Source organism: Cyclobacterium xiamenense, from assembly GCF_009467825.1.
Lineage (GTDB): Bacteria > Bacteroidota > Bacteroidia > Cytophagales > Cyclobacteriaceae > Cyclobacterium > Cyclobacterium xiamenense.
Map to the genome: position 1 here is coordinate 115,343 of NZ_WIOK01000005.1, position 115,343 is coordinate 230,685.

The following is a 115,343-nucleotide window of genomic DNA, read 5'->3' on the forward strand; positions in this document are numbered from 1 at the left end:
CTATTTTGGTAGATTCTTTTGGTTCTTTCGTTTTCTTTACTTTATGTTTATACTGGCAACGGATATCCAGTCGGGGTATTTAGCCCTATTGTAAGCGTATGACGTACTCAAATCATTCCAAAAGAATTACCTTACTGATCCATGTATTGGCATGGATTTTTATAGCCATCGTGATTTTTGTCGTCAGTCCACTCTCCTGGAAGGTGGACCTGCCGGTGGAGTATTGGTTCAAGCAAGGCCTCGTTTTGTTGTTTTTGATTTTGCTTTTTTACCTAAACATGAAGCTTCTGGTTCCGAAAATTCTCTTCAAGGGAAAAAACCTGCTTTTTGTCCTGATAGCTTTTGGCTTCGCGTTCTTAAGTTTGATCCTTATTATTCAATACGAAAACCTGGTCAATTTGCCTGAATTGATGCATTATGCCTTTCGGCCGAACGTCCCCTACGAACCCCGACCCCGAAATTTCAGTTACGACATGTTTACGGTGTTGCTGCTTCTTTTCGGATTCGGTATAAGCACCAGCGTGGTGGCCGTTCAGAAATGGCAGGCCGACTTGGCCTTACGGCAACAAATGGAGCAGGAAAAGGTATCCTCCGAACTGTCCTATCTCAAAGCACAAATCAATCCGCATTTTTTCTTCAATACCCTTAACAACATCTACGCGCTGACTACCGTCGACGTAGACCGAGCCCAACAAGCATTGCTCAAGCTTTCGCGGATGATGCGCTATGTGCTCTACGAGACCGATAAAGACCTCACCCTTCTCGGCAAGGAATTGGATTTTATCAAAGATTACATCGAATTGATGCGTCTGCGCCTTTCAGAAAAAGTGATACTGGACATTGTTATCCAGGACAATGTGGAGGACTTACCCATTGCCCCCATGCTTTTGTTGCCGTTTATAGAAAATTGCTTCAAACACGGCATCAGTGCCCAAAAGGAAAGTACAATCGAAATCTCAATTACGCAACAAAATAAATTGTTGCACCTGCAGACCCGGAATACCATTGTACCTGCCAATCCTAATAGCAAAGAAAATATGGGAAGTGGTATAGGCCTTAGCAATACCAAAAGGCGATTGGCATTGATTTATGGAAAAAAGCATCAGCTTACCATGGATCAGCACAATTCCCTCAATGAATACCGTGTGCATTTAACGCTGGATCTGGCATGAAAATCAAGTGTGTCGTAGTCGATGACGAGCCCTTAGCGCTGGATATGGTTTGTAAATTTGTGGAGAAAACTGGCTTTTTGCAGTTGGAAGCAAGGTTTGATAGTGCTTTAGAAGCCTTGGCTTACATCAACTCCCACGAAATAGGATTGATGTTTCTCGATATCCAAATGCCGGATTTGACCGGCATGGAGTTGGCTCGGGTGCTGGAAGGAAGGAAAGGAAAACCCTCTCCAAAAGTAATTTTTACAACCGCCTACAACCAATTTGCGATTGAGGGCTACAAAGTCGATGCCCTGGACTACCTGCTGAAGCCGTTCAGCTACGAAGAATTTCTTACGGCAAGCCAGAAAGCGCTACGCCACTTCGAAACGGCGCCCAGTCAGGCGAGTACCGCTGCCGATGATTACATTTTTTTGAAAGTGGAATACCAGTTGGTAAAGGTACTGCTCAAAGACATTGTATTGGTCGAAGGGTACAAAGATTACGTCAAGGTACATCTCTACGGAAAAAATGCTCCGCTTTTATCACTTACTACGCTGAAAGCGATGGAGGAAATGCTTCCGCAAAAGCAATTTATGCGTGTACACCGCTCCTACATCATCTCGCTGGAGCACATTCAATCCATTAGCAAAAGCACGGTGAACATGGGCATCGTCACCATTACGGTAGGCGAAGGATACAAGGAATCGTTCCTTCAGTTTATCAATAAATGGATTCAGTAAGCATTCGCGAATCATAGCAATCCGATAGATCGCCAGCAGCGCAGGATTATTCCACAGCGTATAGGAAATCTCCGTAGCCTTCACGTTCCATATCTTCTACCGGGATAAATTTCATGGCAGCGGAATTCATGCAATACCTCAGGCCGGTAGGTGCAGGGCCGTCGTTAAATACGTGGCCCAAATGGGAATCACCAAACTTTGAACGTACTTCTACCCGCACCATTCCCAGGCTTCGATCTACCGGTTTTTCCAGGTAGCGCGCATCGATGGGTTTGGTAAAACTTGGCCAGCCGGAGTAGGACTCGTATTTGTCGCGCGAACTAAATAATGGGGCACCGGAAACGATGCAAACGTACAGCCCTTTTTCCTTATTACCGTTGTACGGGTTATCAAAAGCCCGCTCGGTCGCGTCCTCCATCGTTACCTGGTACTGCAAATTGGTAAGGCTGGCTTTCAATTCACTTTTTGACGGCTTTTTGTAATTTTCCTGGGCGGGTACTTCCCAATAATTGGCTATAAACCGATCGCGTCCGGAACCGGTCCGGTACGCTTTGTAATCGTTTGGTTTCTTTTTGTAGTAATCCTGGTGATACGCTTCGGCAGCGTAGAAGTTTGTGAATTTAACGATTGGCGTGACGATGGGTTTCTCGAATATGCCTGCACGATCCAGCGCTTCTTTGCTGGATTCGGCTACTTTTTTCTGATCCATGTTGTGATAGAAAATCGCCGATTGGTACTGCGTGCCGCGGTCATAAAAGCTCCCTCCAGCATCGGTGGGGTCAAAAAGCTTCCAAAAAATATCGATGATCTCGCTGTAACTGATTACATCCGGATCGAATGTCACTTGAACGGCTTCTTTGTGGCTGGTTTGTCCGGATGATACTTGACCATAGGTAGGATTTTTTTCCTTTCCCCCTGCGTAGCCGGAAACAACGGATACAATCCCATCGATCCCTTCATAAGGAGATTCAATACACCAGAAACAGCCACCTGCAAAAGTGGCCTTTTCGGTTTTCCCCTGATAGGTTACCACTTCCTCCCCGGTCGTATTTTCATCGGATTGATTCGATGCGTGGCAAGCTGTGAAGCTAACGGAAAAAAGGACCATAAGCCCAATAATGGATTGAATCGAATAATTCATGCGATGTATGTCGTTAAATTCTCCTAAGAAACGCAATTAAGCAGCGATATGTTCAAAAGAATTGCGTTCCTTTCAACGGAAAGAGATCGATCAGACCTGTGCCGGATTTTCGGGAATGACAAACCACAACACCAGGTATACAAGCAATCCGGGAAAAGCTGCACTCAATACGGATAATACTACGTACCCAATTCGCAGCTTATCGGCATCCCATCCCAGGTGCTCGGCCAGTCCGCCGCATACCCCAGCGATGGTTTTATTTTGTTTGGATCGGTATAGTTTTTTGTTCATGCGATGTGTTGTTTTTGCTGCCAAACGCACTCTTTGGTACACGTGCAAAATACTAATTTGGATGATCATATTCAAGAATCCGTAAACAAAGCTTTCGGATGAAGAAATGAATCCTGGAGTTTGGCATTTTTTTTGGACCACTAGCTGGGGTAACGAACTTCCATGGCTTATAATTACCAAGCCATTGGTTCGCGACCAGTAAATGCAATGTATTACCAAACCAACGTATACCATGAAACGAACCAGCATGTATGTAATCGCAGGAATGGCTTTCACTTTAGTGGCTGCCAGTTGCGACAGCAACCAATCGGGAAATGAGAACCGGCAGGAAGCGGAAAGCGAGCTTGAGGAATTAGCCGGGGACGTAAAAGAAGAAGTGAATGAGGCCTTTTCCAATACCCGCAATGAACTTTCAGAGGAAACGGCCGAACTCAAAAGAGAGGCCAACCAACTCCGGGAGGAAATCCAGGAAGATCAACTGGAACCCGCAGACTCGGCCATAAACCGGTACCTGACACAAATAGACGAGGGGATACAAGACCTCGAAATCAAAGCCAGGGAATTCGAAGCGGCTAGCGAGCAACGAAGGGAACAAATTAAAAAAGAGATCGAAAAATTGGAAGACGAGGTATCTTCCACCCTGGAACGGTTGGAAAACGAGTTGGAGGAAAGCTGATTTCTTACCCAGGTAAAAAGTAGGTGATAAACAGGCCGTTTTCAGGAAACTTGAAGGCGGCCTGTTTTGTCATGCAACTTGGGGTTGGGCTATATTTTACGGAGAGGATGCCGGATACCGGGCAGGGTGGCCCAGCCATTTGCGCATATGCCCAATAAGCGGGTATTTGTTTTTTGGGAACAATCGCTTACCTTGAATTAAAAAAAAGCGCATGCATTTTTCAAAAATCACCGGACTTATCGCGGCCACCTTTACTCCCTTTGACAAAGAGGGCCGTGTTGCCATGGAGCTTATCCCAAGATATGCCCGTTTTTTACAGAAAAACCAGATTCAGGGAGTCTTCATCAACGGAACCACGGGCGAAGGCTCTTCGCTGACCTTTCCTGAAAAATCGATGCTTATGGAGGCCTGGGCAAAGGAGCAAACCACTGATTTTAAAGTCATTGCCATGTTGGGGGGTACTTCCCAGGAAGAGGCGGTTCAATTGGGCAAGAAAGCCCAGAAATGGGGGCTGTACGGAACCGCCGTGACGGCACCGTATTATTTTCGGCCCCTGGATGTGATTCAACTATCGGATTATTTGGCCCCGATTGCCCGTGCCGCCGAAAGCCTTCCCTTTTATTTTTACCACATCCCGCTACTCACCCGGGTGGAGCCCTCCATGTTGGCCTTGTTGGAGCAGGTAGCAGGTAAAATCCCTAATTTTGCGGGTATCAAGTATACCCATCACAATTTAATGGAATTTAATCAGTGTCTGCGGTACAAAGCAGGGCGTTGGGACGCCTTATGGGGTTGGGACGAGACCTATCTCGCCGGACTCACCATGGGAGCGAAAGGGGCAGTGGGCAGTACCTACAACTTTGCCGCGCCGCTGTACCGCGCCATTCAGCAGGCGTTTGATGCGGGCAGGATGGACGAAGCCTTGCGCTTGCAGGAAAAGTCCATCGATTTCGTAGACTTGTACGGGAGCTTTGGCGGGCCAGCTGCCGGAAAAGCCATTTTAAAGTTGTCGGGGCTTGATTGTGGCTCCTTTCGAGCGCCAGTGGCATCCCTCACACCGGCGCAACTACACGCATTGGAAGGCAAATTGGCTGAGCAGGGATTTTTTGATTTGATTGGCTCGCTTTCGCATCGCCTATAATCCCCGGTATTCTTCGGCCAGCCAATCCGGTTTATTTCCGTTGATTTTCGATGGGGAGGCAAAACGTGTATTTCAGTCAGGGAATGGATTGGTTTTTTTGGACGGGTTGCTTTATCGAATGATTACCTCCCTCAGGTTAGCAAGTATCGTAGTTTTCCCTTATTTTCGCTTAGCTGTTTAAAGAAAAGACTGCGAAAGAATGGCTGCCATTCCTAAAAACCATAAACAAAATGGATCATCCTAACCCCGCTCCCTGCCGATGCATACCCTGACAAGCTTTTTCCTATTCGTAGTTGGTCTGATTTTATTTGTGAATTGCGATAGCAAATCCAGCTATCCTCCGAGCGAATACGCGAGCCTGGAGCAGGTGTATGTACCTGTCCTCCAGGAACGGTTTACAGGGATAGCCCGGGTCAATCTGGACCTGCCTGCGGCACAGGAACTGACCGCGTTGGAAATCTCCCTGGAAGGTTCCGTCCAACCGGAAACGGTCAGGGTATTTCTGGTAGCGGAGGCTTCGGACAAAAAGATACTCTCCGGCAGTTTTTCCAGTGAGAGCGGCCGTTGGCAATTGGAAGGGGGCGTCTTACTGGCTGTGGGAAAACAGTACCTGGACATTCAGGTGAAAATGGCTTCGGATAGCGATTTGAGGGGTCGGTTTTCGCTGGATATACCCTATATCGAGCTATCCGGTACCCGGCGACGGCCCGTCCATTCCGGTGCATCAATTCCCTACCGGATCGGCAAGGCCTTGCGGGATGCAGGGAACGACGGAGTGGCCGCCTTTCGGATTCCGGGTCTGGCCACCAGCAATAGGGGTACGCTGTTGGCCGTATACGACGTACGTCATGCCAATTCTTCCGACTTACAAGGAGACATAGACGTGGGCCTGAGTCGGAGTACCGATGGTGGGAACACTTGGGAGCCGATGAAAATCATCATGGATATGGGAGAATGGGGAGGTTTGCCAGAGGATCAAAATGGGATCGGCGACCCGGCCATATTGGTGGATGAGCAGACGGGTACCATCTGGGTGATCGCCTTGTGGATGCATGGAAAGCCAGGAACCGCCGCCTGGAACAGTTCGGGGCCGGGATTGACGCCGCAGGAAACCGGTCAGCTGATGTTGGTTAAATCCGAAGATGACGGAAAGACCTGGTCGGATCCGATTACGATCACTGAGCCCATGAAAGACCCTTCCTGGCAGCTGTTTTTCAATGGCCCGGGTAAGGGGATCACGCTGAACGACGGCACGCTTGTTTTTGCTGCCCAATACAAAGATGCCGACAAAATGCCTTACAGTACCCTAATTTATAGCATGGATGGCGGGGACTCCTGGGAAGTAGGCACCGGTGCCAAATCCAATACCACGGAGGCGCAGGTCGCGGAATTGGCAGATGGAAGCCTGATGCTCAACATGCGCGATAACCGCGGAGGCGCTCGTTCAGTGTCTATTACCCGGGATTTGGGCAAAACCTGGGAAGAGCATCCGACAAGTCGAAAAAGTTTGATTGAGCCGGTTTGCATGGGTAGTTTATACCGGTTTTCCGAGAATTTGTTGCTTTTTTCCAATCCGGCTGCAACGGACGGTCGCTACAATATCAGCCTGAAGGCGAGTTTGGACCAAGGAGCTTCCTGGACGGAATCGGCTCAGGTTGTATTGGATAAGGAAAAAGGCTGGGGCTATTCCTGCTTGAGCACGGTCGATGAAAGGCACGTCGGTATTTTGTATGAAAGCAGTCAGGCGCACATGACTTTTCAGATCATTCCCATTGAAGACTTGTCGGTAGTCGAAAAATAACCGAAAATTGCTGTTATTAAGAGTAAATTTAATAGGGTAGAATACATTTATGTGCCGATATCTGTGGGGGTAATTCTTTTTTCACCGAATTGGCATTTTTTTGGCGTAGTAATTGTTCCTTTCCCTTGGTGAAAACCGTTGCGAGCGAGAGAGAAGGTATCGACATAAACAATGGGTTAGTCGATTTGAAGTACGGAAAAAACGTTAGTTTTTCACTATATTACAGTGTGGTAACATGGTTAAAGATTTAGGAAATGTGTTGAAGGATACAGATTACGATTTGGATTTGTTTTTTAAGTTTTCCCCAGACTTGTTTTGCATTGCTGGCTACGATGGGTATTTCAAAAAAGTCAGCCCTTCCTTTCAAAAGTTACTCGGATATACTTCCGATGAGTTGTTTTCCAACCCCGTTAGCACATTTGTTTACGGTGCCGATACATCGGTTACGGCCGAAATTCGAAAAAATATCATAGGCGGTACGCCATTAAAAAATTTCGAAAACCGGTACCTGACCAAAAAAGGAGAGGTGATTTGGCTTTCCTGGACATCGTTTCCTGTACCGGAAGAGGAGTTGATCTACGGTATTGCGCGGAACATTACTGCCAAGAAGGAGATCGAGCTGAAGAAAAACGAATGGATACGCTACCTCACACAAACCAACGACAAACTCAAGCAGCTAACCTTTACCACCTCCCATGACTTACGGTCACCCGTCAATAATTTGCTGGCGGTCTTTAAGCTGATGGATACCGAGAAAATCAAGGATCCGGAAACCCTGGAGTTGGTAGATCTTTTGCAACAGTCGACGGAAAGTTTAAAGCAAATGCTGGATACCTTTTTGACTACCCTAAAGCAGGACGACGTCATGCAGGTTCGGGTGGAGCCGATTTCGCTAAAGGACGTGTATTCCCAAACCAGGGTTGCGATTCAGTCGGTCATTGAAAACTCCGGCGCTGTGCTTTTGCCGGATTTTTCTGCTGTTCCCCAGGTAGTTTTTAACCGGATGTACCTGGAGAGTATTTTTCTGAACCTGATCTCCAATGCGATCAAATACAGTCAGCCGAATACCAAGCTCCTGATTGAAATCCGCTCTTACCTGAAAAACGGAACCACCCGGCTTTCCTTCAAGGATAACGGGCTGGGCTTTGACATGGCGCAGGTAAAATCAAAGATATTTGGCTTTGATCAAACGTTTCACGGCCACAAGGAAAGTCAGGGGATTGGGCTCTACCTGGTACATGCGCATGTCACCGCCCTGGGTGGAAAAATAGAGGTAAAGAGTAAACCCGGGAAGGGCACGGAGTTTACAATTGCGTTTCCCAACCTACCCTAACCGCTCAAAAAGGATTTTTTCTGATGCAGCTGCTTTCTTTTTTAATTCCTGATATTTTTAACCAACTTGTCAGGAAAAGCATAGCGCTTCGTCTGCTAGGGTAGTAGATTTGTTACAATTCAATGAATACAGGCAGGATTTTTCTCCATGAGTGAAAAAAGCAATCACATCGTTATTATTGGCAATGGTATTTCCGGGGTGACCTGTGCACGGAATGTCCGAAAAAAGGATCGAGAAGTTCCCATCACGCTAATTTCTGCGGAGACCGAACATTTCTTTTCCCGGACTGCGTTGATGTACATTTACATGGGCCACATGAAATACGAACACACCAAGCCCTATGCCGATGATTTTTGGGAAAAAAACGCTATTCAACTAAAATCAGGTTGGGTAAGCCGGGTGGATTTCGATAACCGACTGCTGCACTTTCAGAAAGGAGAGGAGCTGCGTTACGGTACATTGATTCTGGCTACCGGATCCAAACCCAATAAATTTGGCTGGCCGGGTCAGGACCTCGAGGGCGTGCAGGGCTTGTATAGCTATCAGGACCTGCTGTCCATGGAAAAACACACGCCCTCTATAACCCGAGCGGTGATCGTGGGAGGGGGACTGATCGGCGTGGAGATGGCAGAAATGTTTAGCTCCAGAAAGATACCCGTGACGTTTCTGGTTCGGGAAAAGCGCTTTTGGGACAACATACTTCCGGATGAAGAAGCAGAATTGGTGGGGCGGCACATTCGTGAGCACGGCGTTGACCTGCGAATGGAGACCGAATTGACCGCTATTCTGGATGACGGTGCCGGTAAGGTAAAGGCCGTGGAAACCAGCTCCGGTGAGCAGATCCCGTGTGAATTCGTGGGCTTGACAGCAGGTGTGAGTCCCAATATAGCCATTTTCACCGATTCGGAACTGGCAACCAATCGGGGCATTTTGGTCGACGAGCGGTTTCGGACCAACCTGCCGGATGTCTACGCCATCGGTGATTGCGCGGAATTTAAAACCCCACCCGGGCCTGACCGGAAAAACATCGAACAGGTATGGTACACTGGGCGAATGCATGGAGAAACCCTGGCGCATAACCTGACAAGTAAAAATCCGGTTTCGTATAAGCCCGGGATATGGTTCAATTCGGCAAAGTTTTTTGACATTGAGTACCAGACCTACGGGCACGTACCGGCCAGGCGCCGGGATGGAGAATGGTCCTTTTATTGGGAGGATGCCTCGGGTAAGATAGCCTTACGGTTGCTTTTTAGCAAGGCAGATCAACTCTTAGGGGTCAATGCATTTGGCTGGCGCATGCGGCATGCCTTTTTTGATCAGGCGATTCGGAAGGGATGGCCGGCAGACAAGGTTGTGTCTCGCCTGGATCGGGCCAATTTTAATCCCGAGTTTTACCGGGATTTGCAAACAGAATTTATCCAGGCTTACAATCGGGAAACAGGAAAATCACTACCACTCCCGAAAAGGTCACTTATTCAACGGTTAATTGGTACAAGGGCATGAAGTTCATACAAAATATCGGCCTGATTCTGGTAGTGGCTGGCTTGGTCATCTTTACGGCCGTCCCATTTTTGGGTACCTGGCAATTGGAGTCCGCCCAGGTAGAAGCGGCCACCAAAGACATGCACCGGGAGGTGATGGTGGATTTGTTGGCCCCGATGTACGGCCAATCATACGGGTCACCCTTTGCCTTTATAGGAGATCTCAACGGATACATGGAGGCCCATAACGACTCCTTGAAAGCGGAGGAAAAATGGGATCAGGTGATTTGGGACGACTATGCTTTTCCCTTAACAAAAACTGCATCCCAGGGACCGGTGCCCGCCTATCCCCTGCTTTTTCTTGCGCTTTCCGTGGGATTGACCGTTCTTGGCGGTTTGCTGTACATTCTACCCTTACATCGGAATGAAACGGCCGGTATCAAAAACGACGGCATTTATTTTTCGTCCATGAAGGCCCGGGGTTGGTTGGGCATGGTTACGGGAACCTATCTGATCCTGTTTTACGTGATTCTGTATTGGTACCCCGAATACCTGAGTAATTCGGTAATTCTGGTGGATCCCATAAGTCAAGCCTTGTCCGGCGGGCCGGCTAGTCAGTGGTTTCTCTACGGACTGGTGTACACCTTGGCCATCTTGGTTATGGGTATCCGAATGTTTCGCAAATACAGGGGAAACAACTACCAAACCATTCGAACCGTGTCGGTTATGTTCTTTCAATTGGCTTTTGCCTTTCTGATACCCGAAATACTGGTTTTATTCAACATGCCCTGGCACGATTTTAAAAATATCTGGCCATTGGACTATACTTTTTTTTACGAATACCGAATCGATGGCATGGTGAATTCCGGAGCTCTGGGAATGTTTATGCTGGTATGGGGGATCCTACTCATCGTCATTGGTGTACCGGTAATCACCTATTTTTACGGCAAGCGCTGGTACTGCAGCTGGGTTTGCGGTTGTGGAGGGCTGGCGGAGACGCTGGGAGATCCGTACCGGCAATTGTCCGATAAATCCCTGAAATCCTGGCAAATTGAACGGTACCTGGTGCATGGAGTTTTGGCGCTTGCCGTAATAGTAACGGGGGTTACCCTGCTCAATTATTTCATGAAATTTGGGCTGCTGGGTCAAGCCACTGATCAGCTCCATTCCCTCTACGGTTTTGCGATTGGATCGGCTTTTGCGGGGGTTATCGGAACTGGATTTTATCCCTTTATGGGGAACCGGGTCTGGTGCCGTTTCGGTTGTCCTCTGGCCGCTTACTTAGGGTTGGTACAACGATTCAAGTCCAGGTTCCGGATTACGACGAATGGGGGGCAGTGCATCTCCTGTGGCAACTGTTCCACCTATTGCGAAATGGGTATTGACGTGCGCTGGTATGCGCAGCGAGGGCAAAACATCGTCCGTTCCTCCTGTGTGGGATGCGGGGTGTGTTCGGCCGTCTGCCCGCGTGGCGTGCTGAAACTGGAAAATGGCGAGGAATCCGGAAGAATTAACGATTTGCCAATTATCATTGGCAACGATTCGATCAATTTGAATACGTAATCATGTGGATTTATCTGTTTTTGGGAGTGTATGGTTTGGCCATGACCTTCATATTGTTGTACAGTTTTGCACAGGCAAACCTGCTGTGGCATTTTTTTCGATTCAAGAAAAATGCCGTACCGCCGGCTTCTCTGCTCGATCCGGACCTGCCCAAGGTAACGGTACAGTTGCCGGTTTTTAATGAAAAATACGTGGTACAAAGGCTGATCGATGCCGTTTGCCGCCTGGAATATCCTGCCGAAAAGCTGGAGATCCAGATCCTGGACGATAGTACGGACGAAACATTCGACTTGGTTCAAACTGCCATTCGGGATTATCCGGAAATTCACATTCGCCACCTACATCGGAAAATCAGGACCGGATTCAAAGCAGGAGCCCTGAAGGAGGGATTGGCCAGGGCGTCGGGCGAGTTGCTTGCCATCTTTGATGCCGATTTTGTCCCGGATCCCAAATTTCTACTAAAAACGGTGCCTCATTTTACTGATAAGAAAATAGGTATGGTTCAGTCGCGCTGGGGACATTTAAACGAAGACTACTCCCTGTTCACCCGGCTGCAAGCCTTTGCCCTGGACGCGCATTTCATGGTGGAGCAGATGGGCCGAAATGCACAACATGCCTTTATTAATTTTAACGGTACCGGTGGTATCTGGAGAAAATCCTGCATCCTGGATGCAGGCGATTGGGAAGCCGATACCCTTACCGAAGACCTGGACCTGAGCTACCGAGCCCAGCAAAAGGGTTGGAAATTTCTTTATCGTCCGGATGTGGTCTCACCGGCCGAATTGCCACCAGTGATGTCTGCCATCAAATCCCAGCAGTTTCGCTGGACCAAGGGTGGAGCCGAGTGTGCAGTCAAGCACCTCAAACAGGTGCTGAAAGGGCCGTTTTCCTTTGCTGTCAAGATCCATGCAGCGGCCCATTTGTTAAATTCATTGTTATTTATTGCCATTTTGCTGGTCAGTCTGAGTAGTTTGCCGGTTTGGTGGGGGTTTTACAAAGGACTCATTCCCGCGGAATTTTTCCAGGCAGCAGCGCTTTTTTTGGTTGGCTTTGTGGTAATTGCTGCCGTTTATTTCTTTGCCAATTTACAGTTGGCAGGCTATTCCCGAAAGGGATTCTTTCGGTATTTGTGGGAATTGCCCGTGTTCCTTTCGGTGTCCATGGGGCTATCCGTTCACAATGGCCAGGCCGTCTGGGAAGGACTTACCGGTATCAAATCGCCCTTTATCCGAACGCCGAAGTACAACCTAAAGGAGAAAGATTTGGGCTGGTTTGCCAATGCCTACCATCTTCGAAACGTGCCGGCTACCAGCTATGTGGAGGGCGTACTCGCGCTGGTTTTTCTGTTGGTGGTTGGATTGTCCATCTATACCGGAACGTATGAGATGATCCTTTTCCATGGCATGTTGGCTTCGGGATTTGGCATGGTAAGCCTGGCTTCTTTTCGGAGCATGGGTCGCCCGGCCTCGGGTTAGCACAGACAGCAGCACCCGACTTCAACCGGTTTCCAAGAAAAAAATGCATTGGAAAGGCAGGTGCTCGGTGGCTACCCGAAACCCTGCACCAACATTAACGATCCTCGCCTGGACTAATTACACGTACGCATGGAGCCTGACTCCAAAACCAATATCCCATGAATACCAACGACGGAAGTTCCTTTGTGATAGATGTTATTATCCCCGCTTTTAACGAAGAAAATGCCGTGGGTAAGGTCATTGGTGACATTCCAGACTTTGTCCGAAACGTGGTCGTGGTAAACAACAATTCAAACGACGCTACCCGAAAGGTGGCCGCGGCTGCCGGGGCGGTAGTGGTCGACGAGCCCATACGTGGATACGGAAAGGCTTGTTTGACCGGTATGGCCTATGTGACGCAGCAGCCGGTTCCTCCCGATATTCTGGTATTCCTGGATGCCGACTACAGCGACTATCCGGAGGAGATGGAAATGCTCCTCGCTCCCTTGATTCAGGAGGGGTACGATTTGGTGATCGGTTCCAGGGCAAGGGGCGAACGGGAGAGGGGCTCCATGACACTGCCGCAAGTATTCGGGAACTGGCTGGCCACCCGCTTGATGCGGAAGCTGTTTTCGGCGGATTTCTCTGATCTTGGCCCCTTTCGGGCCATACGTTGGGAAAAGTTACGCTCCCTGCATATGGAGGACGAGAATTACGGGTGGACCATAGAAATGCAGCTAAAGGCCGTCAAACATGGGTTGAAATACACCGAGGTGCCGGTCACCTATCGGCAGCGAATAGGAAAATCCAAGGTGAGCGGCACCCTGCGCGGCGTCATTGGTGCCGGTTACAAAATCTTATGGAGCCTGTGGAAATACCGGTAAGGTTTTGGGAATCGACTGACCAGAAAACGGAAACTGTCCTATATTTTCGTTAAATTACCACTAAAAATCAGCCACTATGAAAAATCGATTGCTCTTGTTTACCGGAATTTTGTTGGCCCTATCTTGTAGCCGTCCCGAAAGAGAGGGCGTGGATTTTGATGCATGGGGAGACTATTGGTTTCAGGGAACCGCTGAGATCAGCAGTTTTGATCTGGTTCAGTACCGGTATGGACAGCCCCGCCAAGGTGAAGCGGTATTGATTTTTGTAACGGAGGATTTTTCCAGGAGTGAGCAGGTGAAGCTGGATGACCCGGCTTCGGCGGGTAGGGACAAAATCTCGGTGATCAAGATGAACCAGACCAGGGGTTTTGTTACGGGAATCTATCCCTACCACATGATGCTCTCGGCCTTTACTCCTACCAAAGAAGCGTCTCAGGGGCTCAAGTTCACGGTATCTTCTCAGGAATGGTGCGGGCAAGCATTTGCCCAGGTAAATTTATCCGGAGGGGACTCCTATTCCGGGGAGCTGTTCTCGTATTTTGAAGCAGAGGGCGACAAAAGTTTTTCCCTGAACGGGATGGCGGAGGACGATTTATGGAACCTGATTCGGATTCATCCCGAGCAGGTGCCAACGGGAAGTGTGCAAATGTGGCCCTCCCTTATCTATCAGCGATTGACCCATGCCGATTTTATTGCGGAAGAGGCATTTATCCGACTTCGGGATATCAGTGATTCCCGTAGGCAGTTGGAGGTAACCTACAGCTCCGACCGCAGGGAGTTGACCATTGACTTTGAAAAAGAGTTTCCCCACGCCATCCTGGGCTGGGAGGAAACCCACACCAAGGAAAACGGAGAAAAAGAAATAACCAAAGCTACCCGCAAAGGAATGAAGGTCATCGACTACTGGAACCGGAATGCACTGGAAGATGAATTTTTACGAAATGAATTGAACCTCAATCCATAAATCCCGCCCCCTTGAAAACGTTTCTGGGTTTTATGGGGATTGCCATTGGGCTGGTGGGAATAGCCTATGGGGTCCCAAGAACGGATTTCCCAACCCTGCTGGGCTTGTACGTGCTGGCCTTTCTGAGCTATTTGTACCTGCTGTCGGTGCAAAAAAAGCAAGCGCTCTCGCCCCTGATACTGCTAAGCATGGCTCTGGGATTGCGCGTGCTTTTGCTGGGAGCCTGGCCGGAGTTATCGGATGATTTTTACCGGTACATTTTTGACGGGCAGTTGCTGGCAAATGGAATCAATCCGTACCTGGAATTGCCCCTAACGGTGCGCGATTCGGGGCTGCTGCCTGAAAACCCGTACTGGGAAACCTTGCTGGATAGGATGAATTCTCCAGCGTATTTCTCGCTGTATCCCCCCTTGCACCAGTTTTTCTTCTGGTTGGCGGCGCTGCCGGGAGAAAACCTGTTCCTTAATGTACTTGTCTTGCGGGCAACCGTATTGTTGGCCGAAGGAATCAATCTCTGGTTGATCCAAAAGCTGCTTTTTCGGTGGCGCATGCCATCGTACCGACTTTCCTGGTATGCCTTCAATCCCCTGGTAATTCTGGAGCTTACGGGAAACCTCCACTTTGAAGGGTGGGTCTTAACCGGCCTGCTTTTCGCGGTGTACGCCTACGATGTGCAAAAGCCACCCTGGGCAGGGCTGAGCTGGGCGGCAAGCATTGGGCTGAAACTGACCCCACTACTATTGGCGCCGGTCTGGATTCGTTTCTGGGGCAAGCACCAATTTTGGAAATTCACCCTGGTGTCAGTACTTGTTGTCTTGCTGCTGTTAAGTCCCATTGTGATCGCCGGTGGGGCCGAAAACTTTTTCCAAAGTTTCCGCCTGTACCAAAGTAAATTTGAATTCAATGCCTCGCTATATTACCTGATTCGGGCCGCTTCCGGTTACTTTGTGGACTACAACCCCATCGCCTACGTGGGGCCGGCACTTCAGGGGCTGGCAGCTATAGCTTTGCTTACGATGGGGTTGTACCAGCGGACATTTACACGGGAAGCACTTGTTTCTAAAATGGTATGGATGTACCTGGTTTTTTTCTTGCTTCAAACCACCGTACACCCCTGGTACCTGATTCCAGCAGTGGGGATCAGTGTGCTCACGACTAACCGGATTTTTGTTGCATGGAGTGGGCTGGTATTTCTGTCCTATCACGTTTACGCCCGGCCGGAATACACCGAGTCTATGGGAATGGTCGCGACCGAATACCTCTTGCTAGCCATCGTCATCGTGCTCACTGCTTACCGGCATTTCGCAAGCCGGCGGAGACTTTCTTCAGCTAGCTCCGCAAAAAGCGAATCGTTGTGATAATTCCGAGTAATTAGTTAATATTAGGTTAATTTGATACCATGAAAAAAATTACGGTTCATCGCATGAAAAATTTTCTCTATGGTTGCATCCTCCTGAGCGGATGGATCGCCTGTTCCCCGAAAACTGAGGCGGATCGCATCATTGATCAATCCATTGAAGCGCATGGAGGCGACCTGTTCGAATCGTCCACCATTCGTTTTGATTTTAGGGAGCGGTCCTATGAGATAGCCAAATCGCCTGAACGGTTTCGGTACGTCCGGTCCTTTGTTGACGAATCCGGGCAGGTAGTGGATGAATTGGATAACGAGGGGTTTACCCGCAAAATCAATGGGGAAGTGGTGAACCTGTCCGATAAGGACCGCAATGCGTATTCCAACTCGGTGAACTCGGTGGCCTATTTTGCCTTTTTACCTTATGGACTGAATGACCCTGCGGTAATCAAAACCTACCTGGGAGAAACGCAATTGGATGGAAAAACCTACGAATTAGTCAAAGTCACTTTTCAGAAAAACGGTGGGGGCGAGGATTACGACGATGAATTTTTGTATTGGATCAATAAAGAAAACTTCCGAATGGATTTTTTGGCGTATACCTACCACACGGATGGGGGAGGCTTGCGTTTTCGGAAGGCCAAAAATCAGCGGGAAATCTCAGGTATTCTGTTTCAGGATTACGACAATTACAAACCCGCGGACGAAACGGTCCCACTAGAGGAAATACAGGCCTTGTACGAAGCGGGATCGCTTGAATTACTTTCAGAAATCCTGTTGGAAAATATTCGGGTGGATGATGCCGGCTAATTTAGGTAGGATGGAAAAAAAACGAGCGCTTGTCATTTCCGGTGGAGGGAGCAAGGGAGCCTTTGGGGGAGGGATCGCCGAATACCTGATACGGGATTGTCAGATGAACTACGACATTTTTGTTGGAACCTCTACAGGGAGCCTGTTGGTGCCTTTGTTGTCGATCAATGAGATTGAAAAGATAAAGGCCATCTATACTTCGGTCACACAGGATTGCATATTCAGCACCAATCCCTTTATTATCTCCAAAAAAAACGGCGTATACAAAACCCGGATCAATCATTTTAGCACCATCAAAATGTTTTTGAAGGGAAAAAAGACCTTTGGAGAAAGTAAAAATCTGTTTCATTTGATCAAAAAGATCATTACTCCGGCGGATTTTGACCGTATGAAAACCAATACGGCAGAGATTTACATAACCGTTTCGAACCTCAGCACCAATAGCGTGGAATACAAGCGGCTAAAGGATTGCGCCTACGACGATTTCTGTGAGTGGATATGGGCATCGTCCAACTTAATCCCCTTCATGAGTTTGTTGGAAAAAGACGGTTGTGAATATGCGGATGGGGGCTTTGCGGATTTGGTACCAATTTCCGAGGCCATCTACCGGGGAGCAAATGAAGTAGACGTCATCGTTCTAAAAGCCCGGGCAGGAAGGGAAATGAAGCGGCCCGTTCGGAATGCCCTGGAACTTACCACAAGGGCCTTTGATTTTATGCTGGATCAAATCTCCAGCGATGACATCAAAATTGGTGAATTACTGGGAAAAAGACGTCGGGTAAACCTTAACTTTTATTATCCGCCTGCGGTATTGACGGAAAATTCATTGATTTTTGATCCCTATCAAATGAAGAAATGGTGGCGTCAGGGAAAGCGCTTTGCAAAAGAACAAAACCCGGTATGCAAATGTATCGAAATAGGCGTTGATAAATAAATCGTATGCAAAACAAAGGAATCAAAATAAAGCGACTATCGGTAGTAGTTTTGCTGGTACTAGTGGTGACCGCTGCCGATAGGAGGCAGCTACCGGAATTGTTTGTAATTGGCGACAGCATTTCCATGCAGTATGGCCCCTACCTGGAGCAGTACCTGGAGAGAAAATGGGCCTATGATCGCAAACGAAACGAGGGCGCCGACTCCTCAAACCTGGACAATCCCGCCGGAGCAAATGGAGGCGATTCGGGTATGGTTTTGGCATACCTTCAGCGGAAAGTGCAAGACCCGGCATTTCGGCCGGATCTGGTGCTGATCAATTGCGGGCTGCACGACATCAAGACCAATGTGCAGACGGGAGAGAAGCAGGTATCGCTGGATGCCTATCGGGCCAATCTGGAGCAGGTATATGCCCTATTGGAGGATAAGGGGATTCGCATGGTCTGGATACGCACCACCCCGGTAGACGATGAGACCCACAATTCGCGGCAGCAGTCCTTTCACCGGTATTCAGCCGATGTAGCCGTGTACAATGCGGTGGCCGATGTCGTTTTTACATCCCGAAACGTTCCAATCATCGATCTACATGGTTTTACGGAAAACCTGGGCAATGATCGGTTCATTGATCACGTACACTTCGGAGAGGAAACCCGTGCCGCTCAGGCGGCATACATTGCGGGGTTTGTGGATTCGCTTTACCGGTAGTTTTTTGTCATTTTTCATTCGCGGGATGTAAAGTCCCGGTCCGTGGGTAACCTGACGGGAGTCACGGAATGGGGTAAATCGCTTTCGGTATCAAGGTTTTTCTATTAAATATTTTGTTTTCATCCCGGTTTCAATGGTGTTTTTTGCTGCTTTGGTACAGGATTTTGTCATGTAAATTTTACTAGGTTTTTTATTGATTTTTCGGTAGGATACAGGTTTAATACCCCCTAAATTGCTGGTAATTTACAAGGTAGAACCTATGATACCAGAAAATGAATTTGATCGATTGGTGCATTTGGCGGAATACGATTTGGATGCCACAGAGCTGGAAACCCAATTACAGGATCTTGCCAAACTGGCGGCGAAGGTAGCCGGGACGGAAATATCCCTGGTTAATCTGATAGATGCGTTCACGCAATGGAGTGTTGCGAGTGAGGGCATACCGGTGATGCAGATGGACAGGGAGGACTCCGTTTGCCAATACACCATCATGGGTGATCAGCCTTTTGAGGTTCTGGATTTATCCAAAGACGAGCGGTTCAATCGAAAATTTTATGTAACGGATGACCCCCATTTGCGGTATTATTGGGGCGTTCCATTGACAAGTGAGGCCGGCTTAAATTTGGGTGCGCTTTGTGTGTTAGACAAAATGGCCAAAGAAATTAGTCCCGAGAAGGTGGCTTTATTGGAAATCATTGCCGACGAGATTGTTAATCGACTGAAAATCTCTAAAACCGTGGCTTCCTTACGATCCAAGCTACAGCATTCCGAAGAAAAGCAAAAACAGATTGCGCACGACATTCGGGGACCTCTCGGAGGAATCATAGGTCTGGCCCAGATCGTCAATGAACAGGGTGATCAGAATCGATTGGACGAAGTACTGGAGTTTATCAAGGTCATTCAAACCAGCAGTAAATCCTTGTTGGATCTGGCGGATGAGATTCTCTCGAGTAAGGATGCCCTGGAAGTAAGACGGAGTGCTCCGGCCGAAAATGAATGCAGCCTGTCTATCCTGAAAAATAAACTGAAAAACCTTTACGAAATCCAAGGGAAGCAGAAAAACATTGATTTAGCGGTGGAAGTAAATTCCTGCAAAAGCGAGTTGACCTTCCCGAAAGCAAAACTACTCCAAATCATTGGTAACCTGGTATCAAACGCCATCAAGTTTACGCCTGCAGGCGGTAAGGTATCGGTAAGCCTCGATCTTTTTGAAAAAGGTCAGCGTAGAGAGTTATCGGTCATCGTTAAAGATACCGGCGCAGGTATGCGCAGGGAACAGATAGATGCGATCCTACAAGGAGACGGAAAAACAACGAAAGGAAGCCTTGGGGAAAAAGGGTTTGGTTTTGGGTTGCCGTTGGTCAAGCATTTAATCGACGGAATGGGAGGAAGGCTAAAAATCGAGTCCGAGCCGGGTCGGTACGCTCGGTTTGAAGTGAACCTTCCGGTTTGATTTTGCCGGCATTCCCTTTTCTAAAACATACGTTGAGCGACTTGCATCGCACCTTACAAACTGCCCCATTCTGGTAGACAAATTTCACAGATGGGTAATGGTTTTCGAACAATTTTTTACGGCATTAACCCATGTGCTCGGAAAGAAATCGTACGGGTTTAACCTAACCGCTTTTGATGTGAATACCGCCGCTTTCTACCCGGTAGACTACAGGGCAGGCGCATCCAATAAATCCGCCGTCAGGAGTTTGCAACGAAAAGCGGCGGTAAATCAATTTTGTAAAGAAAGTCGGCATGGTCGATTTCGCACCGGAAAATCGAATGGAAGTACGAACACGTACTGAGATGCGGCAAGCCGATCACCGGATTTGCACCCGTTACACCGGCCTACCTTTGCTATTCCACCGGAGAAATCGCCGGGGCGATATATTGCGGGGCTTCCTTCGGATCCATTTATTAATCGGCAAGGACCGGGATAATCAATCGGCGAGGTACCGGTTTTTTTTTGAAGCCAAAAAGCGAACGTTTCTAACGCCCAGAACTGAACCCGGAAGGGACGGTTTTTTATTTTTTTTGGCGATTATTTGGTTGAGAACTGCCCATTTTTTTCTGGGGTGTAGATAGGGAAAGATAGCAGCAGCGTGCATTTTGCCCACTGATATTTCGGAGTTTAGGCAACGGATAATCTCTAGCCTGGACTACAGCCGTGCTGATCGAAATCAGAGCCGCATGGAAAACCTGTATACCAACAAGTATTTTTCGTTTCGTTTTGTAAAATAAAATACATGTATTAGGGTATTATTTGGATCTAAACCAAATAAAAAAGATACGAAAATATCAATTTAAAAATATTACATTAAATATTCAAAAAACCTGATTTTTGTCAATAAAAAGGAAGGATAAATAGAAAAAAATCTATAGCTTTATTCGATTGTAAAAATGTATACGGTATTCAAAAAAATCGGGTAAAAAATTGAAGTTTTTTTGATTTAATGAATTGACTATAAACTTTTTAGGAAAGCGGTTTTTGACTCGTAAAAATAATTCAATCAAGCCAGAAAAAATGCAAAATTTGGCTTGGGTTAACGTGAATACGTGGGGTGCTGCATATGCGATAGGTACCGGTAAAGGAACCGGCGACCAGCTATAGATGATAAGTATAACTAAACCGTTTTGTGTATGATAAAAATCCAGTTCAGTTAAAAAAAGCCGATTGGTAAAATACCAACCGGCATGGTCGTATGATAATGCTCATTGGGGAATGTACTTCTCATAAGACCGCTATTCATTGAAGTCTTTCATTCAATAAACCCTTAAAATTATGAAAAATTTATTACTTAAGGCAATCTTTTGGCTGCCTTGGTGCTTTCTTTTTTGCATTGGCTTGGCCTTTTCCTCTTCGGGGAAGGGAAACCCGTCGGAATTTTCGACGCCTTACGTAACAGAGCACCTCGCTAATCATCCCGTTACCAACCATGGGTCCGGGCCAACAAAGGCGGATTTTTTGGCTACCATCAGCGGTACTGTCATCGATCCCAACGGGGAGCCGATCCCCGGTGCCACGGTCGTTGTTGAGGGTTCCAGTCAGGGAACCGTATCGGATATCGACGGCAAGTTTAGCATTGATGCGGAGGAGGGAGCCGTGATTGTCATCTCGTTTATTGGCTACAAATCGGAGCGAATTACTGTAGGAAATCAAACCCAGTTTACCATTATATTGAGCGAAGACCAAACTTCGCTCGATGAGGTGATCGTGGTTGGGTACGGAACGCAAATCGAATCCCGCCTTACGGGAAGTATGGCAAGAGCCGATCCGGAAGACATGGCGAGGGTATCGACCCCTACCGTGGGCCAGGCATTGCAAGGACGCGTAGCGGGTGTATTCATCAAAAATCAAAACGGCCAGCCCGGACAAAACAAGACGGCTATCAATATACGTGGATTTGGGGAGCCCCTGTACATCATCGATGGATTGCCTGTAGATGAGGCGGTTTTCTCAAACTTAAATCCAAACGACATTGAAGAACTCACGGTACTGAAAGACGCGGCAGCCGCGGCCGTGTACGGGGCGAGAGCGGGCAACGGCGTTGTCCTGGTGACAACAAAAAGAGGAAGTACGGGCGATGTTCAATTTTCCTACCGGGGAGACGTTGGATTTCAGGGGCTTACCATGGTGCCGGATGTCATTGAATCCTGGGAATACATGACGCTGTTTAATATGCGAAACCTCGATCGGGGGCTTGGACTACGCTGGACGCCTGAGACGGTCGAACAGTTTAAAGTACATACGGATGGATCGGACCCGGAAAATTACCCCAGCGTGCAAATGTATGATTTGATCGCCCGGGATGCAGCTCCCATGTTTACACACGATTTGTCCCTGAGGGGTGGCAGCGAAAAGGTTCGCTATTTTGTTTCCGGAAACGTATTTGATCAGACCGGTCTGGAACGCAATGTTTTTGGTGGAACCGATACGCGGTTCAAGCGCTACAATATCCGCGGTAATGTGGATGTGGATGTTTCAGAAAAGTTCACTTTTAACTTTGACATGAGTTATAACCTGCAGGATTTCACCGGTCCCAGAAACGCTTTTGAGGGGACTAGCTGGTCGCAGGGGCAGGGAATTTTCGCCCGAAGTGGACGCTGGCGTCCCTTTCATTCCATTGAAGAATTGCCCGGTGGACACCTGAATTTCCCCAGGGGAGCCCCCGAAGGACAGACGGTGAACCCGCTAAATTTGGCCAGTGCCGCTATCGGTGGGACCCAGGAGTTTCAGCGGGGATTCATTGATTTTAAGCTAGGCGGGGAGTACCAACTGCTTCCGGGATTGAGTACCCGGGCCACCATCAATTACCAGGGGACCAATTTGCAGGAAAAGATGTTTCAAAAGCGAGGTCCGGAATACCGCTACAATCCCACTACCGAAGCGCACGAATTTGTACGCGCCCTGAATGCGGACACGCGCGTGGAGCGAAGAAACAGTCAAACCGAAAATATAAATTTCCAATATTTCCTGAATGGCGATCATACGTTTGGAAAGAAGCATTCCCTGACCACAATGTATGTGTTTGAATTCATCGAGCGCCATTTTGAGCGAATTGATGCCAGCCGAATTCTTTACGATTTCCCGATTGCGCAATTGAGTGCTGGTCCGCCCAGCCAGCAATTCAACAACGATTTCATCAACCGAAACAAACGAATAGGGCATATTGGCCGGGCCAGTTACAACTATGCCGATAAATACTCCTTGGAGGTAAGTGCGCGCTACGACGGATCGATGCGTTTTCCAGAGAATTCCCGATGGGGTTTTTTTCCTTCCTTTTCGGGAGCCTGGAATATTACAGAGGAATCGTTTATGCAAAATCTTGGCCTGTCGAATGTCCTGACCTTTATGAAGCTTCGGGGTTCCTGGGGACGACTCGGCTTCGATGCGGCAGGCGATTTTCAGTTTTTGTCCACGTTCTCGTTTGATGATTTTTACATCTTTGAAGGGTCAACCCTGCAGCGAACGATCAGCACAGACGGGCTGCCGAATCCCAATATCACCTGGGAGAAAATGGATATCGTCAATTTTGGATTGGATGCCTCCTTTTGGGATGGCAAGTTGGAAGGCACCTTCGATGTATTTCAACGAAACCGGTTTGATGTACTGGGTCAACGGATACTGGATGTATCCCCAGTGGTAGGAGCGGTTTTGCCCCGCCAAAACTTTCAGGAGTTTCAAAACCGCGGCATGGAGCTCAGTTTGCAACATACGAATACCATCGCGAATAGCAACTGGAATTATTCCATCGGAGGTAATTTTGGGATTTTTGAGGAAATCGTTGTCAATACCGACGAACCCGACTTTATTAACAAGGAAGTGGAACGCCGGGAAAAACAAATCGGTCGGCGGGTGGTCACCGGTGGTCGAAATAACGTCAATATTTTCTACCTGGAAACCGACGGGCTATTTTCTTCTCAGGAAGAAATCGACAGTTGGGCAGACATCGATGGCAACGGAAACCGCTCCATCCAAATTGGTGACGCGCGGGTTATCGACCGAAACGGGGATGGACGAATTACCAACGAGGACCAATACATTGCCACATCCGGAACCCAGCCCAGGTTGACCTTTGGATTTCAAACCCGGATTGCCTGGAAGGGACTCGAGCTGGTCTCCTTCTGGCAGGGAGCGTCCCGCTTTGGTTGGAACCTGGCCTGGAGTGAGTTTGAGTCTCCCTTTCCAGCCAATGGGGTCGCTTTGCAGGGACACATCAGTGATTCCTACATCCCGGAAAATGAATTTGGGCTTCCAGCCGTAAGCGCCGCAGATGCCCGATGGCCAAGGGCATCGGGACGGTTCAATAACAACTACGACATGTTTTTGATCGACGGCACCTACCTGCGCCTCAAGCAGCTGCAACTGGGGTATACCCTCCCGCAGCAACTAATTGACGGTCTTGGTTTGCGAAGGGTGAAGTTGTACGCTGGAGGGACCAATTTGTTGACCTTTTCGGACATCGATTTTCTCGATCCGGAGATCGACGAAAATCCCAGGCAGTTTTTTGGAAACTACCATCCACAGACACGGGTGATCAACCTTGGGCTTGAGATCGATTTCTAAGACAAAATTCATTTGATAACGACATTTATTTTCTCAGTTATGAAACAAAGCAATTATCTATACCGTGCCTTGACACCTTTTCTCTCGCTTTTGCTGGTGTCATTGGTTTCCTGTGACGACCTTTTAAACCTCAATGAGGTTCCAAGAGACCTGGTAAATGCGGATCAGGTATTTCAGAATGAGGCGTTTGCCGATGCATTGGTTGCCGACTTATATGCCGGATTTCCCTTTACCAGCTTCGACGATTTTGACGGAATGCTTGGTCACCACGATCTGGGTACCCAGCGGGGGGGCGGCTTCACTAGCTGCCGAACCCACGGGGGAATGGACATCAATAGCGATTGTGAAGGCTTGTGGGATTACGAATACATCCGGGAGCTGAACTTCTTTATCGAAAGTATCCGGGAATCCCCCTTATCCGAGAGCTTCAAACGGCAGCGCGAAGGCGAGGTTCGGGTGTTGCGGGCGGCTGTATTCTTCAAGATGCAAAAACGCTACGGTGGAGTACCACTGGTAAACGTGGTGCTGGATCCTTTTGAGGATGTTCCCGAGCAATACCGGGTTCGAAGCAGTGAGGAAGCGCTTGCTGACTTTATTGACACCGAATTGGAAATGGCGGCAGGAATGTTGATGGAAAATCCGCAAGAAACCGGTCGGGTCAATCGATGGACGGCCTATGCCTACAAAGCCCGGGCAAATCTCTGGTCGGCCTCCATTGCCCATTTTGGAACACTTGCAGACAACCGGCTAACGGGTATTCCCGCAGGCAGGGCCAATGAATTCTACGGCAAAGCGAGTGCAGCTGCCAGGCAGGTGATTGATTCCGGAAGGTATTCCTTGCTACAAAGCAGTGACCCGGAGCGAACGTACTGGAGTGTTTTCGTTGAAGACGCAAACGACGAAGTCATCTTTGAACGCATTTACAACGGCGTTGAAATCCGGCATCAGTTTGCGCACCAGAATCAACCCACTCCTTTTTCTGAGGGGCAGGGATCGCAGATGAACCCCACACTGGAACTGGTCAATCAGTACGAAAACCTGGACGGTACCTTTAGCGCGCCCGATTTGGGTCCGGACCACCTGTACCCGAGTGGAGTCAGTCCCTGGGCAAACAAAGATCCCAGGCTGTATGCGACGGTACTCTTTGAGGGAGATTTTTATGCCGGGAATTTGGTGGAATTGTACGAAGGTATTGACCCCACCGTCGGAGGTACCAATCCAGATGCAATCATTTCGGAGGTGGGCGTCACCTACAACGGAAAAAACACCGTAGGTAGTGCCAGCCGAAGACAAGCCAATCAATTCTTTCCGTCTACGGGATTTTTACTCGAGAAATACATCGCAGAAACTCCGCTGATACCCGCCGGGACGGAATCCAACAACTGGAAGGAATTGCGGCTGGCCGAAATGTACCTAATCGTTGCAGAGAGCGAGTTTGAGTTGGGTAACCCAGCCGAAGCAGCCATGTACCTCAACTTTACCCGTGAGCGGGTGGGACTCATTCCTTTGACGGAAGGGACCATCACCCGGGATCGGGTGCGCATCGAGCGAACCAGCGAGTTGATTTACGAAGGGCACCGCTGGGACGACCTACGCCGATGGAGAACGGCTCTGGATGTCCTGGACGGACAAATCGTAAAAGGCGTTCGGGTGATTTACCACGATGATTCGGGACAGTATTATTTCCTGGTTATTGACGGGGAAACCGTTCAGCGGGAGTTTCGACCGGAGCATTATTACAATCCGATCACGAACGCCCGACTCGAAACCAATGGCGACCTGGTGGAGAACCCCGGTTACTAGAGAAAGGGTTGTTTTACGCTCAAATGAAATTAGTTGATATTAAAATTCGATAACAATGAATGGTTTAGCATTTAAAAAATATTTGATGCTGGTAGCAATGCCAGTCTCCCTTGCGGTCTTTTCGGGATGCGAAGAGATTGTCACGGACTTCGGTTTTGATGGGCAGATCAGCGGACTGATTCTGGATCAAAACGGAGATCCGGTATCCGGTGATGCCTCAAATCCGGCATTTACGGTATTCGTTTTAGGAGAGGAGGACCGGGTACCGCTGGAATTGCGGGTCAATGGAGATGGTTCTTACGCGAATTTGCACCTGTATCCGCAAAACTACACAGTATGGGTGGAAGGCCCGGTGGATGGTCCCGGACAGGGGGAACTGACCGTGGACCTCAGGGGTCGTCCCGTTGAGCAGCACATTACCGTAAACCCATTTCTCGTCATTCCCCCACCCACGGTCTCTGTTTCCGGGGGAGAGGTACAGGTCAATTATTCCATTTCCCCCAGTCAAGGGCATGGTGTTCAGGAAAGGGTAGTGCTGGTAAGCACGGTAGCAAAAGTGGGGATCAATACGGGGAATGGTCCGCGGTGGCAAACCCGGGAGCTGGAGCTGCCGGAAAATTCGGGTACGGCGACGGTAACACTGGATGCCAACCTCCTGGCCATGTCTCGCGAACGGGGAGGGGGTAATTTACACATTCGCATTGCAGCCCGGTCCGATCAAACCACGGATTGGAACCATAGCCTGCCGATTGTAATTCCGGCTCCTTAATTTCGCGAAACGGATAAATCGCCCGGGCTACCCGCAACGCCATGCAATGGCGGAACGGGTAGGCCCCGGGGTACGATTTCCCACAACAATCCGAAATCGGATTGGGGTGAAACGGAAGAAGTAGGACCTTTTGTGGGGGTAATCTTCTTGGAAATGACGAAAGATCTGCCGAATATGGAGGAAACCTTTCCAAAACGGGGTCTGAACCAAAAATAGAAAAACAAGTCCGATGGACGACCGCAATTATTAATTTTCACCGTAACGTAATTTGTGCTTTATGAAAGGTATTGCTCTCGCATGTTTAGGTAGTATTCTCATCACCGTTTTCTTCCTCGTCCCTCCGGATTCCGGTTGGGCTGGGATAGCCCCATTCGTTGATTCCGCCGGATCGGTGGGAGAAAAACACACCGCATCTGCCGACACCACGGAAATAGAGATCGTTTCCAAAGGAGTAGAGCTAAGTTACTCGGTGTCAGAGATACGTGCCAAGGCGGGAGAGGTGCTGCGTATCCGGTATATCAACGAGAGCGACATGAGTCACAATATCGTCCTGGTACGGGAAGAAGCAGATATCCGACCGGTAGGTATTGCCGCGCTTCAGGCCATGGCGACGGACTGGATCCCGGAAAAGGAAATGCACCGGATCCTCGCCTACAGCGATCTGGCCTATTCAGGGGATACCGTCGTGCTTTCCTTCAACGTTCCTCCGCCGGGTACCTATCCGTACATATGTACTTATTCGGCGCACTGGACACAAATGCAGGGGAGGTTGATTTCAACCGAGTAAGCGGCTAATATGCCCGTCAATTGGCCGGCAAGAATCGTGTATTTCAAAAACTACGCAAACAGACAAAAGATGAAGTTAAAAAATAAGAATAAATCGTTATGCAGTTCGTTTGGCCTGGCCTGCCTGCTGCTCGTGATCTTTTCGGTTTCTATGGATGCCAGTTGGGCCCAGGGGAGTGTTAAAACAATTCAGTTTAGGACGCACATTATAGACGATTCCCTGATAGGAGGTGCTTTTTCGAATACCGGGCTGGCCGATATGGACGGCGACGGAAAGTTGGAGTACATCATGAGTTCGCGCGGAACGGGAAAAATCTACGTTTACAAATACCATGAGCCCGGCCATTGGTCCCGGTACATTGTGGGTGAAAACCCACCCACCGATGCCGGTGGCGCGGTACTGGACGTAGATGGTGACGGATTGCCGGACTACCTTGTCGGGGGCGCCTGGTACCGAAATTCCGGTGACCTGCAGACTGCCTACGAGCGGATTGTATTCGATGACGACATCATGGATGGTTCCATCCACGATCAGGTAGTCGCCGATGTTAATGGAGACGGGCGCATGGACGTGATTACCATGTCGGATCGAAACAATCTTCGCTGGTACACCATTCCCGATAACCCGAAGGATCCCTGGAAAAGGCAGGACATTGGTGCTGCGGTACACGGTGGGGTCGCGCCAAAGGGACATGGCGACCTGGACGGTGACGGGGATACAGATATTGTCCGGACGGATGTATGGTTTGAAAATTTGGACGGCAGCGGCACCAGGTGGAAAAAACACGATTTGGGACCCTTTATGCCGTTGCCGGAGGGGGAACCAAGCTGGGCGGATAAAGCAGCCAGGTCCTGGGTTGCGGACATCAACGAGGATGGGAGGCTGGACGTGGTACAGACCGTTGAAGAAATGCGCGGTGGCAGGGTATGGTGGATGGAAAACCTCGGTCCCGATTCCGGGGGAACGATTCAATGGTTCCGGCACGAAATCGCTGGATGGGACCGTATCATGGGCGGTTTGCACTCCCTTGGCGTGGCGGATTTTACCGGAAATGGCAAACTTGATGTCATCACGGCGGAACAAGACTGGCAGCGGGCGCGCCCGGGAGCAAAGGGCGAGGAAAACCCGCGGTATTACCTCTGGGAAAACCTTGGCGTAGGTCCCTCCTGGTCCAATAATCCGAAAGTGGAGTGGAAGGAGCATGTAATTGCCGACGTAAATCTAGGTGGTCATGAGATTGTATTTGGGGATGTCACGGGAGACGGAATGCTAGATATCGTTGGAAAGCCCTGGAGCCCTTCCGATGACAACGCGCTGGGGGGCAAAGCCTTTGTTTTGTTTCTTGAAAATAAATCGATTCTTGATTGACATGCATCGTTCCGTGCTTCTTTGTTACCGGAATTCACCTGGGCTGCTTTCAGCAAGCGTTTATCCTTACTTTCTGGCATACCAACTGACTAAAAACTAAAACCAAACAACTGCGAAAAAGGGAATCTTTTTGGCAGTTGATCCAAGGAAGATTACCGCAAGACCCATGACAAATTTGATTAGACAGCGTTTATCTCGTTTCTTGTTTGCCCTCGCGGCGAGCTCTTTTACCCATGTGCCGTTACAGGCCCAATTTCAACCTTCCGATAACATGAACCCAATGGATCACGGGCCATTTGTTACGTCCACGATGACGCACGATCCGCTGGTAGCGAGTAGCCTGTTTGTAAACAAAGGAATTGCCGTCAAGGTTGGAAGGGATCCGCAAGCCGTCATTACCTTTGATACGGATTTATTGCGTGTTGCAAGCGCCTGGACTGGAGGATTCCTTCATTGGTACCTGGAGCGGGACGGGCTGGAGAATTGGCCCAGTCCGGATGGAATTACCCATTTCGAAACCAGCAAAACCCCTGGGTGGTCACTTGATGGAGAGTTTGAGGATCCAAGAAACTGGCCCTATGGACCCATCCCGAAGGAACAAGCACATTACAAGGGACTGTATATGCACGGAGAAAAGGTTCTTTTTTCTTATACCGTTGGCAAAAGTCAAGTTCTTGAACTACCCGGATTTTCGCAGGTGGAGGATCGGCCTGTTTTTACCCGGACGTTTACTTTGAGTCCCACGGAAGAAACCCTGTCTTTGCGGGTGCTACAGGTCCCGGAAAATGCGGAAATCGAACGCATACCGCTTGCCGATTCCCGGGGATACCTGCGCATTCGGGTGGGTAGCAGCACACGCATGCTTGGCATACAGGGAATTTTCGATTCAGCCGCAGAATGGCGCATCCAAAACCGGCACCTTGTACTGGATCTTCCCCAAATCGGCGAACCACTGACGTTTTGCCTGGCTATCGGGCCGGTACTGTCTGGCGAAACCTCCAGCTACATGCAGGCCTACCTGGAACAGGCGGAAGACCTCCCAGACCTGTCTGAATACACCCAACCCGGCCCTGATCTATGGGAAACCTTGCAGACAGAGGCGGTGATGGGAAAGGACGAGGGGCCGTTTACCGTAGATGAGCTTACCCTACCGGCTGACAATCCCTGGAAATCATTTATTCGCTTGATGGATGTGGATTTTTTATCCGACGGCAGGGCAGTGGTGGCATCCCTTAGCGGTGATGTATGGTTGGTAGAGGGAATCGGAGAAGAGCTAGGCACACTAAACTGGCATCGATTTGCTACGGGTTTGTTTCAGCCAGGCGGTGTAAAAGTAGTCGACGACCAGATTTACGTGACCGGTCGCGATCAAATTACACGATTACACGATTTGAATGAGGATGGATTTGCCGATTTCTACGAGAATTTCAACAATGAGATCATGGCATTCACGAATTTTCATGCCTTCACCATGAACCTGGAAACCGATTCACAGGGAAACTTTTATTTCGCCAAATCGACTCCCTGGCCACCCTATCTCCGAAGAAACGGGCCTCCAGCCAACGCGGAAATAACCCCGCATCATGGGGTACTGTTTCGGCTATCACCGGATGGGGAACGCTTGGAAACCATCGCAACGGGTCTGCGGAATCCCAACGGGTTGGATATTGGTCCGGACGGGGAAATGATCTATGCAGATAACGAAGGAAACTGGGTACCTACCAGCAAGGTGCACCGCATCAAAGAAGGTAAATTCCACGGATTTATCCCGGCTGCGCACCAATCCGAAACGCCGGAGTCTTTTGAGCCTCCGATGATCTGGACTCCGCATTACCTGGATAACTCTCCGGCCAAACCCCTTTTCATCAGGAGTACGCACTGGCCCAAAGAATTGCAGGACGATCTCTTGTTGGCTTCTTACGGGCGTGCATCCCTTTCGCTGATACTGAAAGAAGAGGTGGATGGGGTCTGGCAGGGAGCGCACGTAAACCTGCCATTGGTATTTAAATCCGGCCTGGAACGCGGACGCTTTCATACAGATGGACATCTGTATCTAGCCGGGATGACCAGCTGGCAATCCATAGGAGAAGACTGGGGCTCGTTTCATCGCGTTAGGTATACCGGGCAGCCATTGGCCCTACCTGTGGCTGTCAACACCAAAGCCGGTGGTATTGAACTTCATTTTAACCAAAAACTGGATCCCGGGATCGCCACCTCGATGGACAATTTCCGCCTGCAGAAATGGACCTATCCCTGGACCAGTCAGTACGGCAGCCGGGGGAAGGTTTATTCGGTGGACAACCCCGGACAAACCAAGCCCGACGCGGTACAGGTGGCATCTATCCGCTTGTCGGCGGATGGAAAGGTGGTTTTTTTGGAGATCCCCTCCCTGAAACCCGGTGCGGTGAACGCTTCCCTTGGTACACTGGAGGAACTGCCGGACATGATTGAAACCTCACTGGGCTGGGTGATGTCAATAAGCTACCAGATCGCAACGGAAGACGGAACCGAATTAACCCATATGATTCACAAAACGATCCACCGGGTTCCTACCGAAGGATTCGCTGAATAGCCGTGAATGGATAAGTTCAAGAGTAATAACACACAGGAACCAGCAGGTATGAAATTTCGCAAACACTATCTTCTTATCGTTGCATTACTTTTCTCTTGCGAGGAAGGTGTGGAGCAGCTTTTGGACGTTACCGTCACCGAGGCGCAGCGTTTTGATTACCTGACCTGGAAGATTGAAGCAGCAAACGGCACCTGGCACTTTCAACGAGCCCAGGCCGAAACGGGTGAAACCGCTACCGGATTCAATTCGGCGGTCGACAAGCAAGGCCTTGATTGGATCGCCAACGATTGTGTAGCCAATCGGGAATGGCGGGGATGGCCCAATTTTGCTTCGGACGGATTTGGACATCCCTGCCGGGGAGGCGGAGGGACCTCCAGATGGATAGACGCCACGGGCGATCCGGTAGCTATTGGCGATACACTTCGAGGAAACCACTTGATGCTGGAATCAAGCAACGAGAAATACCGGGTCCGCTATCACTTTTTTAGCAGCCATGCCGCTATTGAAGTACTCGAAGCGAAGGATTTATTCGCTTTTCTATGGGAAGGGCCCGTCGGTGGAAAAATGGCCATTGAGAAACAACATTACCTGCTTGAGGACGGTGTCAAACGCCCGTTTGAGCACGGCAAGGGGCTGGGTTACCTCAATCCGGAATTTGGCAACAACTTCCCCTCTCCCTTCTTTTATTTCCTGGATGAAGATGCCGATCAGATCCTATATGTAGGAGCCAGTGGTGTTGGCGGGGGAGGAGACGAGGGATGGGCCCAACCGGATAACATGGCGATATTTAGTTTTGGGAGAGATGACGATAAGCACGCATTGCGCAACACCGATGCAGTAGCTGTTTTTGGGTTTTTGGATAAGTCAATGGGGCATACACAAATCAGTAACTTTATTCGTGCACGCCTTGAAGCCCCCTTTAAACCAATAGACTAGCTGATTTAAACGTCCCAGTAGAAGGGTTGCTGATCGTGTCGGCAACCGCGGCCATTTCCAATCAATTTATTGCGAAAATCGGTGACGCATTATCGGATGTGAGAAAAAACAAAACAGAATTGCAACAATAAAAACCAATAACCATGAAAAAAATGACACGCATAACCAACGTTGTACTTTTGCTACTGACCTTTCAGGGGTTTCTAGTTGCACAGACGACGGGCCAGATAGATGGAGAGCTTAAAAAATGGCACCCCATATCGATTACATTTGATGGACCTGAGGTCAGTGAAACCGATGCGTACAATCCGTTTATGGGCTATCGCTTAAACGTTACTTTCCGGCACGAGGGCGGAGAACTAGTATACCAGGTGCCTGGATATTTCGCTGCAGATGGAAATGCCGGAGAGACCAGCGCTACTTCTGGAAACAAATGGCGGGTACATTTCAATGTGCCCCAAACCGGGCAGTGGAGCTACCAGGCTTCTTTCCGAATGGGAGAAAACATCGCAGTAAATGCGAGCTCAACCGCTGGAGAACCGGTTTCCTTCAACGGAGCTACCGGGACCTTTTCTATTGCCGATACGGATAAATCCGGCGTAGACCATCGTGGGAAAGGGGTTCTCAGGTACGTTGGCGAACATTACCTGCGATTTGACAATGGAGAATGGTTTATGAAAGGAGGCGCCGATGCGCCGGAAACGCTATTGGGATATGCAGACTTTGATGGCACCTATACCCATACCGGCCTTTCGAAGGATGCGGGTGATGTTTTAATTTGGGGAACGACCCAACACAAAGATGGGCGGGGCGCGACACCGCTTAAAAAGTACGAAGCCCACGTGCGGGACTGGAAGGAGGGAGACCCGGTTTGGCAAGGTACAAAAGGAAAAGGTTTGATCGGCGGGCTCAACTACCTGTCAGTAAAAGGGATGAATGCCGTCTCTTTTCTGACCCTATCCGCCGGGGGGGATGGAAAAAACACCTGGCCCTGGATCAGTCATACAGAGGTAGACCGATACGATGTTTCCAAGTTGGACCAATGGGAAATCGTGTTTTCACATGCGGACAAACTGGGATTGTTTCTGCATTTTAAAACTCACGAAAATGAAAACGATCAGCTGCTAAACGGCGGAAAGCTGGGACCTGAAAGAAAGCTGTATTACCGGGAGCTGATCGCCCGCTTTTCCCACCACCACGCATTGAACTGGAATTTGGGTGAGGAGCACGACCTATGGGATGAATTGAACGATCCGGAGCAACTAAATGCCAAAGCGGATGCCATGTACCTACATAGCCTGGATCCTTACGACCATCCCGTCGTAACGCATACCTTTCCCAATCAATACCAACAAAGCTACACCCCCTTGTTAGGTTACGAGTATTTTGAGGGTCCTTCCATCCAGACCAATAGCATGCGTCCCTGGCACAACTTCGAGGTCATTTCGTATTGGGTAAACGCATCCCGGCAGACGGGTAGAAAGTGGAACGTATCCATGGACGAAGCGGGCACTGGCGCGCTCGGGGTCACTACCGATGATTACGACGATAATTACAACCAGGATGAAGCCAGGGCTACTTATTGGGCCACCATCGCCGCAGGAGGTGACGGCGTGGAATGGTACTTTGGCTATGCCGAGGAACAAAATGACCTGAACATGGAAGATTGGCGGAGCAGGGATGCCCTGTGGGACTATACCCGGCATGCCATGGATTTCTTTAAAACCAACCGGATCCCTTTCTGGGAAATGGAAAATGCCAACGCCCTAACCCGGAGTGAACGGGATTTCGTATTTGCGGAAAACGGGGAGCTGTACGTAATCTACCTGCCGGCCGGCGGCGGTGCCGCACTTAACCTGCAGGAGCATGCGGGTACTTATACGGTGGACTGGTACAATCCCCGGACTGGTGGAGCGCTTCAAAAAGGCAAGGAAATGGTCATTGAGCAGACGTATTCCCGGGAGCCTGCCTCCGTGTTATCGGCCTTGCCTACCATAAAAAAGCCTCGGGTGCAGGGAGGAAACGTAACCGAAGTATCCGGACCCGGTTGGGTAAACCTCGGAATGCCTCCTGCAGATCCAAAAGAGGATTGGGTGATTTTGGTTCGAAAAAAATAACGAGGCACGGCCCTACCGTACCGGTACATGCGTGGTAAAACTGGGCAGGCAGTCCGGGCGGATTTCCTTCAGCAGCGGGTGTGGGTTCCAGGAATAATTGCTACCCTTACCCGACGCTGGCTGGAAACCATCCCTACGAGCAAAATACCGGAATGCGGTGAGGAATGCCGGGCAAGCGGCGATTTCCTATTGTTAACTGTTTGAAAACGAATCGTATGAAAAAGAGAACCTATTTTATGTTTTATGCCTGTAGCCTGCTATGGCTTGGCTTGGTCGCCTGCGAAACGGCGGAACAACGAACGGTGGTCACTATAGAAGGCGAGGCCTTTCATGTGAACGGAAAACCTACCTACGAGGGAAGGACCTGGAAGGGTACTACCATCGAAGGATTGCTGATGAACTCCAGGATGGTGCAGGGAATTTTTGATGATTTGAATCCCGAAACGCGCCCGCTTTTTGGATATCCGGATACCGGCGAATGGGACCCGGATAGAAATACAGCCGAATTTGTGGCCGCCATGGAGGAGTGGAACGCCTACGGGCTAAACGCATTTACCATCAACTTGCAGGGCGGGAGTCCCATTGGATATGGGAATAAGGATTGGTACAATTCAGCCTTCTTTTCCGACGGCCGGCTCCGACCTGAATACATGGACCGGTTGAAATTGGTGCTGGACAAAGCGGATGAGTTGGAGATGGTGGTGATGCTGGGCATTTTCTACTTTGGGCAGGACCAAAACCTGGACGACGAAGTTGCGGTAATCGAGGCGGTAAGAAATTCCGTGAACTGGGTATTGCACGAAGGGTACCGAAACGTGTTGATCGAGGTCAACAACGAATGCGATGTCAATGCCTACGATCACGAGATACTGAAACCGGCCCGGGTACACGAGCTCATTGACCTGGTCAAAAGCATGGAGTACGAAGGAAACCGCTTATTGGTTAGCACCAGCTACAAAGGGAATACGCCTCCCAAGCCAAACGTCGTCAAATCCTCCGACTATATTTTGATACACGGAAACGGCGTGAATACCCTGGAGAAAATGGAGAAGCTGATCGCGGATACCCGGCAGGTGGAGGGATACCGTCCCATGCCGGTGGTAATCAACGAAGACGATCACTACGATTTTGATCAGGAACGAAACAATTTTACCGTCGCCGTAGAAAACTATGTTTCCTGGGGCTTCTTTGACTACCGACGCGATGGAGAACCGTACGAAGAGGGATTCCAAAGCGTGCCCGTAGATTGGGGCATCCATTCCGAACGGAAACAAGGTTTTTTTAACCTGGTCCGGGAAATTACCGGAGTAACGAAGTAGCCGCTCCCTGGAGGAGCCCTTGTAAGATAGTCAACTAAATCGGATTCAAATGAAGCAATTACCCGTTCAACTAGCTATACTCTTTTCGTTGGTACTCGCATCGGATTGGGCAAAAACACCCTGGCGATTCGGGGATAAAAACGGTGGTTTTGACATTTTGCGTCAGGAAATTAGTATTTTCCCGGCCGATTTCAACAATAGTCAGCAGCCCGAGAAGTGGAATTGGACCCTGGAAGGGTTCTCACCGGCCTACTACGACAAAGTCAGGGGAGCCATTGCCATCAATACCGTCGAACAACCGACCGACCAGTGGGCTGCCGCCGCTACGGTATTCGGCCAGGATACCGGAATATACACCATCCGGTTTACCTCGCTGTTGGAGTCGGATGGAGAATGTACGTACATTCTGCGAATCGGCGACAAAAAGGTAATGGAGTTTCAAAACCCGCGCATTTACGGAAAAGGCATCGCCGAGTACGCGCCACATGAAGTCCGGGTAGCCGATGTTGCCATTGAAAAGGGCAGTTTGATTCTGGTAGAGTTTTTACCGCATTCCAACGGATTGGTACCGGAGGGGGAAGGGTTCGGTTTTGCCCGGGCCCGTTGGAAAAGCACCATTGATTTTATACCAGAGCAGCAATGAGCTGCCAGGTAACGAAATACATACCATACATAACTACATTTTATGAAAACGTATCGATTAGCAATTGTTCCCGGTGATGGCATCGGTCATGAAATCATCCCCGCAGCCCTTACGGTATTGGAAGCGGCCGCTAAAAAATTTGACTTTAAACTGGTTTACACGTTTTATGACTGGGGAGCGGGTCGCTACCTCAGAGAAGGGGCGTTTATGCCCGAAGATGGCCTGGACACCCTCAAGGGCTTTGATGCCGTGTTTTTTGGAGCGGTGGGGCTGACAGCGGTGGATGATACCCTGCCCGCTAAGTTATATACCTTCAAGGTACGAACCGCCTTCCAGCAATATGTCAATTACAGACCGGTAAAGCTGTTTAAGGGATTGGAAAGCCCGCTTCGCAACAAAACATCTCAGGAAATAGATTTTGTCGTTATCCGGGAAAATAACGAAGGGGAGTTTGTTCAATCGGGGGCCTTTTTCAGACCCGAAAGTCCCGAAGGGTTGGCGACTGATACCAGCATTTTCACCCGGAAAGGAATTGAACGGGTGGCCCACTTTGCCTTTTCCCTTGCGCGAAAAAGGCGTAAAAAAGTTACCAACGTGACAAAATCCAATACGCTGATTCACAGCCTGAAATATTGGGATGCAGTGATTAGCGAGGTGGGAGAACAGTACAAAGACGTAACCCTGGAAAAAATGTACATCGACAATGCCAGCGCCAACTTCATCTTACACCCGGAATACTTCGATGTGATCCTCACCACCAACTTGTTTGGAGACATCCTGAGTGACCTGGGAGGAGGTATCATGGGAAGCCTTGGACTGGGGGGAAGTGGAAATATCAATCCAGAAAAGGACTTTCCCTCCATGTTCGAACCCATACACGGGTCGGCACCGGATATTGCGGGAAAGGGCATTGCCAACCCCGTCGGAACTATTTGGTCCGGGGCGCTTTTGCTGGAGCATCTGGGAGAAACTGCGGCAGCGGGGGAAATTGTCGGGGCTATCGAAGCCGTATTTCAACAAGGGATAAAAACCGTTGACCTGGGAGGTACTGCGCGGACGGAGGAGTTTGCCGGGCAGGTGATTCAGGCACTGAACCAGTAAGGATGGGTTGGATAGACCTTACACAGACCATTGGTCCGGGGATGCCCGGTGTGGCCCTGAGCGAAGCGAAAAATCTGGAGCGGGATGGGTGGAATGCGGTAAACCTCGAGATTTACAGCCATGCCGGCACGCACATGGATGCCCCCATTCATTTTGGGGTGGAGGGGCCCACCATTGATCAAATGCCTCTGGAAAGCCTCTTTGGCGTTGCCAAAGTCCTCGATCTGACTGGTATTGCACCCTCGGCACGGATCACTATTGCGGACCTGGGACACCTTGAGGAGCATTTGAACAGCGGCGACAGCCTGGTAATCAAGACGGGTTGGAGTAAATTCTCCCGTTCAGATCCCGGTAAATACCGCAACCAGCTGCCCAGAATCAGTGAGGAGCTGGCAAACTGGCTGGTAGAAAAGAAGGTAAGAATTTTGGCAGTAGAACCTCCCTCCGTAGCCAACGTCAATGACCTGCAAGAAGTCACCTTGATTCACCGCATTTTGTTTTCGGGTCAGGTCATTATTGTTGAGGGGATTTGTAATTTGGACGAAATCCGGGTGGATGTGGTGGAACTGATGGTAATGCCCCTGAAAATTGCGGGTGGCGACGGAGCACCTGCCCGGGTTTTGGCCCGGCCGATATAAAAAAGAATAGCGAATGATGACTACTGAAGATTCCTTGAGCAGGCCCTACAGCAATCAAATTAGGAAAGTATTTCTGGAGCAGCAGGTATCGCTGGTAATTGTGGACGATGATCCCACCGGTACCCAGACGGCCCATGATGTTCCCGTTTTGGGCCATTGGACCCGGGAAGCGTTTATTTATGAATTTACGCAGCAAACACCCTTGTTTTTTGTGTTGGCCAATACCCGAAGCCTGCCCAAGGCAAGCGCTACCGAACGCGCCCGGGAAATCGGCCAAAATCTGGTTTACGCGTCACAAAAAACCGGCCGGCGCTTCCTGCTGATCAGTAGGAGTGATTCCACGCTGCGGGGCTATTTTCCCTCAGAAGTCGAAGCCCTGAGCCAGGGGGCAGGCCTGGGTAATCTTCCAACCTTACTAGTCCCCGCTTTTTTTGAAGGGGGAAGAATCACCGAGAACAACGTACATTACATCGTGGAAAGCGGGCACAAGGTGCCGGTATCGGAGACGGTTTTTGCACAGGACAAGAGCTTTGGCTACACCCATTCCGACCTGACCAAATGGGTGGAGGAAAAATCAGGTGGGAAAATAAAACAAGAAGCCGTGAAAAGCCTCACGCTTTCAGATATCGCCGCAGGAGAAGCAGCGATTTTCGAAAAATTGCAGGGACTTACCGGCAATGAAGTGATGGTGATCAACAACACGTCCTACCGGGAATTGGAAAAAACCTGCCTGGTGCTGCATCAATTGGTAAAAAGCGGAAAGGGGTTTAATTTCAGAACCGCCGCTTCCTTTGTTTCTGCATTCAGCGGGATGGGTGCCCTGGCCTGGACACCTTCGGCTGGGATACCGGGCAGGGGCGGTTTGGTCGTCGTGGGCTCGTATGTAAAAAAATCCACCGCCCAACTTGAGCAGCTAGTAAAAAAACCAGGTATACAGGCCATTCCGGTTTCTGTGGAAGCAGTCATTGATTCCGAAGGTGCCAACCGGGATCTTCTACAACAGGTAGTAGAGACCGTCGAAACGTGTTTGGACTCGGGTGTACACGCCGTGGTGTATACTTCTCGTACCCTCGTTTCGGGAGACAGTCCGGAGGCCAGCCTGGCCATCGGCGAAAAGGTAGCCGGATTTTTGGTGGAAATGGTTGATATGCTCGGTATTCAGCCCGGATTTTTGATTGCCAAAGGTGGCATCACCTCCAACGATATCGCCGTCAAAGGGCTGGGGATGAAGCGAGCGGTGGTTTTGGGGCAGGTGATTCCGGGCGTTCCGGTATGGCAATTGGGAGACGAAACCAAGTTTCCAGGCATTCCCTACGTGGTGTACCCTGGAAACGTCGGGGATGAAGAAAGCCTTGCCCGGGTGTACGATTTGTTTACCTCAACCCATCGCTGAAATGAAGAAACTAAAAGGGGTAATTGTAGGAGCGGGATACTTCAGTCAGTTTCATGGAGACGCCTGGTCGCGTATGGAGGAGGTAGAAATCACCGCGGTCGCCGACAAGGATATCCAAAAGGCCAGGTTGTATGCAAAGAGCTTTAGAATTCCCAACGTGTATGCGGATGTAGCGGCGATGTTGGAAGAGGAAAAGCCCGACTTTATCGATATTGTAACACCTCCCGTAAGCCACAAGTCGCTTATCGAGCTCGCGCTAGCGAAAGGGGTCCACATAATATGCCAAAAACCGCTGGCTGATACGTACAAGGAAGCCCGGGAAATCTGCAACCTGGTAAAAGGTGCCAAGGTTCGTTTTATGGTCCATGAAAACTGGCGCTTTCAGCCCTGGTACCGGGAAATCAAGTCCCTGATACAGGCCGGTAAGATCGGCAAAAAGGTTTTTCAATATACCTTCAAGATGCGCCTGGGAGATGGCTGGGGCGAGAACGCCTACCTGGACCGGCAGCCTTATTTTCGGACCATGCCTCGCTTGCTAATACACGAAACGGGTGTTCATTTCGTAGATACCTTCCGCTATTTGGAAGGCGAGGTTACGGAGGTTTTTGCCAACCTGAAAACGCTCAATCCCATCATCAAGGGGGAGGATACGGGCATGGTTTTTTTTCGCTTTAAGTCCGGCTGTACGGCGCTCTTCGATGCCAACCGCTACAACGAACCCCTGCACAACAATGTCCGCTTTACCTTTGGAGAAATGCTGGTCGAGGGAGATCAGGGCAGTCTGATACTGCATACCAATGGCGAAATTTCCCACAAACCTCTGGGACTTGCCGCCTATAAAATCCCATTTAAACCCACCGAAAATGGGTTTTCCGGAGACAGTGTGTATGCCTGTCAGTTACATTTTATCCAGGGTATTGTCACCAATTCCCCATTCGAAACCGGTATTCAGGAATACATGAAGACCCTAAAAGTGGTCGAAGCGATTTATCAATCCAACCGTTTAAAAAGTAATGTGCCAATAAACCGGATAAAATGAGTGAAAATGCGTATTTTGGTATTTGGTATACCGTATACTAAAGGTTTTTGTGCCAATCGAATCGTAAGAAGATGTTAAAAAACGATGAATTAGGAATTCAGGCCTACCGTGAGCTACGGAAGATGATTATTCATGGAAAATTGGCCCCCGGGCAGAAAATCATCCAGGAAAAGTTGGCCGCCCAAATGGGGATAAGCCGTACGCCCCTGCGCGTGGCCTTGCACATGCTGGAGGCCGAAAACCTGATAGAGCCCAAAAACAAGACCGGATTTAAGGTCAAGACCATCGATGACAAGGAGATTCTGGAAATATTTGATTGCCGGATAGCGCTGGAATCCACTGCTGCCGGCATTCTGGCAAAGAATTATACACCGGCAGAGGCGGCCAAACTCCGTCGTTTTTTTCACCCCCCGGCGGATGGTCAGGAAGAAGACTACGAAGCGTACAAAAAAGCCGATACCCAATTTCATGACTTCATTGTAGAAAAATGCAAGAATAACTACCTGTACAAGCTGTTTAAGCAAGGGAATCTCATCACCTATATCGAGCGAATCGGATTGATTCGTCCGCCCGAAGAAACCCTGCAAGATCACCTCGATATTGTGGAGGCCATATTGAACAGAGACAGCGAAGCTGCAGAAAAAGCGATGAAATCGCATTTAACCAAATCCAGGGAGGTCATTGAAAAAAAATTGATGCATGCCATGAATCAGAACACCTAACCGACCCCCGTCCGACGCCGGTTGGGATCGATGCCTGATTTCTGCCGGGAAAATACGATCCACCTAACCCAAAATAGCCGTGCACACGTTACATCCCAAGCCCTTTATTCCCAGTAGGTACTTTATGGTCGCGGGTACCTTTCTCTTGTCCATGCTGGTCTACGTTGACCGCATCGGTATTTCCGTGGCAAAGGGTCCGATGACCGAAGCCCTGCAGTTGAGTGACAAGCAGTTTGGTTGGGTGTTGTCCATGTTTGCCCTGGGGTATGCGCTTTTTCAGACACCGCTTGGTATCCTATCCGATAGATTTGGTCCCAGGAAAGCCCTGGCTGCCGTGGTAAGTTTGTGGTCGCTGTTTACGGCGTTGACTGGGGCAGTCACCAGCTTTATCTCGCTGTTTGTCATCCGGTTTTTGTTTGGGGTAGGGGAGGCGGGCGCCTATCCCGGAATAGCCAAGGCCGTATACCATTGGATTCCTATTCGGGAGCGTGGCATTGTAAACGGGATCAATTTCTCCGGAGGTAGGTTTGGTGCCGCTTTTGCCCTTCCGTTCGTGGCGCTGGCGATTGATTCCCTTGGCTGGCGAACCACGTTTTTTACCCTGGGTTTTCTGGGGATTCTGTGGGCACTGGCCTGGTACCTGCTTTTCCGGGATGATCCGGAGGAGCACCCACGGGTATCCGCGTTTGAGAAGGAGGAAATCCGGCTCTCCCGGTCGAAGTTAGGGGTGGAGGCGAAATCTACCTTTGCCGTGCAGTCGCTGGTGGAATCCCGCAACCTTTGGTTGGCCATGGGGCAGTATTTTGCCAGTAATTTCACGTTCTTCTTTTGTCTCACCTGGCTTTTTCCACACGTGAAGGAACAGTTTATGCTAAACAACCTGGAGGCCGGGGTATATGCCTCCCTGCCCTTGGTGGCGGGTGCATTTGGAAACATGTTTTCCGGCTGGCTGGTGGATACCATTTATAAAAACGGTCATTTTAAGTGGTCGCGTGTAATCCCGGCTGCTATCGGGTTTACCCTGGCGGCAGGAGGCCTGCTAGCCAGCTTATTTGCAACGGAAGTCACCCTGGCGATTTTGTTTCTGTCGGTTGCGATCTTTGGAGCCGATATGACCATCAGCCCTTCCTGGACCCTGTGCAACGATATCGGGAAATCGCATTCAGGTGCCGTTTCGGGCACCATGAATATGGCCGGAAATATCGGATCCTTCGTTACGGCGCTTGCGTTTCCGTACCTGCGGGATTGGACCGGATCGGTCACCCCGTTTTTTATCATCGGGACCGTGTTGAATGTACTCGCGATCCTAATGTGGTTGAATGTCAAACCCGATCAGCCAATAAAATTCAAAAAAGTCTAGGACTTTCATGCATAAGCACCAATTCCGCTAGCTAAGAAAGGGGTATGTAACGAAAACGTTTCGAATTGTTTGGAGCTGGGGGTTTGATTTTGTGTGTAAATTCCCTTTTTTTGAAAAAAATCGTTGACTGATACCCATGGAAACCTACCAATTGCCCCATTCCGATCTAGAAATTTCACGCTTGATTTTTGGCTGTTGGGCCATCGTTGGCGGCTTCAACTGGGGACCGCAGGACGAGCGGGATTCTCTGGCGGCAATCAAAACCGCCTTTGATCAGGGCATTACCACCTTCGATACAGCAGAAGCCTACGGGGCAGGCGCCTCCGAGAATCTGCTCGCACGGGCGCTGGGGGAGAAGCGGAAGGAAATTATCATCGCGTCAAAAGCCGGCCCAGCCGATTTTGCACCAGAAAACCTTAGGAAAGCCTGCGAACGGGGATTGAAAAATCTGAAAACCGATTACATTGATTTGTACCAGCTCCACTGGCCTAACCCGGAGATCCCCTTGGCGGACACGCTGGGAGCGCTTCAAGAACTCCGGGATGCAGGAAAAATCCGCGCCTACGGGGTGTCCAACTTCGGCAATCAAAGCCTGGATACCTGCAAGGAATCCGGATTCAACATCAGCAGCAACCAAATGGCCTACAACCTCCTTTTTCGGGCCATTGAGTATTCGATACTTCCCCAATGCATCGCCGATGAGGTACCGATTCTCTGTTATTCCCCGATCATGCAGGGATTGCTGACCGGCAAATTCACTTCTGAAATGGAAGTTCCGGATGACCGGGCGCGAACCCGGCATTTCACAAAGGAACGTTCGCAATCCCGGCATCAGGAGGATGGTTGCGAAGCGTTGACCTTCCAAACCATTACGAAGATCAAGGAGCTTTCCAAAGAGGCGGAGGTGTCGATGGGGAACATCAGTTTGGCCTGGTTACTGTACCAGCAAGGCGTGGCGGCAGCCATCGTTGGTGGCAGAAATGCGGCACAGGTCAGGAAAAATGCAGCGAGCGCGCAGGTAACGCTTAGCCCCGCTCTACTAAACGCACTGGACGAGGCTACCCGTCCGCTCAAGGAAGCCCTGGGACCCAACGCGGATTTATGGCAGACGGACAGTAGAGTGATTTGATTTCTTAGGGGACCGAGGTCGTTCTCATTCGTTGCTATAAAATAGAAATTTGAGCGGTTTGGGGATAAATAATTCGGCAACCAAAAAAAGATGACCGAAAATACTGGCATCATTTATGGTTGACATTCATGCAATTGATTCCATTTTTTAGATTTCTAAAATTAGTAAAACCATGTTTGAATTGGAGAAAAACGAAATCAAATTTCTTTATAACGGTAAAAAGTTGGAAGACAGGGAAGCCTATGCGTATGCTTTGACGCTACATAAGCATGTAATCAATGAATTGGATGTCTCAAAAAATGATTTGACCCCAACCCAGATTTTAGAGTTGGCCAAAAAACTTAACAAACGGATAATCGATCTCTTCGACAAGAAATCTGAGCATTTCAAAGCAAAGATTCAAGGAAAAGATATGGATGAAACCGATCTGTTGACGGTATTGATTAAGGAGAAATCGACTTTGAAAACCCCTATTTTGATTTCAGCGAATGGGGCATCGGTTTTAGAATATCCAAGGGATACCATTAAGGTAGACATGGTATTCAATGAAATAAATGGAAAAGATTCCTGAACTCCCTATTTCGGATCGTTTAGAATAGAAAAATTGGCTTTCCTAACCTTTAATTCTGTTTTTAACCTGGAATGAAATTTAATTTTTTCCTGAAAAGGCATTTTTCTTTATTTCCTAAGTTTTTTGATGAAAATAATTTTTACTTTTTGCATTGATTTGACACGTACGAAATGAAAGCCCAAATTATCAGTTGTTTAGTAGCTTTATTTTTGAATTTGTCCTCTCCTGAGGAGGCAAAAGGGCAGACTGTTGGAGGAAAACGTACGCCACCAAATATCGTACTCATCCTTGCCGACGATCTTGGCTGGATGGATGTGGGGTTTAATGGGGCCGAATTTTACGAAACGCCCAATATCGACCAACTCGCTTCCGAGGGAATGGTTTTCACCCGATTTTACCCTTCGGCTGCTAATTGTGCCCCTACGCGGGCGAGTTTGTTGACCGGTATGTACTCGCCACGTCATCAGGTGTATGTTCCGCAGGGTTTGTCCAGGGGGGGCGATGTTTCGAAGATGCGGTTCAAAGTGCCCACTCAGGGCCAAAACTCCACGTTCAATACAATCCCGGTGAGCATCAATACGGTTTCACCGGAATTTGAATCACTGGCTGAAATGCTTAAAAAGGCGAACTATGTATCCGCCCGGCTTGGAAAATGGCATATTGGGGACGATAATCAGGGTTTCGACGTGTTATCCGCAGCGGGTGAAATTGGGGAAATCACCAATTATTGCGGAAACGAAAAGCGCTACTACAACGATGATCATGTGGCAGAAAGGCTGACCGATGCGGCGCTCCATTTTATTGAAGAAAATAAAGAACATCCGTTTTTTCTTTATCTCAGTCATTGGGAGGTTCACACCCCACTCGTAGCAAGACAGGACCGGATAACCTACTACAGAAACAAGCTCAAAGGCGGGTCAGCCAAAAAGTACGATCCGGTATATGCAGCAGAGGTGGAGCAGATAGACATAAGTGTAGGCAGGGTTCTGAACAGATTAAAAGAGTTGAATCTGGAAGAAAACACCGTTGTGATCGTCACCTCGGATAATGGGGGGCTTTCATCGGTTACGGACAATGCTCCCTTACGGGCGGGGAAAGGCACTTTTTACGAAGGGGGAATCCGGGTACCGTTTTGTATTAAATGGCCGGGTGTAACCCAAGCCGGTTCGAAATCCGACATTCCCGTAACGGGTGTTGATTTTATGCCCACGTTTGCAGAAATCGCCTCGGCGGAGTTGCCGCAAAACCAGCCGGTGGACGGTGATTCCTTTGTACCAATTCTTAAAGGAGAGCCATTCGACAGGGATCGTTCACTTTTTTTCCATTTTCCGCTTTACCTGGGAGGTAGTGTGGAGGTATTGCCAGCTTTCGATGGAACCAAAAATTTCTGGCGTGCGGTACCCTCTTCGGTAATCATGGCTGGCGATTGGAAATTGATTTATTATTACGAATACGATCGCTATGAACTGTTTAATCTGAGAACGGATAGTTCAGAGCAAGACGACCTTTCTGGCAGCGAAACCGGAATGGCACTAAAACTGTTGGAAAAACTTAGAAATTGGGTAGCAGCCGTACATGCTCCGGTGCCCAGTGTTTTAAATAAGTAACTTTACCCTATAAATAGCCAAGTGGAACGGTTTTAATCAAGATTTCTTTATTCCAAAAAATCCAAAACGTACCCTATGAAATTCCTGTCTTATCTTGTACTGTGCTTGCTTTCAATAAATTTTAGTGTCCATGCCGTTGCTAAAAGCTTCTGGATGGAGAATGGGAGCTCAACCATACGTCATCATGAATTGAGAGAAAAAGCCCCTTTAAAAGCGTTGATCGTTGACGGTCAGAATAACCATGAGGTTTGGCCAAAAGCTACGCTAATGATGAAGCAGTACCTGGAAGAAACGGGGCTTTTTCGGGTAGATATTTACAGAACAAGGTTTACCTGGAGAGCAGAAAGGGAAAGGAAGTACTTGCCATTGGCGGGACTGAGCGCAACCACAGAGCTGGAAACCCCGCAGCATGATCCGGATTTCACCCCCGAATTCAAAAATTATGACCTGGTGATTTCCAACTTTGGCTGGAAGGCCGCAGATTGGCCGGAGGAAACACAAAAAGCCTTCGAAGAATACATGTCCTCCGGCGGAGGCTTTGTCTCCTTTCACGCTGCAAACAATTCTTTTCCAGACTGGCTGGAATACAATAAAATGATTGGCCTGGGAGGCTGGGGTGACCGTACTGAAAAAGATGGACCTTATGTGTATTATACGAATGAGGGCGAGCTGGTACGAGATCCTTCACCGGGGAAAGGCGGTGCCCATGGACCTAGCCATATTTTTCCCATCACCATTCGTGAGAAAGATCATCCCATCACCAGGGGAATGCCGAAAGTATGGCTAACCACCAAGGATGAATGCTATTCTCAATTGCGTGGACCGGCCGAGAACATGACGGTACTGGCTACCGGTAAGGATGTTTCAGGCAAAGCGCCTACTGACCGGCACGAACCCATGCTGATGGTGTTGGACTACGGCAAAGGGCGGGTATTTCATACCACGCTGGGGCACGATGATTTTTCAATCGAAAGCGTTGGTTTTATCACGTCATTTTTAAGAGGAGCGGAATGGGCGGCAACAGGAAAGGTTACTCAACCCATACCAGATGATTTTCCTACGGCAGAAAATTCCACCAGCAGGAAATTTACGTTGAAATTTGATAATCAATAAAATCAACTAGAAGCCTGAGGTTTTCGTATTCTCTTCTTTAAAGGAATCAGCCTGCCGATTGCCGTTTGGCTTATCATACATTCGGAACCTGTTGGCTTTCGATGTATTCGGTAATACACCGATACTAAAGAATACTACCTACCTTTGGCCAAAAATGTATCCATGGGCTTTACCGATCTCGGTCTTTCAACACCACTACAGGAAGCAATAAGCAAGGCAAAATACGAAAATCCCTTTCCCGTTCAGATCCAGGCGATACCTGCGATCTTGAAAAAGAAGGACCTTTGGGCCCTGGCGCCCACCGGATCTGGAAAAACGGCTGCCTATGTATTGCCGATCCTGGAAATGTTTCAGGGGAAAACTGCTGTAAAAAGTAGGGCTGTCGCTGTGCTGGTGCTGGTCCCTACCCGGGAATTGGCCATTCAGGTTGATCAAACGGTAAAAACCTTTACGAACGGCTTGCCAAGGAAGGTAAAATCCATGGCGGTGTATGGTGGGGTGTCCATCAATCCCCAAATGATACACCTGTACGGAACCGACATCCTGATCGGGACCCCCGGTCGCTTAAGGAAACCATGGGACCCAACCCCGATCCATGGCAGACGGACAGTCGGGTGATTTAAGGACCTATATTTCATAGTTTTTTTTCGAAAATAGTAATTTCCACTATGTTTTTATTGTTGTATGTCATCCTTTTTTAAAATAATCATTGGTATATTAACGTATATTGGTGAGTATTTTTATTATATTTTTTTATATTAACTACAATCAAAATTTTATTCTGATACAAAATTTTTTAACAAAATAAAAAATTATGTGGGGTCGTTTTTATTGTTTTTTTCTCTTTATATTAGAAAGCCAACCTAAAATCTAAACCCAATGAAACCCACATCCAAAGAAGCTTCCGGGCGGGAACTTCCGTTTTCCTCGTTTCCCCATAGCGAACCCATTCATCACTTTCATACCAAAACCGACGAGGAAATCTGGATGGCGTTGAATGCAGGCAGCGAGTTGGCTTTTAATTATTTATATAGAATCCATATTGGTCTCATGTTCCGTTACGGTTGCCAAATTTCCACAGACAAGGGGCTCGTGAAGGATTGCATTCAAAATGTCTTCATACAGCTGCGCAAAAAAAGGGGGGATCTAACCAATGTGAAAAATTGCAAGGCGTACCTGTTTACCTGCCTGAAAAACGAAATACGAAAGAAAATCCGGGAATCCAATAGAGTGTATGTAGGTGTGAAGGAAGAGGAGGGGTTTCCGATTTCACTTTCACACGAGGCCATTTTAATACAGAAGGAGCAAGAATGCGAAAAAGTGCAGCAAGTTCAGGAAGCATTGAATCAGCTTACTACCCGGCAAAGGCAAGCCCTCCTATTATTGTACGTGGAGGGAATGAGTTATCAGGAAATTGCACAGGCTATGGACTTTAACGAAGTGAAATCTGCCAGAAAGTTGGTTTACCGTGCCTTATCCTCGATAAGAGTCCTTTTAAAAAAATAGGGGTTGGTTAAAAACGTGATGTAACGGAAAAATGAAATACAGCGAATACGATATTGTAGATTTCCTAATGGATGAGTTCTTCATTCAATGGATCAAAAACCCCAATCAAAATAACTGTCATTTTTGGGAGAAATGGATTCGGGAAAATCCAGATAAGCGAGCTATAGTGCTAAAAGCCGCTTCGCTTATTCGATCGGTGAAATACCGGGAAGAACCCGAAATCGGCAACGCCGCTTACGTAGAGATTTTTGAAAACAGCATCAAGTCCGATAACGACAACTGTGAGGACACTTCGGCAAAGGAAAAGTCCCTGCCGTTTTTTAAGTTCAAGAACATGGTCGCGTTGATTTTATTTGGTTTTTGTGCGTCCATGATATACGTGCAGATATTTTATGAGGCAGGTACGGTTGCGAGCAGCGAAATAAACGAAGAGTGGATTACCAGGGCGGTACCGAAGGGAAAGAAATCCATTGTTACACTGTCAGATGGCACCCGTGTGTTTCTGAATGCCGAAAGTGAACTGACCTATCCGAAAAACCATTCCGGCGAACAGCGCTGGGCGAAATTAAAGGGTGAAGCATTTTTCGAAGTAAAAAAGGATCCAAAGCGATTTAGGGTGCTAACCAAAGGCTCCGAAATCGACGTTCTTGGCACCTCTTTCAATGTGAAGGAAGAAGGACAGGGTCTTGAAATTGCCTTGGTTAGCGGTAAGGTGCGCGTGAGAAACAGCCAGGGAAACCAGGTGGAATTAGCGCCGCTAGAGATGGTCAAGGTAGACGCAAGTGGCATATCTGAAAAAAGGGGATTTGACCTTTTAGCAATTACCGGGTGGAAAGACAGAATATTGGTTTTTCAGTCTGATAATTTAGAGCAGGTGGTTGGTAAACTTGAAAAATGGTACGGTATCGACCTGGTTTTTTCTGGAAAGGTATCGGATCACTGGAATTACTCCGGTACGTATCATAACGAAAACCTGGAAAATGTACTGAAAGGTATTTCGCTTACTTCGGGTCTTAGGTATCGGATAGAAGAAAATCGTGTCTTGCTTTACAACGACAACCAATAAAGCCTATGTGGAATTTAGATTCAGGATAGCCAAAGGACAGTCCCCTTTCTGGGGAGATGCGGGGACTGTCCAAACTGCCTTTTTCAGGCAACCATTCAAGCGATCTTACACTTAAATCAATCAATATTATGAAAAATAATATACAGAGGCAACTCATGACCTTTTCAAAACGAATGTTCCATGGTTTTCTGATTCAAATGATAGGCTGTTCGCTGTTATTGGCGAATACAGGAAACGCACAACGGAAAACAATAGATAAAGTACGAATAGCGGTTTCTGGAGACACGCAGTCATTGATTACGTTTTTCAAAACAGTAGAAGCAGCAACCCCTTTTCGGTTTACCTATAATAGTGATTTTGTGGACCTGAGCCAGCAGGTGGCGTTGACGAAGAAAAGACCGACCATCTATGATGCATTGGGGGAAATCTCCCGGCAAACCGACCTAAAATTTGTACAGGTAAATGAAAACATCCATGTGAAAATGGAATCCAATCGAGAAGCCGCTGCGGTTTCCATTGAGGATCAACCGGTGCTCGACGTATCTGGTCGTGTGGTTGACAGTGAGGGAGAGCCGTTGCCAGGAGTTACGATCACGGTGTTGGGTACGAACGTGGGTACCGTTACCGACCTAAATGGAAATTATTCCCTGTCGGTGAAGGAGGGAGCCGCCTTGGTTTTTTCCTTTATTGGATTTGAGTCTCAAACCATTCAGGTTTCCAACCAGTCCATTTTGGACGTTACCTTAAATGAGGACGTTGCCTCGCTGGAAGAGGTGATTGTTGTAGGGTACGGAACTCAAAAGAAGGCTAATATGACAGGGGCGGTTGCCACGGTTGGAGGAGATGAGATTATCAAGCGCCCCTTAAACAATGTTGCCGGGTTATTGCAGGGAAAAGTGGCAGGATTGCAGGTGTCTTCTCATTCCGGAAAGCCAGGTAGTGAAAATAATTCACTAAGAATCAGAGGCCTGGGCACATTTAGTGCCGCCGGAAGCGAGCCGCTTGTGCTGATAAACGGGATAGCCGGAGACATGACCAACCTAGATCCCAATGATGTGGAATCCGTATCTGTTTTAAAAGATGCTGCTTCCAGTGCCATTTATGGTGCTCGGGCTGCCAATGGGGTAATTCTGATTACCACCAAGAGAGGGCAGGAAGGATCGCTTTCCATTGACATTCATAGCAATGTGCAGGTTCACCAACCCACCCGTTTACCGGAACTGTTGAGCAATTCGGCCGATTACATGATGTACTGGAATCAGGGAAGGGCTAGGGCCGGAGGTCAGGCACCTTATTTCAGTCAGGAAGAAATTGATGCCTACCGAAACAATCCAAACGACCCGATCAATTATCCCAATTTTGATTGGATTGATCATTCATTCAGAACCGCTGTTGCCAATATGCAATCGATTAGGGTAAGCGGTGGTAATGAAAAGACTTCGGTAGGTTTGTCTCTAGGATATTTTGACCAACCTGGCTTAACTAGCCTATATGAATTCAAAAAATACAATGCCAGGCTTACCGTTGACTCTAAAATTAATGATTGGATTTCGGTAGGAGGAGATATTCAGCTGGTCAACAAAGATATTCAACGAAGTAACTGGGATAACGGTAACGTGGATTATCAAATTCTGGCCATATATGGCGCTGGCCCCAATTATACGCCTACCATGACCCTGCCCGACGGTTCTACCGGATACGTAGCAAGGTACAGTTCAAATATTGGGGAGTGGACCGTAAGGAATCCGGATGCACAAGATGCTAGTGGCATTCAAACGGACATCAATTATAACGTATTGCCTCAGTTTTATGTGGAGATCAAACCTATGGAACATTTGACTTGGTACACGAAAGGGGCTGTTTCTTACGATAACCGTGCCCTTAAAAATCATGAAACACCTGTGGATAATTATTTTTTCGAGGACGGTTCTTATGCGCATAATAACTCCACCTGGCAATTGGGGGTAAGGGAAACCTGGAATACCGGTTTGTGGACCACCTTTTATTCCACCCTTAATTACCGGCGGCTTTTCAATGAAACGCATAATATTAATATATTGGCCGGATACAATCAGGAATACAGCTCCAATCGTCAGCTAAGGGGATCAAGAGTGCATTTTCCAACCAATGTTCTGAAAGAATTGGATGCCGGAGCGCCTTTGGACCAAACCACCGGAGGATATTTGCAGGAATGGGCTATCATGTCGTTTTTTGGTCGTGCCATGTACGATTATAACGAGAAATACCTGGTGGAAGCCAATATTCGCTACGATGGAACTTCCAGGATTTCTCCCGATAACCGCTGGGGAGTGTTTCCTTCCATGTCAGCAGGATGGAGGATTTCACAGGAACCGTTTTTGCAGCAGAACGCCTGGATAGATAATCTCAAAATCAGGGGATCTTGGGGACAGCTGGGTAATCAAAATGTAGGGCTTTATCCTTTTCAGGAAGTTTTGACCACCACCTCTTACCCTTTCAATACCGCCCATCCCGGTGCTTTTGTCAACCGATTGGTGGATCCCAATTTGAGATGGGAAACCACCACCATGACTGACATAGGAATCGATCTTTCCATGAAAGAGGGATTAATTAATGTTACCTTCGATTGGTTTGACAAGGTTACGGATGACATTCTATACAATGTACCGATACCGGCGAGTGTAGGACTTTCTCCGCCCACAGTAAATTATGGCAAAATGAGAAATACTGGCATCGAGCTGGAACTGAGCTCCATGAAGCAATTCGGTGATTTTGGCTATAATATTAGTGCCAATTTCTCTACTTTCAGAAATGAAGTATTGAGGATATTGTCACCTGTTTATGGAAGTAGGTATACGATTCAGGAGGGGCTTCCTTTTAACTCTCATTTTATGGTGGAATGGGATGGTATTTTCCAGAATGAAGAAGAAATTGCGAACAGTCCCCAGCATCAGTTTAACCCCAAGCCAGGTGACTTGAAGTTTGTGGATCAAAATGACGATGGAGTAATCAACGCCGACGATCGCGTTGTTATGGATGGAGCCTATCCCCGGTTTCATTACGGAAGTACAATCAATCTTTCCTGGAAAAATTTTGATTTAAATGCCTTTTTCCAAGGTTTGGAAGGCTATAAGCAGAGTACTCAGGGCTTATCATGGGGTTTGGTACCTTATATTCAGGGATCTCCTCCTCCTGTAGATTTCATTGAAAACATGTGGACTGGTGAGGGTTCTACCAATGCCCATCCCGCCATGTATATCTCCGGTTATGCTCCGGTGACCGGTACCCGGAATTCTTATTGGTTGATGGATGCCTCTTACTTTAGGTTAAAAAACCTTGCTATTGGTTATAACCTTCCTTCCCGGATAAGTGAGCAAATCGGGTTAAAGTTTGCCAGGCTTTACATGTCAGGCGATAATTTGTTTACCATTACCGATTGGCCGGGATCTGATCCTGAAAGGGCCAATACCCACTGGTTTCAGGCCTATCCTCAGATCACCAGTTACACTTTAGGCCTAAAAGTCACGCTTTAAATACTAACTCATTATGAAATACGTCAAAAATTTATATGTCAACAACTTCCTTATTGGAGTTGTCGTGTTGTTTGCGGTATCATGTACGGATTTTTTAGAAAGGAATCCGACTACACAAATTTCCGGCCCCACTTTCTGGGATTCACAGAAGGATGCCGATTTGGCTTTAGCGGGGGTATATTCCAGGCTCAATAGCAATACCTTTAATCATGAAGGTGTTTATGATCTGGCCATTATGGCAGGCGATGCGAATGAAGGAGGTCAAAGTCTGGGAGCGGCTTCAACCGGAACTTTTGCTACGGGTATAATGGAAGCGGTTTCCGGCGGGCTCTTAGCTAATATTTACAATCAATGTTACCAAGGTATCGCTACCTGTAATTATTTTTTAGAGAACATCGAAAGAGTGAATATGCCAATGGAAAGGATCACCCGGTACGAAGGAGAAGTTCTCTTTTTACGTGCTTTCTTCTATTTTACCCTCGCGGATTTTTATGGAGGTGTACCCCTCTATACTTCTACCGTGTCGGCTGAAGAAGCAAAAGTGCCAAAAAGCACCAGGGACCAGGTCATTGACCAGGTTTTGGCTGATTTGGATGTGGCCATTTCCAGTCTTCCCAATACAGATTACAGTTCAAGCGGACATGCGGTAAAAGGTTCTGCCCTGGCCTTAAAAAGTAGGGTACATTTATATGAGTCCGATTGGGCGGCTGCGGCTCAAGCTGCATCCCAGGTAATGACTGAAGGCCAGTTTAGCTTGTACCAAGACCAATGGCAGGACCTGTTCCTGGCGAAAGGTCAAAGCAACAATCCTGAAATCATGTTTTCAACAAAATACCTGAACCCGGATAATTTCAGCAACCAAGATATCAGGATCCTATGGCATGGGAGATGGAATCCCAGAACAGAATTACGGGATGCTTTTGAAACTGTCGATGGCCTGCCTATCTCGGAATCTCCTTTATATGACCCTGATAACTGGAAACTGAACAGGGATCCCCGATTGGGAAAAACCATGAGGGCATTTGAAGACCCGGCTGTCAAAGAATCAGGTGAAGTAGTGGAATTTGCCTATAACGGTGTTTCCATGACCGGACTAGTGCCTGCCAAGGGGGGCAATGTGGAGACCCTGCCAATCGATTATTCCACCAAAAGTGAGCAGGATTGGGTATTGATCCGATATGCAGAAGTGTTGCTTAATTTTGCGGAAGCTACCAACGAACTGAACGGCCCCACCCAAGCCGTCTATGATGCGGTGAACGCTGTCAGAACTCGTGAAAGCGTGGGTATGCCTACGCTCCCAGATGGCCTGACCCAGGATGAAATGAGGGACAGAATCCGAAATGAAAGAAGGGTGGAATTTGCCTTTGAAGGCATGCGGTACCGGGACATCAAAAGGTGGCGGCTCGCCGAAGAATACATTCCCACTTTGGTGGAACCCGGTTCTGGTGTCAGAAGGGCATTTGATCCGGCTAAACATTACCTTTTTCCATTTCCCCAGTCCGAAATCGATATCAATCCCGCATTGGAACAAAACCCGGGCTATTGATTGAATCTGAAAATTGAGCAAAAAACATGAAAACCTTAGGCTTTCATGTTTTTTGCTTTAAAGGAAATCGGAGTCACAATTGCCGTTTGGTTGATTTCCATTCCGAACCAGTCGCCATTCCAACTATCCGGCCAAACACCGATCCTAATAAATAATACTTACCTTTGGCCAAAAATGTATCCATGGGCTTTACCGATCTCGGTCTTTCAACACCACTACAGGAAGCAATAAGCAAGGCAAAATACGAAAATCCCTTTCCCATTCAGATCCAGGCGATACCTGCCATTCTAAAAAAGAGAGACATTTGGGGCCTGGCTCCAACAGGATCTGGAAAAACGGCTGCCTATGTATTGCCGATCCTGGAAATGTTTCAGGGGAAAACTGCTGTAAAAAGTAGGGCTGTCGCTGTGCTGGTGCTGGTCCCTACCCGGGAATTGGCCATTCAGGTTGATCAAACGGTAAAAACCTTTACGAACGGCTTGCCAAGGAAGGTAAAATCCATGGCGGTGTATGGTGGGGTGTCCATCAATCCCCAAATGATACACCTGTACGGAACCGACATCCTGATCGGGACCCCCGGTCGCTTGCTGGATTTGCTTTCAAAAAAGGCCGTGGACTTGTCCGCATTGGAAATACTGGTTTTGGACGAGGCCGACAAAATGCTGAACCTGGGCTTTAAGGAAGAAGTGGATGAAATCTTGTCCGGATTGCCCAAAAAACGGCAGAACATCCTTTTTTCTGCGACGACGGAGGAGTCAGTAGCCAGCTTATCAGCCAACCTGCTTTACCAACCGGTTCGGATAGAAATCGGGCAAGATACCGTTTCCCCTGCTCAAATCAAGCAATCGGCCTATTTGGTCACGCCCGAAAACAAGGGGCCTTTATTGCGGTTTCTAATCAGCGAGGGAAACTGGACCCAGGTGTTGGTTTTTGCCAGTTCCAAACGGGCGGCAGATAACCTCGCCGCCAAATTAAAAAAACACGGAATACAGGCCCAGTCTTTTCATGGGGATAAAAGTCAGGCGGCCCGGACGGAATCGCTTCGGAATTTTAAACAGGGAAACCTACGGGTTTTGGTGGCCACCGACCTCGCCTCCCGGGGTATCGATATCCAGTTTTTACCCCATGTGGTTAATTACGAATTGCCTCGTTCCCCAAAGGATTACATTCACCGCATCGGTCGGACAGGCAGGGCGGGTTCAGAGGGAGAGGCCATTTCCCTGATATCGGAGGAAGACGCGCATCATTTCAAGGTCATTCAGAAAAAAATGAAACGAATGGTCGAACTGATTGATTCAAAAAACCTGGGTTTTTGATACGTCAAAACGTGGCTATAGTAGAAGTACGAATGTTTTCCATCAAAGTACCGATTCAATCCACTACGGGGTTGGAAAACGAGATGGTTGATTTTGTCCACGGGTTGTCCCCCTTGGTTGGTCTTGTTACAGACCTGCAGACTTAGTTTTTCAATAATCGATTAATTATTTTAGGGAATCTTTTTCAGGAATAAAGTGGGGTTCTTGTTTCCCACTTTCCTTTGGTAAAATCAGGAAAATCCACCGGTCTGCTTTTGTCAGCTACGGAGGTTCCGGTAAGCGGAATAATGGCAGCACTGGTTACCGAATCGTACACGTCCCAGTCCGGCTGTTTATTTTCCTGCAAGGCAAGTACCAGTCGGTGCCAGTTGATTGGCGTTTGGGTCATGCCTCCACTGCCATGTCCGCGGATGGCTCCTCCTTTGCGTTCGGGAGGAGCGTAGTTTTTCACAATTTCATGTGCATATTCTTCCAGATACGGCGCTGCGGGTTCCCATTGATGTTCCCTGGGACTTCTACCTTCAATATAAATTCGCTGGGCATCCCTTTCCTTTAAATAAATTCCCTTTGAGCCCTGAAGTCGGAAACTTTCCCGGGGGTGGGGGGTATGCGTGTCGTGGTTAAGGGTGACCATTTTCCCCTTTACGGTTCGGATAAGTGAGGCATTGTAATCCCCTAGCGCCATCTCTTTCGTCGCATACGGATGTTTTTCTCCGTACTGGGCTTTGGCATATTCATTGAGCATTCCCGATTTCGTACTCATGGAGACCAGGTAGTCAAACCGGTCCCCATGGTTGATATCCAGCACCGGCATCATGTTTCTCATGGGATGGTCGGGGTAGAGATTGCCGTTTTTATCGATGGCGGGCTGCAATCTCCACGGTTCTTCTTCGGGATTAAACTTCACCATCCTCAGGTCATGTATGTAGCCACTTTCTACATGGAGGATATCCCCTAATAATCCTTTTCGCACCATATTCAACATGGTTAGGTCTCCAAAACCACCCAATACGATACTGGCCCACTTACCGGTGCTTTCAAAGGTTTCTACCAATTCCCATGCTTCTTCCAGTGTCTGGGCAATGGGCACTTCGCAAGCCGCATGTTTTCCATTTCTCATGGCCGCCAGACATACCGGAGCATGGGTGTCCCAGGGGGTGGCGCAAATCACGGCGTCCAGCTCTTCCTCCTCGCATAACCGAATAAAATCTGTTGGTCCCTTATCGTAAAGCCTGGGGCTCGGTTGACCGGATTCCTCAATCCACCGTTTGGCCTGGTACAGGTTTTTGGGATCGATGTCACAAATGGCAGGGATTTCTACCCCGGTAATTCCAAGTGCAGTGTCCAGGTGGTAAGAGCCTCTACCCCCAATACCCACAAAACCCAGTCTCAGATTCCGTTTGAGACCCAAAGCCATCGATTGATTGGATAGTAAGCCTGTTGTAATACCTCCCAGTGCTAGCGTTGAAAGCTTTAGGAAATTTCTGCGGTCAAGATTATTCATCGTAATTTTTATTTGAAATGTAACACGTCGTGAAGTCTACTGGAGGATCCCCGGATACCATTTTTCGGCATTGTACCGGTAAATTTTATCTACCACCGTCTTGGGCAATTTCAATCCCTTGAAGGTACCGGTGACTTTTGGTACCTGCATTTCCTGGTCCCCGGTAAAAAATTGCCAATGTCGTAACCAAACCTGATGGGCATGTTCCGAAATCTCTTCCGGTTCCGTTAATCCCTTCGCCTGTATGTCCGATGCACCGGCGCGCAAATCCGTTCCATAGAGGAGTCGGTCCTGGTAGGTAATGATGAAGTCGCGCACCCCTTCCCAATCGGTGACAGCCTGGTGTTGCAGGTGAGAGATGCGTTCGGCCATATCCACCGCCATATTGGGAAAGGAATCCAGCCTCTTTGCCAGTTCATACACGTCGTATTCCAGGCTTCCCAAATGGGCTCCAACAAATCTCAGATCGGGATTATTGGCCAGCAGTTGATCCCGGGCAGCAATCTGTTCCTCATAGGAGGGAAGATCGGGAAAATTATACATGTGGTACTTGGGGTTTTCCCGAAAATAATCCCGGTCGCCTTGTACCGTCATTTCCTCCAGTGGCAGCCAGGTATTTTTTGGTTCGCCCAGGTGGCCCAACAGGGTAATTTTTTTTTCCACCAACAGCTGCAGGATGGAATCAAAGGCAGGATCGGTAATCATTACCAACTCGCCTTTTTCATTTTTCAGCTCCATGCCTATATTTTTCCATACCTTTACTGCTATGGCCCCCTTGGCAATTGATTTTTCCAAATAGTCCAGGGTTTTCCTTTCCCAATCGTTGTTGGTAAATCCCTCCAGTGAAAAGGTCGTGCCATAGGTGACGATATCCGGATATTGGCCGATGAGTTTCAACGAAAAATTTTCTTGCGCTTCCGGCGTGAGTTTTGGAGAGGTATACACACTTACGTTCAGCAGTCTAAACTTATCCCGGGCTGCCTGACGTATAAAGACGGTATCGAAATCCGTTCTTAGGTGTACATGGGCATCGATTTTTTCTATTCGGTCAAAATCTTCCAGGGAATAGTAGCTTTCTTCCATGGTTTCAGGCGTTTCATGATTGCTTTTCGGTGATTGACAGCAGAAGGCGAGGGTGAAAAGACAGAAAGAAAAAATAAATGGTTTGCCTATTTTGGTCATTGTTTTCATGGTTTTCGAAGGATTGTGGTAACGGCTTTTTTTCGGTTCTGTTCCCTTTACTGTAGGATCGGACGAGGAAGTTTATCCCTGGTTTGGTATAATTTTAGAGAATTTATGGGTGAAAAGAAAGGACTGGCACTTATTTATGAGGGGATTGCAGCGTTCGCCCTGCCGCAAGGTATGCTGTTTATGGCGCAAAATGAGAAAACTGGATCGGGTTGTCTGAAAATACTCCGCTACAAAAAAAACGGTAGTGAATGGATTATTTTGATGGCAACAGGGCCATTCCTTCTTTTGATCGTACGTCGGTTACTTCCGGTTAGCGAATAAATGGGTTTTTGTGAATAAGATTTGTTAATTTTTCAAATTATACCGATTATTAGAAATTCAACTAGTAATAACCCAAAATATCCATTGTGAAATCCGAGGCAAACATAATTTCCTTTACCGACTACGATGGGCTTTGGCTATTGTTGCAAAAAGGAGATAGAAAGGGTTTGGAAGGTTTGTACCGGGCATTTGCCCATGAACTTTTTGTGTATGGATTGACTTTGGCAAACGATACCGATTTTGTGCAGGACTGCATACAGGAAGTCTTTATAGATTTGTGGAAGTACCACGATACCCTGGGAAAGGCAGCAAATGTGAAGGCATATCTCTTTCGATCGCTGTCCCATAAACTTTACCGAGAAAGCAAAAAGAGATCCAAATGGAAAACGGAAGCGCTTCTGGAAAACACACTACCCGTTAGACTAGAAAGTTTCGAAAGTGAACAGGCCGGCATACAGCGTGAGCACTATCTTCAGGTAAAATTGGCCGGTAGTTTGGAAAAACTCCCTTTTCGGCAAAAGCAAGTCATACAGTTGCTATTCTTTGAACAGTTTTCTTACGAAGAAGTGTCCAAAATGATGGGAATCAATTTGCGTTCCGTGTATACCCTTGCCTGGAAGGCGCTTAGCAGTTTGAAGAAGCTACTGATTACGCTTGGATTGGTACTTCATCTCTTCCTGTAAAAAAAATCAAAAATATTTCGCTTTCGGGGGATAACTTTTTACCCGATACGTCTCTAGTAGACGAACACCGGTTGTTATGTGTAAGCGAAGTTATAAAACAGAAGATTTTGTATTGGACCCCGAGTTCCAAAAATGGGTAGTGTCACCCGATACGGGTACCAAATCCTATTGGGAGGCGTATCTTCGGGAAAATCCTGAAAAACACGCAGAAATCGTGATGGCTCGGAAACTGGTGCTACACCTGTCGAGAAATGTACGAATGGTAGACGATTCCCGTATTGAACAGGCTTGGGGAAACATCGATCATGCGCTAAACGAAATTCAACAGGGGTATTCCGACAAAAAGGTCATTCCGTTAGACTCCTCCAGTACGCTCAGGCAATTTGAGAAAAAGAAGGTGTCCAGTCAGCGCCGCTTCCCGCAATTTTACCGATTGGTAGGGATTCTGCTTTTGGCATTTTCGGTGTCTTTTTTGATTAATTTTTACTTTCCTCAGCCGGTCCCAAAGATAGCCGAGGTTCCGGTAATCTATGAAGAGCACGTTACTCCCCCGGGAGTAAAATCCAACCTGACCTTGCAAGATGGCTCCAAAGTGATTCTTAACTCTGGGAGTTCGCTCCGGTATATCAAAAATTTCGAAACCCATCAGCGCATTGTGGAGTTGCGGGGCGAGGCATTTTTTGATGTAGCAAAAGAAACCGAACGGCCATTCACTGTCAGAACGGGACCTGTTTCCACTACAGCATTGGGTACCTCATTTAACATCAAAGCGTACGAGAACGAATCCATGAATATCTCGCTGCTTACGGGTAGGGTGCGTGTAAAGCGCGATTCGGTTCTTTCCCAGCCGGTTGATTTGCAAAAAGGAGAAGGGGTGGAAATTGATTTAAAAAAATTGGGGATGAAACGAGTAATTTTTGATCAGGACCGGGTCCTGGCATGGACCAAAAAAACGATTGTCTTTGACCACAGCCCCATGTGGGAGATAAAACGGGTGTTGGAAAACTGGTACGGTGTTTCCATTCGATTTTCCAATTCACCCCACCCGAATCTGGAAGTTTCGGGCCGGTTTCAGGACCAAACCCTGAAAAACGTATTGGAGGGGCTGAGCTACTCGGCTCGTTTTGAGTTTACCATCGAGAAAGACCGGGTAACGCTGGTTTTTAACTAAGTACTGCCTATGAAGAAAAAATAAGAGTCAAAAAGGAAAGGGGACCTACCTGCGTCAACAAGTAAGTCCCCGAATTTAAGCGGAATGCGGGACGGCCATCCCTCATCCGACAACTGTTTATTTATGCAAAACAAACGCTGTAAAGATATGAAAAAATGCCTACTAAAGCATGTGATCTACATGACGAAATTATTTACGCTCGCCTTCACCCTACAATGCCTCAGCATGAGCTTATTGCTTGCCTGGAACGGCAATGCACAGGTGAAAAGTATCGAAGAAGTACCAGTACACCTTTCGTTAACCGAGGTAAAGGTGGAAGAAGCCTTTAAAGAATTGGAACGCATCACGGAGTTCAATTTTGTATATGCCAGTAGGGAAGTCCGGGACAGTCCATTGGTGTCAGTCACTAGTGAGGGGGAGAGCCTCTACGAACTTTTACTTTCCATTTCCAGTCAGTCCGATTTGCGATTTAAACAAGTGGACGGAAACATTCACGTAAAAAAATCCGATGAGGAAGCGGTAGTTCCCCTTGTTTTACTGGCAGCTAGTACCGTTTCCGGCAAGGTGACCGACGAAAACGGGGAGCCACTGCCGGGGGCAACCGTGACGGTACTTGGAACGACCTCGGGAACCGTGTCTGATTTGGACGGAAACTATTCCCTTACGGTGGAGGAAGGGGCAACCCTGGTCTTTTCTTACATTGGATACGTGGCGCAGCGCATTACAGTAGGCAATCAAACTACTATCGATATCAGTTTGGCGCCGGATGCCTCGGCACTGGAGGAGGTCGTGGTCGTGGGATACGGTGAGGTAAAGAAAAGCGACTTAACGGGAGCGGTGGGCTCTGTAAATTCAGAGGACATCATCCGGCAAAATCCTGTACAGGCGGCAAAGGCACTGCAAGGTCAGGTAGCTGGAGTAAATGTGAACAAAATCAATTCCCGCCCAGGCGCTGATTATACCATTGATATACGGGGGCTGCAATCTATTGGCTTCAGCAACGAACCGTTGGTTGTAATTGATGGTGTCATGGGAGGGAGATTGAATACCTTAAATCCCAGTGATATCGCCTCCATGGATGTATTAAAAGATGCCTCCTCCTCCGCGATATACGGTGCCAGGGGTGCAAACGGCGTGATCATTATTACAACGAAGAAGGGGGTTCAAGGGAAAACAAAAGTGACGTATGAAGGGTACGCAGGGGTGAAAACCCCGGCTTTTTTGCCTGATTTGATGAATGCACAGGAATTTTACACGGCCTATAACGATGTCGTCCTGGCAGAAAACCCGAATGCCCAGGTGATTTGGACAACGGCCCAATTGGAAAATGTGCAAAACGGTAGGTCGGTTAATTGGGTGGATCAGGTTACTGACCCTTCCCTCCAAACCAGTCATGTGATTGCTCTTTCCGGAGGGAATGAGAATACCACCCATTATTTTTCGGCGGGTTACTTGAATGAAAAAGGCAATGTACTCCATACCGGTTTCGAAAGGTTTAACCTAAAAGGAAGTGCCGACAGCAAATTAAACGAGGTGGTAAAAGTGGGATTTAATACCTACTATACGTATAGTATTCTGAATACCGGTTCGTTTGAGACGTTGAGAAACGCTTACCGGGCAAGGCCAACGGGTACCATATACTACGATGATTTGACTAACCCTACGGAAACGAACGATAAAAATGTAGATGGCTATGCCTTCTGGATGGGAATCAAAGACACACAGGTCAACAACCCCCTGACGGAGGTAGCTGCCAAAAACTTCCAGGACGAAACGCGCGTTTCCAGCTTTTTAGGGAATGCCTACGTGGAATTGACTCCTTTTGAAGGCCTTAGCTTTCGGTCTTCCATGTCGGCTTCTGTATTTAATAGCCGAAGGGGCGAATTCCGTGGTTCCGATTCCAAAAGCAGGTTAAACCGACTTCCAAGTGCCGGAAATGACTTTACGTTTAATGGTTCCTACACCTGGGACAATATTTTGAATTACAAGTTAAAGACCGGAATGCACGATTTTAATTTTACAGCCGTGCAAAGTGCACTTCAAGAAAGGTTTGAAACTTCTCGCATTCGGGTCGAAAACCTGGCCTATAATTCAAGCTTTTATGCCCTAAATACGGCGGCGCAGATCAATGGTGTGGCGAGTGACCTGGTGGAACGATCCATTTTGTCGTATATGGGTAGATTCAATTACATCTTTAATGAAAAGTACCTGTTTACCCTTACGGGTAGGTACGATGGCTCCTCCGTCCTGGCAGAAGGCAACCAATGGGCGTTTTTCCCTTCTGCGGCCATCGCTTACCGGATTGGAGACGAGGCCTTTATTCAGAACATGAATTTATTCTCCGATTTGAAAATCCGGCTAAGTTATGGACGGGTAGGAAATGACGTGGTAGCCCCGTATAGCACACAGGCATATCTAAACCGGACCGCATACGATTTTGACGGAAACCCCGCCTTTGGCTATGCTCCCAGGAATATCGGAAACTCAGAATTGAGATGGGAGAACAGTGAAGAATTTAACTTGGGCATCAATATGGGTTTTCTGGAAAACAGAATCAATGCAGAAGTTGAGCTTTATTCGAAAGAAACCAATGATTTGATTCAAAACGTGGCCATCCCAACTTCCCTTGGTTTTGGAGCCGTGACGTCCAATGTGGGCAAGTTGCTTAACCGGGGAATTGAAGTGACCGTCAACTCAGTAAATGTGCAAACCCAACATTTCAGGTGGAATACCACCATTAATTTTTCATCCAATCACAACGAAATTCTCGAGTTGTATGGAGGTACGGTGCAAGCGGATATTGCCAACCGACTTTTTGTAGGACATTCCCTACGATCCAATTATTACTATGAATTTGATGGAATATGGCAGTTGGATGAAGCAGAAGAGGCGCTGGCTTACGGGCAGGTACCCGGTTCTGTGAAAGTAGTGGACCAAAACAACGATGGGTTGATCTCCTCTTCGGAAGGAATCGACGATCGGGTCATTCTGGGAAATCAGTTGCCGAAATGGATGGCTGGTTTCAATAATATGTTTACCTATAAGGAATGGGATCTATCCGTTTTCGTCTACACCCGTCAGGGAGTCCAGTTTCGAAACAGTTTGCTTCAGGGAACGATGGGAGACCTGACTAGTAATCGATACAACCGGTTGAACCTAAACTATTGGACGGAAAACAATCCCACGAACGACTACTACGGCGTCTGGCAAAACAACCCCTTTCGGGAAGCCATTCAATACAAAGACGCCAGCTTTTGGCGTATATCAAACGTGACCCTGGGCTATACCTTTCCTGCTACTGTACTTAATAGTATTAAATTCAGCAACTTAAGGTTGTATGGTCAAGCCAATAATCTTTTCGTTTTCACCAGAGAAAAAAATACATGGATGGATCCGGAATTCAACTCCGGTACCTATCAAGATGATGTACCGCATTCCATTTTCCAATTTGGGGTAAGTGCATCCTTTTAATGTTCCGCTGTTCCCTAAACTAGTAAAAAAATGAAAAAATATAACCTTCCCCATGCCCTCCTGTTTTTGATGCTGATTTTCAGTACCACAGGATGTCAGGATTTTCTTAAAGAAGAATCCATTTCCAACATTACCACCGATTCCTATGTGACCACCGAAGCAGGCTATGAAGATTTGATAAAATCCTGTTACCCGCTTTTACGGGATTTTATCCTACAGTATCCCATCGCCTTGCCGGGAACCGACCTATTCCAAAACGGGTTATGGACGGAAAAAGCGGTGGGACAGGGACCAGCCCTGGATACCTACCTAAACATCACCTCAGAAACCTTTATTGGCCCCTGGGATATCTTTTACCGGGAAATCGGTCGAACCAATGCGGCCATCAGCAGGGCTGAGAACGTGAACTATGCCAATCCCGCCCGTAAAGCGGCAAGGGTAGGAGAGGCAAAGTTTTTGCGGGCCCTGACTTATTTTTACCTGGTTCAGACCTGGGGAGATGTACCCATGCCTTTGGAAGAGACCATTACGGCCAATACCAACGTCGTAAGGGAATCGGCTGCTTCCGTATACAGCCAAATTATCAAAGACCTAACCGAAGCCGAGGCCGATCTTCCGGAGATAGCCAGCGATTACGGCAGGGCGACCAAAGGGGCTGCCCAGTTTTTGTTGGCGAAGGTTTATTTGACGCGTGGGTGGAATTATGACAATTCGCTGGGCGGGAGCCCCGATGATTTTGACAAGGCATTGGACTACGCCGACAAAGTAATCGAAGCCTATCCGTTAGTGGATGCGTACAAGGAGCTTTTCCCGATCCGTTCTGAAAATCCATTGACCCAATATTCCGGACCTCAGGATGCGAAAAACAGCGAAGTGGTATTTGCCATTCAGTTCAACAACGATGTCCTTACCAATGCCATGGAGGGAAATGGCCGGGAACCGGGGAATTATTACCATTCCATTTTTCCGGGTAACGGAGAACTGGTGGGAAGCAACGGGAGAACGAGCGATTATAACCGGCACCTGGGTCAAAACGAGCCCACGCCTTCCGTTTACCGATTGTTTGATCCGCATGTAGACAGTCGGTATGCCCATAATTTTCTGCGGGTGATTTATGCCCTTCAGCCGGTAAGCAATTTCTCCTATAGTTTTGACGACCCAAGCCTGACGGTAAGCTACGATGTAGGAGATACGGTGGCGTATTGGACACCCTGGAATCAGCCAGCATTTGGGGCGGAAAAGGGTATTGACGAAGGGGGTACCAAAAAGTATGCGGTCATGAACCACGAACAGATAATCAGCGGTGAGGCCATTTCCAGACTTACGGCATTCAGACCCACGATGTGGAAGTTCTGGGAGCCAAATATTCCTTATGGAGACGGGCACGGAACCTTTGACTTTGCCTTGTTCCGATCTGCTGAAGCCTATCTGTTGGCTGCCGAAGCCATCGTCAAAGGAGCTACCGGCGGCGCTCTGGGTGGCGCGGAAGTCTACTACAATCGCGTATTGGACCGGGCGGTAGGCGCAGGAGTGGATCCCCAAAAAGCCAAGTTTCCAGAGATACTTAGTTCCCTGGAAACCGAATCCTACCGGGCCACAGCGGCGACTATTTCCATCGACATGATTTTGGACGAAAGCGCCCGGGAATTAATGGGTGAATTCAACCGATGGTTTGATCTTAAACGGACGGGAACGTTGTTGGAACGAACAAAAAAATACAATTTCTGGACCAAGGCAAATGGAGCCTTATCCGAGATACACCTGGTTCGGCCCATTCCACAGCACGAAATAGACCGAACCCAGCCGCCTCTCCAACAAAACCCCGGATATTAACCGTACGGAACTGCAGTAAAACGGGAAACTTTTGGTTTCCCGTTTTCATTGAGCATTTTACTCGGGCGTATCTAGAGGTAGCGAAGTAGCATGGAAAAAATGCCTGAGTCGAATTTGAAAAACAAAAGTTTCACAAAAATAGGTTCGATTAAGGGAGATTTCCCATCTTAGGAAAAACAGTGGTTTTCGTCTGATTCAGCAATTGGAGCCGGGAATTCCGGTTTTATCAAAAAAATCCATACGCTCAGATTGGAAAAAGAGGATTCCAGCATTCGCATGTTCATTGACGGTAGAAAAATCATCGATTGGACAGATGATGGGGGACGAGGTCCGGTTTTACAAGACGGTAAAATAGGTTTCAGGCAAATGCAATGGACCCATTTTCGGTATAGAAACTTTACAGTATGGGAGCTACCCAAATAAAGATCCGCTTAATTATTGCTGAATCAGGCCGAAAAAACAAAACCTACAGGATGCTTTCTACCTTCGGGTGCGGTTTTTTGTTGGGCTTCCTTCTTTTGGGCTGCGGGGAGCGTACTGGAAAACAGTCTTCGGTGAAAGCTGCCTACCTGCTGGATGCGGTATATCCCCGATACCTGGACTATCCCACACCTTCCGCAGGAAAAGTCGTACGCACAAACCCGCCGATTTTGAGATGGCCGGTAGAGAAAGGCCGGAACATCCGGTATGATATCCGACTATGGGCCGAAAATGAAGGTTCGTCTCCAGATCGTATCAACGAAATAAGAGATATTCCCTGGGCCATGTTTAATCCTCATGAAAAATTGGCATCCGGAAATTGGTATTGGCAGTTTAGAAAATCCGGGGAAGAATGGTCTGAAAAGCAACATTTCCTGGTCGATTCATTGGCCGTTGAGATCGTTTCGCCTGACGCCAACGAATTTTTACAGGCGTTGCCAAAAGCGCATCCAAGGGTGTTGGCTTCCGCAGCTGATCTTTCCAGGTTAGGTAATTTGGAGCTTAACGAAGATATTCGGTTCATTTTAGCGAAAGCAGAAAAAGTACTTCTGGAGAGTATCCCTAACGAGCAGGAAGGACTACCAACGCGTACAGGAGCAGACGAAAGCCAGGACAAAAAGCTCCGGCTTGATGCCAGTAAGGAACTGGGTAGTCGGGTTTACTATGCGGTAGTATCCCTATCCGAAGCATACATTTTAAGTAGAAACGAAGAATTTGCCGAAAAAGCCATCCAAATTGCTTCCGAAGTAGCCACCTGGGAGCCCAGGGGAGTATCGAGTGTCAACGATTTTGGCGATTCACGCTGTATGGTAGCAATGGCGCTGGTTTTCGATACCTTTTATGACAAACTCAGTGATACTGAAAAAGAAGCGTTGATTCAGGCGATCAAACCAAGGGCCTCCCATTTTTACACGAGTTGGATTAACAACATAGAGGCAAGGGTATTGAGCGGACATGTATGGCAGCATATTCTTCATTACTTTTTTCAAACCTGCCTGGCCGTTTACGGGGATGAACCGGAGGCAGCAGAATGGTTGGCGTATGCCTATGAATTGTTTCTGGCAAGGGCACCTGTTTTGGGTGGCCACGATGGAGGCTGGGCCGAGGGCGTTTCCTATTTCCGAATGAATATGGAAACGTTGATCGATATACCTTTATCCATAAAAAAAATCACTGGATTTGATTTCGTACAGGCACACCCCTGGTACGCAAGTCAGGTAGACTGGATGATTTACCACATCCCCCCCGGTTCGGCTTCCGATGGTTTTGCAGATAATTCGGACGAACTGAGTAGTCCGGGTACAGATTATGTTGCCTTTGCTCTGGAGCTGGCAAAGCTCAGGAAGGATACCAAAGCCGCCTGGTACGCAAATGAATCCATGAAATACGAACGTGCTTCCCTTGCGGAGCATCCCACGCTCCGGTGGGTACGCCTTACGAAAACCCGCGATTTGCCCATCCCGGATCCAGTCTCTTTTCCCGATTTGCCAATGGGGAAGGCTTCCACTGATATTGGCGTGGTAGCCATGCACAGTGACGTTGCCAACAAAAAAAATAACCTGATGGTAGCCATGCGTTCCAGCCCCTTTGGTTCGTATGGGCACATGCTATCCGATCAGAATGTATTTAATATTTTAATTGGAGGGAAGAAGCTGTTCTACCGGACCGGTTACAAGGTATCCATGAATGATCCCCATCGTACCGGCTGGTACCAGCATACAAAGAGTCAGAACGGGATAGTGGTAGATGGCAACGGACAGCCCTATAGTACGGAGGCTTTTGGGTGGATTGCCCGGTTCTTGCAGGGAGACGACCTTGCTTATGCCAAAGGGGATGCCTCCCGGGCCTACCAGAGTAAGGAGACCGAAGAGGATTATTCGGTCGTAAAAAATATTAGGCACCTTGTTTTACTCAAACCCGATGTAATCCTTGTTTACGATGAACTTGAAGCCGGCGAAGCGGTGAATTGGTCTTGGCTTATCCACAGCCTTGAAGCAATGGAAATTGACACGAAAAATCAAACCTTTAGGGTTCAGCAGGAAAATGCAATTGGAATGGGACGGCTATGGGCTTCAGCGGACCTGTCTTTTCATTTCAGGGATACGTTTGACGTAGCAGCCGTGAATTGGAGAAAATCGGTCGGGGAGGATGGTCGTGTGAAATCCTACAAAGATAACCAATTCCATCTCAGCGCAACCCCAACAAAAAAATCCACCAAGATGCGATTTTTTGGCGTGATCCAAGTCGCGGAGGAAATGGATGAATCCGAGTTACTTTCCGGCACGCTTCGCAATGGAATAGCAGAGATCGAAATTGGAAACTGGAAAATTAGCGCATCGTTGGATTCAGCATCAGCACCTGGCCTACTCATCCAAAATGAAAAAACAGAAACGGTATTTTCATCCCATGGAAAGGCACTTCGTTTACGGGATCAATCCTTTTCCGGTAAGGATTCAGGAAGCAGTATCCTGGGAATTATCAGAGATGGTTCCCCATTGTTTATTGAAGCAAAGGACGAATTACCACCCGAAATGCAATCCAGACTCCGGTACTTTGAAAAATCATCCGGTAATTTTTCTCAATAGAATTCGATAGATAAAACCCTGCGACGCCAAAATATTTAGCCCAATAATCATGAAAAATAGCCGTTTGATCTTGTTGTTATTCGTTTTGCTGGTTTTCGGTTCCTCAGGTTCTGCTCGCTACCAGCTTACGAAGAAAGCAGCTCCTCCCAATTTCATATTTATCCTCACCGATGACCAGGGGTGGAGTAGCACTTCCATCGGCATGGACGAGCGGATTCCAGCATCCAAAAGCGATTTCTTTGAAACGCCTTCCATGGATCGCCTGGCCCGGGAGGGGATGCGCTTTACTCGTGCCTATGCGCCTGCCGCCATCTGTTCGCCCACCCGAAGAAGCATCCTGTTTGGACAAACACCTGCCAGACTGGGGGACGAGACCTTCCCGGCTGCGCATGATCCCCGGTCGAATGCTCCCCAGTTGACCATTCCATCGATGCTGAAAGGCATTGATACCCGGTACCGGGCCGCGCACTTTGGTAAATGGGATTTGCGGGCGGAAATTTTCCCCGAAGATTTGGGTTTTGACGAAAGCGACGGCGATACCCGGAATGCACACGGCAATTTAATGACCGGAAAGGACGATAAATGGGAGGCGGTATTTCTTACCAATGATCCCAAACGTAGTTCCTCCATCACCCGAAGGGGCATCAACTTTATGGAAAGGCAGGTGCGTGCGGGAAACCCCTTTTACCTGCAGCTATCGCACTATGCCGTACACATAGACATGCAAACCCGGGAAGCTACGCTGGAGAAATACCGGAACAAACCAAAAGGAGTGAAGCATAGGCATCCGGCCTGGGCGGGAATGTTGGAGGACATGGATCACACCATCGGGCAGGTTTTGGATAGGGTAGCCTCTCTGGGCATCTCCGAAAACACCTACATCCTGCTGATGGCGGACAATGGGTCCGTGGAAATGCTGCCCCCGGTGCCCTCTCTCCAAAAACTGCGGCATCCGGATACCTTCGATCGCCCCCTGCGGAATGCCCCGCTTCGTGCGGGTAAATGGACCCTCTACGAGGGAGGGATACGCGTTCCCTTTATCGTAAAAGGTCCCGGGGTTTCAGCGGGCAGTACCAGTCGGGAACCGGTAGGCGGTTGGGATATTTTGCCAACGCTCGCTACCCTCGCCGGATATACCGGTCGGCTACCGGATAACCTGGATGGAGGAAGTTTTGTGGGCCTGCTGCAATCGCAAGGAAGCGGGGAGGTCCAGCGAAAAAATGATTTCCTGGTTTTTCACCGGTACAGCAATGGCTACCCCCACTCCGCCTTGATTCGGGGAGACGAGAAGCTGATTCGGTTTTGGAAAACGGGCAAACTGGAATTGTATCACCTGTCCGATGATCTGGGCGAAACGCAGGATTTGGCAGCCTCCCAGCCCGGAAAGGCGGAGGAACTGGACAGGAAGCTTCGGGCCTACCTGCAGGAAGTAAACCCGGAATTGCTCAAAAAATTAAGCGCCTACTGAAGCGTTTCTATGGGGACGTCATGCCCGGTTTATTGCCGGATTTCGCTGTTCTTGTTTAGCGATGCCTTGGAGACAGCAGATGCCCGGTTCGATGCATGCGCTGGCAGCAACCGCTACCGACGGCGGGCGGTCTGAGCGTCTTGATCGCATCCGTTAAGGCATTTTTCTCCCAACTGGTCTGCTGAAAAACTCAAAAACAAGTTCTTAAAAACCAGCCCAGAGAGCTTTCTGGCCTGGTTTTGTGCTTTTTGGTTTTCCAGAATCTGGATTAATATGTTCTTGATGGTGTATTTCAGCCCCCTCCACGCTGAAAAACGCAGGCGCGGGAGTGCCATCCCCGCCAATTTGAGGAGGTTGAGCACAAGGATGATGGAAGCGATCCACGACTGGCCAGTGTTTTTGAACTGTACCCGAGAATGTATTGACGATACATGTTTTCGGTAATTTGGGCGATGGTTTCCCGGCCAGTCCTTTCCAGTGAGCGATTCGGTCGAGGTTTCTCCATGTCCCCTGGATTTCGGATCGGGGCTCGAAAGCAGTCTTCCACTTCACCTGGTAACTGCCAACCATTTGTACTGAAATATTTTTTTTGAGTAGTGGTGTCCCTACTCTTTATGTTTTGCTTGGCAGTAAAAAAACATCCAGCTAACACGAACGATGCACGCCAGTAGAAAACCTTATCTTCGCTAATAATGAAAAATCGGCTGAAACGCCCCCTTAAAAAGAAAGCTGCCCCAACAACGTTGGAGCAGCTTTCACCAGCAGCTTTGTAAACCTTAGTCGGCAGTGTCCCACCAAAGCGGTGTTTTTAGTCTTACTTCCGGGCTGTTATCCCCCACGTTGTCACCGTTTCTAACCATCTCATTTCCTTCGTAGATCATGGCCCTCATCCATTCTCCCGGACCAAATAGCGGGTTGAGGTTGGAAGGCTGGCGTAGCGAAGGTCCGTAGATATCCTGGCTAAAGTCCATGCGGCGCATGTCTACCCAGGTTTCGGGGTTGAAAACCTGGGTAATGTATTTTTGCCGCATGATATGGCTGAGACCGGTTGTCTGGTCATTAAAATGGGCGTTCACCCCATCATCCAGTAAGGCCTGCCAGAAAGCATCCATCTCATCGGCAGGTACTCCCAATTTTCGCATATTGGCGCGGACACCTTCTTCGTAGGCTACCAATGCCCCCCCGTTGTCACCCGATCTCAGACGGGCTTCTGCTTCGATAAACTTCAGCTCTGAGTAGGTCATAAACGGAAAGGGTGAGTCGGGTCGGGAATAAAAGCCTCCGGTGACCCGGCCATAATCGTCCCCATTGAAAAAAGGGCCGGTTCCCTCACGCCCGCCCGGCACACCTTCGCCCGGAATGAGTCCGCGAAATTCACCATCTGCCGGAGCGGGGTTCATGATGATACCGATACGCGGGTCAGTGTACGTTGAATTGGTCACCGGGAGCGTTTTGAGCAGGTCCACAAAGAACTGGGTATAGGAGAAATAGCGCGGGCTGGTGGGGCTGGTAAATCCTCCGTAGCCTACATTGCTCCATGGATTGGCTTCCGTAGCCTGTCCGCCCTCCAGGTAGGGAAACTCGGCGTCCATACCATCTCCATTGAAGCCATTTTCTACGGCCGCCAGAATCGCCTGGGGATCGTAGTTGCTTTTCTTGCTTAAGTGGTTCAGGTAACGTGCCTTGAGTGAATAGGCAAAGCGACGCCATTTATTCACATCTCCCTGGTACATGATATCTCCTCCGGCCTGATTAAGCCCTTTCGCATTCTCACTGGCATTAAAGAATGCGATCGCTTCGTCCAGTTTTTCAATGACAAGCTGGTATACGAGCTCCTGCTCATCAAAAGCGGGTGTCAGGTTTACCTGGCTCACGCCGTCATAGGCAGAGGTTACCGGAATGCGTCCAAACTGATCGGTGAGCATGCCAAAGTTGAGTGCTTCCAGGGTACGTCCTACCCCCGCAAAGTGAGGAGAATTTTCCTCTTGCCCCTGGACCACCAGGTCCACACAGTTGGGGATAGCCCAGGTATAGGCGTTCTGCCAGAAAAAGTTACTGGCACTAAAGTTCCATGTTTCGGCACCCGAGGCTTGCACGCCGGACGCCGCATATTGCACCACCGCGGTGATTTCCCGAGAGGCCCGCCACTGGGAGGCCCCATTGGACATGGTGATTGCACCGATGATACGGTTCTCTACCGGAATGTAAGAGGGGTTGTTTGGATCGGCATTGACGTCCAGAAAATCCTCACAGGAAGTAGCCGTAAAACTCAGCACCAGGCCAAGGAATAGTTTGTATATAGTTCTGATTTTCATCTTCTTCAGCAATTATTTGATTAAAAACTCAATCTAAGGCCCAGGTCGAGACCTCTGGTAGCCGGTACACCTAGATTGTCCATGCCCATAGAACCGGTTCCGGCAACACCGGCACCTCCAGAGCTTACTTCGGGATCTACGCCAGAGTAGTCAGTGATCAGGATCAGGTTTCGTCCGGTGGCGTAGAACTCCAGCCCTTTGATATTTACTTTCTCGAGCAGGGGTTTTGGCAAGCGGTAGGAGAGTGTCACGTAGCGTAGGCGATACCAGCTACCATCCTCGACAAAGGCTGGACCGTTTCCGCGATAGATTAGCTGGTAGAAATTCTGATCCAATACCACTTGCTGGGTATTGGGCTCACCCGTCGATTCTATTATTCCGTCAAATACGGTCGTGGTGCCACGATCAAGGGTCTTGGTACTGAGCCCGCTACGAACCAGGGCGTTTTCGGTAGCATTGTAGATGTCCCCTCCGATCCGAATGTCCCATAGAAAGGAAAGGGACAAATCGTTGTAACGCAACGTATTGGTGATACCGATAAGGGCATCCGGGTTACGGTCTCCAATGATCTGCTTAATCGGGTCGATTTGCGGATAGCCATCGTTGTTTAGCAATAAAACACCATTTTCATTGGTTTTCCAGACATCACCATTGATACCGAAGAGAGAAGCGCCCAGGAAGCCTGCTCCTTGTGCCACAAAACCGTCTACAGAAGCATCCGATTGCTCCACCCGGTCCAGGGTACCGGGAAGATCAACTACGGTAGAGGTATTTCTGGAGAAATTGATATCCGTTTCCCATCTGAACTTATTGCCGGCGACAGGCACGGCATTGACCATCAGTTCGACTCCCTCGTTATCAATACGTCCACCGTTGAGGTAGGCGATGAATGAACTTGCCGAAGGAGGTACTCGTGTAAAGAGGATCTGATCATCAGAGCTCATCGTATAATAGGTAAAGTCTACTCCCAGGCGGCCGCTAAAGAAACGAAGATCCAATCCGGTTTCAAAGGCATTGGTAAACTCCGGACGCAGGTCGGGGCTTCCAAACGCGTAGGTATCGACGATAAACCCACGAGGAGCGGCGGTAAACGAGTTGGTGGTGTTGAAGTAGCGGTTGCCCAATACGTGAGGCGGCGCATCTTTACCCACTCGAGTCCACGAAGCCCTGACTTTGGCAAACGACAGTGTCTTTTTGGGTCCATCATTGGTAACACCTATCTCGTCCAGCAGGTCGGAGACGACAATAGAGGTGCTAAGGGAAGGATAGAAGAACGAACGGGCATTGGGCGGTAGGGTAGAAGACCAGTCATTACGCCCACGCACGTTTAAAAAGACGATGGACTTCCAGTCCATGTTCAAGTCTCCAAATGCGCCAACGATACGGCGGCGGGAGCCTCCTTGTGATACCGTACGGTCACTTTGCTCTACGTTGTTGATACTTGGGAAATTTGGCGCGATGAAATTTCGGCCGTACCAGTCAGTAGTGACGCTTCGTGCTATTTCCACATTGTGTCCCAGGGTCAGGTTGGCATTGAACTCCCCGGGAAAAGAATGCTTGAGCGTGGCAAGCAGGGTGGAAGTAGTGATTTGATTAAATCGGTCGTTTTCGGTAATGGCGCCTCTTTCTTCTCCACCGATCACGGTACCCGTACCCCTTACACTACGAAACTCTTCATTGAAGAAATCGGTACCGGCCCGATAGGTGATATTGAGGAAATCCACCGGATCGTACGAAAGGTTGGCCACGCCAATCATGCGATTGACATTGCTGGTGTTGGGGTTGTTGTAAATACTCCAGTAGGGGTTGTCAATAAAAGCAGCATCTTGCGCGACACCCAGGATGGTACGCTGCGTACCATCCGGATTCAGGTAATTGCGCATATCGTCGTTGAGCGGCCAGTTGTAGATACCACGCATGGTACCACCCCCGCCACCTCCCGTGGCACCGATGATATTGGTTTCTGCAACGCCCGAGCCCTGCAGGGCAAAAGAGTTTTGGGTGTTCGTGTAGTTGGCAGAGCCGCCGACTTTTAGCTTATCAGACAGTTTGGTTTCCGCGGTGATACGGAAAGAAGTACGGTTGAAATCTGTATTCTCAATCACACCGTTTTGGTCAAAACGGCTGGCGGAGAGGTAAAAGGTCGAGCGTTCGTTACCCCCTGAAGCCGAAATATCGTGTCGCTGGGTGGTGGCGGTACGGAAGAAGTTTCCCAGGTTATCATAAACGGTCTCATTCGGACCGAACTCAGGACCCCAGGAAATTCTGGCCTCGGGGTTGAAATCGCCGTTGACCCCTTGCTTGAACCGGGTTTGTAATTCGGGCAGGCGGTTGACTTCATCAAAAGAAAAGGCATTGCTGTAGGTAATACGGGCCTGTCCGGCTGTACCCTTTTTGGTGGTGATGATTACGGCACCTTCTGAAGCGCGGAGGCCGTAAAGTACCGCCGCCGCTGGTCCCTTAAGCACAGTGATAGACTCAATGTCCTCCGGATTGATGTCTATGCCCCGGTTAGAGTTTACCGTATTCTGAGCTCCTAGTCCGACTCCCCTACCCGTAGGAGCACTGTTGTCAATCGGAATACCATCCACCACGAATAGAGGCTGGTTGTTACCACTAAGCGAGGTTCCTCCGCGTATCAAAATTACAGAAGAGGCTCCGGGTGCTCCACCGGAATTGTTGATCTGAACACCGGCGATTTTTCCCTGCAAGGCATTGACCAGGTTGGGCTGCTGCGCTTCTACGATGGATGCTGCCTTGATTTCCTGCACGGCATAGCCCAGCGATTTTTTCTCTTGCTGCACACCGAAGGCGGTTACAACCACTTCCCCAAGTTGGGCCAGGTCTTCCTCAAGCGTAACGTTTAGTACCGACTGACTACCGACCGGCAGCCTTTTGGATTGGTATCCAATAAATGAAAAAACCAGGTTGGCATCTGGAGAAGGTACATTGATCCGGTATTCTCCGTCAATGTTGGTGACGGTACCGGTGTTTGTACCTTCCAAAAGAACACTTACTCCAGGCAGCGGTTCACCACTGCCGGAGGTGACTGTACCACTCAACGAGCGGTTTTGCGCCCAGGCAAACTGGGAGGCAAGGAGGGTCATTAAAAAAAGACCTCCAAGCAATCGGGTTACAGGAGTTACCAATCCCGATAGGTTAGGTAAGAATTTAAACATAGTTTGTGATTAAAGGATGAATAAATGCAAATTAACATCGTGCAGAACCTGCTTGTTCAACTAGTTAATTAGCTCGGGAAATTAGACCAAATTACGTTACAATCAAAGTACTGTAGGTAGAAAAAAAATCGCAGTCCGAGGCCGGGATGGAAGAAAATTTAATAGGAAAAACTTATCAGATCAGGATACTCTACAGAATAAATGGTACCCTATTAAGATAAAATAGGGGTAATCACTACGTTAAATTGGCAAGTTTGAAATCGATAATTTGGTTCGTTTTTGTGTAAAATAGTTGCTTTCCAGTATTTTTTTTCGTAACTAAAATCGGTAAAAATTAATCACAAATATTCATTGAGAAAATTCATTTGAATCCTGTTGCCACTTCCCAAAACGCGGAACGTGCCTGGACCCCTGCTGAGAACAGGGAATGGAACGGGCTAAAATGATCATGCTTACCTGCTGACAGGTAGCCTTAACCAAAACCTTTCTCGCAGCGCGGGAAAGAGTTTTATTCAGGTAGTCAGGATAACGTTATTTTTCACCTTTCATCGTTTTCCGTGCTCAAACGATATTTTCCCAGTAAATATTTATGTAGTTGGACAACCAAATTAATACTGTATTTATATGAGGAAATTACTACCAAGGAAGGCGATCTACTTGAAAAAAGTTGTAGCCTTTGCACTCACACTTCAATGTGTCAACGTGGGAGCGGCACTGGCACGAAACGGGGAGGGCCCCGTTTTACGGATAATTGAAATAGCGGAAAAAACAGCTGTTGATTTTTATGAGGATGTAACCATTTCGGGTACCGTTACGGACGAAAATGGAGATCCGCTACCGGGAGCGACCATAACGGTACAAGGTACAAGTTCAGGTACGGTAACCGATATTGATGGCAATTACTCACTTGTGGTTTCTGAAGAAGCAACATTGGTATTTTCCTTCATCGGATATGCATCGAAAACCGTAGCCATTGGCGCCCAGACCACCATCAACATTACCCTGATGCCCGATGAGTCCTCATTGGAAGAGGTGGTGGTGATCGGATACGGTACCCAAAAAAGGTCCGATGTCACGGGCTCAGTTGCACGGATGAATACCGAGAAGACGCAAGATTTGTTGAATACCAACATTCTTCAGTCACTTAAAGGAAGTGTAGCCGGCATGACGATCGGTACACCGGATCGTCCGGGAGAGGAGCCCTCCCTACGTGTACGGGGAACAAACTCGATAACCGCTGGAAACGATCCGCTTATTGTCGTAGACGGTGTCATATATAATGGGTCTTTAAATAATATCAATCCGAATGATATCGAAACAGTGGATATTCTGAAAGATGCCAGCGCGGCCGCAGTCTATGGATCAAGGTCTGCGAACGGAGTGATACTGCTTACAACGAAGAAAGGAAAAACCGGAAAGCCGGTCTTTAATTTCCGTGCGAACTACGGGATCTCCAACCCGGTGAAATTAATAGATGTCCTTGATGGACCGAATTACATACAGAAGGTGCTTGATTTCCGGGAGGCAAGCGGACAGGAAGCCCTGATGGAAAACATCACCGATTACCTAAACCCGATCGAGGCTGAAAATTACCTGTCAGGAACGACCATAGACTGGTACGATGAATTGGTAAATCCATCGACTACTGAAAATTACAACCTAAGTATTTCAGGGGGTAACGATGCCACCGAATACTTCATTTCGGGGACCATCTTCGATGAAAAGGGAATCGTCGAAAACGATAATTTTAAGCGAAGAACACTTCGTGTAAATCTATCCAATGAGATCACTAACTGGTTTAAAGTAAGTGTGCGATCTTCATTTACCTCTTTAGACTATTCGGGTGTTCCGGTAAACTTACTTTATGGCCTCAGTCCTTACAGCAGCTTAAGAAACCCAGATGGAGGCCTTCGTCAATTTCCAATGGATGATCCCTTTTTTGAGAATCCGTATTATCCCACCTTGATTGACGATGAGGACATACGAACGGATTTATGGGGATTGCTTTCCAGTGAGTTGGATGTACCATTTATTCCCGGCTTGCGATGGACCATGAATTATTCCCTAAACAAGGGAGATCGACAAGCAAATCGCTTTCAGGATAACAGGCTCGCGCAGCAAAGCAACGGAGTAGCCTCTCAACAGTCTTTTGATGATTTCTACCGAATATTTGATAATATCCTGAACTACCGAAAGGTGATTAATAACCGTCACGCAATTGATGGGACCTTTCTATACAGTCGGGAGTATCGAAAAGCCTCTAATTTCCGGGCAGTATCCTCTGATTTCTTCAATCAAAGTCTGGGATATTACAGTTTGGAGTTGGGGGCAATTCAATCCGTTTCAAGTGATTTTAGCGAGCAAAACAACCTGGGTTTCATGGGTAGGGTAAACTATTCTTTTGATGACAAATTTTCCCTGACGGCCACCCTCCGAAGGGACGGTTCCTCGGTGTTTGCAGCGGGAAATAAGTATGCCACGTTCAAAGCGCTCGGATTGGGTTGGATCATTTCTGACGAACCCTTTATGAGTAATGTTGATTTCTTCGATCGATTGAAATTGAGGGCTTCCTATGGTGAAAACGGCAATCAGGCAATTGCCCGGTATCAAACGCTGGCCAGACTAGCCAGCCGAAATGCTGTGTTTGGTGATGGTGGCGGAATTGCGAATGGCGTTTTTGTAAACTCTCTGGCCAACAATGATTTAGGTTGGGAAACAACAGAAGTTTATAATTTTGGCACAGAGTTTTCAATTCTTGGAAGCAGGGTAACCGGTACAATCGACTATTACACGTCTACTACAAGTGATCTGTTGCTTAATCGGGCTCTTCCCGAAACGACAGGGCAGTCATCGATATTGAGTAACATCGGGCAGGTTGGTAACAAAGGCGTAGAGATTGCCCTGAATTCGCTAAACATACAGACGCCGGATTTTACCTGGGAAACCGGGCTGATTTTTGAACGTCAGCGAAATGAAATTCAAAAACTATACGGAACGGATGAAAATGGCGACGGGGTCGAAGACGATGATATTGCAAACGGATGGTTTATCGGACATCCTTTGGGTACCATTTTCGGTTTTGGCATTGATGGAATACACCAGCAGGGTGAAAGCGATCTGCCTCCCGGATACGAGCCGGGGGATTTTCGAATCATTGATTACGACGGTGATGGGGAACTCAGTGGTGATGATCGGCACATTTTGGGTTCAAACAATCCCAATTACTCATTCAGTGTATCCAACACTTTGCGATACAAAAGATTCTCGCTATACGTGATGATCAATTCAATTCAGGGAGGCGGAGCCAGAAATTTCTATGTCGGAAATAACATCTTTATGCACAACCCGAATGCACAGTTTTCATCCTGGACAGAAAGATTCAATGTAGTGGACATTCCCTACTGGACGCCCGATAATCCGTCCAACACCGTGGCAAGTATCGACTACATTCCCGTGAGAAACCATCCCTACCTGGAAGATCGAAGTTTTGTCAGAATACAAGATGTTAACCTGGGGTATTCCTTGGGGAATGAACTGTTAAATAAAATAGGCTTTTCCAACCTAAGGATCTATACGAGCATCAAAAACCTCTACACCTTTACGAATTGGAGCGGCTATGATCCGGAAAATGCAACCTCGATCCAGAACGTGCCGCTAATGCGGACATTTACGTTTGGTCTGGATGCCTCATTTTAACAAAAACACGAATTCAAATGAAAACATACAACTCAATATATAATAAACTGATCTTTGCGCTATGCATGTTGATGGCGCCAATGATCCTTTCTTGCGAAGATGATATCTTGGAAGAAATCCCCAGAAGCTTTTTAAGTCCGGAAACTACCTTCGTTGATACGGATGGTTTCAGAGCTGGGTTGGTAGGTGTTTATAGCATGACCCGGGCATTGTTTGTCCCCGATGCACCTGGAACGGCATGGTCCGATCGCGATGACTTAATGAGTCTTAATTATGGGACAGATATCGGGTGGTATTGGGATAGGAAAAATTTCTTCGGAGACTATTCCATCATTAACCCCACCACAAACTACCCTAGCCGTTTGTGGAATCTGCTCTACATCATCATTAAAGATGCAAACGTCATCATTACTCGTGCAGAAAATGAAAACGTCGCTTGGGACCAGCCCTCGGATAAAGATGAAGTAATCGCAGAAGCCAGGTTTTATCGGGCTTTTGCCTATCGGTATCTGGTGTACCATTATGGAGGAGTCCCGATCATCGATGGAGAAATCGCAGGGGTAAAACTCGATTTTGTCAGGGCCAGCAGGGATCAGGTATTGGACTTCATGATTGCTGATTTACAGTTTGCTTCTCAAAATTTGCCCGTAGAAAACCCAAACAATGGACGCGTGGTTAAAGCCGCAGCCGATCACTTATTGGCAGAAACCTATATATCCACAGAAGACTATGATTTAGCGATTCAGGCAGCAAGTGCGGTGATAGACGATGGCCAGTACGAATTAATGAACGATAGGTTCGGATCCTTCGCCGGCGAACCAGGGGATGTGTTCTGGGATTTGTTCAGGTACCGCAATCAGAACGACCCTGCCAATACAGAGGTTATTTGGACCGCGCAAATTGAATTTAATCTACCCGGCGGAGCGGGGAGCTTTAATCGTACCGAGCGGGCCTGGGGGCCATTCATGGATCCCGTAAGAACCCCAGACGGCCTTCAGGCGATTCTAAGGGATGAATTTTGGGGGCGTCCGGTTGGGTTTATTCGGCCCTCAGTTTACCTGGATTCTACCATATGGGAATCCGATTTTGATAACGATATTCGTAATTCCCCCCATAACATGCAAAGGGAATTCGTGATCAATAATCCGGAATCGGCCCATTTTGGAGAGGTGATTGTGCCCACAGAAGCCCAAAAGGTTAGAAATGTTTTTGTGTACATCAAAAAGGCCTCCATGCCCATGGGACACCCTCAGGGATATGATCCGGGAGGAAATATCTACAACGACGTATACATCTTCAGACTTGCCGAGACGTATCTGTTACGGGCAGAGGCACACCTCAAAAACGGGGATAATGTCAATGCCGCTAATGACATCAATGTGGTCAGATCCCGGGCAAATGCCACACCGGTCGATCCCGGAAACGTGGATATCCACTATCTACTGGACGAGCGGGCGCGTGAACTGGTCATTGAGGAACCTCGTCAGCTGACACTGAGGAGAGTGGGGCTCTTAGGAGAGAGAATCCAGATGTACAATCCGGTCTCTGGGCCTACGTTTACGGTTGGACGGGATGAGTTGCTACCGATTCCTCAATCTGAAATCGATGCAAACACCGAAGCAGAACTAACGCAAAATCCCAATTATAATTGATCGGCCGCCGCATTCACACCAAAATCACTTTCCGGGACAAAAAGGCAAGGAAGGCATCATCACGTGACAGCTAGAAGCGAAGAAGTGTGTTCTGAAACGTGAATTTTCAAAACTTTAACAATTAATCTGGCAAATTCTAACCCATTTACTTTGATATTACCTGAATAATTATGATTCTGTAGGTGGAAAGCTTATCTACCCGGTTTTTGAATGTAGTAAAACTAGGATTGGCTTAGTGAAAAAAGAAGGTAACCGATTAGGGATCAGATCATTTAGTAAAATTATAATGAAAACAACAAGAAGAACATTTTTAAAATCAGCTTCAACAGCGGGTATAGGAGCATTATTTATTCCTAATTTTATTAAACGTCCGCCAAGTACAAAATTGCGTTTTGCAATGATCGGTGTAGGAGCCAGAGGTCGTGCGAGTTGGAGTCAGGTTGCCGTAGAGGATATAGTGGCCATGTGCGACGTGGACGACAGAATGACTGAAAATGCCTACAAAACGGTGCCTAAAGCTAAAAAGTACAAAGATTTCAGGCGGATGTTCGACGAAATGGCCAACGACATTGATGCCGTAATGATCGCTACGCCTGACCACACCCATTTCCCTGCAGCAATGGCTGCCATGCAACTTGGGAAACATGTATTGGTCGAAAAACCATTGGTGCATAATATTTGGCAATGCCGTACCATGAAAAAAGCAGCAAAGCATTATGGCATTGTTTCGCAAATGGCAAATCAGGGACATACAACCCATGGAATCAGACTGGTAAAGGAATGGTATGATGCAGGGGTTCTTGGAGAGGTAAGAGAAGTGATCAGGTGGGGTGGTCCGACAAGGTTTAGTCCGGATGGATATTTCTCGAAGCCTGACGGGTTTCCATTTCCAGTACATGAAGTACCCAAAGAATTGGATTGGGATTTATGGAAAGGTCCCGCAGCGGATCTTCCTTTTAACAATGAATATGCACCTAAATCATGGAGAACTTTCTACGATTTTGGTAGCGGAGCGATGGCCGACTGGTGTTGTCATACCTTGGATGCTCCTTTCTGGGCATTGGATCTGGGCATGCCACATACCGTAGACGCCGTGGTACCAAACCCCGAAGTTCCGGATCATAGCATGATTGCACAGGAATCAACGATAACCTGGCAATTTGGAGCTCGCGGTACGAAACCACCTGTTACCATGAAATGGATCGAAGGCATGGGCAAACCGGAATTGAAGGAAGAGTATGGGCTCGAAGAAATGCCGGATAATGGGATGATCATGATTGGTTCGAAGAAGACCCTTTACCATGGTGGTCGTCCAAATAATCCCCGATTACTTGTTCCTGAAGAAGAATGGATCGATTTCCAAAAGAATAAACCAGCAGAAACCATTCCTAGAGTGGAAGAAGAAAAACCGGTACAGGAATGGGTGGCGGCCATTAAAAACGACACCTTGCCGGGATCAAACTTCGATTATGGTGCAGACTTAACCGAAATGGGACTTGTCGGGGTACTTGCACAGCGTTTTGGCGGAACTATTAATTACGACGCAAAAAACATGAAGGCCATTGGTCGTCCGGAGTTGGATGCCTACATAAAGGAACCTGTTCGCGAAGGATGGTCTTACGGGGAAGACCTTTGGTAGAATACTAGATACTCTTTCAGAAGATCCTTTTGAAAAGAACAAACTAATTCATGTAAAATATAAGAATCGGAAAAACAACAAGTCATGGAGTAGCGTCTGGAATGGAAAAATAGGGTAAGGGATACCAAGCCAAATCCATCCGCTAAAGAGTAGGGTGAAGGATCGTTTTTTTATCAAAAGAAACCAACCTATGGCCTATAAACAGTAAATTTCCTTCCTGAAAGGTTATAAATCAGTTGAAAAATTTAACATTGGGGGTGAGCTGAACGTTGAAGGTGTTGCGCCGTACTTTCCTATTGGTCTGTAATTCATGGTTCGAACCCTCACGGATCACATTCATTTTCTGCCACTTTTTGGAAAAGATAATGGGTGCCTGCAAACAGAACCGCTTGGAATGGTAAATCACAGGTATTCAAACGTTTGGCTGTAAGCGTATCTACTTATCATGAAAAGTGTTCGTTTTGTTTTTTTACTTTTATTGCTGCTGTGTACGGCAGCTGGAAGCAGCATTTCTACTCCAAAACAGGCAAATCCCCCTAATTTTATTTTTATTCTCACCGATGACCAGGGGTGGAGTAGCACTTCCATCGGCATGGACGACCGTATTCCGGCATCCAAAAGCGATTTTTTTGAAACGCCTTCCATGGATCGCCTGGCAAGGGAAGGCATGCGCTTTACCAATGCGTACGCGCCGGCTGCCATCTGCTCGCCTACCCGAAGGAGCATCCTATTTGGACAAACGCCCGCGAGGCTGGGGGATGAGACCTTCCCGGATACGCATGATCCCCGGTCGAATTTGCCTCTGTTGACCATTCCGGCTGTACTGAAAAGCATTGACCCAGGGTATCGGGCCGCTCATTTCGGCAAGTGGGATTTGCGGGCGGACATTTTCCCCGAAGATTTGGGCTTCGATGAAAGCGACGGAGATACCGGGAATGCACACGGTAATTTAATGACGGGAAAGGACGATAAATGGGAGGCAGTGTTTCTTACCAATGATCCCAAGCGTAGCGCCTCCATCACCCGAAGGGGCATCAACTTTATGGAACGACAGGTGCGTGCGGGAAACCCTTTTTATTTGCAGCTGTCGCATTATGCTGCGCATGTAGACATGCAGACCCGCGAAGCCACCCTGGAGAAATACCGGAACAAACCGAAAGGAACGAAGCACCACCACCCGGCCTGGGCGGGAATGCTGGAGGACATGGATGCCACCATCGGTCAGGTATTGGATAAGGTCGCCTCTCTGGGCATTTCCGAAAATACCTATATCTTACTGATGGCGGACAATGGGTCCGTGGAAATGCTGCCCCCGGTACCCTCCCGCCAAAAACTGCAACACCCAGACAGTTTCTATCGCCCCTTGCGGAATGCACCGCTTCGTGCCGGTAAATGGACCCTGTACGAAGGCGGGATACGGGTCCCCTTCATCGTAAAAGGTCCAGGAGTTCCAGCGGGTAGTACGTGTCGGGAATCGGTGGGAGGTTGGGATATTTTGCCAACTCTTGCTACACTCGCCGGATACAGGGGTCAGCTACCCGATAACCTGGATGGAGGAAGTTTTGCTGGCCTGCTGCAATCGGAAGGAATCGGTGAGGTTCGAAGAACGAATGATTTCCTGGTTTTTCACCGATACAGCGATGGTTATCCCCACTCGGCCCTGATTCAGGGAGACTATAAGCTCATTCGGTTTTGGAAAACCGGTAACCTGGAGTTGTACCACCTACCGACCGACCTTGGGGAGACCAATGATTTGAACGCGGCCCAGCCCGGAAAGGCAGAGGAACTGGACAAGAAGCTTCATGCTTACCTGCAGGAAGTAAACCCGCAATTGCTCAAAAAGTTGACCGCTTACTGATGGGTTTTTTTTGACCGAAGATCGTTCCAGGTTTATTGCTTGCGTCCCGTCCGGATGCCTATGGATACGAATGGAAGTGCCGGATGCCCGGGTCAACGCTCCCGCTCCCAGCAAGCGATGACGAACTTAGTGCGACCTGAAGGACCTGCTCCCATCCGGTAAGGCAATTTTCCCATCCAAATGGTCAGCTTTTTTTTACCCGAAATCGGTTGATTTGGTCCATGGCAGCCCAAAAAATCGACTCCGTGAATGTATCGGATCCGGAATAGGTTCAGCCTTTCTATGCCGATTACCGAACCGCGAAGATGGGCGAGTTGCTGGAACGGGTCGAAGGAAAGGTCTTTATAATCCGGGTTAAAAAAAGCGGCGGTGCAACCGAAAAGGGTCCAACAACAAGTACCTGTCGAATGGTATTTCGGGGTAAGATGGTTTCTGACCTAGGGAAAACCTCGGGGATAGTGCCAAAGAAATGGATGAATCCAGATACATCCGTTGATACAGCACGGGTGTAGCTACTCAAGGCAAATGCTTTGCCAGGAAAAAATTAATACCGGTTCATTCTTCTATTTATTTGGCTTTTAAACAAGACTGTAGTAACTTTTAGCTAGACTAACCCCAAACCCATATAGCCTTGAGAATGGAACCTTTTGCTACAAATGACGACTCAACAGCCGTTTATTTTGCCGCGCAACAAAGCCGATCCAAACGAAACAGCCAGATAAATAGCATCAGCCGCCGTGACTGTTTGGGCATCTTAGGCGGATCAATTGCGGGCCTCGCACTGACCTCGATGTCGGGATTGGGTAAGACTCGGACTAATCCGCCGCTCGTCGATACCCATCTGCACTGTTTTGATGGTCCTGACAGCCAGGAATTCCCGTATCACCCCAATGGACCCTACCGACCAGCTTCTGCTGCCACCCCGGAACACCTGCTGAGTTGTATGGACGGAGCAGGAGTCAAGTACGCGATCGTCGTCCATCCGGAACCCTACCAAGACGACCATCGCTACCTGGACCATTGTCTGGAAGTCGGTGGCGGTCGACTGAAGGGTACCTGCCTGTTTTTTGCTGACCGGCCGAAATCGCTGGCAGCCATGCCAGGGTTTTTGAGGGAACGGCAAGGAAACATAGTGGCCTCGAGGGTTCATGCGTACGTTCCAGATAGGTTGCCTCCATTTGGGAAACCAGAACTCCGTAAATGGTGGCGCAGCGTTGCCGACGCCGGGATTGCGGTGCAATTGCATTTCGAACCCCGCTATGCTCCCGGCTTCGAGCGGTACATCCGGGAATTCGCTGATACCACGGTGATCATCGACCACCTTGGGCGTCCGTTTCAGGGATCACCGGAGGAGCATGCCCGGGTAATACGCTGGGCTGACTTTCCCAACACCGTGATGAAGCTTTCATCGATTCCTCCACCAGAGCGCTATCCTCACCAGGATGTAGGACCGATCATCCGCCAATTGACCAATGCCTGGGGCGCTGAACGAATGATCTATGGAGGAGGCTTTAGTGGAGATGCGACGGCAGACTCCTACCTCCGCTACCGTCAGGACCTGCTGGGTTACCTCTCTCACCTCTCCCCCCAGGAACAGGCGGCAATACTCGGAGCCAATGCGGCACAGCTTTTCGGCTGGATTTAAACCAGGCGGGTGAAATTGCTTGCGTTGTCCTGGTTACATCAATAAGGCAGTGATCCAATAAAATCGATGCTCCTCGCCAGATGGAAATAGGGATGAATTGGAAAATAAGGCCAATAGCAAGTTGTAGTTTCCTGTTTTCCCATAGGTCCGTTTGCATTTCTGCTTTCGCAGGTTCAGCACAGGTTTGAATGGGCAGACCGGGAACATCCTGTTGATATTTGCCGTTGATTCGCCGATCTATGGACCTGCCAACGTCAAACACCTTTTTTTTGTACCTCCTTTCCTTGGGCCACGTAGTTGAATCCGGGATGATGACGATATTTAATCTGTAGTTGTTGGAATACGTTTTTAAAAATCAGGAGCGGTTTTACTTTTCGCGTGCAGGCTGTTGTATCTCAGCTAGGCCTTCCCGGGTGACCTTGCCTTGCCAAAGGCGCCGGCGATGCACCTTCCTTCGTTTGGGGGTATCCATGCGATGTTGGTCCCCTGGTAGATGGTCTTTGCAGATCTGGATGAAAAAGTAGCAACATAAAGTAATGTGGCTGCGGTTCCTTTTCCAGTACAAGTCAAAAATGGGAACCTTGGAACTCCGATCCCTTGCGTGGTTTCGAAAAAAGAGAAAAATGGCCTTCGTCCTTTTTATACTGGTCGAATTTTATTAGTTTAAAAAGATCTAAATCCAATTTACCTGCTATGTATAAACAAGCCTCGATTGATGGAGTTGGCTCGGAATCTGACGATCATGCGCTTTGGAACCAAATCAGAGTGGGCGATATGGCCGGGCTGGAAGGATTGTATACGAAATACGTTCGGGAACTCTTTCGGTTGGGCATGTCCATAAAGGGGGATCGAAGCCTGGTAAAAGATTGCATACAGGAGGTTTTTTTGACGGTTTGGCAGTACCGGGATTCGGTAAAAGCTACCGATAATGCACGGCTTTACCTTTTCAAATGCCTGAGTAACCGTATCCATAAAGAGATAGGAAGGGACAAAAAGCGGTATGGATATTTACACCAAGAACTGGAGAACGCGTTACAAACGGAACCCGAAGAAGCAGGAACTGCTGTACACACCTCCCAAAAGACCCGAAAAAACCTTAGCGAGGCATTGGAATCGCTTCCTTCCCGTCAACAAGAAGTGATCCACCTGTTGTACTACGAAAACCATTGCTACGAAGACATCTCCATCATCATGGGAATCAACGTGCAATCGGTTTATACCCTTGCCTGGAAGGCCATCGGGAATCTAAAGAAACGACTGTTGCTAATAAGCCTGCTCCTCAAGGCATTTTTGGCATGATACTTATCATTTTATTATCAAGACGCACTTTATTTTACCGCGTTTTTATTCGGATAGCCCAAACTTTAAATTTAATGTAAATTTCAACCGTTTTATGCTGAAATAGGATAGATTTTTTATTGTGTGGACTTATGTGGTTGTATTTATGGATATATCCAGCTATACCGCAGAAGATTTTGTATTGGATCCAACTTTCAGAAGGTGGGTGTTGCAGCCCAATGCTGCATCCAATCTTTTCTGGGAGGACTTGTTGACCAAACACCCTTCCCGGTACATGGCCGCAAACCAGGCACGGTTGATCATCCTACAGATGAATACAAAGAATAAAGCCCACCTCTCTGAAACGGAAATTTTGGGTTTGTGGAAAGGCATTGAAAAAAAGGCATCCGGGCAAGCAGCGATCCGACAGGAAAAAGTGGTCCTACTGAATTCTTTAACTACCTTTGAACGCCATAAGCCACACAGTCCTTCTCCTGCGAAAATTTACCAGCATTTTGGTTTTCGGGTAGCCTGTGTACTGGTTCTATCTCTGGGCTTGGGGTATCTTTCGGGCCGGATACTTTCGAAGCCCCCATTGCCGCAAGTTACTGCGCCTTCTCCGGTCCGCTACCTGACACATACCACTGTCCCGGGTGTAAAATCCTACCTCACCCTTAGTGACGGCTCGCAAGTCGTTCTCAATTCCGGAAGTGAATTACGCTACCTGGAAAATTTCGGTACCGGTGACCGAAATGTTTTTTTAAAAGGAGAGGCTTTTTTTGAGGTAGCAGAGGATTCGCTGCGTCCCTTTCGGGTTCGTTCCCGAAATACCACCACCACTGCCCTGGGAACCAGTTTCAATGTGAAGGCCTACGAAGGAGAAACCGTAGATGTCTCTTTACTAAGCGGAAAAGTGGCCGTCAACCGAGAGGGTTTTCCGGAGGCGCCGGTCCTATTGGTTCCTGGAGAAGCACTGAAAATAGACATCGAAAAAGCTCGGCTGGTAAAGAGCGAATTTAATCCAGACCGGGTAATCGGGTGGACCAAAAAACGCATTGTTTTTCAGGAGACGCCGCTTTTAGAGGCCATTCGGGTACTCGAAAACTGGTACGGGGTGCAAATTCGCGTTATAAACCGATCTGGAGAGCGGGTGTTGCTTTCCGGAAAGTTTCAGGACGAGACCCTGGAGAACGTTCTGGAAGGATTGAAATTTTCTGCCAGATTTGACTATACCATCGAAAAAGAAAACGTAACCATTCGATTTAAGAATAAATCCCCACAGCCTATGATCTAAGACCCTTGATAAAAAAAGGCTGGGAATGCGCCAACATCCCCAGCCCATCATTCTCCGGAAGGTCCTGCCAGGGAATTTCCGGATTTCGTTCATCCAAAACCATTCACTATAGTTTTAAAACAAACAGCGTAAAGGTATGAAAAATCTTGTACTATTCCATGTTATACGCATGACCAAACTATTTACCTACGCATTTCTGATTCAAGTCCTGTCCATGAGTTTTTTGTTTGCCTGGAATGGCAATGCACAGGTGAAGGATATTGAAGAAGTTATGGTGTCCATTTCCCTTGACAATGCCAAAATCGAAAAGGCATTTTCGCTTATCGAAAAGACCACGGAGTTTAGTTTCGTATTTACCGATAAAGAATTGAGAGATATCCCAAGGGTTACCATCGGTGAGGGGACGCAAAGTCTGTATGCGGTGCTTTCGGTCATTGGCAAACAGACGGGCTTGTATTTCAAACAAGTCAATCGCAATATCCACGTCCAACGGGCAGTCCCGGATACACAGCCGCTAGAGCCAATTTTGACTACAGAGGTGGTAGTGGATGTTATTGTATCCGGAATCGTAACCGACGAAAATGGTGAGCCACTGCCTGGAGCATCGATTACCCTACTTGGCACCACCACGGGCACCGTCACCGATATTGACGGCAACTATACAATTTCCGTTCCGGACGGCGCCACGCTGGTTTTTTCGTACATTGGCTATGAATCAAAAACGGTAGAAGTAGGCACCCAAACCACCCTTAATATTACCCTGTTACAGGATGCCTCTTCTTTGGAGGAAGTGGTGGTTGTAGGGTACGGAACAGTCAAAAAAAGTGACCTTACGGGGTCTGTCAGTTCCATTCAGGCGGATAAATTGAATACGGATTCCCAGGCATCGGTAGAGCAGATCATTCAGGGAAGGCTTCCAGGTGTGCAGGTGACGCAGGCAAGCGCCAGACCTGGAGGAAATTTTTCTATTAGAATTAGAGGTTCTAATTCCATAACCGCAGGAAACGAACCGCTATATGTAATTGACGGACTTCCCGGAGCCAATCCGGAAAATTCCTTAAATCCTTCTGATATAAAATCCATAGAAGTGTTAAAGGATGCCTCTGCTACCTCAATTTACGGGGCAAGAGGGTCAAACGGGGTAGTGTTGATAACCACCAAAAATGGGAAGCGAAATAGTCCGTTAACTGTAAGTTACAATGTAACGACCAGTATTCAAGCTGCTACCAAAACATTGGACATGATGAATGCCCAACAATACATGTCATTTTATAATGATGTGTACATCGATAGGGGTCGGGAACCAATCTTTAGTCAAAATGACTTTACCACCATAGGCGCTGGTACCGATTGGCAAGGTGAGATATTTCGCTCCGCACCCATTCAGGAACATCGGGTTTCTTTTTCAGGGGGATCTGAAGATACCCAGTATTACTTATCCTTGAATGCGTTTGATCAAGACGGGATTGTAATAAGTTCCGGTTTTAAAAGATTTTCTGGCCGGATTAATTTAACTCATTCTGTAGGTGATAAGTTAAAGGTAGGGATCAATTTCAATAATAGTTATGTAAACGAGGATCAAGTACCACTTGGTCTTGGAGTGAACGCTACAGCTGGAGTGATTGCGGCGGCATTACAATTACCACCAACAGAACCGATATTTAATAGCGATGGAGCCTATTCAACCAGCCTGCAGGATTTGAGTAATCCTGTAGCCCAAGCTCGAACGATGGATCGATTTGAAAGAAGAACACGCCTGTTTGGTAATGCATTTTTGGAATATGAGATCATCAGTGATTTGAAGGCAAAACTAAATTTTGGTTTAGATCAGGGCATTGCGAGAAGTGATACTTTTGATGATATCGTGACTCAAATTGGACTTTTAAGACAAGGTCAGGCTACCCAAAGCTTGAGAGAAAACAATAGTTTTGTTTATGAATTTACATTGGATTACAATAAAATAATTAATGGTCAGCATAAGTTAAATTTGCTTGGTGGTTATTCCTATCAGGAATTCATGACTTTAGGGTTTAATGCTAGTGCAATGGATTTCCCAACGACATCCTTTGGACCAAATAATTTAGGTTCAGGAGATCCTTTACTAAATGAAGTAGGGTCATTTAAAGGGAAAAACAATATTGTTTCAGGTTTTGGCAGGGTGAACTATTCTTTTGACGAACGTTTTTTGATGACGGCATCATTTAGGGCAGATGGGTCTTCCAGATTTGGTGCGAACAACAAATTCGCCTACTTCCCATCGGGAGCGCTTGCGTGGAACCTATCCAATGAGGCTTTCTTCCCAGAGGACGGTTTTGTTTCCGATTTTAAATTAAGGACTAGTTTTGGGGTGAGCGGAAATCAGGAAATTGATAATGGAAGATCGCTTGTTCTTTTGGGGTCCGGACCAATCTCCGTTTTTAATGGGGATGAATTTCAATCCATTGCGCCTACACAATTGGCAAATCCCGATCTAAAATGGGAAACAACGGAATCCTTTAACCTGGGAGTCGATTTTGGTATGCTTTCCGGAAGAATATCCGGTTCTGTTGAATACTTTCAAAACAATACCAGGGACTTATTATTGCTCTTACCCATTCCTACTACTACAGGTTTTGGTAATTCTTTGCAAAATGTAGGGGATACCAGAAATAGTGGTTTTGAATTTTCGTTGTCGTCAAGGAACTTCGTCGGTAATTTTTCATGGATAACAGATATAAATATGGCCACCGTGAAGAATGAAGTTATTAATCTTGGTCAGCTGCCAAGGATACTGCAAGGCGGTACCCGGTTCATGCAAGATTTTACAATATTGGAAGTGGGCCAGCCTGTTAATGCCTACTTTGGTCATGTGTTCGATGGGATTATTCAGTCCGCAGAGGAGTTGGCTAATTCACCTTCTCAGACAAATGGTGCTGTGGGCAGTAGGAAATTCAGGGATTTAAACGGTGATAATGTGATTAACGATCAAGATAGAACCATAATAGGGGACCCGTTTCCTGATTTTACCCTTGGGCTAAACAATACCGTATCCTATAAAGGGTTTTCGCTGGACGTATTCTTAGAGGGGAAATTTGGGTTTCAATTGGCAAATTTCACAAAAATTGATTCTGAAAATCCAATTGATGATTTAAGAAACAGACAAACCTATGTTTTGGATAGGTGGACCCCTGATAATCCGACGAACGAGACCCCTTCTTTCGTGAATCCCTCCCGTACCTATGATTTCAATAGCAGGGTGGTCGAAGATGCTTCTTTTATACGACTAAGAAGCGCCCGGATAGCCTACGGATTTCCAAACTTAACTATTAAGGGCATTTCATCCTTAGTGTTATTCGCCTCAGGTCAGAACCTGATCACTTGGACCGACTATAGTGGGTATAATCCAGATATCAACTCATTGGGAACTTCGAATTTAAGGATTGATTATAGCGCTTACCCACTTGCCAGAACATATGCAATCGGAATTAATATAAATTTTTGAAAACATGAAATCGACACGATTAAATTCATCATTAAACACACAGGGCAATGATTATTTTAATCGTCAAAGATTCCCTGTCTGCCGACAGGCGGGCATCTGACGAATAAAAAAAATTATAAAACAGATGAAAAAGATAAAATCACTTATTTGGTTGGCAATGATTTGTTCAGTGCTAATTTCATGCGAAGACTTATTGGAAGAAGAAACCTTTACTGTCTTAAGTCCCAATGATTTTTTCAATACCGGCGACGATCTTGACGTAGTCCTTAATTCGGTGTATGGTGAAATAAGGTACAGCGATATTAAGCGAGACGGCATGACGTTGCAGGAAGTAAATACAGATATTGCCCTGGAACGAGGCGGCGGAATATTTACCTTCAACGAACCCATTGAAGAGTTCACCTGGACCAGCTCGCACCAATGGATCAGAAATATGTGGGAACGCCGTTACCGTACGGTTTTCCGAACAAACGTCGTCCTCGATAATGCGGATGCTATTGAAATGAATGAAGATAGAAAAAGGGAAACCATTGCGGAGGCCAGGTTTTTGAGGGCATTCAACTATTATCTTTTGTATGATCTATTTGGGCCTGTTCCCCTTATTACCGATAGCCAAACAACGGTAACGGATCGACCAGCAAGAGCTTCTGAGGAAGAAATAATTTCATTCATTGAAAATGAATTAATAGCTGCGGGGGATGCATTGCCTGTGCAACCAAGAAATTCCGAATACGGAAGAGCTACTAAAGGGGCTGCACTTGGAGTCTTGACCAAGTTTTATATGATGACAAAAAAGTGGACGGAAGCTGCATCTGCTGCCCAATCGCTAATGGACCTTGGAAAATATGATTTATTTATCCAAGGTGATCGAACAGAGTTGTTCAGTCCGGAAAACCAACGAGACAATGAATTCATCTTTGTGGCGGTTATGTCAGATAATCCGGACGATAATACTGGAGATGGCTGGCTAAGCCATGTCGTTCCCAGAGGCTATCAATGGAAATATCCTCCTCGTGCCATATTTGCTGCTGAGTATAAGATATGGTCTGCTTTCTTAGAACTTTTTGAACCTGAGGATGAGAGGTTAAATGCATTTTTATTTGAGTTTGTCAATGCGCAAGGTGAGACAATTGTTTTAGGCAAGGATAATGCACGAAGTATGAAATTCCCTGAATATCCGAGTCAGGGGATAAGCCGTTCATCGGATGATTTCCCTTTTATAAGGTACGCAGATATCCTGCTTTCCAGATCGGAGGCTTTGAACGAAATCAATGGTCCAAATCAAGAATCCATAGATTTGTTAAACATGGTTAGGGAGGCTGCCGGTGTTTCCACCTTCGCCGTAAACGATTTTCCAAGCAAGGAAGATTTAAGGGATTTTATACTAGACGAAAGAGGTAGGGAATTCCATACGGAGGCATTGCGAAGGCAAGATCTGATACGTCATGGAAAATTTATAGAAATGGCAAAAGAGCGCGGGAAACCTGCTCTGGACCATCAAGTAAGGTACCCAATTCCACAAACTGAAATTGAACGAAATCCAAATTTAACTCAAAATGAAGGGTATTAGATTCTCTTCGTTTCACGTACTTCACGCTTTTACCCTCTTTTTTTGGAAATTTATCTGAGAAAATGGTTCACTTGTTGGTTGCATAATGCTTGAAGGTTGGGGTGAAGATTCCGTAGTGTTTTTCTTCGTTAAAAGAAACATAACCTAATGTTTATGAAAAGTAATCGTATAATCGGTAGCCTTCTTTTAGGTACCATCCTTACCGCCGCCTGCAACACAGAAGAAAAGGATATAACATCCCCGCCCAATATCGTTTTTATCATGAGCGATGATCATGCCTATCAGGCCATCAGCGCCTATGGTTACGGATTAAATGAAACGCCCCAGATTGATCGATTGGCTAAAGAAGGCGCGATTTTTACCCGGGCCACAGTTACCAATTCCATTTGTGCCCCCAGTCGCGCGGTAGTTTTGACGGGAAAACACAGCTTTCTCAATGGGAAAGTGGACAATGTACAACCTTTTGACTGGGACCAGAATAATTTTGCCAAGATGCTTCAAAAAGCGGGCTACACTACCGCCATGATCGGAAAGATCCACCTGGATGGTTTGCCCCAGGGATTTGACCACTCCATGGTATTGCCCGGGCAGGGTCATTATTATAATCCGGATTTTCTGGTGAATGGAGAACGCAAGCGGTTTGAAGGGTATGTGACGGAACTCACTACCCAATTTGCCTTGGATTGGCTAAAAGAAGGTCGGGATAAGGAAAAGCCCTTTCTGATGATTTATAACCAAAAGGCCCCTCATCGAAATTGGAAGCCTGCACCAAAATACCTGACCTTGTACGACGACAAAACGTTCACACCGCCAGCAAATTATTTTGACGATGAAACAAACTACGAGGGCAGGGGAACGGCCGCCAAGACCCAGGAAATGGAAATTGACGGACATGCCAGGTGGGGTCATGATTTCAAATTCGAGGTGGACCCGGAAGGAAACGAAACGGGTTTTTCCAAGGAATTGGAACGGTTTAATGAGGAACAATTGGCTCAGTGGCGAGAGGCTTACAATCCAAAAAACCAGGCATTTTTGGATGCTTACCCCCAAGCCGAAGGTGTTGCCTTTCAGTACAAAGAAAAGGAAAGAGAAATCGGAGTTTGGAAATTCAATAGGTACATCAAGGATTACCTGAGAACCATCAAATCCGTGGACGATGGGGTGGGAGAGGTATTGGACTACCTGGAAGAAAATGGGCTGGCAGAGAACACCATTGTGATATACACCTCCGATCAGGGATTTTACCTGGGAGAGCATGGCTGGTTTGACAAAAGGTTTATGTACGAGCAATCTTTCCGTACCCCCTTATTGATGCGATATCCTAAAGAAATTAAGCCGGGGACTGAGATCGATAAACTGGTCCAAAACCTGGATTTTGCGCCTACCCTGCTGGAATACGCCGGGGTGGAGGCTGCCCCGGAAATGCAGGGGGATTCTTTCAGAGGCCTGGTAAGCGGCCAATCCGATGAATGGCGGGATGCGGTATATTATACCTATTACGAATACCCCTCCGTCCACATGGTTAAGCGGCATTACGGCGTGGCCACGGAAAGGTATAAACTGATGCATTTTTATTATGACATTGATGAATGGGAAATGTATGATCTGGAAAAGGATCCCCAAGAAATGAACAATGTCTATGATGACCCTGATTATGCAGAAGTGAGGGAAGAACTGCACCAAAAATTGGAGGATCTTCGGAAGGAGTATGGGGATTCAGATGAAATGAATCAAAAATACCTAAACGCTTATTTGGAATATAGAAATAACCGGCAATAAGCGGATTAAAGGAAAATGAAAATTCAGGAATTACAAACAGAAAACTTCTATCGTGACAATGAATTTCAGAAACCCAAGATTATTTAGGCCCCGCTTAGTAAATTGAACGGAGAAGTTTTAAAGGTTTCTAGCGCTTTTTTAACAATTTAAAGATAGATAAGTATAACTAAGAATACCAAAAATTACCAAAAGAAGGGCGATACGCAGCTAATATAGCCGCCCAAACCAATATGTCTTCGGGATTTGATCCTTTGTTTTACATTGGGCCTTACTTTACAAACATTCAGTTTATCGTTTTTGGTTTGATTCCGTGGGACGATCCAGTAGCTTGATCATCAAATGCCATCCCAATTCCATATAAGGGAAGCCATTAATCACTTTCGATGTGCTGATTAAATTAAGGGCCATCCAATCGATCCGCCTGGGCCTACTCTACGAACGGACCAACAGGTACTGCGAAGGCCGGCCCGATGTAACCAATTTCGGGGTGGACGTGCAGCCTTACCATAACCTGTGGCCCATCCCTTTTTCTGAGATTGAACGGAATACCGGTGCCCAACTCGTACAAAATCCCGGATATGCTGCGGAATAATCGTTCCTGCTCGCCCGGCTGCAACCGGTACGGGAAAACCCAAAATGTTTGATTATATTACCCGTAATTAACAAAATTCACACCCGAAACCACGCATCGATTCCATGAAAAATGCACCGATAGTCATTGCCCTGCTCGCCCTTCTCGTGCTTTTTGGCTGTTCCTCCGCCGACAAAAAAACGGAGAAGCGACCCCCCAATATCCTTTTTGTCATCAGCGACGACCAATCTCACTACCATACCAGCTTTGCAGGAAGCAAATTTGTCAATACTCCGGGATTTGACCGGGTGGCCCGGGAAGGCGTGTATTTTACCAATTGCATTGCCGGCTCACCGGGTTGTGCCCCCTCCCGGAGCAGCATCATTACCGGTCGCCACCACTGGCAAAACGAACAATCCGGTCAACATGCCGCTCCCTGGTTGAAAAAACACGTGCCTTTTGTGGACCTGCTTGCCGACAATGGCTATACCACCGGTCGTACCGGAAAAGGGGTATCTCCCTTCCGGTATGCTCGGGACGAAAACGATTCCCTGTGGAGGGAAACGGATGCTGCCGGGATCGAACATAGCCGGATTCGCTACGAAGCCGGCAGCGAAGGAGACACCCGCCCCGCCGCGCAAATCAATACCCTGAATTATTTTGAGAATTTCAAGTACTTCATGGAAAACGTCCGGGAAGCCGATGATCCGTTTTTCTTTTGGTACGGCGCCACGGAACCCCACCGGGCCTTTGAGCAGGATTCCTGGAAACGCACCGATAAAAAACTATCCGATGTGGAAGTTCCCGGCTTTCTGCCTGACCACCCCATTGTCCGGGGAGATCTGCTGGACTATGCCGTCGAAATCGAATGGTTTGACCAGCACCTGCAATACATGCTGGAATACCTGGAAGAAACAGGCGAACTGGACAATACCGTCGTCATTGTCACTTCCGATAACGGCATGGCTTTTCCCCGAGCCAAAGCCAATGGCTACGACTACGGCATTCACGTTCCCCTGGCCATTCGCTATCCCGAGGCCTTTCCTGCGGGCCGTACCGTGGACGATCCCATCAACTTCATCGACCTGGCGCCCACCATTCTGGACCTGACCCAAACCCCTTCGGAAGGAATGCTGCCGATGACTGGGGTCAGCATTCGCCCCATTTTGGAGTCCTCCGAACAAGGGACCGTCGACCCTGAGAAGGAGTACGTGTTTTCCGGTCGCGAGCGACACTCCGCTTCCCGTTACCAAAACTGGGGCTATCCACAGCGGGTCATCCGCAGCCAGGATCATTTGCTGATCTGGAACATGAAGCCCGATCGTTGGCCCGCCGGAGCTCCCCAACGCATCAATCCCGACAACGAGGAGGAGTTGCTTCCCCTTTATGGAATAGATGAAAACGGCCAGCATCGTTCCGATTGGGCTTTTACCGACGTGGATGCAGCGCCTACCAAGTCGTACCTGGTGGAAAACCGGGAGGATGCATCCGTACGGCCCTATTTTGAAGCGGCCTTTGAAAAGAACCCGGAGGTACTCCTTTACGATCTCCAATCCGACCCGGAATGCATGAATAATCTGGCCGAGGATCCGGATTATGCGGAAATCAAAGAAACCTTGCGGCAGGCGCTACTTGCGGAACTTCGGGAAACAAAGGACCCGCGGGTAGTGGGGCCTGATCCGGAGGTCTTTGACTCCTACCTGCGCTACAGTCCCATGCGGGAATTTCCAAAACCCATCGAAGGGAGTACCTTAAAATGAGCAATTTACACCTGCCCGTAAAGGGATTTGTTGTCTTGTTGGTTCTTTTGTTAGCTGAAGGGGTTTTGGCCAAGGAAATGTCCCCCGACCGACCCAACGTACTCTGGATCACCTGTGAAGACATCAGTCCCTATCTGGGGAGTTATGGCTTTGCTCAGGCCCAAACGCCCAACCTGGATCGGCTGGCAAAACGCTCGATTCGCTACACCCAGGCCTATGCCAATGCACCCGTTTGTGCAGTCGCGCGATCCACGATCCTTTCCGGCATGCATGCGTCTTCCATCGGGACTCATCAGATGCGTTCAAAGGTACCCTTACCGGAAGAAATTCCCGTGTATCCCAAATTGTTGCGGGATGCGGGCTACTATTGCACGAATAACAGCAAAAAGGATTACAATTCTCCGTACAACGACGATCCGGAACTTTGGGATGAATCCAGCAATACCGCCCATTACAAAAACAGACGGTCCGATCAGCCCTTTTTCGCGGTTTTCAACCTTACCGTTACCCACGAAAGCCAGCTCAGCGAAAGCCGGATTCGCCATTACGTAGAAAATAACCTGATTCCCGAAAAACCCCGCATCGATCCCCGGGACATCGAATTACCTCCCTATCATCCCGACTTGCCGGAGATCCGGGAAGATTGGGCACGCTTGCACGACCTGATCACCTTGATGGATAAGCAAGTTGGGGAATTACTGGATGAATTGGAGGAAGCAGGTCTTGCCGACAATACCGTAGTTTTTTTCTATTCGGATCACGGCGGGCAATTGTCCCGCTCCAAGCGGTACATCTACAACGGCGGTACCCAGGTACCCTTATTGATTCACCTTCCCTACAAGTGGAAACAACTCTCATCGGTGCCCGCTGGAGCTGTGGATGCATCCCTGGTGAGTTTTGTGGATTTGGCGCCCACCCTGCTTTCCATCACCGGTTGTGAAATCCCGGATAATATGCAGGGAAGGGCCTTTTTGGGAGACAAGGCCGAAAAATCGCCCGATTTTGTCCACTTTATCCGAGACCGGATGGGCGAGCGGTATGATTTTTCCCGGGCGATTACCGACGGACGGTATTACTACATCCGAAATTTCATGCCTCACCGTCCCCTGGGCAGGGACTCCAGGTACGGGTACCAGGTACAAGCCAATTGGCGGGCCTACGAAGCTGCGTATGAAGCTGGAAAAACCAATGAGATTCAGTCACAATTTTACGAGCGAAAACCCCTGGAACAATTCTTTGATACAGAAAATGATCCCTGGCAGGTATATAACGTTGTCGAACAGCCGGCAAGCAAAGCAAGGGTGAAAAGCCTGTCAAAAGAACTGGATCGCTGGATGGTGGAGACCAGGGATGTGGGACTGATTCCGGAACCCATGGTTCATGAATTGATAGGTGCAGGAAAGAAATATAGAACTTTACATGCTTTTGCTCAAAGCAGCGATTATCCCATTCAAAAAATACTGGAGGCCGCCAAATCCGCAACGGCCGGAAGCTCCGAAAATTTACTGGCGTACCTAACGGATAAAAACCCCATCATCCGGTATTGGGGAGCCTACGGCATTTTTCTTCACCCGGATCAGCGCAATAGCCTTCAACGCCAGTTAAAAACGATCGTAGATAAGGACGAATTTGCGGCTAATAGAATTATGGCCGCACAGGCACTCGGCGTAGTCGGGGATCCGGATACCGCTTTCGAAGCAATCATGAGGGAAGCCCATGCTACGGACAATGGATATGTACTGCTTCAAGCCTTACATGCGTTCCAATACAGTCACACAGATGATCGACTTAGCCTTGATCATTGGAAGGCATTTAAAGATAAAGAATTTGAATCCGGAGACCCCGGATCTGATTTGGGCTACCCCCAGCGCATTATCGAGGATGCAATCGCACTTTTCCCAAAACGGAGGAAGGTGTATTGAAGGAAACAGTAACGGCTAAAAAAGATTCGTATCCCATCGAGGTTTCGGGAGGGGTAAAATCCGCTTTGCCTTCTGATAAAACAGGTACCCCAAAACCGGCCGTTAGCCCTTTTGAAAAAAATCGGGAGTTACGTTTTCCCCGAGGAAGATGCCGGCCTTTCTTCACTGGCTCAAAATCGATATATTTAGATCATGAACGCCAAAAAGGACGATACTGTCAACGAACCGGATTTGGAATACAGCAACCATTCCTATGCCGACTACCTGACCTGGAACATGGAGGAAGTGGTCGAACTGATTCGGGGGAAAATCTATAAAAAAGCAGCCGCAGCGCCGAAAAGAATTCACCAAAAAGTATCTGTCGAATTATCTTATCGATTGGCGGGGTTTCTAAAAGGAAAAAAATGCGAGGTTTATTCCGCACCCTTTGATGTTCGGTTCCCGAAGCGATCCACCGAGGATAGCAAAATTCACGATGTGGTACAACCGGACATCTGCGTCATTTGCGATACCAAAAAACTGGACGAGCGGGGCTGTATCGGCGCCCCCGACCTGATCGTGGAAATCCTGTCTCCCGGTAATAGTAAAGTCGAATTAAAACATAAATTTACCCTCTACGAATCCAACGGCGTGCGGGAATATTGGATCATCCACCCCGAGACGCAGGATTTGCTTATCTACAGCCTCGTCGACGGAAAATACGTTCCCTCAAAGCTTTTTACTTCAGGAGATGTGGTGGAGTCAACGGTTCTCATCGGCTTTACATTGGATCTGGAGGAGTTTTTTGGAGATATAGAGTAGCGCTAAAACGTTACCTGTGTCCTACCTACTACGGAAATGTATTCCTTTTCCGGCAAATGGTTGGTTTACAGACAATCGGGTGGCAAAAAGTGAACAGCAGCATACAAACGAGGATGCATTGATTCAATTTCTTGCTCCATTTGAATTTATTTCATTTACGGATGCCGATGCCATCGCCTATGGAGAGATTCGTGCGAAACTGGAAAGAAAGGGGCAAGGCATCGGCCCCTATGATCTTCAGATAGCCGCACAGGCAATATCCAGGAAGATGACCCTTGTTACAAACAATAGTAGGGAATACCAGCGAGTACCTGATTTGGTTTATGAAAATTGGGCCATAGCGAGTTAATCTGTCCCTGACAAGCCAACCGGGCATGGCATGGTATAAAGCGTGACTATTTTCTGTCAGCCTTTTGCAAGGTTCAAAAACGGTCGGATCATACCCGGCAGATGCTTTAATCGGTCGGGGACAGAAAGTTTTTTATATCCCTTGCTACCACTCCTATAGATTTCGCGAAAACCCTGCCACTCGGTCGTTAGATAGAAGCGGGGACAACCATAAAAAGTAAATTCTTTTTAATAAATCTCCTGTATCGTTATATTTAACCATGGATACCAAAAAAGACGATACCGTCAACGAACCGGATTTGGAATACTCCCCCTATTCCTATGCCGATTACCTGACCTGGCCGATGGAGGAAGTGGTGGAACTGATTAGGGGAAAAATTTTTAAAAAGGCAGCCGCTGCCCCGAAGCGCAATCATCAGCATATTTCAATAAAGTTAGCTACTAAGCTCTATAACTTCCTCGAAGGCAAGCCCTGTCAAGTTTACGATGCCCCCTTTGATGTGCGTTTTCCAAAGGTCTCAAAAGAGGATGAAAAAATTCACGATGTGGTACAACCGGACATCTGCGTCATTTGCGATCTGGAAAAACTGGACGAGCGGGGCTGTATCGGAGCCCCCGACCTGATCGTGGAAATCCTGTCTCCCGGTAATAGTAAAGTCGAATTAAAACATAAATTTACCCTCTACGAATCCAACGGCGTGCGGGAATATTGGATCATCCACCCCGAGACGCAGGATTTGCTTATCTACAGCCTCGTCGATGGAAAATACCTTCCTTCACGGCTTTTTACTTCAGGAGACGTGGTGGAGTCAAAGGTGATAAAGGGATTTAAACTGGATTTGGAGGAGTTTTTTCGGGATATGGAGTAGCGATAAAACGTTACCTGTGTCCTACTACGGAAATGCATTCGTTTTTCGGCTATAGGTTTTCAGGTAAATAGTTGATTTACAGACAACCTGTTTCGTTTCATCTGTGTGCTTGTATATATTTAAACGTATATACAAAACCCTCGAAATTGATATGGAGAAGAAAGCCAAAGTATTTAAGAGTGGAAATAGTCAGGCCCTCAGATTGCCAAAGGAATTCAATACGGATGAAAAGCAATTCTATATTCGCATGATAGGTACTTCGCTACTTCTTAGCCCTAAAGCCAGCTCATGGGAAATGGTATCGTAGAGTCTTAAGGCATTTTCTGATGATTATTTCGAAGACGGAAGAAATCAACCTCCCCTCCAGCAAAGAGACACGTTTTGAAATTCCTATTGGACACCGATATTTGTATTTACCTTATCAAGAACCGGCCTGAAATCGTTCTGAAAAAGTTCACGTCTTTTCCCATTTCAATGTTTAGGGTTTCTACAATCACAATTGCCGAACTGTATTATGGGGTGGCATATAGTTTGTCCGCCAAGACCTTTTCAGGCTAGAAAAAAGAGAGCGCAGAATATATTTTTTTGGCTAGTGACATTTTTTAAAAACTATACCCTAAACTGATTCCAATCAGGAATGGACTATAGAACACTTCCTTCCCACTAGTTTCGGAATTGAAAAATTGTATCCCGGGAGTGTAGGCAGCCCTGAAAAAGAAGCCTCCTTCGGGTTTTTGATACCGGTAACCTATCCTGGTCAGAATAAACTGATCCCAATGTATTTCTTCTCTTATAAAATTCGGCAAACTTTCGTCAACGGTATAGATCTGTTACGTAGGGTATAGAACCCGGCTCCTAATTCCAAATTATGCTTGGACTTTCCCAAAAAAACTGTAATCTCTGTCGGAAAGTATGGGATCCAATGGGCTGAAAATATGGGTTCACTACTTCCACGACGACGCAAAGAAAATCCTGCACTTCCCCAAAGTTTCACCCTGTTTTTTTGGTGAAGGATACGTCCATAATTAAGAGAATAGCTACCAGAGTTCCCAAGTAATTCGGCATATACGGAGTTTTTAGCCGTGAAAATATCGGCCTTGGTCTCCGGCTCAGATTGAGCACTCAACTTATTCTGGGCAATCATCAAAAAGCCCATTAAAGCGAAGAGCATACATTTTTTTGATAGTGACATTTCGGTTATAGTTTTATTGGCTGAGTCATAACATAATCCAGCTATTTAACGATTATCTGTTTGGACAAAACTTCTTTTCCATAATGGATATGAATAAAATTAATTCCGGGTTGCAGATTATTTGTATCCAGGTTCACTTTTCCCGATTTTGATTCTGCTGTACGCACCGATTTTTCCTGTTTATCATACAATTATGCCCATTAAGGTTTGGGTTTCCACTTGGGTGGAAATTATTAGGGCAAACAGTTGTCGGACCTGAAATATTTACAGTTTGTCCGATTAAATCTTCAACAAAGATAGATGCCAAAACTAAGAATAGAATAAACCTAGGCCAATTTAAATATTTCAGGGGGTAAAAGTACTAATAATTATTTTTTTTTATAAATTTATTTATAATAAATAAAATAAAAAACTCTATTACACTAAAAAATTTTATAACTGTAAAGTAAAACTCTTTTAATACACCATTAAATGCTAAAGGGTATTGGTAAAATGTTGGTTTAATCAGTCGAAGACAGGTAAAAGCAAAGCGATTCATTTTACCCTACAGCAGAATGGCTAAACCGCTAACTTTTAAAACAGCATGTTCATCATTGCGAGACTCCCAGGTCGTAAGTGATTACTTGTCAGACGGTTCTAACCCGTCTGAAAAGAGGTACCGCTGAAAAAAATTATTATCCTATGAATTATGGCAAAGTTTCAATCTTAAAACCAATTCTACTACCGGTATATACGCCTTTGGGGAGTTCTATGCTTATTTCAGATTGATCCTCATCAGCTTCTTTGGATGGGGCACTCTTAATGCCCACATTTCTTCTGGTTTCCAGATGTTCTGCCTTGACAGGTACAAGCCAATTGGCGGGCCTATGAAGCCGCGTATGAAGCTGGAAAAACCAATGAAATTCAATCCCTATTTTACGAACCCAAACCCCTGGAACAATTCTTTGATACAGGAGCAGACCCCTGGCAGGTAGATAGCCTTGTCGAACAGGAGGCCTCCAAAGCCAGGGTGAAAAGCATGTCAAAAGAACTGGATCGCTGGATGTTGGAGACCCGGGATGTGGGACTGATTTCGGAGCTGGATTGAGCTATCCCCAGCGCATCATCGATGATGCCATTGCCCTATTTCCTAAGCGGCGAAAGGTGGGTTGAGGATGGCAAATAATGGCTGAATTTATTATATTTATTCCATGAATGCCAAAAAGGACGATACCGTCAACGAACCGGATCTGGAATACACCAATTATTCCTATGCCGACTACCTGACCTGGCAGATGGAGGAAGTGGTGGAACTGATCAGGGGAAAAATTTTTAAAAGAGCAGCGGCTGCGCCAAGACGTATCCATCAGCGTATTTCGGCTAAACTTTTGGCGAGGCTATACGTTTTTTTAGAGGACAAGCCCTGTCAAGTTTACGATGCCCCCTTCGATGTGCGTTTTCCAAAGGCATCCAAAGCAGATCATAAAATCCACGATGTGGTACAGCCGGACATCTGCGTGATTTGCGATACTGAAAAACTCGATGAGCGGGGCTGTATTGGTGCTCCGGACCTGATTGTAGAGATTCTTTCCCCCAGCAATAGCAAAACCGAGTTGAAGCATAAGTTCGAGCTATATGAGTCCAACGGGGTTCGGGAATACTGGATCATCCATTCCGAAACGCAGGATTTGCTTATCTACAGCCTTATCGATGGAAAATATGTCCCTTCAATTTTGTTTACTTCAGGGCATGTGGTGGAATCCAAGGTGATCAAGGGGTTTAAACTGGATTTGGAGGAGTTTTTTGGGGATATTGAGTAGTTTTAAATCAAAGTCTTGCATGAGAAATTACAACCCAAAAAACCAGTTTTTGCCATTACTTCTTTGCCTTCTGTTTATTTCCGCCTGCAGTCCGGTTGAGCCGGACACCTCGCCGGATCCGGCTTACCAAAGCCGGCTTAACAACCATTCGGACTGGGGGATTTACCGGGGCCACTCCTCCGGTATCCAATATTCCGATCTGGACCAAATCCATGCCGGAAATGTGCAGCAACTGGAAAAAGTCTGGGAATACCAGCATGGCAATCCCGTAGGGCCGGGCATGTATGCCAATCCCATCATTATAGACGGTCTGCTTTATTTCACCACGCCGGAAGTAAATGCCGTCGCACTGGATGCCACCACCGGGGAGGAAGTGTGGGTGTTTCGCCCGGATACCTACCGAAACGACGAACGCCCCTTTCGGGGTAGAAACCGCGGACTCACCTACTGGGAAGACGAAAAGGGAGAAAATAAACGCATCCTGAACTTCGTAAAGGACAGGGTCTATGCCATTGATGCCCGTACTGGTACCCTGATCACTTCTTTTGGGGAAAACGGCTGGATCGATTTGCGCCAAAACCTTCCCCAGGACCCGGAGCAGGTTGATTTTGAAGCGACTACTCAAGGAATGGTCTATAAGGATATCCTCATTATCGGGGGAAGGACTCCTGAAGGCTCACCTTCCACCCCTGGAGATGTACGAGGCTACGATGCACTTACCGGGGAATTTAAATGGATCTTTCATACCATTCCCCAGCTGGGGGAATTTGGTTATGATACCTGGGAGTTTGAGGAAGGGGTCAGTTATGGCGGTACCAATCCCTGGGGTGGATTGACCGTGGATGAGGAAAGAGGTTGGGTCTTCTTGGCCACCGGCTCTCCGGCCCCGGATTTTATTTACGGAGGCAGCCGCAAGGGAGAAAACCTTTTTGCCAATTGCGTGATCGCCCTGGATGCCAACACCGGCAAGCGCATCTGGCATTACCAAACCCTGCGTCATGACATCTGGGATTACGACCTGCCTCCGGCCCCCATCTTGGCCACCGTCACGGCAGACGGTACGGCCCGGGATATCGTGGTGCAACTGACCAAACAGGGATTTACCTTTGTTCTGGATAGGGAAACCGGCGAACCGGTGTTTCCGGTAGTCGATTTGCCCGTCCCTCCTTCGAAGGTGCCCGGAGAAGAAGCCTGGCCCACCCAACCCTTTCCACTAAAACCACCGCCACTCAACCGGACCAGTCTTCGGGAAGCCGACCTGAGTAACATTACCCCCGAAACCCGGGAATATGTTTTAGAGATTTTCCGAAAGCACGAAACAGGCCCCCTGTATACCCCGGCATCCCGGGCAGGGGTAATCACCATGCCCGGGCATCAGGGCGGTGCCGAATGGGGTGGAGCGGCTTTTGATCCCACCACCAATGTCCTATACGTCAATATCAACGAAGCACCCACCATTCACAGCCTGGTGCCGGTGGATGCAGATCTGGATACCGCTTCGGCTTCCCCGCTTCAACGGGGAAAAGCATTGTACAATAGGTCCTGTACCGCCTGTCACGGGATCGACAAAGTCGGCAATCCTCCCTTGTACCCGCCCCTTCAAAACCTGCAGATCAGCCGGGATTCCATCAAATCCGTATTGCGCTATGGTCTGGGCATGATGCCCGCTTTTGGCCAGTTTTCGGATAGGCAGCTGGATGATTTGCTGGTTTACCTGGAAAGCAGCCCCGGGCAGCTAGAGGAAGACCAGCCCGCAGAATCCGGCTCCAACCCGACCAAAGCACCTCGCTACGCCAACGTAGCTCCCTTCTTTGTGGATCAGAATGGCTATCCCGCCATCGCTCCACCTTGGGGAACCCTCAACGCCGTGGACCTGGATAAGGGGGAAATCCTGTGGAAGGTCCCCCTGGGAGAATACCCCGAGTTGGTGGCCAAAGGCATTCGAAACACCGGCGCCAAAAGTTTCGGCGGTCCGGTGGCGACGGCCGGAAACCTGGTATTTATTGCAGGTACGCCCGATGAAAAGATCCGGGCATTTGATACCTTTTCCGGACAGGTGTTGTGGGAGTACCAATTGCCGGCAGGCGGCTATGCCACACCCAGCGTCTACCAGGTAGATGGAAAACAGTATTTGGTCATTACCGCTGGCGGGGGCGGAAAAAATGGAACTCCACATGGCGATTCGGTCATCGCATTTGCCCTGCCCGATTGATGGCCTTATGCTTTTAAAACGATAATGAACCCAAAATACTGATTATGACACAACGTAATACTTTCCTTTTGCTGCTTCTGTTCGCGACTAGCCTGGCTCCATTCACAATGCTGGCTCAGGAACTGTCCTGGCAATCCCTTTTCAACGGCAAGGACCTTAGCGGCTGGACCGAATTAAACGGAGCCCATACCTGGGAGGTGAAAGAGGGGATGATTGTCGGGAGTACCGTTCCGGGCCAACCCAATGGGTTTTTGTGTACCGAGCAGGAATTTGGTGATTTTGTGCTCGAGCTGGAAGTATCCGTGGATACCTTGATGAATAACTCGGGCATTCAGTTTCGGTCTCAAAGCTATCCCGAATACAAAAACGGCCGGGTGCACGGCTATCAGATGGAAGTCGATCCCAAGCCCCAGCAGTGGAGCGGGGCCATCTACGAAGAAGGGGCCGAGCGTGGCTGGATCTACCCGCCGGAAAAAATGGGCCCGGAAGCAAAGGCCGCTTTCAAACGGGACGATAAAAACGGGTACCAATGGAACCATTACCGCATAGAAGCAGTGGGCCCGATACTTCGAACCTGGGTGAATGGAGTGCCCGTTGCCCATTTGGAAGACGATCGCTACCTCCGGGGCTTTATCGGTCTGCAGCTGCATGCCAACAATGAAAACGATCCGCAGGGAAGTTTTTCCATTCGGTTTCGCAATATCCGAATCCAAACGGGAAGCCTGGAGCTCACACCAATGGAAAAGCGGGTGCCGGTGGTCAGCTTGCTGCCTTCCTCTGAGGAGCACCGGGCCGGGAACCCCCTTTCCCTTCGCATCGAACAGGATCGGCAAGCAGGCCGTATCGCCGTCCATGTGGAAGACAAAACAGCACCCATCCTGACCCAAGGTGCAAAACCGGAAGAACGGCCCTACCTGCATCCCATTCTGGCTCCGGACGGCAGGGGAGAGCTAACCGAGTACCGTCCGGACCACCATCCCCATCAAACGGGCATATACTGGGGCTTAAAGCGGGTAAACGAGCGCGATTATTTTATGAACTGGAACCGGGATTATTGGCGACGGGTATCGGCAGACGTTCTTCAGGACGATGGGGAAAGGGTTCGTTGGCAGACCGTGTACGAGATGCTGGACGAGGAAGGAAACGTCTTGATGGTAGAAACCCAAAACTGGTCCCTGCAGGCCTATGCCGACCGCTATATCTTGGATTTGGAATGGCAGGGGGAGGCCAAGATGGATGTGGTAATGGGCAAATTCTATGTGGGCGGTCTTTTTGTTCGCATGCCCTGGGTGCCCGAGACCATTGGTGAGATCCTGAGTGCTTCCGGACACGACGGTATGGAGTTGGAGGGACAGCGGGCCATTTGGAGCGATATCGGGATCAAGCTGGACGGGCGGGAGGACTTTGCCCGGATAGCGATATTGGATCATCCGGACAATGCGGCCTTCCCCACACCCTGGCGGGTAGACAGCCAAATGGGTCTGGGACCTTCCCGGCAAATACTGGGCGACTGGGGCCTGGCTGCCGGAGAGTCGGAAACCATCCGGTACCGCCTGTTGATGTATACCGGTGCCGAGGACAAGGCCCTAAAGGCGGAAGTTTGGAAGGAATTTTTTGGAGGGGAATAGTTTGAGTAGGTGAGGAAATTGCCTGTATAAAGTGTTATAGATAAGCTTTTTGATGATTGGGATAATGACCCGGTTGACACGTTTGGGTGTTGGGTGTTACCTCCCTTTTGTGTAGTTGGAGCTGGATTAGGATGTGCCATTAAAGAAATCAGTAAATAGATGATGAAAGAGATATTAGTTATTCTAGGATTAGCTGCACTGGGAGTTATTGTTTTTGCTGCGTTAAAAGTCCTTTCTGATCATTACCTGTACGGTTGGGGAATTTTAGTTAGTGCCTTTGTTTTTATAGGTACTTTGGTTTACTGGTTTATTATGGTAAACAGGAAAAAGCAGCAAAGTTAAATCAGGGTTGTGCCCAAACATGGTAATACCAAATACTAGATTTTTGGTTGAACACCATTAGGTTGGTGGATTTAGAGCCAAAAAAATAACAGGTCCACTAGTTTGGACCTGCTATTAATGAAAATTTTTTAGATGGGATGTGGGTAAACCAATTATTCAGGTTTTATTCCTGCCCAGCAACCATTTAAAGCCATAATAGCTTATATAGAACCATCCGATTCCAGCCACTATGGAGGTGTAAAAACCGATTTCAAAGGGGCTAAACGATCCGTACGATCCAAATGCCATCAATAAAAGAGCCATGCCAACACTCCCGATTAGAAATCGATTTTTTAGTTTTCCGTTATTGAGCGTGTTATTCATGATTTTCGGGAACTGGTAGATAAACGTTGTCCGGGGATTTATTCTCGAGGGTACCCTTCCGGAATAGTGGCAATATCACCGAAATATCCAATAGCTTCGTTCCAACATCTATGAAAACCGACATTTTAAAGATAATAGCCAATCGCTAAAAAGTCAACCCTCAATTCTGTATCCAAATGAGCCTGTTATACTCAATGTTGGTTCTCATTTGGCCCGGGTTATCCTTCCAGAAGCGTGCAACCACTGGAATAGTACACTTGGGATTCAATCCTTGTTGTGCTGGATTTGCTGTGGGAAGTAGCCTTCAGGAGGCGAACCGATCTGGTAGTATCCTTTTTAGTGAAGGTTTGGCCTTCCACTTTTAGGAATGTATTAACCGCACATTGCTATTATAGCAACCGGATTTTGACTCACTCCGAAAGGTGTTCATTTTTCGATGTATCTCCTTGATTTTATCTTAATTCACCAGGCTAATTTCCTTTTCCCTGAATCCCTACCCCTTCCTCCCCTTCAACTCCAGCTGCATGTCCCGAACCGCCCGGACCAGTTGCTGCAGGTCGGTTTCGGGTTCGGGGATTTCTTTGCTGGTGTAAGCATGAAATTTCCAGATCTCCGCTACCTCGCCCACAGGCACGGTATAGGGTTCAAAGATCGGATTCAGCGAGCGAAGCAGCAGCTGCCCTGCGGCCTGTACGGTCACCAACTTAAACACAAAATCCTGCTGCCCACTCAGGATCACCACGCAGGGGGTATCCGGCTTTAGGGCTGTCCAGTCGTCCTGGTACCGGGTGATGATATCGCTTCCCCCCGGAATGGGCAACATGGAATCCCCCACAGTAGGGAATATCCGGTAGGTACCCTGTCTCGGTAGATTGGGTAGGGAAAACCGGGGCAGGGAGGCAATAAACTCGGGGTCGTTGTACCCGGAAAGGTAGCCCGATTTGGCTTTGATGGGCACGTATTCCACGTTTTCTTGGTTGCCCTTGTCCACGCTGATGGCCAACACCCGCAGGTTGCCGCCCCGCATGTACACGTCGTTTCCGGCTTCCAGCTCCCGCAATTTCAGCTCTCCCAACGTGCGCAGGTCTACCCGTATCAGGCTGTCAATGCTGATCCCGAAATAACTGGAGATGCCCAGAAAATCCTCCGGGGAGGGTGCCTTGGTCTGCCCGGATTCCAGGGCATTGAGTTTGGACCGGGTAAGTGCCAGTTCGGCCGCCAGCCCTTGCTGGGTCAAGCCCTTCCGCTCCCGGAGAAATTTCAGGTTAGCTGGAAAAAAGTTTTTTGACTTTTTCATCGAAGTTTGGTAGTATTAGAGTCAACGATTTGATACGAATCGTGTCAAATATAGGCATTCTGTGAAAACGATGAAAGGAAATAGTGATAAAATAGATCGGCTGCAGGCGTTAAAGCAGGAAATCATGGCCCTGGAAGGATACCTTCCCCCAAAAGGGCAGCAACCGGATTCCAGGCTGCAGCTGGGTCCCTTGCATGCGGCCTTCCCGGGCGGGGCATTTCCCCTGGCCGCCAACCACGAATTTATCAGTCGTACCCCATCCGAGGCGGCTTCCACCCAGGGCTTTTTGGCCGTGCTTCTGGGCATGCTTCTGCAAAAAGGCGGATTTTGCCTTTGGCTGGGGACCCGCCCGCAGGTCTTTCCTCCCGCCCTGAAGCGTTTTGGAGTCACCCCCGAACGGGTGGTTTTTGTGAACGTGCCCAGGGAAAAAGACCTGCTGTGGACGCTGGAGCAGGCCCTCAGTTGCGAAGCCCTGGTAGCGGTGGTCGGGGAAATCAGGGAATTGGGTTTCTCCGAATCCCAGCGCCTGCAATTGGCAGTAGAGCGGAGCCGTGTCACCGGCTTCGTGCACCGCCATCAGCCCCGTAGCCTGCATGCCCTGGCCTGTGCTACCCGCTGGAAGGTGGCCCCGGTTCCGACACCCATGCCGACGGGCATGCCGGGACTGGGCTTTCCTGTCTGGAAGGTAGGCTTGATGAAGGTCCGAAACGGAAGACCGGGCGACTGGCAGCTGCAATGGGACGGGCAGGGTTTTCAGGAAGTTTTCCGGGAGGAGAAGCGGCAAGCAATTACCCAAAACAGCAGAAAGTATGCCTAAGCGTTTTCTATCCCTCTGGTTTTGTCACCTGACCACGGACCGGCTGTCCATTCGACATCCGGAACTCCGGGGAAAGCCCTTCGTATTGGCCGGCAACGAACGGGGTCGGGCCATCGTGCAGGCGAGCAGTCGGGAAGCCTTTGCACGGGGCATTCGTCCGGGAAGGGCCGTGGCAGATGCCCGGGCCATTTTTCCGGATATACGGGTCTTTCCCGACAGGCCCGGTTGGGGAAAGCGGCTCCTCTACCGGCTGGCCGAGTGGTGCCTGCGGTACACCCCACTTCCCGCTGTCGATCCTCCTTCCGGACTGATGCTGGATATTTCGGGTTGTCCACATCTTTGGGGAAGCGAATCGGCCTACCTGCGGGACCTGGTATCCGCCCTGGAAGGCAAAGGCTACCGGGTACGGGCGGCCATCGCCGATACCATTGGGGCAGCCTGGGCACTGGCCCGGTACGGGGAACAGGGCAGCATAGCCGAAGTGGGAGGGCAGCGGGAAGCCTTGCTGCCCTTGCCTCCATCTGCTCTTCGCCTGGAATCGCGGACGCTGGAGGGGCTGGAAAAACTGGGTTTCCGGCAAATCCAGCAGTTTATCGACCTGCCGGCGGCTACCTTGCGCAGGCGATTTGGGGAGGGGCTGCTGCTTCGGTTGGGGCAGGCCCTGGGTAGGGAAGCGGAAGCCTTTCAACCGGTACAGCCCCGGGTTCCCTACGAAGAGCAGTTGCCCTGCCTGGAGCCCATTCGCACGGCCAAAGGCATCGAAATCGCTCTCCGGCAGTTGCTGGATACCCTCTGTCAGCGCTTGAGCAGGGAAGGGAAGGGGCTGCGCAAGGCGGTATTCAAAGGTCTGCGGGTAGACGGAAAAACGGTGGAAATCACCATTGGCACCGGTCGGGCTTCCCACAATCCGGTGCACCTTTTCCGGCTCTTTGCCCTGAAAATCCCCTTGCTGGAGCCGGCCTTGGGAATAGAGTTATTTAGCCTGGAAGGATTGCTGGTGGAAAAGGTGCAGCTGCCACAGGAGCAACTCTGGCACCGATCCGGGGATCCGGCTGCGGTGGCAGAACTGCTGGACCGGATAGGAGCCAAACTGGGTTCGGGCCGCATGCACCGTTTCCTGCCTCAGGAGCGGCATTGGCCGGAACATTCGGTGCGGCCTGCGCTTTCCTTTGACGAAAAACCCGATACGGGCTGGCCCGATTTGGTGCGTCCCCTGCACCTGCTGCCTGTACCCGAACCCATTACGGTCATGGTACCCTTGCCCGATTACCCTCCGGTGCATTTCAAGCACAAGGGCGAGCTGGTTCGCGTGGCTCGCGCCGACGGACCGGAGCGCATCGAGCAGGAATGGTGGCTGCAAACCGGGCCGCCCCGGGATTATTACTGTGTGGAAGATACGGAAGGGGGCAGGTACTGGCTTTTCCGGCTGGGACTTTATGGAAAAGGGGAACCCCAATGGTTTTTGCACGGCTATTTTTCCTGACCCCAAGCGATTTATTCAACCTATTGATACCAATAAATCATGCAAGCAACTCCCTACAGCGAATTGCAAGTAACCTCCAACTTCTCCTTTCTGCGGGGAGGTTCGCATCCGGAAGAATTGGTGCAGCGGGGCATTGAGCTGGGGTACGAAGCCCTGGCCCTGACCGACCGAAACACCCTGGCGGGAATTGTCCGGGCACACGCGGCAGCCAGGGAATCCGGCCTGCGCTTTATTCCGGCCTGCCGCCTGGACTTGCTGGATGGTCCCAGCCTGTTGGCCTATCCCAAAGATCGGGACGCGTACGGGCGACTCTCTTCCCTGCTTACCCTGGGCAATCTTCGGGCAGAGAAGGGGATCTGCCACCTGTACAAGGCGGATGTATACGCCCATGCCCGGGACAGCGTATTTATTGCCGTTCCTCCAACCAGCCTGAATACCCACCTGGATTTTGAACCGTCCTTTTATTCTGCTCTGGAGGAATACCGGGAGGCCTTGGGCGACAGCCTTTACCTGGCCGCCGCTTTTGCCTACAATGGCAGCGATCAGAAACGGCTGTTTCGGATGGCGCAGCTGGAAGAAAGCCTGGGAGTTCCCCTGGTGGCGGTCAACGACGTGTACTACCATGCCTCGGGAAGGAGGGCTCTGCAAGACGTGTTGACCTGTATCCGGGAAAAGTGTACCATTCAACATGCCGGATTTCGCCTGCATCCCAATGCCGAGCGTTTCCTGAAATCCCGGGAAGAAATGTACCGCCTGTTTCGGGAGTACCCGGCTGCCCTTCGCCGGGCGGTGGAAATCGCCGCCTCTTGTCAGTTTTCTCTGGATCAGTTGACCTACCAATACCCCGAGGAAATCAGCAGTGAAGGGCGTAGTCCACAGGAGGAGTTGGAATTGCGTACCTGGGAGGGAGCCCGGGGCAGTTTTGGGGAGCAAATCTCCGAAACCCTTCAGAATACCATCCGGCACGAGTTGGAATTCATTGCCCGGAAAGAGTACGCTTCCTATTTTCTGACGGTATACGACCTGGTGCGTTTTGCCCGAAAGCGGGGCATCCTCTGTCAGGGGCGTGGTTCGGCGGCCAATTCAGTGGTTTGCTATTGCCTGGGCATCACCTCGGTAGACCCCTCCAAGTTCAAGTTGCTGTTTGCCCGCTTTATGTCCGATGCCCGGAACGAACCTCCGGATATTGACGTGGATTTTGAGCACGAGCGCCGCGAAGAAGTGATGCAGTACATTTACGAAAAGTACGGACGGGACCGGGCGGGCATTGTGGCCACTGTCACCCGGTTACATTGGAAGGGGGCGGTGAGGGATGTAGGCAAAGCCATGGGCTTGTCGCTGGATGCGGTGGACCGGCTTGCCAAGTCAGGACACGAACTGACCAAAGAATGGCTGCAAGGCGAGAACGTGTCTTCACAGGGATTTGATCCCCG

General features: G+C 48.3%; 82 protein-coding genes (1 of these 82 cut by a window edge). 73 read left to right on the forward strand and 9 right to left on the reverse strand.

Annotated elements, in window-relative coordinates; all coding sequences use genetic code 11:
* Positions 1-98 precede the first annotated feature (98 nt).
* Positions 99-1,172 (forward strand): sensor histidine kinase, encoded by a 1,074-nt coding sequence (locus GCU44_RS05365; protein ID WP_154854818.1) that lies wholly within the window; start codon positions 99-101, stop codon positions 1,170-1,172.
* The gene (locus tag GCU44_RS05370) at positions 1,169-1,894 is read left to right on the forward strand and encodes a LytR/AlgR family response regulator transcription factor (RefSeq protein ID WP_154854821.1); all 726 of its coding nucleotides are present in this window, start codon (positions 1,169-1,171) and stop codon (positions 1,892-1,894) included. The genes GCU44_RS05365 and GCU44_RS05370 overlap by 4 nt, the downstream gene beginning before the upstream one ends.
* A 46-nt stretch (positions 1,895-1,940) precedes the next feature.
* On the opposite strand, the gene msrA is transcribed toward GCU44_RS05370, so the two are convergent.
* Both msrA and GCU44_RS05380 read right to left on the reverse strand, forming a co-directional pair.
* Positions 1,941-3,035 (reverse strand): peptide-methionine (S)-S-oxide reductase MsrA, encoded by a 1,095-nt coding sequence (gene msrA, locus GCU44_RS05375; RefSeq protein ID WP_154854825.1) that lies wholly within the window; start codon positions 3,033-3,035, stop codon positions 1,941-1,943.
* A gap of 90 nt (positions 3,036-3,125) precedes the next feature.
* Entirely contained in the window at positions 3,126-3,326 is a 201-nt protein-coding gene (locus tag GCU44_RS05380) for a PspC domain-containing protein (RefSeq protein WP_092177079.1), read from the reverse strand.
* Positions 3,327-3,558: 232 nt separating this feature from the next.
* On the opposite strand from GCU44_RS05380, the gene GCU44_RS05385 reads away from it, so the two are divergent.
* From GCU44_RS05385 to GCU44_RS05585, 40 genes are all read left to right on the forward strand, one after another.
* Positions 3,559-4,002, forward strand: a complete 444-nt coding sequence (locus GCU44_RS05385) for a hypothetical protein (protein ID WP_154854828.1) — start codon at positions 3,559-3,561, stop codon at positions 4,000-4,002.
* A gap of 211 nt (positions 4,003-4,213) precedes the next feature.
* Positions 4,214-5,143 carry a dihydrodipicolinate synthase family protein gene (locus GCU44_RS05390; protein WP_154854831.1) on the forward strand — a complete coding sequence of 310 codons (930 nt, stop codon included), beginning with the start codon at positions 4,214-4,216 and terminating at the stop codon, positions 5,141-5,143.
* A 259-nt stretch (positions 5,144-5,402) separates the two neighbouring features.
* Entirely contained in the window at positions 5,403-6,944 is a 1,542-nt protein-coding gene (locus GCU44_RS05395; protein WP_154854833.1) for a sialidase family protein, read from the forward strand.
* Positions 6,945-7,179: 235 nt separating this feature from the next.
* Complete coding sequence (locus tag GCU44_RS05400) at positions 7,180-8,277, forward strand: PAS domain-containing sensor histidine kinase (RefSeq protein WP_241684845.1); 1,098 nt, start codon at positions 7,180-7,182, stop codon at positions 8,275-8,277.
* A 147-nt stretch (positions 8,278-8,424) separates the two neighbouring features.
* The gene (locus tag GCU44_RS05405; protein ID WP_154854836.1) at positions 8,425-9,780 is read left to right on the forward strand and encodes an NAD(P)/FAD-dependent oxidoreductase; all 1,356 of its coding nucleotides are present in this window, start codon (positions 8,425-8,427) and stop codon (positions 9,778-9,780) included.
* Positions 9,777-11,321: a 4Fe-4S binding protein gene (locus GCU44_RS05410; RefSeq protein ID WP_154854839.1), complete on the forward strand. Its 1,545-nt coding sequence runs from the start codon at positions 9,777-9,779 to the stop codon at positions 11,319-11,321. The genes GCU44_RS05405 and GCU44_RS05410 overlap by 4 nt, the downstream gene beginning before the upstream one ends.
* The gene (locus GCU44_RS05415) at positions 11,321-12,796 is read left to right on the forward strand and encodes a cellulose synthase family protein (protein WP_154854842.1); all 1,476 of its coding nucleotides are present in this window, start codon (positions 11,321-11,323) and stop codon (positions 12,794-12,796) included. The genes GCU44_RS05410 and GCU44_RS05415 overlap by 1 nt, the downstream gene beginning before the upstream one ends.
* Before the next feature lie 158 nt (positions 12,797-12,954).
* Positions 12,955-13,659, forward strand: coding sequence for a glycosyltransferase family 2 protein (locus GCU44_RS05420; protein WP_154854845.1), 705 nt, complete (start codon positions 12,955-12,957; stop codon positions 13,657-13,659).
* 76 nt (positions 13,660-13,735) lie between these two features.
* Entirely contained in the window at positions 13,736-14,623 is an 888-nt protein-coding gene (locus GCU44_RS05425) for a hypothetical protein (protein WP_154854847.1), read from the forward strand.
* 11 nt (positions 14,624-14,634) lie between these two features.
* Positions 14,635-15,981 carry a carotene biosynthesis protein gene (locus GCU44_RS05430; RefSeq protein ID WP_154854850.1) on the forward strand — a complete coding sequence of 449 codons (1,347 nt, stop codon included), beginning with the start codon at positions 14,635-14,637 and terminating at the stop codon, positions 15,979-15,981.
* A 41-nt stretch (positions 15,982-16,022) separates the two neighbouring features.
* The gene (locus GCU44_RS05435) at positions 16,023-16,784 is read left to right on the forward strand and encodes a DUF6503 family protein (RefSeq protein ID WP_241684846.1); all 762 of its coding nucleotides are present in this window, start codon (positions 16,023-16,025) and stop codon (positions 16,782-16,784) included.
* 10 nt (positions 16,785-16,794) lie between these two features.
* Entirely contained in the window at positions 16,795-17,718 is a 924-nt protein-coding gene (locus GCU44_RS05440; protein WP_154854856.1) for a patatin-like phospholipase family protein, read from the forward strand.
* A gap of 5 nt (positions 17,719-17,723) precedes the next feature.
* Positions 17,724-18,422 (forward strand): SGNH/GDSL hydrolase family protein, encoded by a 699-nt coding sequence (locus GCU44_RS05445; protein WP_154854860.1) that lies wholly within the window; start codon positions 17,724-17,726, stop codon positions 18,420-18,422.
* Between the two features lie 259 nt (positions 18,423-18,681).
* Positions 18,682-19,875 carry a GAF domain-containing sensor histidine kinase gene (locus tag GCU44_RS05450; RefSeq protein WP_154854863.1) on the forward strand — a complete coding sequence of 398 codons (1,194 nt, stop codon included), beginning with the start codon at positions 18,682-18,684 and terminating at the stop codon, positions 19,873-19,875.
* Positions 19,876-21,195: 1,320 nt separating this feature from the next.
* Positions 21,196-24,480, forward strand: a complete 3,285-nt coding sequence (locus tag GCU44_RS05455; RefSeq protein ID WP_154854865.1) for a SusC/RagA family TonB-linked outer membrane protein — start codon at positions 21,196-21,198, stop codon at positions 24,478-24,480.
* 39 nt (positions 24,481-24,519) lie between these two features.
* Positions 24,520-26,283, forward strand: coding sequence for a RagB/SusD family nutrient uptake outer membrane protein (locus GCU44_RS05460; protein ID WP_154854868.1), 1,764 nt, complete (start codon positions 24,520-24,522; stop codon positions 26,281-26,283).
* Between the two features lie 55 nt (positions 26,284-26,338).
* Entirely contained in the window at positions 26,339-27,052 is a 714-nt protein-coding gene (locus tag GCU44_RS05465) for a DUF3823 domain-containing protein (RefSeq protein ID WP_154854871.1), read from the forward strand.
* Between the two features lie 277 nt (positions 27,053-27,329).
* Positions 27,330-27,839, forward strand: a complete 510-nt coding sequence (locus tag GCU44_RS05470; protein WP_154854874.1) for a plastocyanin/azurin family copper-binding protein — start codon at positions 27,330-27,332, stop codon at positions 27,837-27,839.
* Between the two features lie 69 nt (positions 27,840-27,908).
* The gene (locus GCU44_RS05475) at positions 27,909-29,207 is read left to right on the forward strand and encodes an FG-GAP repeat domain-containing protein (RefSeq protein ID WP_161993896.1); all 1,299 of its coding nucleotides are present in this window, start codon (positions 27,909-27,911) and stop codon (positions 29,205-29,207) included.
* Positions 29,208-29,373: 166 nt separating this feature from the next.
* On the forward strand, positions 29,374-31,779 hold the full coding sequence (locus GCU44_RS05480) for a DUF6797 domain-containing protein (RefSeq protein WP_154854879.1): 2,406 nt from the start codon (positions 29,374-29,376) through the stop codon (positions 31,777-31,779).
* A gap of 48 nt (positions 31,780-31,827) precedes the next feature.
* Entirely contained in the window at positions 31,828-32,715 is an 888-nt protein-coding gene (locus GCU44_RS05485) for a hypothetical protein (RefSeq protein WP_154854882.1), read from the forward strand.
* Positions 32,716-32,858: 143 nt separating this feature from the next.
* Positions 32,859-34,832: a DUF5060 domain-containing protein gene (locus tag GCU44_RS05490; protein WP_154854885.1), complete on the forward strand. Its 1,974-nt coding sequence runs from the start codon at positions 32,859-32,861 to the stop codon at positions 34,830-34,832.
* Positions 34,833-35,047: 215 nt separating this feature from the next.
* Entirely contained in the window at positions 35,048-36,151 is a 1,104-nt protein-coding gene (locus tag GCU44_RS05500; protein ID WP_241684847.1) for a hypothetical protein, read from the forward strand.
* 49 nt (positions 36,152-36,200) lie between these two features.
* Positions 36,201-36,794 carry a hypothetical protein gene (locus GCU44_RS05505; protein WP_154854889.1) on the forward strand — a complete coding sequence of 198 codons (594 nt, stop codon included), beginning with the start codon at positions 36,201-36,203 and terminating at the stop codon, positions 36,792-36,794.
* Positions 36,795-36,836: 42 nt separating this feature from the next.
* Positions 36,837-37,895, forward strand: a complete 1,059-nt coding sequence (locus GCU44_RS05510; protein WP_154854891.1) for an isocitrate/isopropylmalate dehydrogenase family protein — start codon at positions 36,837-36,839, stop codon at positions 37,893-37,895.
* Between the two features lie 2 nt (positions 37,896-37,897).
* Positions 37,898-38,533, forward strand: a complete 636-nt coding sequence (locus tag GCU44_RS05515) for a cyclase family protein (protein WP_154854894.1) — start codon at positions 37,898-37,900, stop codon at positions 38,531-38,533.
* A gap of 13 nt (positions 38,534-38,546) precedes the next feature.
* Complete coding sequence (locus GCU44_RS05520) at positions 38,547-39,926, forward strand: four-carbon acid sugar kinase family protein (RefSeq protein ID WP_154854897.1); 1,380 nt, start codon at positions 38,547-38,549, stop codon at positions 39,924-39,926.
* Position 39,927: 1 nt separating this feature from the next.
* The gene (locus tag GCU44_RS05525; RefSeq protein WP_154854900.1) at positions 39,928-40,965 is read left to right on the forward strand and encodes a Gfo/Idh/MocA family protein; all 1,038 of its coding nucleotides are present in this window, start codon (positions 39,928-39,930) and stop codon (positions 40,963-40,965) included.
* 71 nt (positions 40,966-41,036) lie between these two features.
* Entirely contained in the window at positions 41,037-41,687 is a 651-nt protein-coding gene (locus GCU44_RS05530; protein WP_154854902.1) for a GntR family transcriptional regulator, read from the forward strand.
* 79 nt (positions 41,688-41,766) lie between these two features.
* Positions 41,767-43,047 carry an MFS transporter gene (locus GCU44_RS05535; RefSeq protein ID WP_241684848.1) on the forward strand — a complete coding sequence of 427 codons (1,281 nt, stop codon included), beginning with the start codon at positions 41,767-41,769 and terminating at the stop codon, positions 43,045-43,047.
* Between the two features lie 136 nt (positions 43,048-43,183).
* The gene (locus GCU44_RS05540) at positions 43,184-44,176 is read left to right on the forward strand and encodes an aldo/keto reductase (RefSeq protein ID WP_154854905.1); all 993 of its coding nucleotides are present in this window, start codon (positions 43,184-43,186) and stop codon (positions 44,174-44,176) included.
* Between the two features lie 172 nt (positions 44,177-44,348).
* Entirely contained in the window at positions 44,349-44,747 is a 399-nt protein-coding gene (locus GCU44_RS05545; protein WP_154854908.1) for an arsenate reductase family protein, read from the forward strand.
* Between the two features lie 170 nt (positions 44,748-44,917).
* Entirely contained in the window at positions 44,918-46,354 is a 1,437-nt protein-coding gene (locus tag GCU44_RS05550) for a sulfatase (protein ID WP_154854911.1), read from the forward strand.
* Between the two features lie 153 nt (positions 46,355-46,507).
* Positions 46,508-47,467 (forward strand): ThuA domain-containing protein, encoded by a 960-nt coding sequence (locus GCU44_RS05555; protein ID WP_394366469.1) that lies wholly within the window; start codon positions 46,508-46,510, stop codon positions 47,465-47,467.
* Positions 47,468-47,611: 144 nt separating this feature from the next.
* Complete coding sequence (locus GCU44_RS05560) at positions 47,612-48,085, forward strand: DEAD/DEAH box helicase (protein ID WP_241684850.1); 474 nt, start codon at positions 47,612-47,614, stop codon at positions 48,083-48,085.
* A gap of 261 nt (positions 48,086-48,346) precedes the next feature.
* Positions 48,347-48,973, forward strand: a complete 627-nt coding sequence (locus GCU44_RS05565; RefSeq protein WP_154854916.1) for an RNA polymerase sigma factor — start codon at positions 48,347-48,349, stop codon at positions 48,971-48,973.
* 31 nt (positions 48,974-49,004) lie between these two features.
* Positions 49,005-50,039 (forward strand): FecR family protein, encoded by a 1,035-nt coding sequence (locus tag GCU44_RS05570; RefSeq protein ID WP_154854919.1) that lies wholly within the window; start codon positions 49,005-49,007, stop codon positions 50,037-50,039.
* A gap of 128 nt (positions 50,040-50,167) precedes the next feature.
* Positions 50,168-53,551 (forward strand): SusC/RagA family TonB-linked outer membrane protein, encoded by a 3,384-nt coding sequence (locus GCU44_RS05575; RefSeq protein WP_161993897.1) that lies wholly within the window; start codon positions 50,168-50,170, stop codon positions 53,549-53,551.
* Between the two features lie 13 nt (positions 53,552-53,564).
* Positions 53,565-55,097, forward strand: a complete 1,533-nt coding sequence (locus GCU44_RS05580) for a RagB/SusD family nutrient uptake outer membrane protein (protein ID WP_154854924.1) — start codon at positions 53,565-53,567, stop codon at positions 55,095-55,097.
* Between the two features lie 182 nt (positions 55,098-55,279).
* Positions 55,280-56,413 (forward strand): DEAD/DEAH box helicase, encoded by a 1,134-nt coding sequence (locus GCU44_RS05585; RefSeq protein WP_154855030.1) that lies wholly within the window; start codon positions 55,280-55,282, stop codon positions 56,411-56,413.
* A 184-nt stretch (positions 56,414-56,597) separates the two neighbouring features.
* Here GCU44_RS05585 and GCU44_RS05590 read toward each other — a convergent pair whose 3' ends face one another.
* The gene (locus GCU44_RS05590; protein ID WP_154854926.1) at positions 56,598-57,917 is read right to left on the reverse strand and encodes a Gfo/Idh/MocA family protein; all 1,320 of its coding nucleotides are present in this window, start codon (positions 57,915-57,917) and stop codon (positions 56,598-56,600) included.
* Positions 57,918-57,953: 36 nt separating this feature from the next.
* Positions 57,954-59,000 (reverse strand): amidohydrolase family protein, encoded by a 1,047-nt coding sequence (locus tag GCU44_RS05595; RefSeq protein ID WP_154854928.1) that lies wholly within the window; start codon positions 58,998-59,000, stop codon positions 57,954-57,956.
* A 33-nt stretch (positions 59,001-59,033) separates the two neighbouring features.
* Here GCU44_RS05595 and GCU44_RS05600 point away from each other — a divergent pair, with 33 nt between their 5' ends.
* From GCU44_RS05600 to GCU44_RS05635, 8 genes are all read left to right on the forward strand, one after another.
* Entirely contained in the window at positions 59,034-59,429 is a 396-nt protein-coding gene (locus GCU44_RS05600; protein ID WP_154854930.1) for a hypothetical protein, read from the forward strand.
* An 86-nt stretch (positions 59,430-59,515) separates the two neighbouring features.
* Positions 59,516-60,112, forward strand: a complete 597-nt coding sequence (locus GCU44_RS05605; RefSeq protein WP_154854932.1) for an RNA polymerase sigma factor — start codon at positions 59,516-59,518, stop codon at positions 60,110-60,112.
* Between the two features lie 76 nt (positions 60,113-60,188).
* The gene (locus tag GCU44_RS05610; protein ID WP_154854934.1) at positions 60,189-61,283 is read left to right on the forward strand and encodes a FecR family protein; all 1,095 of its coding nucleotides are present in this window, start codon (positions 60,189-60,191) and stop codon (positions 61,281-61,283) included.
* A 147-nt stretch (positions 61,284-61,430) separates the two neighbouring features.
* Positions 61,431-64,754: a SusC/RagA family TonB-linked outer membrane protein gene (locus GCU44_RS05615; protein ID WP_161993898.1), complete on the forward strand. Its 3,324-nt coding sequence runs from the start codon at positions 61,431-61,433 to the stop codon at positions 64,752-64,754.
* 30 nt (positions 64,755-64,784) lie between these two features.
* The gene (locus GCU44_RS05620; protein WP_154854938.1) at positions 64,785-66,587 is read left to right on the forward strand and encodes a RagB/SusD family nutrient uptake outer membrane protein; all 1,803 of its coding nucleotides are present in this window, start codon (positions 64,785-64,787) and stop codon (positions 66,585-66,587) included.
* Between the two features lie 234 nt (positions 66,588-66,821).
* Positions 66,822-67,010: a DUF1961 family protein gene (locus tag GCU44_RS23460; protein WP_394366470.1), complete on the forward strand. Its 189-nt coding sequence runs from the start codon at positions 66,822-66,824 to the stop codon at positions 67,008-67,010.
* Positions 67,011-67,141: 131 nt separating this feature from the next.
* A complete protein-coding gene (locus GCU44_RS05630; RefSeq protein ID WP_161993899.1) occupies positions 67,142-69,652 on the forward strand; it encodes a DUF4962 domain-containing protein in 2,511 nt (836 codons plus the stop codon).
* Between the two features lie 49 nt (positions 69,653-69,701).
* Complete coding sequence (locus tag GCU44_RS05635) at positions 69,702-71,120, forward strand: sulfatase (RefSeq protein WP_154854945.1); 1,419 nt, start codon at positions 69,702-69,704, stop codon at positions 71,118-71,120.
* Positions 71,121-71,896: 776 nt separating this feature from the next.
* Here GCU44_RS05635 and GCU44_RS05640 read toward each other — a convergent pair.
* Both GCU44_RS05640 and GCU44_RS05645 read right to left on the reverse strand, forming a co-directional pair.
* Positions 71,897-73,435: a SusD/RagB family nutrient-binding outer membrane lipoprotein gene (locus tag GCU44_RS05640; RefSeq protein WP_154854947.1), complete on the reverse strand. Its 1,539-nt coding sequence runs from the start codon at positions 73,433-73,435 to the stop codon at positions 71,897-71,899.
* A gap of 20 nt (positions 73,436-73,455) precedes the next feature.
* Positions 73,456-76,614 carry a SusC/RagA family TonB-linked outer membrane protein gene (locus GCU44_RS05645; protein ID WP_154854949.1) on the reverse strand — a complete coding sequence of 1,053 codons (3,159 nt, stop codon included), beginning with the start codon at positions 76,612-76,614 and terminating at the stop codon, positions 73,456-73,458.
* Positions 76,615-77,238: 624 nt separating this feature from the next.
* Here GCU44_RS05645 and GCU44_RS05650 point away from each other — a divergent pair.
* From GCU44_RS05650 to GCU44_RS05725, 16 genes are all read left to right on the forward strand, one after another.
* Positions 77,239-80,310: a SusC/RagA family TonB-linked outer membrane protein gene (locus GCU44_RS05650; protein ID WP_154854951.1), complete on the forward strand. Its 3,072-nt coding sequence runs from the start codon at positions 77,239-77,241 to the stop codon at positions 80,308-80,310.
* 17 nt (positions 80,311-80,327) lie between these two features.
* Positions 80,328-81,962: a RagB/SusD family nutrient uptake outer membrane protein gene (locus GCU44_RS05655; RefSeq protein ID WP_154854953.1), complete on the forward strand. Its 1,635-nt coding sequence runs from the start codon at positions 80,328-80,330 to the stop codon at positions 81,960-81,962.
* 286 nt (positions 81,963-82,248) lie between these two features.
* On the forward strand, positions 82,249-83,601 hold the full coding sequence (locus GCU44_RS05660; RefSeq protein WP_154854955.1) for a Gfo/Idh/MocA family protein: 1,353 nt from the start codon (positions 82,249-82,251) through the stop codon (positions 83,599-83,601).
* 445 nt (positions 83,602-84,046) lie between these two features.
* Positions 84,047-85,459 (forward strand): sulfatase, encoded by a 1,413-nt coding sequence (locus GCU44_RS05665; protein ID WP_154854957.1) that lies wholly within the window; start codon positions 84,047-84,049, stop codon positions 85,457-85,459.
* 637 nt (positions 85,460-86,096) lie between these two features.
* Positions 86,097-87,104 carry an amidohydrolase family protein gene (locus tag GCU44_RS05670; RefSeq protein WP_154854959.1) on the forward strand — a complete coding sequence of 336 codons (1,008 nt, stop codon included), beginning with the start codon at positions 86,097-86,099 and terminating at the stop codon, positions 87,102-87,104.
* Between the two features lie 693 nt (positions 87,105-87,797).
* Positions 87,798-88,403, forward strand: coding sequence for an RNA polymerase sigma factor (locus GCU44_RS05675; protein ID WP_154854961.1), 606 nt, complete (start codon positions 87,798-87,800; stop codon positions 88,401-88,403).
* A gap of 145 nt (positions 88,404-88,548) precedes the next feature.
* Positions 88,549-89,676 (forward strand): FecR family protein, encoded by a 1,128-nt coding sequence (locus GCU44_RS05680; RefSeq protein WP_154854963.1) that lies wholly within the window; start codon positions 88,549-88,551, stop codon positions 89,674-89,676.
* Positions 89,677-89,812: 136 nt separating this feature from the next.
* On the forward strand, positions 89,813-93,157 hold the full coding sequence (locus GCU44_RS05685) for a SusC/RagA family TonB-linked outer membrane protein (RefSeq protein ID WP_154854965.1): 3,345 nt from the start codon (positions 89,813-89,815) through the stop codon (positions 93,155-93,157).
* Positions 93,158-93,281: 124 nt separating this feature from the next.
* The gene (locus GCU44_RS05690) at positions 93,282-94,727 is read left to right on the forward strand and encodes a RagB/SusD family nutrient uptake outer membrane protein (RefSeq protein ID WP_154854967.1); all 1,446 of its coding nucleotides are present in this window, start codon (positions 93,282-93,284) and stop codon (positions 94,725-94,727) included.
* Between the two features lie 153 nt (positions 94,728-94,880).
* A complete protein-coding gene (locus GCU44_RS05695; RefSeq protein WP_154854969.1) occupies positions 94,881-96,506 on the forward strand; it encodes a sulfatase family protein in 1,626 nt (541 codons plus the stop codon).
* 385 nt (positions 96,507-96,891) lie between these two features.
* Complete coding sequence (locus GCU44_RS23105) at positions 96,892-97,098, forward strand: RagB/SusD family nutrient uptake outer membrane protein (protein WP_174238232.1); 207 nt, start codon at positions 96,892-96,894, stop codon at positions 97,096-97,098.
* A 104-nt stretch (positions 97,099-97,202) separates the two neighbouring features.
* A complete protein-coding gene (locus GCU44_RS05705) occupies positions 97,203-98,837 on the forward strand; it encodes a sulfatase family protein (protein WP_154854973.1) in 1,635 nt (544 codons plus the stop codon).
* Positions 98,834-100,759, forward strand: a complete 1,926-nt coding sequence (locus GCU44_RS05710) for a sulfatase family protein (protein WP_154854975.1) — start codon at positions 98,834-98,836, stop codon at positions 100,757-100,759. The genes GCU44_RS05705 and GCU44_RS05710 overlap by 4 nt, the downstream gene beginning before the upstream one ends.
* A gap of 192 nt (positions 100,760-100,951) precedes the next feature.
* Positions 100,952-101,560 (forward strand): Uma2 family endonuclease, encoded by a 609-nt coding sequence (locus tag GCU44_RS05715; protein WP_154854977.1) that lies wholly within the window; start codon positions 100,952-100,954, stop codon positions 101,558-101,560.
* Positions 101,561-101,576: 16 nt separating this feature from the next.
* Positions 101,577-101,909: a PIN domain-containing protein gene (locus GCU44_RS05720; RefSeq protein WP_154854979.1), complete on the forward strand. Its 333-nt coding sequence runs from the start codon at positions 101,577-101,579 to the stop codon at positions 101,907-101,909.
* A gap of 259 nt (positions 101,910-102,168) precedes the next feature.
* On the forward strand, positions 102,169-102,777 hold the full coding sequence (locus GCU44_RS05725) for a Uma2 family endonuclease (protein WP_154854981.1): 609 nt from the start codon (positions 102,169-102,171) through the stop codon (positions 102,775-102,777).
* Positions 102,778-103,567: 790 nt separating this feature from the next.
* Here GCU44_RS05725 and GCU44_RS05730 read toward each other — a convergent pair.
* Positions 103,568-103,969: a hypothetical protein gene (locus GCU44_RS05730; protein WP_154854983.1), complete on the reverse strand. Its 402-nt coding sequence runs from the start codon at positions 103,967-103,969 to the stop codon at positions 103,568-103,570.
* Between the two features lie 1,190 nt (positions 103,970-105,159).
* Here GCU44_RS05730 and GCU44_RS05735 point away from each other — a divergent pair.
* From GCU44_RS05735 to GCU44_RS05750, 4 genes are all read left to right on the forward strand, one after another.
* Positions 105,160-105,768 (forward strand): Uma2 family endonuclease, encoded by a 609-nt coding sequence (locus tag GCU44_RS05735; RefSeq protein WP_154854985.1) that lies wholly within the window; start codon positions 105,160-105,162, stop codon positions 105,766-105,768.
* Positions 105,769-105,787: 19 nt separating this feature from the next.
* A complete protein-coding gene (locus tag GCU44_RS05740; RefSeq protein WP_154854987.1) occupies positions 105,788-107,980 on the forward strand; it encodes an outer membrane protein assembly factor BamB family protein in 2,193 nt (730 codons plus the stop codon).
* Positions 107,981-108,024: 44 nt separating this feature from the next.
* On the forward strand, positions 108,025-109,608 hold the full coding sequence (locus GCU44_RS05745) for a DUF6807 family protein (protein WP_154854989.1): 1,584 nt from the start codon (positions 108,025-108,027) through the stop codon (positions 109,606-109,608).
* A 159-nt stretch (positions 109,609-109,767) separates the two neighbouring features.
* The gene (locus tag GCU44_RS05750; RefSeq protein ID WP_154854991.1) at positions 109,768-109,950 is read left to right on the forward strand and encodes a hypothetical protein; all 183 of its coding nucleotides are present in this window, start codon (positions 109,768-109,770) and stop codon (positions 109,948-109,950) included.
* A gap of 156 nt (positions 109,951-110,106) precedes the next feature.
* Here the strand turns inward: GCU44_RS05750 and GCU44_RS23070 are convergent, their stop codons facing one another.
* Both GCU44_RS23070 and GCU44_RS05760 read right to left on the reverse strand, forming a co-directional pair.
* Positions 110,107-110,313: a hypothetical protein gene (locus GCU44_RS23070; RefSeq protein WP_154854993.1), complete on the reverse strand. Its 207-nt coding sequence runs from the start codon at positions 110,311-110,313 to the stop codon at positions 110,107-110,109.
* Positions 110,314-110,806: 493 nt separating this feature from the next.
* A complete protein-coding gene (locus GCU44_RS05760) occupies positions 110,807-111,610 on the reverse strand; it encodes an XRE family transcriptional regulator (RefSeq protein WP_154854995.1) in 804 nt (267 codons plus the stop codon).
* 70 nt (positions 111,611-111,680) lie between these two features.
* Here GCU44_RS05760 and GCU44_RS05765 point away from each other — a divergent pair, with 70 nt between their 5' ends.
* The 3 genes in view from GCU44_RS05765 to GCU44_RS05775 are tightly spaced (at most 39 nt apart) and all read left to right on the forward strand, a layout consistent with a single transcriptional unit that may run on beyond the window.
* On the forward strand, positions 111,681-112,427 hold the full coding sequence (locus GCU44_RS05765) for an ImuA family protein (RefSeq protein WP_154854997.1): 747 nt from the start codon (positions 111,681-111,683) through the stop codon (positions 112,425-112,427).
* Complete coding sequence (locus GCU44_RS05770) at positions 112,420-113,910, forward strand: Y-family DNA polymerase (RefSeq protein WP_174238234.1); 1,491 nt, start codon at positions 112,420-112,422, stop codon at positions 113,908-113,910. The genes GCU44_RS05765 and GCU44_RS05770 overlap by 8 nt, the downstream gene beginning before the upstream one ends.
* A gap of 39 nt (positions 113,911-113,949) precedes the next feature.
* Positions 113,950-115,343: the beginning of an error-prone DNA polymerase gene (locus GCU44_RS05775; RefSeq protein ID WP_154854999.1), read on the forward strand. 1,816 nt of this gene lie beyond the right edge of the window; 1,394 of the gene's 3,210 nt are visible here — the first part of the coding sequence; its start codon is at positions 113,950-113,952; the stop codon falls past the right edge of the window.

Excerpts from the sequence above, each read along its gene's own strand:
- GCU44_RS05365 (WP_154854818.1), top strand. The coding sequence starts at position 99 with ATGACGTACTCAAATCATTCCAAAAGAATTACCTTACTGATCCATGTA.
- GCU44_RS05370 (WP_154854821.1), top strand. The coding sequence starts at position 1,169 with ATGAAAATCAAGTGTGTCGTAGTCGATGACGAGCCCTTAGCGCTGGAT.
- msrA (WP_154854825.1), bottom strand. The coding sequence starts at position 3,035 with ATGAATTATTCGATTCAATCCATTATTGGGCTTATGGTCCTTTTTTCC.
- GCU44_RS05380 (WP_092177079.1), bottom strand. The coding sequence starts at position 3,326 with ATGAACAAAAAACTATACCGATCCAAACAAAATAAAACCATCGCTGGG.
- GCU44_RS05385 (WP_154854828.1), top strand. The coding sequence starts at position 3,559 with ATGAAACGAACCAGCATGTATGTAATCGCAGGAATGGCTTTCACTTTA.
- GCU44_RS05390 (WP_154854831.1), top strand. The coding sequence starts at position 4,214 with ATGCATTTTTCAAAAATCACCGGACTTATCGCGGCCACCTTTACTCCC.
- GCU44_RS05395 (WP_154854833.1), top strand. The coding sequence starts at position 5,403 with ATGCATACCCTGACAAGCTTTTTCCTATTCGTAGTTGGTCTGATTTTA.
- GCU44_RS05400 (WP_241684845.1), top strand. The coding sequence starts at position 7,180 with ATGGTTAAAGATTTAGGAAATGTGTTGAAGGATACAGATTACGATTTG.
- GCU44_RS05405 (WP_154854836.1), top strand. The coding sequence starts at position 8,425 with ATGAGTGAAAAAAGCAATCACATCGTTATTATTGGCAATGGTATTTCC.
- GCU44_RS05410 (WP_154854839.1), top strand. The coding sequence starts at position 9,777 with ATGAAGTTCATACAAAATATCGGCCTGATTCTGGTAGTGGCTGGCTTG.
- GCU44_RS05420 (WP_154854845.1), top strand. The coding sequence starts at position 12,955 with ATGAATACCAACGACGGAAGTTCCTTTGTGATAGATGTTATTATCCCC.
- GCU44_RS05425 (WP_154854847.1), top strand. The coding sequence starts at position 13,736 with ATGAAAAATCGATTGCTCTTGTTTACCGGAATTTTGTTGGCCCTATCT.
- GCU44_RS05435 (WP_241684846.1), top strand. The coding sequence starts at position 16,023 with ATGAAAAAAATTACGGTTCATCGCATGAAAAATTTTCTCTATGGTTGC.
- GCU44_RS05440 (WP_154854856.1), top strand. The coding sequence starts at position 16,795 with ATGGAAAAAAAACGAGCGCTTGTCATTTCCGGTGGAGGGAGCAAGGGA.
- GCU44_RS05445 (WP_154854860.1), top strand. The coding sequence starts at position 17,724 with ATGCAAAACAAAGGAATCAAAATAAAGCGACTATCGGTAGTAGTTTTG.
- GCU44_RS05450 (WP_154854863.1), top strand. The coding sequence starts at position 18,682 with ATGATACCAGAAAATGAATTTGATCGATTGGTGCATTTGGCGGAATAC.
- GCU44_RS05455 (WP_154854865.1), top strand. The coding sequence starts at position 21,196 with ATGAAAAATTTATTACTTAAGGCAATCTTTTGGCTGCCTTGGTGCTTT.
- GCU44_RS05460 (WP_154854868.1), top strand. The coding sequence starts at position 24,520 with ATGAAACAAAGCAATTATCTATACCGTGCCTTGACACCTTTTCTCTCG.
- GCU44_RS05465 (WP_154854871.1), top strand. The coding sequence starts at position 26,339 with ATGAATGGTTTAGCATTTAAAAAATATTTGATGCTGGTAGCAATGCCA.
- GCU44_RS05470 (WP_154854874.1), top strand. The coding sequence starts at position 27,330 with ATGAAAGGTATTGCTCTCGCATGTTTAGGTAGTATTCTCATCACCGTT.
- GCU44_RS05475 (WP_161993896.1), top strand. The coding sequence starts at position 27,909 with ATGAAGTTAAAAAATAAGAATAAATCGTTATGCAGTTCGTTTGGCCTG.
- GCU44_RS05480 (WP_154854879.1), top strand. The coding sequence starts at position 29,374 with ATGACAAATTTGATTAGACAGCGTTTATCTCGTTTCTTGTTTGCCCTC.
- GCU44_RS05485 (WP_154854882.1), top strand. The coding sequence starts at position 31,828 with ATGAAATTTCGCAAACACTATCTTCTTATCGTTGCATTACTTTTCTCT.
- GCU44_RS05490 (WP_154854885.1), top strand. The coding sequence starts at position 32,859 with ATGAAAAAAATGACACGCATAACCAACGTTGTACTTTTGCTACTGACC.
- GCU44_RS05500 (WP_241684847.1), top strand. The coding sequence starts at position 35,048 with ATGAAAAAGAGAACCTATTTTATGTTTTATGCCTGTAGCCTGCTATGG.
- GCU44_RS05505 (WP_154854889.1), top strand. The coding sequence starts at position 36,201 with ATGAAGCAATTACCCGTTCAACTAGCTATACTCTTTTCGTTGGTACTC.
- GCU44_RS05510 (WP_154854891.1), top strand. The coding sequence starts at position 36,837 with ATGAAAACGTATCGATTAGCAATTGTTCCCGGTGATGGCATCGGTCAT.
- GCU44_RS05515 (WP_154854894.1), top strand. The coding sequence starts at position 37,898 with ATGGGTTGGATAGACCTTACACAGACCATTGGTCCGGGGATGCCCGGT.
- GCU44_RS05520 (WP_154854897.1), top strand. The coding sequence starts at position 38,547 with ATGATGACTACTGAAGATTCCTTGAGCAGGCCCTACAGCAATCAAATT.
- GCU44_RS05525 (WP_154854900.1), top strand. The coding sequence starts at position 39,928 with ATGAAGAAACTAAAAGGGGTAATTGTAGGAGCGGGATACTTCAGTCAG.
- GCU44_RS05530 (WP_154854902.1), top strand. The coding sequence starts at position 41,037 with ATGTTAAAAAACGATGAATTAGGAATTCAGGCCTACCGTGAGCTACGG.
- GCU44_RS05540 (WP_154854905.1), top strand. The coding sequence starts at position 43,184 with ATGGAAACCTACCAATTGCCCCATTCCGATCTAGAAATTTCACGCTTG.
- GCU44_RS05545 (WP_154854908.1), top strand. The coding sequence starts at position 44,349 with ATGTTTGAATTGGAGAAAAACGAAATCAAATTTCTTTATAACGGTAAA.
- GCU44_RS05550 (WP_154854911.1), top strand. The coding sequence starts at position 44,918 with ATGAAAGCCCAAATTATCAGTTGTTTAGTAGCTTTATTTTTGAATTTG.
- GCU44_RS05555 (WP_394366469.1), top strand. The coding sequence starts at position 46,508 with ATGGAGAATGGGAGCTCAACCATACGTCATCATGAATTGAGAGAAAAA.
- GCU44_RS05565 (WP_154854916.1), top strand. The coding sequence starts at position 48,347 with ATGAAACCCACATCCAAAGAAGCTTCCGGGCGGGAACTTCCGTTTTCC.
- GCU44_RS05570 (WP_154854919.1), top strand. The coding sequence starts at position 49,005 with ATGAAATACAGCGAATACGATATTGTAGATTTCCTAATGGATGAGTTC.
- GCU44_RS05575 (WP_161993897.1), top strand. The coding sequence starts at position 50,168 with ATGAAAAATAATATACAGAGGCAACTCATGACCTTTTCAAAACGAATG.
- GCU44_RS05580 (WP_154854924.1), top strand. The coding sequence starts at position 53,565 with ATGAAATACGTCAAAAATTTATATGTCAACAACTTCCTTATTGGAGTT.
- GCU44_RS05585 (WP_154855030.1), top strand. The coding sequence starts at position 55,280 with ATGGGCTTTACCGATCTCGGTCTTTCAACACCACTACAGGAAGCAATA.
- GCU44_RS05590 (WP_154854926.1), bottom strand. The coding sequence starts at position 57,917 with ATGAATAATCTTGACCGCAGAAATTTCCTAAAGCTTTCAACGCTAGCA.
- GCU44_RS05595 (WP_154854928.1), bottom strand. The coding sequence starts at position 59,000 with ATGGAAGAAAGCTACTATTCCCTGGAAGATTTTGACCGAATAGAAAAA.
- GCU44_RS05610 (WP_154854934.1), top strand. The coding sequence starts at position 60,189 with ATGTGTAAGCGAAGTTATAAAACAGAAGATTTTGTATTGGACCCCGAG.
- GCU44_RS05615 (WP_161993898.1), top strand. The coding sequence starts at position 61,431 with ATGAAAAAATGCCTACTAAAGCATGTGATCTACATGACGAAATTATTT.
- GCU44_RS05620 (WP_154854938.1), top strand. The coding sequence starts at position 64,785 with ATGAAAAAATATAACCTTCCCCATGCCCTCCTGTTTTTGATGCTGATT.
- GCU44_RS05635 (WP_154854945.1), top strand. The coding sequence starts at position 69,702 with ATGAAAAATAGCCGTTTGATCTTGTTGTTATTCGTTTTGCTGGTTTTC.
- GCU44_RS05640 (WP_154854947.1), bottom strand. The coding sequence starts at position 73,435 with ATGAAAATCAGAACTATATACAAACTATTCCTTGGCCTGGTGCTGAGT.
- GCU44_RS05645 (WP_154854949.1), bottom strand. The coding sequence starts at position 76,614 with ATGTTTAAATTCTTACCTAACCTATCGGGATTGGTAACTCCTGTAACC.
- GCU44_RS05650 (WP_154854951.1), top strand. The coding sequence starts at position 77,239 with ATGAGGAAATTACTACCAAGGAAGGCGATCTACTTGAAAAAAGTTGTA.
- GCU44_RS05655 (WP_154854953.1), top strand. The coding sequence starts at position 80,328 with ATGAAAACATACAACTCAATATATAATAAACTGATCTTTGCGCTATGC.
- GCU44_RS05660 (WP_154854955.1), top strand. The coding sequence starts at position 82,249 with ATGAAAACAACAAGAAGAACATTTTTAAAATCAGCTTCAACAGCGGGT.
- GCU44_RS05665 (WP_154854957.1), top strand. The coding sequence starts at position 84,047 with ATGAAAAGTGTTCGTTTTGTTTTTTTACTTTTATTGCTGCTGTGTACG.
- GCU44_RS05670 (WP_154854959.1), top strand. The coding sequence starts at position 86,097 with ATGGAACCTTTTGCTACAAATGACGACTCAACAGCCGTTTATTTTGCC.
- GCU44_RS05675 (WP_154854961.1), top strand. The coding sequence starts at position 87,798 with ATGTATAAACAAGCCTCGATTGATGGAGTTGGCTCGGAATCTGACGAT.
- GCU44_RS05680 (WP_154854963.1), top strand. The coding sequence starts at position 88,549 with ATGGATATATCCAGCTATACCGCAGAAGATTTTGTATTGGATCCAACT.
- GCU44_RS05685 (WP_154854965.1), top strand. The coding sequence starts at position 89,813 with ATGAAAAATCTTGTACTATTCCATGTTATACGCATGACCAAACTATTT.
- GCU44_RS05690 (WP_154854967.1), top strand. The coding sequence starts at position 93,282 with ATGAAAAAGATAAAATCACTTATTTGGTTGGCAATGATTTGTTCAGTG.
- GCU44_RS05695 (WP_154854969.1), top strand. The coding sequence starts at position 94,881 with ATGAAAAGTAATCGTATAATCGGTAGCCTTCTTTTAGGTACCATCCTT.
- GCU44_RS05705 (WP_154854973.1), top strand. The coding sequence starts at position 97,203 with ATGAAAAATGCACCGATAGTCATTGCCCTGCTCGCCCTTCTCGTGCTT.
- GCU44_RS05710 (WP_154854975.1), top strand. The coding sequence starts at position 98,834 with ATGAGCAATTTACACCTGCCCGTAAAGGGATTTGTTGTCTTGTTGGTT.
- GCU44_RS05715 (WP_154854977.1), top strand. The coding sequence starts at position 100,952 with ATGAACGCCAAAAAGGACGATACTGTCAACGAACCGGATTTGGAATAC.
- GCU44_RS05725 (WP_154854981.1), top strand. The coding sequence starts at position 102,169 with ATGGATACCAAAAAAGACGATACCGTCAACGAACCGGATTTGGAATAC.
- GCU44_RS05730 (WP_154854983.1), bottom strand. The coding sequence starts at position 103,969 with ATGTCACTATCAAAAAAATGTATGCTCTTCGCTTTAATGGGCTTTTTG.
- GCU44_RS05735 (WP_154854985.1), top strand. The coding sequence starts at position 105,160 with ATGAATGCCAAAAAGGACGATACCGTCAACGAACCGGATCTGGAATAC.
- GCU44_RS05740 (WP_154854987.1), top strand. The coding sequence starts at position 105,788 with ATGAGAAATTACAACCCAAAAAACCAGTTTTTGCCATTACTTCTTTGC.
- GCU44_RS05745 (WP_154854989.1), top strand. The coding sequence starts at position 108,025 with ATGACACAACGTAATACTTTCCTTTTGCTGCTTCTGTTCGCGACTAGC.
- GCU44_RS05750 (WP_154854991.1), top strand. The coding sequence starts at position 109,768 with ATGATGAAAGAGATATTAGTTATTCTAGGATTAGCTGCACTGGGAGTT.
- GCU44_RS23070 (WP_154854993.1), bottom strand. The coding sequence starts at position 110,313 with ATGAATAACACGCTCAATAACGGAAAACTAAAAAATCGATTTCTAATC.
- GCU44_RS05760 (WP_154854995.1), bottom strand. The coding sequence starts at position 111,610 with ATGAAAAAGTCAAAAAACTTTTTTCCAGCTAACCTGAAATTTCTCCGG.
- GCU44_RS05765 (WP_154854997.1), top strand. The coding sequence starts at position 111,681 with ATGAAAGGAAATAGTGATAAAATAGATCGGCTGCAGGCGTTAAAGCAG.
- GCU44_RS05770 (WP_174238234.1), top strand. The coding sequence starts at position 112,420 with ATGCCTAAGCGTTTTCTATCCCTCTGGTTTTGTCACCTGACCACGGAC.